This is a genomic window from Leptolyngbya sp. UWPOB_LEPTO1 (genome assembly GCF_017302695.1).
GTDB lineage: Bacteria > Cyanobacteriota > Cyanobacteriia > Leptolyngbyales > Leptolyngbyaceae > Leptolyngbya > Leptolyngbya boryana.
The window spans coordinates 1-115343 of sequence record NZ_JAFLCJ010000013.1 but is presented as its reverse complement, the minus strand read 5'-3'; the positions used below and the strand labels follow the sequence as shown (position 1 = coordinate 115343).

Sequence of the window (115343 nt, the reverse complement as noted above, 5' to 3'; positions counted from 1 at the left end):
CGGCTGAAATTTTGGCAGGACGGTTTGGGATTGGTTATCTGACCTGGGAGTCTTATGTGACTTCTAACTATCCTCCGATTGTGATGGGAATGCTGCTGATCGGATTGATGGGGTCACTGAGTTCTTATGCAGTGGATCGACTGACCCATGTCTTAATGCCCTGGCGCGTCACGAAGAAAGGGAACGCCAACTAATTCATATTTAGAGGATAGTAAGTGTGACAATGTTAATCGAGCAAGGAACTCCGCAACAAGCACTCAAAGGACTTGTGGAGGTCGAGGATCTATCAATTTGTTTTCAACGAAAAGGACAGTTAATTCCGGTCTTAGAGTCGATCGACTTTACGATCGCGCCAGGCGAATTTGTCTGTTTGCTTGGTCCATCCGGATGCGGAAAATCGACGATTCTCAATGCGATCGCTGGATTTATTAAACTTTACAGCGGTTCTGTTACGGTTGATCGCAAACGGATTGTGCGTCCCGGAGCCGATCGCGGATTTGTATTTCAGCAGTATTCACTCTTACCGTGGAAGACGACCTTCCAGAATGTGGAATTTGGACTGAAGATTCAAGGCATTCCTGCGGCAAAGCGCAAAGAGATTGTCAACTACTATCTCAATCGTGTGGGGTTGTATAAGCATCGCAACTCTTATCCTTACCAACTATCAGGAGGAATGCAGCAGCGGGCAAGTATTATCCGTGCTTTGGTGAACTCTCCTTCTGTACTGTTAATGGATGAACCCTTTGCAGCATTAGACGCGCAGACCCGACATATGATGCAAGAGCTTCTGCTCGACATTTGGAGCGAGTTGAAAGCAACTGTGATTTTTGTGACGCATGACATTGAAGAAGCGGTGTTCTTGAGCGATCGTATTTTCGTCATGGGCGTGAATCCAGGGCGGATTAAGCAAATTGTAGATGTGCCTCTAGAACGACCGAGACATATCGATATCATGGTGACTTCAGAATTTTTACAATTAAATCGCGAGGTTTTTGAACTCATTCGAGAAGAAACCTTGAAAAGCATGGAGCTAAGCTAAGAGAATGCTTTAAAGGTATAAACAGACTCTTCGCTCACGTTGCCATTCCGGGACGGGTGAATGCGTCTCAACGATTACTTTTAAAACATTCTCTCAGCAGCTTGAACTCAGCCAATCCGAACATTCGATTGGTGAATCGAATTTGCAGCTAAACAGACAAATGCCTGACGCACTCTTAACCAACAGAGACGGGTATAGCTTGTTTAGCTGCGATGTCGATCGCGAGATCAGTTCCAAGTATTGCTATGCTCTAATCTGCTGCAAAAAGTCTGCATGAATCCATTGATTTAAGTTAATCGCTTGTAAATGCTGGTTGCCTGGAATCTGACTCAGTTGATCAATGTGTAATCTCAGCCAGTCAGGACGAATCTGCATCTCTGAGAAAAACCGTCCCGGCTGAGTTTTCTGATACGAACTGCTCAAAATTTGAACAATCACTTCTGGATCAAGATGCGTCCATTTTGCGACTAAAGCTGGCGCACTTGGCGTTGTGTCGTACCAATATTGGGCTGCGGATAATGCCCGAAGATACGCGATCGCGACTTCTGGATACTGGTCAGCCAATTCATTCGTGACTACTACACCATAGAAAGCAGGTAACGCTTCGGAATTGCACCCTTCGAGGTAACGGAACTGTCCGCGACGACAAGCGATGTCGTGAAATGGTGCAAAGTGAGCATAGCCATCCGCGTATTGTTCAGAAAACTCGAATTGGTCAGCCTGTTGCTGAAAAGGGATTAAATTGACTTGATCTAAAAGCCGAGTCGCATTCAGAGATCGCAGCACCATGCCATGTGCAGAAGACCGGAGGGGAACTGCGATCGCTCGTCCACGTAGGTCATCGACGCTGTGAAGATGAGAACGATGGGGAACCACAACCGCATTACAAGACCCATCAGGATTGGTCGAGACAAAGCTAATCAGGCGAGTATTCTGAACTGTATCTTCAGCACTTAAGAGCAAGGGATAGTCACCGAGCACACCAATATTCAGTTGTCGAGATCGCAAGCCATCGACAATCGGCGCTCCGGTTGAGAAGTCTTGCCACTGAATCTGATACTGAATCGAACTATATCGTCCTTCTTGGGGCAGGAAATGTTCGAGCAGCCCCAACCTTTGCATGATTAAGCCTGCTGTGATCGCAGGAATTGTCCCGTTTTGTACTCCAATCGAAAGAGTTAGCACTTCAGACCGTGAAGAAGACTGACTGCGACGCACAAAACTCGGCGATCGTAAACGAACAACGTTCGAGGCAGAAACAGCAGGACTTGTCTTAGCTTGTAGCAGGTTGATGAGCTTTTGAGTCGGATTGAGATTGCGCGATCGCCGACTCGATGAATCCACTGTGTTCGCTTGGTTTAAGCGTCGAGGCACGACCAGGTAAACTGAGCCAGATAAAGCAAACTCCTGAAGCGAAATTGCTGTCATCGTCCCTAATTCACACTCTGGTTGAAAATCAAAGTTAGTTGCGAAGCCGAGATAGTTCCCCTGCATCATGTAGGTTCGCATCAAGCTCATCGTATCCACGGTTTCAAATCGGAGAAATCCATCCAGCGCATGTCCTAACTCAGACAATCGTGAGTCCAGGACTAAACGGCTCGGTGTGCCTGCAGGAAGCAATGCCCAAGGATACTTTCTCAGATCGGCTAAACTCATCCAGCGCTGTTTTGCTAAGGGATGATGATGAGAGACAAAGACGTGATAAGAAATTTTGTCGATCGCAGTAGTTGAAAGTTCAGAAAACTCTTCAAAATTGACATCAGAAATCCCCACATCTACTGTCTGGCTCGTCATCGCTTGATAGAGCAATTCAGCAGATTCAAACACTAGACATTGAACTTGAATACTCGGATATTGCTGTCGATATTCAAACACAATATTAGGCAACCAACCTTCAGCAAGTGCCATTGTGCAGCCGATTTTTAGACTGCCACATTTTCCTTTTTTAATATCTTCAATTTTCTGAATGAGTTGATTTTCAATCTGAATTAGTTTTGCACCTTCTTCAAACAAGAATTCTCCAACTTCTGTCAGTTGAATCTTGCGCCCTAAACGGTAAAACAGCGAAGTTCCTAATTCTGACTCTAACGATTTGATTTTAGCGCTCACGGCAGGCTGAGTTAAATTCAGCGCATCGGCTGCCTCGGTAAAACTCAGGTAACGAGCTACTTCTAGAAAAACTCGAATCTGATAAACTTCCATCGCTTTACAACCTCATAGGGTGTTTGTTGATCATATCAAATTGATCAATTCAATTCATTTATTGGTTCATAAAATACTGCAATAAAGAAATTCAAAATCGTGCTGCACAATGAAAACAGTTGATTCAATCACATCTTTTTTCAGGCAAACTTCTTCTGGATCAAAGATGTTTCTAATCAAGTCGTTTTCGCTGATTTTTTCTGTAGTGCTTGAGACAGTTTTCAGCGTAAGACTAAAATTCTGTTCATCAATCAGGAGGCTTTTTGAGTGAATACTCAATGGATGAAGACGGATGTGCTGGTGATTGGGGGTGGAACGGCTGGAACCATGGCTGCCATCAAAGCAAAGCAAGCCAATCCCGAAGGTGAGGTACTCGTTCTAGAAAAAGCAAATATCCGTCGCAGTGGCGCGATTGCAATGGGAATGGATGGAGTCAATACTGCCGTCATTCCTGGAAATTCGACTCCAGAACAATATGTGCGAGAAATTACGATCGCGAATGATGGCATTCTCAATCAGAACGCTGTTTATCAAACTGGAAAACTTGGCTTTTCTGTCATTCAAGAACTCGAAAAATGGGGCGTAAAATTTCAGAAAGATGCTCAAGGAGATTACGACCTCAAACAAGTGCATCGCGTGGGTAAATACGTTTTGCCGATGCCAGAAGGAAAAGATTTAAAAACGATTCTGGCGCGTCAAGTTAAACGTCACAAAGCCCAAGTCACAAATCGAGTCATGGCAACTCGGGTTCTCGTGCGCGATGGACGTGCGATCGGTGCAGTCGGTCTTGATGTTCGCAATGGAGATTTTGTCGTCATTCAAGCGAAAGCTGTCATCCTTTGCACGGGCGCTTGCGGGCGCTTAGGCTTACCTGCTTCTGGCTATCTGTATGGAACCTACGAAAATCCAACCAATGCAGGCGACGGTTACTCGATGGCATATCACGCCGGAGCAGAACTGAGTAACATTGAATGTTTTCAAATCAATCCGTTGATGAAAGACTACAACGGTCCTGCTTGTGCTTACGTTGCAAGCCCATTTGGAGCTTACACAGCTAATGCACAAGGACATCGCTTTATTAGCTGCGACTATTGGAGCGGTCAAATGATGCTAGAAGTTTGGAAAGAGCTAAACTCTGGCAAAGGTCCAATTCAACTCAAAATGACTCATTTAGATGAAAATACAATTTCTGAAATTGAGTCAATCCTCTGGGCAAATGAGCGCCCGAGTCGAGGCAGATTCCATCAAGGGCGAGGTGAAAACTATCGCACTCATGGCGTCGAAATGAATATCTCTGAAATTGGACTGTGTAGCGGTCATAGTGCTTCTGGAGTCTGGGTGAATGAGCGGGCTGAAACTTCAGTTCCCGGACTATACGCAGCAGGCGACATGGCAAGCGTCCCTCATAACTATATGATCGGTGCGTTTGTCTTTGGACGCATTGCTGGAGAACATGCCGTTGAATATTGTCAGAATCTCGATCATCTCGACCCTGATCCAGAGTTTCTAGCTGCCGAAAAAGCAAGAATCTATGCGCCGCTCGATCGACCCAACGGAGTACCACATACCCAGGTTGAATATAAGCTGCGTCGGCTCGTCAATGACTATCTCCAGCCGCCTAAATCAGCCAATCGCATGGAGCTTGGACTCAGCAATTTTGTGCGCTACCACGACACATTAGAGCTAATGGGTGCTCGTGATCCGCATGAATTGATGCGCTGTATGGAAGTTCACTTTATTCGCGACTGTGCAGAAATGGCAGCAAGAGCTTCCCTCTATCGCCGTGAAAGTCGCTGGGGACTGTATCACTATCGAGCAGACTATCCAGACAAGAACAATGATGAATGGTTCTGCCACGTGCATCTGAAAAAAGATGATGCGGGTGACATGGTGTTATTCAAACGTCCGATCGAGCCTTACATCGTAGATGTCAATGTTGAAACCGAAGTGTACGACGTAGCTGTTCGTTAAGTTATTTAGAAGAGTGTAAATTGCGATGGCTTTAGCAATTCAAAGAATCGATGTTCCAGTCATTGTCGATGAGTCAAAATGTCTTGAAAAATGTGTCGCCTGCATTGAAGTCTGTCCGCTTGATGTCTTAGCCAAAGACCCTGAAACAGGCAAAGCTTATATGAAGTATGACGAGTGCTGGTTCTGCTTACCTTGTGAAAAGGAATGCCCGACCAACGCAATTACTGTTCAAATTCCATTCCTGTTGCGCTAGAGGAAAGTAATGGACACGAATTCTGAACTTGCTCCTTGGTTAGAAATGCTGCGATCGCCACAAGTTGAAAATCGACTAGTTGCGCTCAAAACCTTACAGCATCTTGGAGACGAAGAGGCTCTAACCCCGTTGATCGAAGCCCTAACAGATGAAAGTCTACTCGTCCAAAAGTTAGCAGTGACTGTACTCTGGGAACTTGCAAATCCAGCAGCCGTTCCAGCCTTGATTGAATGTCTCGCGTCTCCAGATGAAGAAATCCGAGACGAAGCGCGATCGGCATTAGGTGAACTGATTGCTCCAGATCATTTATTGCTGCTCCTAGATGCTTTACTGCGAGATGATCTAAACCTGCAATTGAATATTCTCTTCCTGTTACGGAAGATTCATGATGCTCAATCATTACCATATGTGTTGCCTTTTTTTGAATCTCCCGATCCAGCTTTGCGAGAATCTGCGGTGACAACATTGCGCTATCTCAACCAAGTCGAACGCTGTCAACCTGCATTAGCGCTATTGTCCGATTCGGATGAAAGTGTTCGGCGGGCAACAGCTTTAACGCTGGGACATCTCAGTGATGAGCAAGTTGTTCCTCGTCTCTGTGAAGCATTGACTCACGATCCAGATTGGGAAGTTCGGCGCAATGCAGCAAAATCTCTTGCAATTCATGCAGACAAAACCGCGATCGCGCCTCTAGAAGCTGCCTTAAAAGATGATCATTGGCAAGTTCGCAAATTCAGCTTGCAAGCCTTGCAGAAAATTCCAGATGATCGCTCTCTTCCTCTGTTCATTCAAGCACTCGCTGACGAATATTCAGATGTCCGACGAGATGCTGCGCTCGCGCTTGGCATTTTGAAAAATAAAGCGGCTCTCAATCCGTTGCAGCAATCGCTCGACGACCCCGATCGCGATGTCTGCATCTTTGCTCAACGCGCCATTCAGACCATTCAAGAAGCGTTACAAGAACCCTCTAATGCCTAATCATCGTTCTCCCTTCCAGACGGCTCATGACCTTCCCGAAATAGATCCACCTGATCTGATTGCTGAAGCACGCCAACAAGCGGTGACTGAACTGCTCAAAACTATTATTGAACCTGTTCTCAACAACAATATTGTGAGTTTAGGCATGGTTCGTAATCTCAGAGTGGTGGATAACTATGTTTACCTGCGGCTGTATGTTGGAAAGCATCAGCACGATTTGAAACATCAGATTGAGACTGTGCTTTCACAACTCACTTGGTGTAAGAAGAGTTATGTTCAACTCTGCACGATTCCAGGCGTGAGAACGACATTAGCGATTTCGAGTGGTAAAGGTGGAGTTGGAAAATCAACCACTTCTGTCAATCTTGCGATCGCGCTAAGCCTACAAGGCGCAAAAGTCGGGCTGCTGGATGCAGATATCTATGGCCCAAATATTCCACAGATGTTGGGATTAGGACATTCTGAGGTGAAGACGATCGAAACTGCTGAAGGAACGCGATTTCTGCCTTTAGAAGCCCACGGTATCAAAGTCATGTCAGTTGGGCTTCTAGCAGAACCCGATCATCCACTAGCATGGCGCGGACCTGTGCTGCACAAGGTCATCACTCAGTTTATCCAAGATGTCGAATGGGGCGATCTAGACTATCTTCTGATTGATTTACCACCCGGTACAGGAGATGCTCAAATCACGATCGTTCAAGAAAGCCCCATCTGTGGCGTATTACTCGTCACCACACCGCAGCAAGTCGCGATCGCAGATGTTCGCCGCAGTATTCATATGTTTCGTCGAGTCGGAATTCCAGTACTCGGCATCATTGAAAACATGAGCTATTTGCGCTGTGGGCATTGTGGTGAGCCGACTCCGATTTTCGGCAGTGGTGGGGGACAACAACTTGCAGAAGAACTGCAAACTCCTCTACTGGGACAAGTTCCGATTGAGGCTCGAATTTGTGCGGCGGGTGACTCTGGAAGACCCGTAACCTTGACTGATCCAACATCATTTGTTGGGCAAGTCTTTCTCAACATCGCTTCAGCACTTGACAAAACATTCTGCTCAATCCACAAATTAGCAGACGCAATTCTATGCTGAGTTGATTTCCAATCTGTAACTGCCTTGCTTTGTTGGCAATCTTACCCGAAAGCAAGGCGAATTTCTGTTGAATTGCATCAGTCAATTGAATCAAAGTAATGCGGCACAAAACAAATAATATTAAACCGTTCGCAGCAATAAAAATCGTCACAGCATTTCAAGGTGATGTTTTCTCTCAGGCAATTGCTCAAATCAAAATAAGCCTAGTAAAGATCCAATCTGGAGTATGGCTCGTTTGTGGCTTGACAGCGATCGCTTATCTGCTCCGATTGATACCCGGTTTCACTCTTTTTAGCCCTCTCATCCTGGCAATTCTTCTAGGCATTTTAGTTCAAAATACAATTGGTGTAGCACCAAAACACCAAGCAGGAATCCACTTTGCCATGAGAAGAATTCTCCGATTTGCAGTCATTCTGCTCGGTGTTCAACTTAGTTTATTACAAGTTTTATCGGTTGGCATCACGGGGTTACTGATCATCATCGCAACCTTATTAAGTACATTCTGGTTGACCTGTTGGGTTGGACAACACTTAGGCGTGAGTCCTAGCTTAACTCGCCTCATTGCTGCTGGTACTTCGATTTGTGGTGCTTCTGCTGTGATTGCGACAAGTACAACGACCGAGAGTGGAGATGAAGATATCACGTATGCAATTGGAATTGTTACCTTGTTCGGAACAGTATCGATGCTTTTGTATCCATTACTCTCCGGGCAATTGAACTTAACACCAGAAGCATTTGGATTATGGTGTGGAGTTTCAATTCATGAAGTTGCCCAAGTGCTTGCAGCGGCTTTTCAAGTAAATTCAGTCAGTGGCGAGATTGCTAGTATTTCAAAACTGTCGAGAGTCCTTTGGCTCGTTCCGATGATGCTCATGCTTGGAGCAATTTCTAAAGCTCCTCAATCAAAATCACGAATTACTATTCCTTGGTTTGTCGTTTATTTTATGCTGTTGATTCTTCTGAACAGCTTGAACTTAATTCCACAGCAAATAAAAACAATGACAGGACAAGTCAATCAGTTTCTCTTAACCATCTCAATGGCAGCAATGGGATTAGAAACAAGATTAAATCAGATTCAAAAGATTGGACTAAGACCTTTGTATTTAGGCGCGCTATCCTGGTTATTCATTTCAATCTCTAGCTATGGATTGATTCAGATCCTTTATTAGTCTTTTGCATGAACCTTACTGATTTAACGATCGCAACAGCATCAATCCTGTTTGTCTGTACTTCAATTCGTTCTGCGATCGGGTTTGGTGATGCGCTTTTAGCAATGCCGCTACTAGGCATGATTATGAGTTTGCGAACAGCAACTCCCATTGTCGCATTGACAGGGTTTATTATTAGTTCACTGATTCTAATTTTTGATCAAGATAGCATTGATCTCAAGTCAGCTTGGAGGCTCATCATTAGTACAGTAATCGGAGTTCCCTTTGGATTACTTCTATTACAGTATGCGCCTGAAAAAACAGTCAAGCTTGGGCTAGGAATCATTCTCATCTTGTATGGACTGTTTAATCTTATTTCTCCTAAGTTTCCGCAGCTTCACCATGAACGCTATGCCGTTTTCTTTGGATTGGTTGCGGGAGTTTTAGGAGGTGCTTACAACATTAATGGACTCCCGATCGCGGTTTACGGCGTGATGCGTCGTTGGTCAGCCAGCTATTTTAGAGCAACAATGCAATGCTATTTTCTGTTTTCAGGAATTGCTACGATCGCAGGGCACGGATTTGCAGGGCTATGGACTCCACAAGTTTGGCGTTTGTTTCTATGGTCAATTCCCGGAATTATCATCGGCATCTATGTCGGTGGGAAAATTAATCGTCTCATTCCACAGCCGATGTTTAATCGTATAATTTTTAGCTTATTGATTACAGTTGGCTGCATATTTCTACTGTAGCTTCTATAAGTTCACCCCAACAGATTTGATAGAGGCTACTTCTCGTGAATGGGAAGCACGATCGTGAATTCTGTCCCTTGTCCTACCATTGAACGAACCTTGATCGAACCACCGTGTTTTTCCACGATAATCTGTCGGGCAATTTCCAGCCCTAAACCTGTTCCTCTTCCCACTTCTTTCGTTGTGAATAGATGGTCAAAGATTTTTTGCTGAGTCGTTTCATCCATTCCCACGCCATTATCACGAATGCGAATCTCAATTGATTGAGATTCAACAACAGTTGTGGAAATACCAATTTGATTTGGATGCGCTTGAATTTCTTCATAGCTCCGTCCCTTATTGCTATCTTCTAAGGCATCGATCGCGTTCGCCAGCAGATTCATAAACACCTGATTCAACTGACCTGGATAGCAATCAATCGGAGGCAACTGACCATATTCTTGAATGATTTTGATCTCTGGGCGGAGATCATCTGCTTTTAATCGATGTTTCAAAATCAGCAGCGTGCTATCAAGCCCTGAATGAATATCAAACGGAACTTTATAATCTTGATCAGCGCGCGAGAAGGTTCGCAAACTGGTACTAATATTCCGAATTCGTTCTACGCCTTCTCTCATTGAGCTAATCAACTTGGGAAGATCCTCGCGAATATACTCTAAGTCGATATCGTCGATTTCTGCTTGAATGACTGGATCAGGGGGAGACATTCTTTTCTGATAAAGATCAATGAGTCCAAATAAATCACTGACGTAATCTAGGGCAGGTTGAATATTGCCTTTGAGAAACCCAACTGGATTATTAATCTCGTGAGCAACGCCAGAAACTAGATTTCCTAGAGCAGACATTTTCTCGCTTTGTACCAGTTGTAATTGGGTTTGCTGGAGATTTTGAAATGCTTTTTCTAAAGCATCAGCCTGTAACTGAAGCTGCAACTCGGCTTTTTTGCTATCGCTCACATCTGTCAGTACTCCATCCCAAATAATTGAGCCATCTGGTTGCTGATAGGGGTAAGAACCACATTGTAACCACTTAATTTTATCAGCAATAACAAATCGCCCTGTCCAAGCCCACGGCTGTAAAGTTTGAGCAGAAGCAAAGACAGAGTTTTCAAAAGATTCACGATCGTCAGGATGAATTTTTTCAACAATCAGCGACGCATCTGCTTGAATTGCGTCTGGCTCTAACTCATAAATCACGCTAGAGTACGCACTCATGTAAGGAAAACTCGCTGAGCCATCGGAAGCAAGCCGAAATTGATAAATCACTCCAGGCACATTATTGACGACTCGTTGAAAGCGGTCTTGAGTATCTTGCAACTCGGCTTGGGAATGCTGCAATTTTTGCAGTGATTGCTCTAGCTGCTGAGCATAGGCTTGTGACTGTTGATACAGTTGAGCATTTTCTAATGAAATTGCAGCTTGAGAACAGATCAGTTTGAGCAGATCGACTCGATCGCTCAGAAAAGCTTGGGCAGTTGTAGAATTTTCCAGATATAGAATACCAACCAAGTCACCCTGATTCACAAGAGGAATACAGAGCAAACTCTGGGGCTGATTCTCTATACAGTAGATATCACTTACAGTACTAGGATGAGACTTATAATCTGTGATGACTGTACTCAAAGTGCGTTCAACATAATGTATCAAAGGAATTGGCAAATGCTGACATTGATCAATAACCTTATGCTCTAGTGACTGCACGGCATGATCAAAATATTTAATTCCTAGTTTTAGACATCCCTCATATTTCAGAAAGAGTGCTGCTTTATCAGCACCTGCATTTTCAATCACAATATGAATTAGATTGGTCAACAGCTTATCTAACTGAATCTCACTAGAAAGTGTCTGAGATGCTTTGAGAAGCGTATGCAGATCTAAAGCTGTAGAATTAGTGCTACTGCTAGCGTGCAGAGTCTGCACGGTGGACAAAGTTTCGTCTAGCACAAATCTAGTGCGTTTGGAAGCTTGAAGAATAGAGGAAAGCAATTTAGGGTATTGTTGCGCTAGATGGACGACTTTCGCTTTCGCTTCCCAACGACTATAGCCGTAGTATGCCTTGCTCATATAGACTGTGGCTTGCTGTTCGTCATCACTTGCTAGATAAAATCTCGCTGCAAGCTCATTCGCAAGTGCTTCATCTTGGATATAGCCATTTTCTGCTGCTCTTGCGATCGCAAGCTCGTACTGCTCTGCTGCTTTTGTCGTCTCTCCTAATACTCGGTATCGCTCTGCCTCAACTAGCTCAAACTTATGCAGAAAATTCATAGGCGCGTGATCTGCCCATTTACGCATCTTGCTCTGATTTGCAACGATGCGCTCTAAGATCGCTGATTGTTGATCGGCGATCGCATTAGGAAACAAAGCTAATTGGACTAAAGAGTCATAGAAATAAAATGCAGGAGTAATGAGAGGACTACTGACTCCATCTAGATACTTCTCTACTTTATTTGCCATGATTGCCGCTTGTAGCGGTTTACCGAATAGATAATGCAAAATTAATTTATTCAGATAAAGATAGGTCGAACCCATGAAATTATTGGTTTCTCCATAAGTTTCATAGGCGATCTCTTGATCATAGACTTCACCAATCAGTTGAGTAGGATCTTTGGATTCACCTAGCAGATTCAAAACAACCTGATGATGGATTTTATGTAGCTCCAGAATACTATACTGCTTCAACTGACTCATCGCTTGGCTATAGTTCGCCATCTCTAGCTTGAGATCCGTCAAAGGACAAGATCCTGAGAAATAAGAGACATAAGAATAACGCAAGGCTGAGTATGCTGCATGTTCTACATCTCCGGTTTCTAATCCGATCGTATAACCTTTTTTGAGCACTTCTAGTGCCTCTTGCACATGCGCTTTCCAAGCCAAGGTAAAGTGACCTGCCACAAATAATGTAGCCGCAGCATGTTGTTGAGCGTTTAATCGATCAATGAGCTTTAAAGCAAGCTGTCCAAACTCATATCCTGTTTCAATATCACCGAGATTACACAAAATTAGTCCATAGGTTGCATAGGCATGTGTATGAGCAGGCGCATTACCATACTGGAGAGCTAACTGAATTTGCTTGAATGCGATGAGGGGAAGCAATGCAGGACGCACGGTATGAGCCGCAGGACTGAGAATGAGAAGCATCCGCGATGCACCCATCATTAAGGGATCGCTCATCACTGGTCGCTCTAACAATTGTGCCGTTGAGATCGAGGCTAATGCTGCCTGAGTTGCTGAAAGCTCAATGGGAATATCTTCGGGTTTGGGATGAGTGAGGATCTGTACGCCCAATTCCTGAAGAACGTAAAGCCCAAAATCTAGCGCCTCTTCAAATTGATTCTGTGCTTTTAAGCCGTGGATCTTCACCTCATAGACTTTAATGCGATCGAGCAAGTGTAGAGTGTGTTGAAGAACTTCACCGACAAAGTACTCCATCTGCTCAAAGTCTCCACTGAGATAGGCGCATTCTGCTGCTAGCTCATACAGCGCCAGAGCCAGTTTATAGTGATGTTGCCAACACTGTTGAGGGAGTAATTGAATCCCTGTTGTCAAATAGCTCATTGCACCACTATATGCTGTAGCAATTTTCGCCTTTTTAGCAGCGACTAAATTTAGCCCTGCTAATTCAAGTTGCTCAGTAGATGTGGAAATTAGCGCGATCGCTTGGTTTAATGAATTAACGATTTCAAAGATTCTGTCTTCTCGCTCAGCTTCGGGAATGACTTGCAGAAGAAGTTGACCAATTTTGAGATGAGTCAGTTGTCTTTGATCGGTTGGAATCAGCGCATAGGCAGCTTGTTGAACGCGATCGTGCAGAAACTTATATGTGCAGGAAACCTCGTCTGTGAGGAATTTATGCTCTGCTTCGGTTGAGTGAGGAGCATAGCTTTCACCCTGAAAGAATTTGTAAGTCTGAGTTTGAGGCAAGATTAGCCCTTCCTGTAAAGCACACCATAATTTTGTAGCAACGTCTGTAATCGACTGTTCACAGACAATTGCTAAAGTTGCAAGCTCAAACTGGTTGCCAATACAGGCTGCTAATCTCAATACTTCTTGAGTTTCAGCAGGCAGCTTTTGAAGTTGAGCCATCATTAGCTCAACGATGTCATCTGTGAGAACGAGCGATTTCACGGTTGTAATATCGCATTCCCAAATGTGTTCCTGCTGATTAAATTGAATCCAACCATCTGCATGTAGGGCTTTGAGAAATTGCCTGGTAAAGAATGGATTGCCATTTGCTTTTTGATAGATTAATTCTGCCAAAGCTTGAGCTAGCTCAATTGTGGTATTGAGCGTATGTGCAACGAGTTGATGAATATCAGATTGAGGAAGTGCAGGTAATGTAATCGTTTGAATCCTAGTATTCGCTTTGCGAATTTCTTCAATACTCAGCAAAAGTGGATGACTTGGAAATACCTCATTATCTCGATATGCACCCAAGACCAGTAGATACTCTGTTTTAGACTTACCCACTAGTAAGTTGAGCAAGTCCAAAGAAGCAGAATCTGCCCACTGCAAATCATCTAGAAAGATGACTAATGGATGCTGATAGGTGGCAAAGATTTGAATAAATTTTTGAAATAGTAGGTTAAATCGCGTTTGAGCTGCACTACCAGAGAGTTCTGGGGCTGATGGCTGCCGACCAATAATACTTTCTAACTCTGGGATGACATCAATAATAACTTGTGCATTGTCTCCCAAGGCTCTCAGAATATTATGCTTCCAGTCAGCGATTTGAGCGTCGCTTTCTCCGAGGATCTGTCTCATCAGATCGCGAAACGCTTGCACAAAAGCAGAAAACGGAAGATTACGCTGAAACTGATCGTATTTGCCTTTGATGAAATACCCACGTTGCTGAACAATAGGTTTATGTACTTCATTGACAACTGCTGTTTTACCAATTCCTGAGAATCCCGCGACGAGCATTAATTCTGTGCTGCCTTGAGAGACGCGATCGAAAGCAGAAAACAAGGCATCGATTTCTGCTTCTCTTCCGTAGAGTCTTTCAGGAATCACAAAGCGATCGCAGATATCTCGCTCACCGAGTTCAAAAGCAGCAATTGTACCCGTTGCCTGAAATTGTGTCCGGCATTTTTGTAGATCATGCTGAAGTCCTGTGATCGACTGATAGCGATTCTCAGCATTCTTCGCCATCAATCGACTGACAATTTGAGAAAGTATAGGTGGAACGGCTGGTGCAACCTGATCAACATCAGCAGGCTGTTTTGCAATATGACAATGGACTAACTCCATTGGATCGTCTGAGGAGAAAGGGATCTGTCCGGTGAGCAGTTCGTAGAAGGTAACTCCCAAAGAGTAAAAATCACTTCGATAATCAATTCCCCGATTCATCCGCCCAGTTTGCTCAGGGGCAATATAGGCAAGGGTTCCTTCTAAGATGTTAGGATTTTGAAGCTCTTGGGTTTCCTTAGATAGACGAGAAGCAATCGAAAAATCAATCAGTTTAATCTGCCGCGTTTCTGGATGGATCAGAATATTGGCAGGCTTAATATCTTTGTGAATAATGCAATGGTTTGCTAATCCCTTTAAACTGGCGCAAAGTTGAAGTGCGATCAAGAAGAACTCGGATAAGTCAAGCGGCTTAGATTCGATATACTCCTTTAACGAGACTCCGCCAAAGTCTTCCATGACAAGAGCATATCCGTTATAAAAAGGTTCAAGACTGTAGCTTCGTATCACTGATGGCAAGTTTAGCTCTCTTGTCAAGACATACTGATTCCGAAACTGCACTAACTCCGCAAGACTGGCATATTGATTCCGTAAAAACTTTACGACGACGGGCTGACCATTACTCTCCCGATGTCCGCGATAGACGATCGTACGGCTCCCAGAGTAGAGTTGTTCGGTTAAACAATATCCTGGCAAAGTAATAGGGTGAGACGTTGCGGATGTCATACGGGCTACGGCTGAAATCTATATTCATGCTTCAGCATGCCCAAGTGGCAAACGATACGCGCTATTGCAAATTAATATTACCCTAATGCCATCTCCCCCAAGATAGATTTTTATACATTATTTTGGGAGTGATTTCGATCACTCCCAAAGCATCTCACGCTTTATAGCATCCTTGCCCCATCTACAATGTCATCGTGACAACTTACCTCAGTCTATCTAACTTCACGAAGCTACGGACTTAAGCCAACTTTAAAATTGTCCGAGATCTTTTTCAGGAGATAGAGAGGTTGCCATTAATTTGGTGCTTGTTTTTCATACTTTAGATTTTCGTTCTTGTTGAGTTGATCAACTAATGCATAGATTGCTTTTGCAGTCGGAAGCAGGTCGGCTTCGGTCATATTTCCCCCAAACATACGACGAAATTCAACAACCAGAGCATCCGTTTGCTTGCCAGGTGCTCCAACTTGATCATCGACGCTGCCTAATGCGCCTAGCGACTTATGAATGGGATTCCAATCGTCTTCGCTAACTCCCTCAATCTCTTTTGCCTCATTTGATAGATTCGAGTAGTGCTTGAGCAAATCAACACCAGACGGAATATTTTCTAGCCACTGCTGGCGTGTCAAAGGAATAACTTTCTCAACGCGATTGTCTACGCCACCGCGCTCAACCGTGTTGGTATATACTTTATTGGCTCCCGTCCCTTTCATCTCTGCAGCATCCAACATGAGATTAACAAATTGCTGAGGATTCTCACTGAAGAATTGCTGATAAGCAGGGGGTAGTAATTTGAAGTTGTGGGCAAAGTCCGTACGAGACATTAACCCCTCGGCAATCGATTTTGCATTGGATTTGGCGGGTAGAGTATCGGCTGTTTTGAGATAACTCGCTAGCAAGATCGCTAGTCCTTCTAACTCTTTAGTACTGGTGCGAACAAGTTGCGGCGCATGCTGTGGCAGTACCGTCTGCTTAAATTGAGCGATCGCTACTTTAGCACTAGCATCAGCTGCAACAAGCTTATCTAGTCCGCCTTGCCCAAATAAATCACTTTTAGCCTGCTTCCTTTTTAAGAAGGTTGATTCCCATTCATACCAATGTTCGGTTTGGTCGTTCAAATATTCAAGTAATTTAGGAAGCTGGTCGATCTTGATGCCTGTGGTTGTCTGAGGTTCAAAAATCATCTCCTTACCCACTTCAGGATAGATGACTAAGCCTTCTTTTGCTTTTACACCTCCCCCTTGTATTCCTCCAAGCTCGTCCAGCTTGATTTCTTCTTGATTTTTGAGTCCATTGAATTGATGAACCATCGCAGTCAGATTCGTCATCACTGCATTGACTTCAGCCGCGCTCGTCAGGGGAGCCGTGACCCATTCTAGGTTAGAACCTCCAGCAGGGCTACTATCTGCTGTTAGATCGTATTTTGCAGCTGTCACTATCTTTGCCGCCTTGGCGATATTCTTGCCCAGCAGCGGTTTAGCTGCGATTTTGTTACCCGTTCTGAGAGTCTGGACAAGTTCATTAAAGAATGTCGGGTACTGAGGATGGTCATGAAGCCTTGCAATTCTGTTCAGTCCCTCTTCTTTTAGCACATTCGGGTCATTCGGATTTTCTGGGAAATTATATTTGCTAAACCATAATTCTTTAAGTTCCTCTTGAGGCTTATTCTTCTCTCCCTCTACTTTTAAGACGTGAACTGGGTTCGGTAACATCTGAGTCAGCAAGATTTTATCGATTTTTGCGATCCAGGCATCTTTTTCTTCTTGATGTTGTTCCAGACCTTCTTCGTTATTCACCTCGCTGATATCGCGAACGCGCCATGATGTCTCAAATTCAAAGCCCACTTTTCTTTGAATCACAGAACGATGAATCGAAGAGGCATTCTGCTGCACCACATGGGTGAGTTCATGGGCAATCAACTCTTGCCCACTTCGAGTCCCAGGTTCATACATTCCCTGCCGAAAAAACACGTCCTGCCCCGTCGTAAAGGCTTTTGCCTGAATTGAGCGATTCATCTGATCGGCTTGTGCATCGGTGTGAATTTTCACTCGACTGAAATCTGCACCCATCGCTTGACCCATCGATCGTTGCAGTCCTGCATCGAGAGATTGTCCCCTGCCCCTAGCACTGTCAATCGCAGATACTAATGCTTGCGACGCTTCTTGTGGCTCCCCTGTTTCACGCGATGTCTGAAGTTCTTCTTCTTCCTGACGCTGAATTGCTGTAATCTCAAGTTTTGTCTGGAGTTCCTCTTCTTCTGCTTCTTGGGGTTGTGCAGACGGTTGAGGTTGTCCAAGCGGTTGAGGTTGTACGACTGGAGTATTGATCTGATCTACAACCTGAGCAGCAACGCGATCGGCTTCTTGCTCGTACTTGTCATTTGGTTCGCCGATCGTTAATTTGGGCTGAACAAAGGGCTTAGTTCTCAGTTGAGAATTGATCGGAGCGGTCTGACTGCTAATCTTACGTGCAAATTGCTTGTCCATGATCAATCCCAACTCTTGAACATGGATTTAGAATACCCAGGGATCAGCTTCAATTAAATAGAAGCATAGATTCAGGAGAGATTTCGGGGGAGCGCACCCCACGTAACAACCGCCGAATACTCAGACCGATTGCGTGCCATCGCTTCCTCCACCGTACCTAATCCCGCAGCGCCACCATCTAACTCTAGAATTTCGTTCCCTTCTGCTGCTCCGATTTCTGTTCTGACTGCTTCACTCTGAATCGGTACTCTTTTACCTGTAGATAGTGCGACATGTCCAGGAACCTCGCCAAATGCGACTACCATCCCCGCTGGAATTGCATCCAAGACTGCATAGAGTTCACGCGACTGTTTGTTAGCTGGGCGAGCCACTGCCTTTGTCTTGTTTTTCATCATCACATCTACGTATCGAGGTCTACCTCCTTTATGAACGAGCGCTGATTTAATATACTCCTTATCAATCATTCCGATCCGAAATGCTGCTAGTAGTACTGATTCCCAGCAGTTAACAACAGATGGCTCTGGTCCGCCAGTATAGAGCCATCTTGCTAGAGGAGTACTCGACTTTTCCACCCGCGCTACTGCCCTATCTTTTAATACACCTGTTTTCTTTAATGCGTCCTCCATGTTTTTGTTATATTGCTTGGCATTCTGCTCAGTTGATGGCAGGCTAGTGATTGTGCTTTGTCCCCATTTCAAGTTTGGTAATACTTCTGCCATTGACTCCACAAGGTACGTCGCTTCTAATTCATCCAATCGCTCTAGAAACGCATCTATTTCTTCTTCATCAATTTCTATCTCTTCATGCTCGATTCTTGTGATGACATTTTCGATGTTCTCCAAGCTCATCTGTTTAATTGGTGGATCAAAGGCTTGATTTGCCTGGTCTGAGCTATTCTTTTCTCTAAAGGTTTGAATGTTCGACCTCGTTCCACTATTCTGCTGAACCACATGGGTGAGTTCATGTGCAATCAACTCTTGCCCACTTCGAGTTCCAGGTTCGTACATTCCCTGTCTAAAAAAAACGTCTTGCCCCGTCGTGAAGGCTTTTGCTTGAATTGATCGATTCATCTGATCGGCTTGTGCATCGGCGTGAATTCTCACTCGACTGAAATCTGCACCCATTGCCTGACCCATCGATTGTTGCAGTCCTGCATCGAGAGATTGTCCACTGCCTCTGGCACTGTCAATCGCAGATGCGAATGCTGCCGATGCTTCTTGTGGCTCTCCTGTTTCACGCGATGTCTGAAGTTCTTCTTCTTCCTGACGCTGAATTGCTGTAATCTCAAGTTTTGCCTGGAGTTCCTCTTCTTCTTCTCGGCGCTGTCCAGGTAGCTGAGGTTGTACGACTGGAGTATTGATCTGGTCTACAACCTGAGTAGCAACGCGATCGGCTTCTCGCTCGTACTTGTCATCTGATTCACCGATCGTTAATTTGGGCTGAATGGATAGCGAAGCTAAGGAATGCGATCGTAAATTTGGAGCAGGTTGGCTCACCGAGGTAGACTGTGGAGCAAAAGCTCTCGGTTGCAGACGGGAATTCACTTGATGAGCCGATTTGCCGAGGTGTCGAGCACTTTGCTTCTCCATAATCATCTCTCGATTACTAATTTTAAGCTGCCTTGTGTAGGAGGTTTTCCAGATAGTTTTCTGCTTCTTCAGGCGATAAAAGAACGGAATTACCCTGATGCAAGAGTTCGTACTGCCCCTGATAATAGCCGTGCCCAGCAATTAGACCTGCTTGAATCGCGCGATTGCCTAACTCATTGAGGCGATTGATACTCATTGCTTCAACTTCACGCTGCATCATTTCTTCATCCATCGTTTTTACCCAATTGTGATTTTAGGACTGTTGTACCAATTTGTAGTTGGACTCTGCGAGTCAGTTTCGATCGATAAGGGACTTTCTGCCCCATCTACCTGTAATCGAACTAGATAAGTACCGGGTTTGACAGAACGAATGGGAATTCGGAGTAATGGGGTTGTTTCAGTTCGTGAAGTCGCTTCAAATAGATAAGCCGCAGGATTTTCGACTGTCCATTCGTTGAGAACAAGGACAACTCTTTGACGAGGCGCGATTGCTAAATTAGATTCAACCTCAATCTCACCCGATTTTAAGTCATCCCACTGATTAGAACTGATCCAACGACAGCTTTTAATCACGGGACGAATCACGATCGGAACCGTATTCGATCCAACCGTGCTAGTCGTTCCAGTACCAGAAGCAATGCGGTGCAGAACCTGTAAATGCTGGACTCCAGGTCTTAAGTCGTGAATTAAATTGAGCAGCGGCAATTTAATTTGAGTTTCATTCATGTCTATCGGAGCAGCCTCTGCATCTCCAATTCGGATCGCAACCGATTGGCTCTGAAGATGTTTACCTCTCACCACTAAAGTACTTTCCGCAACAAGTGGATCAAACCATCCTGTCTCCGAAACAGCCTGATTAATCACAGGCTGACTGGGAAAAGGAACAATCCCGCCAAAACTGCGATCGCGGATCGGTAACGCCTGTTGATTCGTTTCCTCGCCATCAATCATGACCGTCGTCACTCGATAGCTCATTGATAGAGCATAGGGTGTTTGAAAAAACGTTGTCCAAACTTTTGATAGATCATCCAAACTGAGATCATTGGGCATAATCCGCAGTTGCATGAACTGATCAGCTAAGTTCGACTGAGCTAAAAATGCAAACGAAGAATCTGCTAGAGTCTCCTGAATCATTTCTGGAATGACATTTGGACGATCGCTAAAGACACGAATCACACTTCCAAGTAATCGCTGTGGCTCTAGCTCTGCTTCATTGCCATAAACGCTAATTAAATAGTTCAGATCCAAAGCAGTTTGTCGCTTTGAAACCGTTCCTTTTCGCATGAGCGAGCCTTCAGAATTATTTAAAGCTGGATTACGACTGACTTGATAAAGATACAAGTTCACCCCAGTTTGAGTGAGTCCCCCTCCTAAACTACTAGGCTGTAACGTTGTCACTCGCGCACCACTGACATCTAGTTGCACCGCAGACTGAAGAATCCGTTGCAGAATGGCAGTAACAGTTGCGATCGCTAAATAATTACTCATACATTCATCCTCTGCCCAACAAGGTACACGCAATTCTAAAAGAGTGAGCCTCTGTGAAATTACTGGATCTAAGACAGATAGGGTTTTCCGAACCTAGAAAATGAGGATTAAGTAAAGAGATCCGTAATTCTGCGATGTATCAATTATGAAACTTGAGTGAATATGATTCGTGGATTTACTCTCTAGTATCTGGTGAGCAGAGTAGAATTAGTTGCGAATTAGAACAGCACAATTGGGAATTAGCTAAATTTCTAGTTCACGCCATCAGATTTAGCTCAGTAATGACACTGGCTTTCTCAACTTTGATTCCAACTTTGAGAAGTCGATCGAAGACGGATTTAACTTTTCAAAAATCGTTTGTGGAGGATTCCCTGTGCCATTAGATTATTTTGCTCCTGGGGTCTACGTCGAGGAAGTCGATCGTGGCAGTCGTCCCATTGATGGCGTGAGCTTGAGTGTAGCAGGCTTTGTTGGCTTCACTGAAGATGTTCGAGGTGATGCAGAACTTTTCAAGCCGATGCTCATTACCAATTGGGCACAGTATTTAGAATGCTTCGGCAAACCAGGTTCAGACGGATTCACAGATTTTGATGCTTATCTGCCTTTTGCAGTTCAAGGTTGGTTCTTGAATGGAGGAGGTCGCTGCTGGGTCGTCAGTATTGGAACAAAACTTCCGGGTTCGGCTGCACCCTCGGCTGAAGAAACAGGATGTAAATTGCTGACTTCGAGCGGCAAACCCACACTTCGTTTTAATCTCAAAGCAGCGAGCGCTAGCACTGCACCTGCCCTGCCTTCTAGTGAAGGTCGTTTAGCTGTCACAATTTTAGAAAGTGCACCCAAACCGCTACCGAGTAACGCTCCTGCTAATGTAGATCCTCCTTTAAACACAGGCGAATACTTTAAGCTCATTGTGCGCAATGGCGATCAAATTCTTGAAGAATATGATCACCTGACGATGAACTCTAAAGCAGAAACAGCAGTTGCAGACTATGTTGTGACTGCACTTGCAGATTCGCAATATGTCGCGATCGCAGATATTGCTCAAAGTGGACAGCCTTTATCTCGCCGTCCTGCAAATGGCTCTTACGAAGTTGCACCCCCTCCCTATGTCGCAAAACTTGAACATTTAGCACGCGACTTGCAAGGTGAGCGCAGCGACAAAACCGGAATGCAAGGCATTTTTGAAGTCGATGAAGTCGCAATGATTGCCTGCCCTGACTTGATGCGTGTGTATCAAGAAGGCATCATGGACATCGATCAAGTGCATGGCGTGATGGAAATGATGCTGAGCTTGTGTGAAAATTCTTTCCCAGGACCAGCCTATCGGATGGCAGTGCTCGATGCACCTCCGGTTAAGCCTGGAAAAAATGACAACAAAGCCGTTGCACCAGAACAGCAGAAGCCTCAAGATGTATTCAACTGGCTCAAAGAGTTCAATCGTCGATCGATGTTTGGTGCCTTGTACTATCCCTGGATCAAAGTTGCGAATCCTCGGAATGGCGGTCGTCCGATCTTGATTCCCCCTTCAGGTCATATGATGGGTGTCTGGTGTCGTACAGACGAATCTCGCGGCATCTTCAAGGCTCCGGCAAATGACACTCCGCGCGGTGTGCTGGGCTTGGCTTACGAAACGAACATGCGCGAGCAAGAAATGCTAAACCCGGTAGGGATTAACTGTATTCGCAACTTTGCCAACTACAATCGCGGCTTTAAGATTTGGGGCGCTCGGACTTTGGTTGAACCGGATAATGTGCAATGGCGTTATATCAGTGTTCGCCGTTTACTGAGCTATATCGAAAAGTCGATCGAGATTGGGACTCAATGGGTTGTGTTTGAGCCGAATGATTCTGATCTTTGGGCACGTGTGAACCGCACCGTGAGTAACTTCCTTGAGCGTCTGTGGCGCGAAGGAGCTTTGGTCGGTGGATCGCCTAGCGAAGCATTCTACGTCAAGTGCGATGGTGAATTGAACACTCATGAAACCATGATGCTCGGTCGTTTGTATGTTGAAGTGGGCGTGTGTCCTGTTCGTCCGGCTGAGTTTGTCATCTTCCGCATCAGCCAGTGGGCACCGGGTCAGTAATGCCAAATTTGTAGCGCATTGCGTAAAGGTTGATCCCCCTGATTCTCCTAAACTACAGAGAGGTAGGGGAGATCACCTCAAGCATAAGTAACCCAGAGAGATTAATTTGGTCGAAGTTGTAGAGGTGATACAAAATGGCGATCGTGACCGTTGAGAATTTTGAACTCAAGCTGGATAAATTTGATGCGCTCAAGTTCAAGAGCGTTGATGTTCCGGCTTACAAAACAGATATTCAAGGCGGGGACGCTTTGATGTCTGGAGATAAAGGGGCAGTTCGGCAGACGTTTACGAAAAAGCGGGAAGCTGCCGTACAAATTACGGTGAAAACCATTGCAAGTGGAAACGCAAAAAGTACTAGCTCGCTGATGCGGAAATGGCTGAAAGAATGTATGCCCAAGTCAGAGAATGGCGATGGGTTTCCGGACGCAGCAAGAACCACGGGAACGATCAAAACCTTTAATGCTGCGGGTGAAGTGATCGATTCTTGGAAACTTAGCGGAGTCTGGGTTTGTAAATATACGATCGGGCAATTGTCGATCGGGGGTGGATTGCTCGAAGAAACCTACACGCTGCAAGTTGACCAGTTTGATCCGGCTTAAGTTATGAAAGCAAGTGTTCCTTGAGTTGATTTGGATAATCATTTATGGCAGATACAATTGAACTCCTCTCTAGTGACAGTTTTTCTGTCGAACTTACAGACATCAAAAACTTGATTGTCAAAGAAGTCAGCGGAATGCAGGTGGATATTTCTCCATCTGGTGCAGACAACTCGATCGGGTCTGGACCTAAAGGTAAAGCACTCGTTTTGAGTACGCCGAGCCAACCGAAATATGGATCTGTAAAGCTCATTCTCGTTCCTGGCAAACATCAGCAAGGTGACGACGAAAAGCTTTGGAAATGGTACAGTGATTGCGCCTCGAAGTCGAACTTGGGGGAATCTTCCAAAGCACGGGATCAGCGTAAAGATATGTCCGTGAATGTCTACTACTCTGGGACAGAAGCAAAAGTTGGCATCCTGTATGAATTCCAAGGCGTATTACCCAGTAGTTTTGATGTTCCGGCTCGTGATGCAGGCAGCAGCGAGCTTGAAACTTGGACACTTGAACTACAATACGAGCGCCTAAAGTTCTCCATTAAAGATCCCTAACTATGGCTGGTTTTCCTGAGATTTTAACAACTTGCAGGTTTTATCTAGAGTTGCGTTTGGATGGCAGCAAAGATTCTGTAGATGGGTACTTCTTGGAATGTAGCGGCTTTAAATCTTCGCAGCAGGTGATTGAGACAAACCATGTTACGCCTCAAAAATGGGGCGCACAAGGGAAAGCAGTTGGGCGAATTGTCGGAACAAAGATACCGGGAAATGTCAGTTACTCGAATTTGGTACTTCGTCGCGGGCTAACCTGCTCTATGACGTTTTGGAACTGGATTGCAGCAGTTCAAGATGGAAATTGGGCAACCCAACGACGGAATGGCTCTCTGATTATTTTCAATCAAGCGGCTGAGGAGCAGTTTCGATTGGAATTTCAGGGAGCTTTTCCTATGGGCTATCGCATCTTAGATGTGAATGCGCGGGGCGATGAAATGGAAGTCGAAGAAATTGAAGTCGCAGTTGAAGAATTGAAACGAGTCAAGGTGGCAAATGGTGATGCAAGTTGAATTTGAGTTTGAGTTACCGAAGGGTTTTTTGGATGCAGATGGCAATGTGCATCGCAAAGGAATCATGCGGTTATCAAGAGCGATCGATGAAATTGTCCCGTTAAGAGATCCACGAGTGCGCGCTAATCCAGCTTATGCAAGCGTGATTATTCTATCGCGCGTGATGATCAAGCTCGGTGCCTTAGATGAGGTAACGCCCGCGGTGATTGAAGGATTGTTTGCTTGCGATCTGGACTATTTGCAGAAATTTTATCGTTCAATTAATGAACTTGAATCTACTATGGATGAGTCTATTCCGATTTCTGCATAGTCTATGGATGCGATCGAGTTTGAGTTTACTTTGCCGCGTGGCTTGGTCGGGACTGATGGTGCTGTGCATCGTCAGGGCATCATGCGTTTGGCGACGGCAAAAGATGAGATTGCAGTACAGCGCGATCGACGCACTCAAGAGAGTACTGCTTATGGATTACTGATTATGCTATCGCGAGTAATCAAGCAGTTGGGAAGCTTATCTACACTGACTCCAGAGAATTTAGAGAACTTGTTTTCTCGCGATTTAGCTTATTTACGAGAATTTTTTAATCGAATTAATCAACAGGGCAATGCTCATATTCCTGCACAATGCCCCACTTGTAGCACTGCTTTTCAAGTGGAGCTAGAACTTGCGGGGGAGCCGTAAGCTACCCTTCAGGTGCGCTCTATGAAGAGGTAGCTTGTGTTGCATCCGCTTTTCATTGGTCTTTAGAAGATATTCTCAATTTAGATCACTCAGAGCGCCGCCGCTGGGTGTTTGAGATTGGTAAGCTTAAACAACATTCGACACACGATGAATTCTCAATCTATTGATCCAGTCATCTTATCTCAGGTTGCGAAAAAGCTGTTGCGTGATCCGCTCGCGATGAAAGAATTTAGCGATCGTGTCTACGAAAAGCTTCAAGCTGATCTCAAATTGCAAGCGATTCGAGATGGAAGGTACAACAGATGAGTAGAAATGGGACGACTGAGTTTGGGCTAGATTTTGTTACAGCGAATCGCTTCTATGTGGAGATTGAAAGTAGTTTAACTGCGGCATTTACCGAATGTCAGGGGTTAGGTGTCCAAATTCAACATGAATCGATCTCTGAGGGCGGAGTGAATGATCAGCAGAGAATTCTACTGGGTCAACCGAAATTTAGTGAAGTGACTCTAAAACGCGGGATTACCAATGATCTGGTGTTTTGGAATTGGATCAATGCGGTACTAGAGCAACGCAATCAAGGAACGGCGATCCAGCAGCATCGGCGGAATATCAATATTTTGGTGTTTAATCAAGCGGGTGAGACGATGCAGTGTTGGACACTGATTGGGGCTGTACCGACGGGATGGAAGGCACCTGCTTTGAGTGCGGATGCAAATAGTGTTGCGATCGAAGAGTTGACGCTCGTCTATGAAGGTTTGAAGATTGTTGCAAATCAGGGTGGCGGTGGAGCAACGATTCTGAATTCTCGCGATCAATCTGGATATTTTGCAAGTAACTAAATTATGACTGACTTGCCTAACGATTCATCGAGTTCTTCTGAGGTGCGTCATCCACCGCATCTGACTGCTCCGTTAGGGCAACAGTTTATTGTGCCATTGGGAACGCGACGACTGAATATTCTCGATCCTGGCATTTTTTCGCCTAAGTCAACGCCTGAAGAGGAAGAACCTTTCTCAGATCCGTGGGTTCAGAAGTCTCCTTTTTTTGCACAGTCATCTACACAGAAGAGTACTAGGCAGCCGAGCGAAGTACTGCAACCTAAAACGTATGGTTCATCACATTCGACTGCTCCCAGAATGGAGTTTGAGGAGTCAAATTTTCCGACAGGAGAGAGCAGTAAGGGCGAGGAAGATTTGAATTCTTTTCCAACATCTATTCAGGGTGAATCTATTCTCCAAAGAAACTTAGATGTTGACAATCGCCCGCCTAATTCTTCAGAAAGTACACTTCAAAGAGATATGAAGCAAGATGAGAATCTTGCGGGATTAAGTGAGCCAGCCATACCATCTCAGAATGTAGTAGGGTTTGGAAAACATGGATCTGATTCTCCAAGTAGCACAATCCAAAGAAGTGTGGAGATAGACGCAGGGACTACAAATTTGGGTGAGCCAGCAATTCCACCTCAGAATGTAGTCGATTTCAGCGATCGGGGATCGGATTCCTCAACCAGCACAACTCAAAACAATCCACAGCTAGAGACAACTACTGTACAAGCAAACGAGATGCCAGAATCTCAAGAAGCTAGTTTTGTTCAGAGGAAGTCAGAAGCTAGTCGTCATGAATCTGATTCCCTAGGTCGTAAGATTCAAAGAAGTGCAGAGATAGACGTAAATGTTACAAAAAATGATTCAAGCGCCACAAAATTTAGCGAGCTAACATCACGATCTCAGAATGCAGCGGAATTTGGTGCTTCCGAGTCTGGCTTCTCAAGTAGCGCGACTCAGGACAATACGCAGCTAGATACACCCCCTGTACAAGCAAACGAGACACCGGAATCTCAAGAAGCTAGCTTTATTCAAAGGAAAGTAGAAGTTAGCCGTCATGAATCTGATTCTCTGAATAATACAATTCAAAAAAATGCAGAAATAGACGCAAGTGCTGCAAAATTTAGTGAGCTAACATCACTATCTCAGAACGCAGCGGAGTTTGGCGATCGTAGATCTGATTCTTCAAGCAGTACAATTCAGAGAAGTACGGATATAGGCAAAGAGACGACACAATTAAATGATTCATTTAATGATTCAGCAATACTATCTCAGAATTCAGCGGAGTTTGGTGCTCCCGAGTCTGGCTTCTCAAGTAGCGCGACTCAAGGCAATACGCAGCCCGATACAACCCCTGTACAAGCAAACGAGACACCAAAACCTCAAGAAGCTAATTTTATTCAGAGAACAGCAGAAGCTAGCCGTCATGAATCTGATTCTCTGAATAATACAATTCAAAGAAGCACAGAAATAGATGCCAGTGCTGCAAAATATAGTGAGCTAACATCACTATCTCAGAATGCAGCGGAGTTTGGTGCTCCCGAATCTAACTTCTCAAGTAGCGCAGTTCAAGGCAATACGCAGCTAGATGCAACCTCTGTACAAGCAGGTGAGATGCCAGAATCTCAAGAAGCTAATTTTATTCAAAGAAAAGCAGAAGTTAGCGATCGTACCTCTAGTCCTCTAGACAGCAAATTTCAGAACAATAGACCGTTCAATGATAGTTCTTCACGCTCAAATGACTCAACACCTCAGCATCAAGGCTTCAATCTTATTCAGAAACAGCTAGATTCTAGTGATTATCTATCCAATTCCTCAAATAGCACGATTCAAAGCACTCCTCAGATCGATGAGAGGATTACTCAGTCAATTGAATCAGCATCGCAATCTCAAGAACCTAGTCTTATTCAGAAACAGCTAGATTCTAGTGATCACCTGTCCGGTGCCCCAAACAACACAATTCAAAGCAATGAGAGGATTACTCAACCAATCGAATCAGCATCGCAATCTCAAGAACCTAGTCTTATTCAGAAACAGCTAGATTCTAGTGATCACTTGTCCGGTGCCCCAAACAACACGATTCAGAGCAATTCTCAGATCGATGAGAGGATTACTCAAGCAATTGAATCAGCATCTCAGCCTCAAGACTTTAATTTTGTTCAGAAACAACTAGATTCTAGCAATCATCTGTCCGATTCCTCAAATAGCAAAATTCAAGGCAATGAGAGTATTGTTAATCCAATTGAATCAGCATCACAATCTCAGGAGCCAAATATTGAATCAGCATCGCAATCTCAGGAACCTAGTCTTATTCAGAAGCAGCTAGATTCTAGCAATCATCTGTCCGATTCCCCAGCAACTAGCATTCCAGAGCCGGGAGTTACGGCTGAGCCGCTGCGATTAACCGATAATCATCAACAGTTCGCCCAATTTACTGATCAAACAACTGTACAGCGTTCGCTATCAGAACAGCCTACTCAACTCACACATGATACCCATCTTTCCGAGAGTTTAGACTCAACGAAACTGGATCGTGGTGAGAACAATCTGAATATCCAACAGATAAGCGCTGATGATTCAGAAATTCAGAGACAAGTTGCTGGAATTCAATATGAAAATTCGCAGAATTCAGAATTCTTGAAAAACTCCGAGTTCTCATTCACTGAAGAAGCTGAGATTCAAGCATCTTCTGAAGCATCCTCAATTCAAAGACAAACTGATCTGTCAGCCAATTTTCAACCCCCACAAGCGTCTCAGCCAGCCGCGAGCGTTCTTCGCACTGAGTCCTTTGATCTGCGATCGCAATTTGACCAAGGTAATGAACCTCTTCAGGCTCAATATTCATCTTCTGAACTAGAAACAATCCAAAATCAGACGAAATCGGTTCAAATATCCGAGTTAGCATCCAATGTTCAATCTATTGCTCGCAAACCTCACATTGATGAGCCGCTGGCTCCTAAAGATGACAATCAAAACATTCAAGCTCAATCATCCTCAGGCATTCAAAGACAGCCTGAACATCTAGAAGATTTAAGTTCTTCTCAATCGATGCGCTCTGATAGCAAGTCTGCTCCGTCGAAGCCGATTCAAAACGAAGCAGAATACTCTCTACAGCCCTCCACTGAAATACTCGCAATTCAAAGACAGGCTGATCCGTCAAACATCGCACAATCAGAGCACAACAATCAGCCCACGACTAGCGAGTTTGATGCTAGTACTTCAGAGCCTACTCTGAGCAAGGAATCTGAAAATTTGTCTTCTCAATCTCCCATCATTCAAAGACAAGCTGATTCATCAGACAATTTAAACGCTCAGCCGATGAATGACGAGATTCATCCTGGTAGTTCAGATTCGCGATCGCCAGCTAATCATGACGCAGTTGCTCACTCTCCACAATTATCTCCCGACATACCCACTATTCAGAGACAAGCTAGCTTACCGGAGACTATAGAACCTAATTTTCACAGCAGCTTATCTCAAAATCCAAGTGAAAGATCGATTAACGCCCCACAATTCTCTTCTGAATCTTCAACGCTTCAGAGAGCAATTAATTCGGAAGATTCACAGTCGATTGAACATGAGCTTCGCCCAGATAGTTCAGATTCTCGATCGCGCTCAGAATTCGATCAAGGTCAAAACACTTTCATTTCTCAACCATCCTTGCCTGCATCAGAGCCAATATCTCAGCAATCTACCAATGATCTAATCGCTCAACGCAAGCAGACTGGCTCTGAACTGCCCCCTATCCCTGAGGAGTTTCAAGAGACAAAGCCCTCTAGAGTCGAGAATTTAGGAGATACAAGCAACATACAACGCAGCGAAGAATCCGATCAACCTAACGTTAGTCACAGCCCTTCTAACACCTCAAATTCTCAATCGACAGCAGAAGCAGATTTTATCGGAAATTCTCTCCAGCAGAGACTTGACTCAACAGATAATTCTCAATCAACAATAGAACTAAAATCGCTTTCTGAACCATCTGCCATTCAGAGACAGACTGAACCATTAGAAAACTCGCAGCTAGGACACAATTTTCAGAATCCTTCTAATGAGGCTGATATCAATAGCTCAGGATCTCAACAACAGCCCTCTCACCACATTGAAATTCCTTTTAACACACAAGCGCCATCTGAATCACTCAACATTCAAAGACAGAGTACACCAGAGATTGGATCTGGTTCTCACAGTGTCAATGCCCAGTTGCGTTCTGAATTTTCTCAAAATCAAGAAACTTCTCAAGAAACTTCAATTTCTCGATCGCCGTCTGAATTCCCTAAGATTCAACGACAGCTAGATTCGGCTCAAAACGTCCAGTCAGAGCAAGAGTCTCAACAGTATGATTCCATTTCGCTCACTGCTCGTTCCTCAGAAATCGAAAATTCAGAATCTATTTCTCGCTCATTTGATTCTGAGATCACATCTGAACCCGAGAACCTGATTAACAGTACAACATCGAACGAAGCATCTTCTAATCTACTTCAACCATCTTCTAAACCGACAATTGCGCGGCAAACGATTTCAAGAGTAGACCATGATTCTCAGGTGGTCAATTCTCCAAATTCAGCGATCGACAATCAACTCAATGCATCACACTCTACTAGCAAAACCATTCAACCTAAGCTAGATAGCTCCTCAGATCCGGCGACTAAAAGCAAACCTGAGAGCATGTTTGAATCGTCTCATTTCTCACAGTCAACCGCTACCGAGGTAGAATTTGGAAGGAACCAAACAAAGTCTAATGCAGCGACAAACAGTCAGCCAGAATCTAATCTTCAATCAGCTTCAACAGACTTCACACTGTCCACACCAACTTCTCTTCCAGAGAGAGAGAGTAACGGTAGCAAAGCGCCGTCTATTCAAACACATTCTGGAAGCTCTCAAACTGTCATTCAGCAAAACTCAGATAGTGCTATCGATTTAGCTCCTTCAGCCACTCATTCACCCCAACTTGAAAATCTAGAGCCAGAAATTAGTTCTTCTGGGCGCAAGTTTGAATCTTCTAGCAGTCTAGATACTGAGTCAAATCAACCTGCTCGTTCAGAAAATTCTTCAAGTATTCAAAGATCTATAGATTCGGATAGCGATGCTGCTCAAACATATTCTGGAAGCTCTCAAGCTGTCATTCAGCAAAACTCAGACGGTTCGATCGATTTAGCTTCTTCAGCCACTCATTCGCCACAGCTCGCAAATGCAGAGCCAGAAATTAGCTCTTCGGGAAGCAAGCTCGAACCTTCTATCAATCTGGGTACTGAGTCAAATCAACCTGCTCATTCAGAAAGTTCTTCAAGGATTCAAAGATCTATAGATTCGGATAGCGATGCTGCTCAAACATATTCTGGAAGCTCTCAAACTATTATTCAGCAAGGAAGTGAGTCAAATCAACCTGCTCATTCAGAAAATTCTTCAAGGATTCAAAGATCTATAGATTCGGATAGTGATGCTGCTCAAACATATTCTGGAAGCTCTCAAACTATCATTCAGCAAAACTCAGACGGTTCGATCGATTTAGCTTCTTCAGCCACTCATTCACCACAGCTTGCAAATGCAGAGCCAATTTCTGAGCCTTCCGAGATCAATCTTAAGTCTTCTAGAAATCCGGGCAGTGAATCGAATCATCTTGCTCATTCAGAAAATTTTTCAAGGATTCAAAGATCCATGAATTCAAACAGCGACATGTCTGAATTTGATGGTCAGGCTAGTGAGTCGAATCATCTTGCTCATTCAGAAAGTTCTTCAAGTATTCAAAGATCCATGAATTCAGACATGTTGCTGTCTGAATTTGATGGTCAGGTTTCAGAAAACTTGAGCGATCGACAAATCTCTCCTGTCTCATCGTCTGAGCACACGGATCTCAACCGTTCTCCAAACTCAGAAATTTTCTCTAATTCATCTCAAAACCTAGATCCTTCTGAAAAAGCTTCTAGCGGAATAGCTCAACAAGACTTTCAGCAAATTTCTGAACCCTTCCAACAACTCGTAACACCAGAATCTTCCGTCGAATCTCCCTCTAACTCCATTCAGAGAAAAGCTGCTCGCTCCTCTGAAGATTCAATTACACCTGCTCAGAATCACTCTAATCATTCTTCCGCCTCTACAATTCCTTCAGAACTAGTTACATCCTCTGAAAATACTCAGCCCGAACTCATCTCACGATCGCTAAACTCATCATTACCCGTGATTCCGACAGTTCTCCAAGAATTATCCGTCTTGCGATCGCTTAATCCAACCCCTGATCTTCAGCCCAAACAGGATGCTTACCCACAGCACACCTCAAAATCAAGCCAAACAATAGATTCCTCTTGGTCAAGTTTAGACGATCTAGTACAAAGCATCGCTGAGAAGCCTAAACCAATAGAGCGCTCCCTACCTCGAATTCAACGCACTGCGGAAATCTCACAACCACAACCCACGATCCAAAGGAAAGAGACAGATTACATCGAACTCTCGACCTCAGAAAGCGAAACAGAAGTAATTGATTATCTCGATTATCTCGCTCAAGAAGTTTATCTCTTACTGCGCCAACGTTTAGAAATCGAACGGGAGCGGCGTGGCTCCAACTACTCTAGTCGTCTCTAATCACGGTCAATAAACTATGTCCCTGAACTCCCCAATTAAAGCTCAACTGATTGCCCAGAATGGCGGTGAAACGATCGAATTCATGTTCAATCCGACACAACTCGATTTTAGTCGATCGCTACAACTCAACTCATCTGAAGGCGCACGCACCGGAACTGGAATCCCTAAAATCAGCTTTGCCTACCCTGAACCTTACAGTTTGTCGATCGGCAACATCATCTTCGATACCTACGAAACAGGAGCCAATGTCGTCGATGCTCACATTTCTAAATTTAGAGCCGCCGTCGCCTTTTTACCCTCAGCAGCTCGTCCACCCATTTATCTATTTACCTGGGGTAGCCAAGAATACCTCCGCTGCTTCGTCAAAAGCCTCCGATATAAACTGACAATGTTTCTCGCAGATGGCACTCCTGTTCGCGCTGTCGTCGATTTAACGCTAGAAGAAATCGACGCTACAACTACAACACCTGGGATGTCCGCCTCCAACTCCTCATCTCAGCGAACCAGAGATACTCGCCAACAACGATCGCGATAATCAAAACTGCGCGTAAGATATATCAGTATCTTTTCTTACACTCTGAAAAGCCATGCCTGCTGTTCCATATGTCTCTCAAGTTTTGCTGAAGATCGATGGTCAAGATGCGCCTGCTGCATTGCTAGATGACATTGTGCAGGTCGTAGTCGAAGAAAGTCTGCACTTACCTAGTATGTTCACACTGACGATCAAAAACACAAGTCAGCCAGGGCGATCACAAGATGCAATGTGGCAACACGAATCGAAATTCGCGATCGGGAAATCGATCAAAATCGGATTCGTCGAAAGCAGCACAGCAGCACAGGAATACCATCAAGCAGAGCAAGGATATGTGATCGATGGTGAAATTACTGCGATCGAAACTCAGTTTAGTAGCGATGCCCAAGCTCCGATCATCATTCGCGGCTATGATATTTCGCATCGACTTCATCGCGGTCGCCATAGTCAATCCTTTCAAAATATGACAGATAGCGACATTATCAGCAGAGTCGCTCAAAGTGCAGGACTGACACTCGGCACAATCGATAGCACTACCATTGCTCATGATTATGTGTTTCAGGAAAATCAAACTCACATGCAGTTTCTACGAGAACGGGCTGCACGAAATGGCTTTGAGCTATACGTTCAAGATGGCAAACTAAACTGTCGCAAACCAAGGTCAGACAGTACTTTAACTCTAAAATGGCTCTTAGATCTCAACAGTTTTCGAGTTCGCGTCAGTAGCGCTGACCAAGTTAGCTCCGTTGAAGTGCGCGGTTGGGACTATCAGAGAAAAGAAGCGATCGTCGCCACAAAAAACTCACCCACTGCATTAACTTCGATTGCAGCAGGCGATCGCAATGCTGCAAGCACCAGTTTCAACACACAACCTAAACTCATTGTTGTGGATCAACCTGTCAATTCGACTGCCGAAGCAGAGAAAATCGCACAAGCTCTCGTCGATGAATTGGGAGGCGAACTCGTTCATGCAGATGCGAAAGCAGAAGGCAATCCTGCAATACGACCCGGAAGAGTCGCCAAACTAGCAGACATGGGCAAATATAGCGGCGATTATTACATTACAGAAACCCGCCATGTCTTTCAAGAGCGAGTCTATCAAACAGAATTTAGTGTTCGTGGATTGCGAGGCAATGACTTACTATCAATGCTCAGTGCAACGACTCCACTCCAGCCAGGACAAACATTGATGATCGCAAAGGTGACAAACAATAAAGATCCAAAAAAATGGGGACGAGTTCGAGTTAAGTTTCCGACTCTGACAGAAGCACATGAAAGTAACTGGGCGCGAGTCATCAGTCTTGGAGCCGGAACAAATCGCGGTTTCGATTGCTTACCTGAAGTCAATGATGAAGTGCTAGTCGGATTTGAGCATGGAGATATTCACCGTCCATTTGTTATTGGTGGAGTTTGGAATGGGACAGATGCTCCTCCGACATCAGTAGATGATTCAGTTGCAGATGGAAAAGTTCGACTCAGAACCTTTAAGACAAGAGTCGGTCATGAATTACAGTTTGTTGAAGAAGACAAGGGAAGTAGTAACAAGGGAGTTCAAATCAAAAGCAGTACTGGACATCTCTTACACTTCGATGACAAAGATAAGCAAGTCACGCTGAAAACAAACAGTGGGAACGAAGTTTGTTTAGATGAGCAAAACAAGCAGATTGAAATTAAAACTCCTGGCTCGAACTCTCTAAAATTTGAAGATCAAACGAAAAAAATTACGATGAGTTCGACTGGCGATTTAAACATTAGTGCAATGCAAAACATTTCACTCAAGGTCGGGGGAAGTGAAATCAAAATTTCTAACTCAGGAATCAGCATTAAAATGGGAGGAAATAAAATTGAAATTGCGGCGGCTGGTATTACCGTTCAGGCAACTGGAATGGTTAATGTCAAAGGTATCTCGACAACTGTAAAAGGAGATGCAACCGTTACGGTTTCTGCCCCAGTCATTAATCTGAATTAGAGAGCGATCGCGAATGCCATTACAAGTGTGTATGGGAGCTTCCTTACAATGTTCATTTGGAGCCGCGCCAAGTACTTTAATTGTGATTCCCAAAGGTGCTCCTGTGCTCGTGAATGGAATGCTCGCCGCAACAATTTTCGATAATATTCCAATGGCGAATATTTTGCCGTTTGCCATGTGTAGTTCGATCGCAAATCCAGCCGTGGCTGCTGCAACTGCTGCTGCTTTTGGAGTCCTGACACCCATGCCTTGTATCCCTGCAATTGTCAGCCCTTGGTCACCTAGTGCGATTAAAGTAAAAATCGGCAAAATCCCTGCTCTCCCGAACACGGCAATCTGTAACTGTGCATTTGGAGGCATTATCAAGATTAATACTCCTGGGCAGTTTAAAGTAAATATTGCATAGGTGGGGAGTGGGGAGTGGGGGGATTCGACTTCATTCCTACTAGAATGATTAGAGTAAATTCTGATCAAAAAAGATGGCAAAGCAAGAAGAGCCTTTAACTGGCGAGGCATTGATCAAAGAAGTCTGTCGCCGAATTCGGGTCGCTCGTAGCTATTGGGATGCTCATAATAATGCTGCTTGTCGAGGAGAGCGAGAACGTGCCTTGGCACTTTACAACACGTTGACGAAAGAGCAGAAAGAGAAAATTCCGCAAGTTCTGAGAGTCTGGCTACGCTATCGCAGCGAGAAATACTTTGGCGAACATCGCACGCCTCCAAAGTCAAAGCGCAAATCAAAATAGCAACTCAAAATAATGCGATCGCATTATTTTGTAAATGTGAATAACATCACAGAGCTAGCAGGCATCGCAAATCCACTGTTAAGTTCCGACCAGTTAACAGTTTTGTTGAGATAGCCTGAAGCCGAGATCGTATATGTCTCTAACGTCGATTGAGTGGGCTGCCATCCGGCAAAATCGAGTTGAACTTGCTGCAAATCATTTGAGGAGTTAATCAGCAAGTAAGACTTGTATCCCAAAGCAGCATTATTCACAGCAAAAGTCGTAATCGCGCTGTCAGGAGCAGTTTTTGTCGAGACGCGATCGCCAATCATGAATTGATTCAACAATTGTAAGAATTTGCCTCCCAGACGCATCTGACTGCTATCGTCCATTTTTCCGTAAACGCCATCTTTCTCGTTCCAAGTTAAGGTTGCAGTCGCACCATTTGAGAGGGCACTGACCATCGTTAACGCATCAAACACAACCCCTTTATGATTGATCATGCGGGGATCGCGAGTTTCCCATGTCCAGCTAATGTTATATTCACCCAACATGGCTGGAATCGTGCGATTTGGGCTTGCATTTTGCAGCGTTTGTACAATCGTGCGAGTGTAGTCGCCAATCGCGCGAGTGGTCTGAAACACATCTTGGTCTGAGGTAGAAGCACTTCCCGTTGCGTAAAAGTGATAAGTAAAAAAATCAAGATGATTTGCAGTTCCCTTGATGAACGGAACATAAAACGGTTGCAGATCGGGGCGTGCTAGACCGATCCCGCCCACTTGAATTGTCGGGTCTGCTTGTTTCATCGCGATCGCAGTTTTTTTATAAATCGTGACCAGTTCATTGACGCGATCGGGCTTCGCTGCATCCTTCAACCCACCCCAGCCACTCTCTGTATAGAACTGAGTAAAGTAGTGATCATCCTTCTCATTCGTCACTTCCCAATACTGCACTTTCAATTGAGCATCTTGGTTGACAATTTTGACCAAATCAGCGCACAGCTTTGCATAGTTATCAAACTGATTGCGATCGAGAAATCCGTCCCGATCCGCATCCATCCAATCTGGCCAAGTCGGAATATTAATCATCCGTTGCGGTTGTTCCCGCTTAAAAGACGAAAATGAAGCCACTAAAGCAGCTTTTACTTTCTTCGCATCCCAAACTCGACGAGCCGTATCGATCAGCCCATCCGGTGTGCTAGAGTCTTGCAACATGCTGCTATTATGAAACCGAATCAAACCCGGATTCATCACAGACATATTACTTTGATAAGCCGAAGTGCTAAAACTCTCAGGTCGAAAACCTTGATACGCATTTAAGCCATAACCCAAATTCGTACTCGCTGCCTGGCTCTTACTCCAATCGACAGTCGCGATGTTCTGGTTTTGGCTCATGAGACTGACGCTTTGAGTAGACTGCTGAAAAGAATCAATTTGATAATCGATATGGGCGAGGATCATCATGATTAGAGTGATACGAATAGGCATGACCTTGAACTTCGACACCATTGATCACCAAGCCTAGCAGTTTAGCATGGTGTTGCGTTAACTGCTCTAAACTATTATTCACAACATTTCGAGCGCTAATTCCTGGGCGAACGACAAAAAGAACATAAGGCACGATCGCAGCCATTAGTGCAGTTTCACTGGTTGAGCTGACTGGAGCGCTGTCTACTAATACATAATCATAGTCTTTCTGAGATTCCGCCACTGCCAAGTAACGTTCAAATCGTCCCCGTTTGACTAAATCGACAATCTTGCCAGTCTGAGGCATCGTTGGCACAAAATCGAGATTAGGTTGCAACGAAATGACTTGATCTCCAACTGAGCGATCGCTCAAGTAACCAAGTTGATGACTTAACTGAGCTTTACGAAAATCTCCGTCAACCAGCAGCACTCGAAATCCGAGTTCGGTTAAAGCATGAGCAAGTTGCAGTGCTACTGTCGTTTTTCCCTCACCCGTTATCGCACTTGCAATTAACAGTCGTATCCCTTTCAGCGGTTGAAGACTAATCGCTGACGCTACTCGCTGAAACTCGATCTCACCTTCAAAGCTTGAATTCGGCTCTATTGCCAGTCGCTTTAGTTTGGGAATACGAGCAACAAGCGAAAATTTTAGAGCCTGCAAATCTTTGGGAGTCAGCAATGGATTGCGAGCTTCGAGCAACAATATTAGTGCAATGCTCCCAATGACAGAAGCAAGAAGCGCATTAATTGCCATCAGAGATTTCTTTGGACTCGATGGTTTAGCATCAACGAAGGGTGCGTTTAACTCCTGAATATTTGGATACGCATTAAAAGCATCAATATTTGATTGTTGTGTCTGTGCAACTAGCCCTTTATAAACTCCTTCCGCAACATCTGCCTGTCGCTGTAAAGCATTGAGTTTTGCTTGATTTGCAGGCAATTGATTGAGGATTTTTTGCCGCTGATCAATTTGTTGCTGGAGTTGTTCTGCTTGTCGTTGTTGTCCATTCGCATTCGTTTCAGCTAACACTAATTGCTCAATTAGGGTATTCCGTCCTTCCGCCCCAGTTGTAAAATCTGTATTGGCAGAAATTCGACCTGCGGCTTGCCCAACATACTGCTGAAGCTGGTTCCGCAAAGTGTCCCGCTCTACGATCGCTCTTTGAACTTGAGGGCTGCGATCTGTGAATGTCGATCGCAATTTGCCCAGCGTAGACTCAACTTCAGTGAGCTTACTGCGAAGCTCTTTATAATCTTCGTTTTGGTCTAATCCTAAGGCTTGAACTGCATCAGTAGGCGAAAGATTTAATCGAGTCGCGAGAGTATTTGCGCGATCGCGAGCCGCTTGAGATTCCGCCTGAACCTGGGCCTGTGCCGCTTCTAAAGTATTGATCGTTCCAACTAGCCCTTTCGTTTGTTCTTCGTTATTTACCAATCCTGTCGATTGTTTGAATTGTGCTAGAGCAGTCTGCGCTTCAGTTAATCTGCGTTGCGCTTGTTCAAGCTGTTTCTGGCTAAAACCATCGCGTGTATTGTTATTCGCCTGACGAAGCTCGCTCAGACGCTGCCGATAGGCATTGAGAATTGCTTCTGCGCGCTGCTTGGCGATATCGGGACTTGAGCCTGTGACAGAGAGCAGCATGACGCTCGTTTGTTCGAGCGAAGTCACTTCAAAGAATTGTCCATAATTGCGAGGTTTATTCGCTGCATCTCTCTCAGGATCAGCTGCCCAAGCCTTTTCAAGAATCGCATCACTGGTGAGAATTGCCTCTTGAATTTTCAGGGGATTAACTTGAGGTGAAAAGCTCGGATCACTGTTACGGTAAGACCCTAAAGTTCCCAAGTTGGCATCAAGGTTGCCTCCATTCGAGGAAGGCAGAATCAGTTGTGCCTGAGCAGTCCAAACTTTAGGAGTGGTCAACATCGCTCCTAAAGTCCCGAATATTACAACTGCATTCAGACCAAGCAAAGCCTTCCAATGTCTAGAAGCAATGAGCGCTATTTTTTTCATTCAGACCGCTCCTAAACAACTGCGGGTATGAGGAATTCAAGCTACATTTTATTCACCTTCGATCAATTGCAAATACATAAATAGGTAGAACTAAATTAGCATTACCTGTCAGTTCTCTCTACCGATCGATTGATGTCCGAGAGTGAATTTAAAGCTAACGTACCTCAGAAATTGCGTGCAGTAGAGAGAGATGCTCCTCAAACTCCAACATCAGATTTATGCTTTATCACGTTCAGAGCGCATCATCTATTGGACAATTATCCTGACTCCACTGTGGTGGTTAATGGGAATTCAGCCGCTCCTTTATCCTGCTGTTGTCTTAACCTTATTCGCAATTCACTTTAGCTGGGATCAACTCATTCAAAGACCTTTTCCAGTGTATGTTTGGTCTTGGTTAGCGATGTCGATCGTGATGCTTTGGACAGCAGCCTTGGGGATCAACGAGATGGGCTTTAACCTACAAGTGGCAGCAGCAGCCGTTGTCACTTTTCTCAAAAGCTATTTTTTGATTTTTGCCTGTCTAGCATTACCATTTTTTAGCCAAGTCCGCGTTGAGGTTGTCACTAGAGCGATCGCTTGGATGTCTTCGGGCTATTTGGTTGCGATCGCGATTCAAATTGCTATGCTGTTCCTCAGAATTGGCGGGAACGGTTATCTGCCGCCACTTGCACGCATTCTGCCAGGCGACAAAGGAAGTTTGCGAGTAATGTTTGCTCATTTTTCAAGCTTTTTAGGTATTCCATTACCCAGAACAGTTCTGTATACGCCTGATCCTCCCATTCTGGGACTCTGCGCTGTTTTATGCTTTTTGATTTGTTTAGGCGAACGCGATCGCCGACTTCGCTATGTCGCCTTACTCGGTGCAGTTGCAGCATTAATTGTGAGCGCCAGTCGGAGCGCATGGCTGTGTTTACCGATCGCGCTTTTTATCGGAACCTGCTTTGAAAATGGATTATTTCGCCAGTTGTCGCTCTGGAGTACGGCTCTGACGCTAATGATGTCTAGTATTTGGGGACTGACGATCGAAGAACTCTTCCGTAAGCCAATGGAAGGATTTACGCAAGCTCGCGCAAACTCTTCGCAAGAACGAGCTTTAGTCGTTCGTAAAACACTCGAAGCGTGGCAAGAATCGCCCTGGATCGGGTGGGGAGTCATTCGAGGGAGAGCGCATTTATATGAAGATAGCTATATTGGTCTTGGCTCCTTCTCGACTTATGCGGCTGTGCTTTATCTAAACGGAATTTTCGGCTTCATTGCTTTGATCGCTGCAATGATTCTGACGCTTTTCGCAACTTATACGCCAGCAGTAAACGGTCATTTTGGCTGTAAATGGGCGTTTGCTAGTTTGATTGCACTATACATCTCTTGTAATGCCACTCCGCTCAGTTGGATGGCAGTTAATCTCTGGTTCTTTTTCGTGTGGTTAGGGGCTGTCTTGCATGAAGTACAACCCCATCAGGCAAATTTGACGAGTTGGGAGCAGATATCTGGAGAAGGTTAGATCGACAAGCGGATCGAATCTTGATTCCATATGACCCGAACAAACGGGGAAATGGCTAGTGTCATGCGTTTGCAGTACCAACCATAAGCAATAAATTCATCCGGCGCATCTGGAGCCGAAAAAAAGTTCGTTCCATAAATTCCCGATCGAGAACTTCCACTCACAACTGGAGTCTGGCTAACAGGGCGATAAGGTCCTGTAATCTGATCAGCAACATACCAGTACAGCGAAGAATCAGTAATTTGTGCGCGATCGACCGTGTCCAACCACTTAGGATTTAACCAAGTTGTCCAGCAAGAGAAAAACAGATGATACTGACCGTTTCTATAAATGACTTGCGGACGCTCCATTTCATAAAAAGGAGACTCTTGAGTTCCTTCGATCGTAGGAGTTGCCGCAGGCGGCAGCAGTTCATACGATCCATCAATGCGATCGGCAACAGCTAAGCCAACACATCCTCGATATGCACCTTTCCCGCCTTCTTTGCGATAAGCACAGATAAACATATAGTAAAGCCCGGTCTGCTCATCTTTCACCACATAGGGGTCGCGCCACTGATAATGATCATAGTCAAAACCTCCTAGGCTTCGCTTATACTGTCCGTACCAACGATGATTCGCATCGGGTTTCACCAATTCGCGAGGGCTACGTTGCCAGTGTATGCCATCCCTTGAAGTTGCTAACCCAATCCCTTCATTCATAATCTCAGCACCCTCTCCGGCGGCTGAATAAAAGAGATAGTAGATCCCATTTTCTTTGAGCGCGCAACCCGCCAGCATTCTTCCAGCTTCCCAGGAATGCTCAGGGCTGACTTCTAGCACAGTTCCCAAGTCTTGCCATTGTTCTAAGTCCGTTGAAATTGCACCGCATATTTTGCCTTCTAGCCACCAAGGTCCTGATTTACTCGAACCTAACAAGTAAAAAAGTCGATAGATATCTCCATCTTTGAGCAGCCAAGGATCCCAGCTCGGATGACTATTCCAAAGCGAAAATAAAGCGCCTAACGCCTTCGATCGACCTTTTGGCAACTGACCGACTAGCTGTGCTGTGGTTTGATACAAGGTACTATTGAATTTCATACTGTTTTTGTGGGTGAAGAATAATCACAAATACCCAAAACGTCTAAATACTGTTGCGTACAAGTTTCTAATGTGAACTGCTTCAACCATTGGGGATCAACCTGTCGAGCCGGGCTTGATAGGGTCTGAATGATTGCTGATGCGATCGCAGAATCGTCTCCCACTGGAGTCAGCACACCATACTTTCCTTGCGCTAAAATCTCAGCCGGGCCACTCTCGCAGTTTGTCGAAACCACAGGCGTTCCAACTGCTAACGCTTCTACTAAAACATTGCCTAACCCTTCCCAAGCAGAAGACAGCACAAACACAGCCGCTTTTGCCATATATGCATAGGGATTTTGTACAAACCCCAGTAAAGCGACATCCTCGGTTAATCCCAGTTCTTCTACTAACGTGGTCAGACGCTCTCGTTCAGGACCATCCCCCAGAATTACAAGCCGAGCAGGTCGAATCCGTCGAACTTGAGCAAAGGCATGAATCAAGGTCGAAAAATCTTTTTGTGGATAGAGCCGACCTACCGCTAGAACGACAGGAGGTTGATCAGGCTTAAACCAAGGATGTGTCACAGGTTCTTGTGCTTGCGTGAACAATTCAGGTAACACGATCGGATTGTAAACGACTTGAATGCGATCGCGATTGAGTCGAGTAATCTTAGCGAGATCGTCTGCAACGCCTTGCGAAACGGCAACGATTCCATCTGCCCAAGGATAAAATAGTCTCGCAGCAGTCGGAGTGAATTGCACCGATCGTTGAGGAATGCGCTGTGCTTCAAGCGAAAGATGATTATGCTCGGACACAATGATGCGAGTTGAAACTCTTGCTAAACGTTTTGCCCACAAAGCAATTTCACAGGGGTAATGTAAAGCGGCAAGCATTGTCGTGGGATGAGTCTGCTGGAGATAGCGAGTGAGTTTTGGCAAACTTGATGGCATCCATTCTGCTTTGAGATCCACAACTCGAATCTCAGGCTGGACTTGTTCTAAATACACTCCCGCGGCTCTAGCAAGCACGAGATCAACTTGTAATCCACGATCGATAAATCCACGAGCAAGATTTAGCATTGCTTTTTCAGCACCGCCACCATATAGCCCTCGCAAAAAAATTGCAACATCGGGCTTCGCCCTAGCCCGATGTTTAACCTGGATTTCAGAAGAACTTGCTAAATGATTGACCACCATAATTAGAAACGCACCAAGAGATTTTTTGGAGAAGACAACCGTTTAGAAGCTTGATGCTCCTGAGTTAAATTTTTCATCAAGGCTAAAATCTGGTTATAGTTGCGGCGACCATCAAATCGTTCTATTGCTAGCTGACGACTCGTGATCGACATCGCTCGTCGTTTCAATGGATCATCAATCAAAACCTTAAGTGCCGTCACCAAAGCACTGACATCTGAGATCGGCACAAGCAGTCCATTCACTCCGTTTTCTACCTGTTCACCGATCGCGCCAACATCAGTGGTAACAATCGGTAAGCCTGCCGCCATTGCTTCCATAATTACATTGGGATAGCAGTCAGCCTGAGTCGGCAAGACAAACATATCTGCTTTAGCATACAATTCCTTGAGTTTTGAACTATTCGCCCCCAAATTCTGATAGACCTTGACTCGCTCAACGCCTGATAGATCCTCAGCAACTTGTGCATCTTGAGTAACAATATCCAGCGTGCAACCCTCCAGCCCACTGCGAAAAGCTTCAATCAGCGTATGTCCTCCTTTACGAGTAAAATCTCCTCCTACAAATAGCAAACGTACAGGACTATCGATCGTTTGATTTCGCTGAAAATGCCATTGTTCTAAATCGATCCCGGATGAGATCACGGTGACTTTCTCAGCAGGTACATCATAATCTTTGATCAGAGAGTCTTTTGCCCAGTGACAGAATGTAATTAGAGCAGTAGCAGCATGATAAGAATGGCGATTCCACAAAAATTTCTGACGTTCTAGTAAGGAATGTCCCCCAACTTTATGCTGATATCCTGCGGCAACAGTGTCATAGTTGAGCGGTGTAGCATCTGTAGAAATAATGGTTGGAATCTGCTGTGCAAATGAAGATGCGAATAAAGATACGGTTTGAGTATGCAAAAATAGGGCATCTAAAGGCTGAGCCGCTCGAATCGCATCACGGGCACGAAGACTAGACTGGAGCGACCAGTTGTTACGAATCATCGGAAGATGTTCCCACAGATCATTTTTTCCTGCCTCGATCGGCATCCAAACCGGACGTACAGTGCTATCTTGTGCAACCCAGTGTTTTAGATTTTTATAGTGTGTGACATGCCCTAGCATGTGTTCTATGACAAAGCCAAAGTTAAACATAATCATATGCCTCAGATTTTAGAGTCTGCGCTATGGTTTTCGCGATCGCATTCCAGTTCAACTGAGTCCGAACTTTCATCTGCGCTGCTTGAGACATTGAGAAAAGCACAGCAGGATTTGTGAGCAGATCAATCAGATGCTTTGCTAAATGCTCAGAAGTCAAATGCTGAAGCACGATCCCATTGATTTCGTGATCGACAATTTCGGGCATTCCGTCTCGATTGGACACAACACAGGGAATACCATAGTTCATGGCTTCCATCAAAAAAGTTGGGAAGGGATCACAGTAGGCAGGAGCAACGACTAAATCTGTGTTCAGAAATAATCGACGAATTTCTGCACGATCGGCAATCTGTCCTGGATTCTCAACTCCGGGTTCCTCAATTGATAGTTTTCGACCAATCACAACAAGCTTCGAGTTTGGCAAAGCTTTCCTAACCTGGCGAAAAGCAGCGAGGACTAAATCTCCACCCTTGCGCTCAAAATCTGATCCATTAAAGAGAATTTGCTGACTTCCGATCGCTTTTTCTCGAACATCAGGAACTTGAAAATCGCCTGACGAACCGACGACTGTGACTTTATGTTCAGGAATTCCATACTCTTCAATCAGCGATGTTTTCACAACTTGGCTCATGCTAAAGATATGCTCGGCTCGGCTGTAGGCTGACCGTTCGCACTCAAACCAAGCAGTTCTGGTGCGATCGCTTAAAAATGTTGCCCAACTCGACCAATTTCGCTCAGCAAGCGCCGCAGTGTAGTCGAGAAACATGGCATAGGGAATATTGCCAGCATCCCAAACCGGACTATACGTTCCGAAGATCTGGAGTACAAAATCAGGCTTTGGCTGTAAGCGTTGAATCGTTCGCTCAGTGCGTCGTGATTTGAGAATAAATGCAGTGCTGTTTTTCTGAAAGACTGCATTTGCTTTGCTTAAAGAACCTGTTCTTAGCGTCAGCAGACTTTTCAAAAGTGTTCTAGGTAGTCTGGCTTCATACCATTCGCTCTGCCTCGGAGAAAAACTAAGCTGCTCAAAATGACTCGATAAGGCTTTGAATAGACATTGATGCCGATCGAGAAATATCGATTCACCTGTGACGAGAAAATGATGTATCACCATTGTTTTAAAGTGCGATCGCAATAGGGGCTGTCGATTCAATCGGAGTAAATCCCAACGGGCTAATACAAAAGCCTTGGCTTAAATCCGTTAAGTTTGGGTCAACCAGTTGAGAGAGGTTTTCCCAAGCAGCTTGCTCACCATACCGTTTTCGCAAGTATCGGCTGGATTTCCAATTCATAAAATGTAAGTACATTAACTCTTCACCCGTTTCGACCGTTAATTTGCCTCGATGCCAAAACCACTGAGTCGGATAATCATACGTTCCATTCATCCAAGGTCGATCAGATAAGACCGTACTAAAGCGCTCTTGAAACAGATGGTGACGCTTATCCGGGTCAACAATTCCCCACAAACGGCGTAAGAAACTGGGCAGCCGTTTGCGCCCAAGCAATTGCTTTGTAAAGTAACCCTCATCCATCGGCACATTGATCGGCTGACTCATCAGGTTTTGCCAATCCGGTATCCTGCGAAAAGCATTCACCCAATACTCATTATTCTTGATCAAAAATAGATGCCCAGAAACTCGATCGCTGTGCGTCGAAATCGTATTGTAGTTAAGCACTGCATCTGTATAAAAAGCTCGGAGATTGCCATAAATGACATCAATATCCCCAAAGCCAAAGTAATCATATCCAGCAATATGCTCCTGATGAATCAAGCCATACGCAGGACGAAGATTACACACGGTATAGGCAGAATGAGTTTGAAAACTAATATTTAAGCGATCGCAAACAAGCTGTTGATAGGCTTGAAAGCTCATTTGAATAAATCGCACGTTTGCTGGAGCATTTTCGGGAACTCCACAATCTGTGAAGAAAAGCCAATCGATCGTTGGATTCCAGCGGCATGATTCGAGATACAAATCAAACCATTCAGGAAAACAACCAAAATAAGGCATCAGAAAAATAATCTTCTTCATTGTGCTTAAGAGTGAAATAAGCGATCGTATAGTTTATGAATTAATGCTTGATATTGAACGATTTGCTGAGGAGCGACAACCCGAATACAGACCAGATACGCAAATAGAAAAGTAAATGGCTTAACTATGAAAGGCAGATGAAATGAAATTGCCAGCCCTGGAATACTCAGCAGAATCGGGATAAAGCAAGGGCGAAGAAAGCGACTCATTGACCAATGGAGATGCTTGCAAGCAATCCACCAGTAATAAAGTGTCCAAAGAATTCCAAGTACCGCTGCCACAGCTATGCTTACGCCAATAATCCCCCCTTGATAAGCACCTGCAATAAAGCTCAGAACTGCAAGCGGAGCAATTTGAAGGCTGACTCTAGCATTGAGATCCGGACGACCTTTAGCAACGAGCATAGAATAGAGCGGCGAATTCACGACACGAAAGTAAGCATAGAAAAGTAACCCCGGTAGCACGGTACAAATTGGAATCCATTGAGAACCAAAAATGAGCGTCACAACTGAGGGATCAAGAATTAAGAAAATCAGCGCATAAATCGGAGCCGTCAAAAAAGCAATTTGCTCAACTACCTTAAACAAAGCATTCTCTTGTTTGTCGATCGGCAATTGAGCAAAAACAGGCATTCCCAATTGGTTCAGCAACGCGCTGGAAATTCCTGAGAGTGTCATCGATAGCTGATAAGCAAGATTGTAGTACCCCAAACTCGCATTACCTAATACTTTTCCGACCGTAAAATTATCCGCATTAAAGCTGAGATAGAATCCCAAACTTGCGCCCACTGAACCGAAGCAAAACGTCAGCACTTCAGATCGAATTTCAGGATCAATTTGGAGCCGAAATCGATGCCTAGAGTAATACCGCGTTAACAGCGCATTGACGATCCAGGAAATCGTATCTCCAATCACGAAAGACCAGTACCCTAACCCTAATAGAGCCGCCCCAGTTGTACAGAGTAGTCGTGTGATTGAGTTTGCCAGACTAATATTTGCGAGTGCCTGATACTGCATTCGCCGCGTCATTACGCCCGAATAAACATAGGTCGCAGAAGATAAAAGTAAATTGAATGCAAAGACAATCAGGATGCCAACTAAAGCAGGTTCATTAAAAAAGCTCGCAACCCAAGGTGAACTGATCGCCATGAGCAGACCTAATCCCAGACCTACTCCTAAGCTAATCGTGTAAGTCGTATTCACGTACTTAGGATTATCGACTCCCTTGTAGATAATGAAAGCTCCTGCTGTGTCTTGAGTAAATAGTGTGAAAAATGACCAAAAAACATAGGCGATCCCAATCACACCAAAGTCTGAAGGCTGAAGCAACCGCGCTAAGACCAAATTACTCAAAAAGACAAAAATTCGAGTCACAAACGTTGCATAAGTAATCCACAATCCACCTCTGAGCAATGAGACTGTCTTCATAGTTCTCTGCTCTGAATAGATTTTGCAATATCTAAACGCTGTGACTTACCCAGAGATCGCTCAATCAGTTGTTTCGTAATCGGCGCGAACTTCACAGCAATTAACGTCAACAGCGATCGCGGATCTCGATAAAAGATCGAGTGATCGCAATCCCAAGCTTGCTGCATCAACTGCTGAGCCTGCTTTGTATCGCCGCCTGTCAGCGCTAATCGAGCCAGCAAGCGATACATATAGGCATAAGCTGTTGGCAACCAAGGTTCAATCTGCTCCGGAGATCGCAGGTAAGCAGCTTGAAGAACTTGCTCATGCGATCGCTGCATCTGTGCCACGTTAAAAGACAATCCAGAAGGACGTACCCGGTAACAACAAAGAGCCTGAGATTCTCGATAAAATCGCCATCGCCGTGTTGCAGCAACTCGGAGCCAGAAATCCAGATCCTCAGAACTCCGCAATGTTTCATCAAACTCTCCCACCTCATCGACTAAAGCCCGACGAAACATCGCATTCGAGCCATTTCCGATGAAATTTTTGCACAACAGTGAGACGAGAGCATCTGAAAAAATCGGCTTTCCGCTCAAAGACATCCAGCTTTGCTGTCCATCATCGCGAATGATTTTTGAAGCACTATAGACGACTCCAATCTGGGGATCACGATCAAGCCTTGCCACATGATTTGCTAATTTATCTGGCTCATAGCGATCGTCACCATCCAACATTGCAATATACTCTGCTTGCGCCTGACGAATCCCATAATTGCGAGCAGATGAAAGTCCCCCATTCGGCTTTGTCACTAAGCGAAAACGGGGATCACGCTGGCAAAATTGCTCAACTAAGTCGGCAGTTCCATCGGTTGAACCATCATCGACTACGATCGCTTCAAATGCTTGAAAAGATTGGTGCTCCAAGGAAATAAGAGCATCTTCAAGATAAGAGCGAACATTGTAAGCCGGAATCACAACGCTGACTCTAGGATAAGTACTCATGGAAAACTCCCTACATTTGGCATCATGCAACCTGAACATTCAGATTGATTGGTAAAAATCGCAACAAAGCTTTCCAGGTAGTAAACCAATACAGCCTATAGGTATAAGCAAAAGAAACGTTATGTAACTCTTTCTAAAGGTAGAAAGAGTCATCTAAGCTCACACATTAACCTTAGTTTTATGTTGATCTCTACACAACAGAAAAATTATGTGCAAGCTGCTGAACAACTTGCTAATCATGACTTAAGCAAGCATCTGAAGCAGCTACACAGAGTCGAAAATCGATATCTATTACTTTTGAGAGATGAACTTAGAATTTAGAGATTCTTACCATTCGTTGCAAGTCTGGCGACTGTGATTGAGATTCATTACCTGATTAGAATTCATTACCAAAGGAACTTAAACTCAGGAACTTAAACTCGGCTAGAGCATCTTGGAAGACGAAGCATCTCTTGTAATCTGAGCTAGCTACAATCGCTATTGGACGAAATTGGGCGGATTCATCTAAGCATCTATACAACTAGGCAAATAAAATGTATCAGCTAGAAAGTCCTCCGAATTTGACTGTTGATTTACTAGGACGACGAATTACGTTTATGACAGTTTCCGCGATCGTCGATGCGATCCATATTGCTTGTATTGAAGGAAGGAAGCTAACTGTCGCAAACTACAATGTGCATAGCTTCAATTTATCAATGCAGCTTCCTTGGTTTCATCACTTTCTCCAAAGTGCTGAAATCGCCCATTGCGATAGTATGGGTATTCTCAAAGCTATTTGCTGGATGGGAGTAAAATTACCTTTGGAATACCGAGCTTCTTATAGTCTTCTGATGCCAAAGGTACTAGCTCACTGCAACCAACATGGTTTTTCAATTTTCCTCTTAGGCGCGAAGCCTGAATGCTTAAATGCCGCGATCGCGCAAGTCAAACAGCAATATCCCAATGTGATCATCAATGGTCATCACGGCTACTTTGACATGCAGAACGCCCAAGAAAACGAACAAGTCATCAGACAGATCAATCACGTGAAGCCAAAGATTTTAGTCGTAGGCATGGGAATGCCTACTCAAGAGAATTGGATTCAACTCAATCGAGAGCGGTTGAATGTGAATGTCATGATGCTAGGAGGTGCAGTCATCGATCGCCTAGCGGGAATTGTTCCAAACTGTCCACCGATGATCTCGAATCTAGGCTTGGAATGGCTATATCGTCTCTGCCAGGAGCCTAAGCGTCTAGCAACCCGCTATTTACTGGGTAATCCTGCATTTTTGTTCCATATTGCTTTGGCAAAAACCCATTCGTTTTTTCCAAAAGTACAGCCGATGGAGCCAATTACACGGTCTAGAGAGTCTTCAATTCATGGAAGTTCAGAAGTTCCAGTTCGTTTATCGCTGGATTAGAAATGATGAGAGTTTGCTACCTTCTCCAAACCCATAAATCACCTGAACAGGTTGAACGCTTGGTTCGCCGCATTAAATCATTGAGTCCAACTGCTCAGATCTTGATCAGTCATGACTTTACAAACTGCGATTTGCCACGATCGACATTTGAGGATTTACCGAATGTTGACCTGATTCCATCACGCGGAGGCAGAGGAAGCTTTGAGATTGTCCAGAGTTATCTGGATGCGATCGCATGGTTACTCGCTTCTGGAAGTGATTTTAGCTGGTTGATCAATCTATCCGGTCAAGACTATCCGATCCGACCGCTTGCTGAAGTTGAGAAATCTTTATCTCACACTGATTACGATGGTTTTGTCCATCACTTTGAGGTTTTCTCAAAGCACAGCCCGTGGAAAAGGAATGAAGGCTATTCTCGCTATCACTACCAATATCGAACTTTGAGCCGCGATCTAGCAGACTGGCAGAAAGAAGTTCTTAAGCCCGTCAAACTCCTGAACTATCTCCAACCTTTTTTTCGAGTAAATTTCTCTTATGGAATTACGTTAGGCTTAAGGACTTCACCGCCATTCAACCAACATTTTGTATGTTATGGCGGCTCATTTCTTTGTACGCTGTCTAGACCATGTGTGGAATATCTCCACCAGTACGTTCAACTCAATCCTGATATCGTTGACTACTACAAGGGAGTAGCAATTCCTGATGAATGCTTTATTCAAACAATACTAGTCAACAGTCATAAATTCAAACTTTGCAACGATAGTAGACGATATTTTGATTTTTCTCAAACCCGGAACGGTCATCCTAAGATTCTCCAATCTACTGATTTTCCAGCGTTGATGAACAGTCAGGCTGATTTTGCGCGCAAGTTTGATCTGGCAGTCGATCGCGATGTTCTTGATTTAATCGATACCGCGATCGCACCTATAAGAATCTAAATCCGATCTACAAAACCTCACGTCCCAAATAAGGCTGCAATACATCCGGCACTCGTACAGTTCCATCCGCCTGCTGATAGTTCTCCAAGACTGCCGCCATCGTTCGCCCGATCGCGAGTCCTGATCCATTCAGCGTATGCACAAACTGAGTACCTTTTTGCCCCGCTTCTTTAAATCGGATATTCCCGCGTCGCGCCTGAAAGTCTTTGAAATTCGAGCAGCTAGAAATCTCGCGGTACGTGCCCGAAGACGGCAGCCAAACCTCTAAATCAAAGCACTTCGCCGCTCCAAATCCTAAGTCTCCTGTACAAAGCTCGATCGTGCGATAGGGCAACTTTAAGGCTTCCAGAATCGCCTCTGCATTTCGTACTAAGCTTTGATGCTCTTGCTCAGAAGTCTCAGGCTGCACCAGTTTTACTAGCTCGACTTTGTTAAATTGATGCAGTCGAATCAATCCGCGCGTATCTCGACCATAGCTCCCCGCTTCTCGACGAAAACAAGGCGTATAAGCACAGTGATAGATCGGTAACTGATCGGCTGACAGAATCTCATCCCGATACAAATTGGTCACGGGAACTTCCGCTGTCGGAGCTAGCCACAAATCATCGTCTGCACATTTGAAGCTCTCTTCTGAGAACTTCGGCAACTGTCCGGTCGCAGTCATCGATCGCGAATTGATCAACACAGGCGGCAAAATCTCCACATAGCCTGCGGCAATTTGCTGATTCAGCATAAATTGAATCAACGCTCGCTCTAATGCCGCACCTGCACCCATCAGCACCACAAATCGCGTCTGAGCAATCTTCGTAGCACGTTCAGTATTGATAATTCCGAGCTTTTCAGCAATCTCGTAATGAGGCAGAACTGCGATCGACGGTTTGAACTCGTCGCCCCAACGTCGAACCTCAACATTTTCCGTTTCATCTTTGCCGATCGGAGTCGTGTCACTCGGCAAATTCGGAAACCCTAGCAATTGAGTTTCGATTTGTTCTCGAATTGCTTTCTCTCTTGGTTCTAACTCACTCAGTTTTGCTTTGAGTGCATTGCCTTCTTCTCGCAATGCCTGAACCTCATCGCTTTTCGGGTCAGCTTTGATCTTCTGTCCGACTAATTTACCAACCTCATTACTGCGCGCCTGCAACTGCGATCGCTCAACCTCTAACTCACGACGCTGCTGATCCAGCGACACGATCGTCGAAAGATCATAAGATCCCCCTCGCTGATTGAGCTTCGTCTGCACGAGATCAGGATTTTCACGAATTAGCTTTAGGTCAAGCACGACACCACATCCAAAACAACAGAATTTTTAGAGGCAAATCTGCCCCCCATTAGGATACCTCGGCATCTGCTCAATGGTCGAATACACTCTGATACTGCAAAATATCGAGCTGAGCAAATGTCGGCAAACATCGAAAACAAGCTTCTGCCAGCTCCAGCCGTTCTTCACGCTCCAACATGGCAATCAATTTCTGCCGCGCTTCGATCAAATATCGAACATCATTGGCAGCGTATCGCAACTGAGCTTCTGATAAGTTCATTGCATTGCCCCAATCCGAACTCTGAGCGCTTTTGTCGAGTTCTACTCCTGTCAATTCCTGAACTAAGTCTTTCAGCCCATGACGAGGCGAATAAGTGCGAATCAGCTTACTGGCAAGTTTAGTACAAAAAATCGGATTGACATCAATTCCTAAGTGATATCGCAATGCTGTGATATCGAACCGAGCAAAATGGAAAATCTTCGTAATTTCTGCCGCTTCAAACAGTTGTTTGAGATTCGGAGCCTCTTTTTGTCCCCGCTCAATTCTCACCACTGCAACCTGATCGTTTTCATCACAGATCTGCACTAAGCACAGACGATCGCGGTGCGGTAGAAGCCCCATCGTTTCGGTATCCACTGCGATCGCACTCGCAGACCGATAACGCTGTAAAAGTTCCGAAGAAAGATCACGATCGCAGATCTGAAATTCACGCGGCTGCATAAGCTAAAGCACTAAACACAAGCGCTCATTCTACACTACGATGCTGGCGAGTTCAGCCAAACTGAAACCTAGACCCACGATGCAAACCAGCATCATTTCTGCGCGAAATCTTGGGTGAAATAGTACTCGCCACTCGAACTAATACTAATACCGATGCCCGTCATACTGAAGTTACCTTCAATATTTTGCAGGTGTTTCGGGCTTTTCAACCAAGCTTCGATCGCTTGTCCTGCTGGATCACGTCGGCTTGCGACCCAAGCGACATTCTCTGCGGTGCGTTGAGACTGAATAGAGTTGTTAATCGCTTTTGAGCGCTCAGAAAAGCCTTGATGCCCAAATGAGACAATTTTTTTCGCCATATTGCGACTATGAGATCGCGCTTGATGAGCGATATCCGAACTCCAAGATAATGCGGACAACCCTTTCCTGGCACGATGTTGATTGATGCGACGCAAAATCTCTTGCTCCATTTCAGCAATCAAACTTGCCTGCGCGATTTGGAAATCTGCTTCTCGAATGCTGGCAACTTGAATCGGGACGGTTCCTGCTCGAACTCCTCCATGACTGAACGATGCTGTCAAAATTCCGATCGACATCACCAAATTCCGTACGGTTTTGCTGGAGGTGCAGTTCAGCATTACGTCTCTCTCCTACGTATGAAGTCACGATGAAGACACTAACGCGAATTTGGGATTATCGCAAGTAATCTTCGATACGATTTGATGTGACAAACTACGTAGGAAATTGTATACCCCCCGTGATGCAGGGGTTTGAGGTCTGTCAATTCTGTCAAAAAAAAGTTTCTAATTCCATCATTTAACTTTAGTGAAAATAAACTTATCGTGAATAATTCAAGCGAAATGGCTGAATTCACATGTGTGAAATTCGCTTATCTAGTGAACCTACTCTTTAGGGCGAGGAAACGGTTTCAGCAGGTTTTTCCCTTGAAAGACGTGAATACGATCGACAATCACGCCCCCACGCCGTAAAGAGACTTCTCCTAACTTGGTGAACGTCTGGAAATACGGAGAAAACTCGACAGAGGAGTCTCTCTTCGTTTGAAAATCGTTAGAAGTCAGGTAAAGCGCATCTCCACCGATCCATTGCGTTGGAGTTGACCAAAACGCAAATCCGCGCATGTCTCGTTTATCGAAACACGTGATCGGAGTTCCATAAATCGGAGTCAGTGCCATTGCCATGTGTCCCGCTAAATGGAAGCGATTGCTGAACATAAAATCAGCGTCTTTCAGAGCCGCTAAGAGTTGCGGCGATTTAGAAAATTCGCGGCGGAGTTGTCCAACATCAATCAATTGAATGGAAGCATCCTCTTGCGGTGGAACAACGCCACCCATAAAGGAAAACTGCCCTGGCTTTTGGAGGGTGCCGATCGCAATGTGCGATAAAGCAATCAGTAACAGCGTGCTGATCGCAATCGTCGATCCATTCAGCCAGCGTCTCAGTATTTTGGGTTGCCAATGTGCAGCATATGCTCCGAGCAGCGGCGTTACCGAAAAGAATCCTGGCATTGTCCAGCCAGGTAAAATCTGCTGATAACCGCCAATAAAAGTAAAAATCAAAAATACAGGTGCAGAATTCCACAGAATAAATGAGTGAATTGATTTCGTAAATCCTGACTTTAATACTGAGACGATTTCTCGAATACTCACAAACCAAAGTGGAAGTCCAAACGTTGGAAAAAGATATAGCGCTGCCATCATGGCAACATTCAATGCTTGCAATGGATTGTAAGCGCGATCGGGAATACTACGATCGCTTTGGAATCGAAATGATACCCAGTCATGTTGAGCATTCCAATACAGCACAGGTGAGAATGCTGCCAGAAATAAGACAAAACTCAAAATTGTCCAAGGCGATCGAAAAACGACCCAGTGCTTTCGGCTTGTGATACAGAAACCGAGCAGTCCGAACCCTAATAGAAAGCCATGATATTTGCCAAGACAAGCCAGCCCCACTAAAAGTCCGATCAAGGCAACGCGATAGGTCGGTTGATATTCACTCTGTTTTGGAAAAAACTCGATCGCGCCAACCCACAAAGTCAATGCCCAGAAAAACATCAACGGCGAATCTGGGAGCGTAAACGTCCCAAATCCGAGTTGAAAAATTGGAATCACTGACGCGATCGCTAACGTAATCAATCCAACCCGCACTGAAAATAACTGAACCGTTGCGCGATATAAAAAATACAAAGTCGCCGGAAATAATAAGAGACTGCCGACGCGAATACTGAATTGAGACACATCTCCGGTCAGCCAAATCCCGATCGCAGTTACCAAAGCAACCAGTGGAGGATGATCAAAATAACTCAGTGCCGGATGCAAAGTGTATAGATAGTAATACGCTTCATCGAATCCTGGCGGCAACCAAAACGCAATAAAACTCCGAAACAAAAACCCTGCTAATAAAATCCAAACGACTTTCTGGAGAGTCTGATCTGACCACCACTTTTGCATAACTTATTTCTTCGAGGGACGAATTGGAACGCGCACCAGTTGATAGTTACTGTATTGTTGAAGAAAGCGATATTGATTTGGTTTCATCCCGCTACCCTTTAATGCTGTCGGAGTTGTAATCATCGCGATCGATTCGGTTTTTCCATCTCGGCGCAATTCTTCTAGATAAGGTTGAATCAACCGGGCACGATTAATAAACGTAATCGGGTTTTGCGTATAGAAGACCAAACTCGGTTTTTCAAAAGCATCCGTTGCCATCACAATCGGTTCATTTGGCAGTTTCTCTTCAACCGTCGCTTGAGCAATCTGCCGCAACGGTAACTGCCGAACTGAGTCAATCACACCCACGGCAGGAGTCACAAAGAACCAGATAAATGCTGCCATCCCAATCAAATTCACCGCCCAAAACCAGCGTAATTGGTAACGGAGTGCCAAAATTAACCCCACGATCGCGACAGTGATCCAAATCGAGGCAGCAACGTGCTGTAATCCAGCCTGCTGAATTTTGAATCCCAGATCCGGCATGGATGGATCATCATCGAGCCAAGTGGGACTATAAAACGCGCAAATCCCAAAGGAGATCGAGACAATCACGCTGAGATAGACCGTGAGTTTTAAGCCCCAAGATTGTTTGGGTTGGGAGAAATGATGCACATACCACAACGTCACGAGAATCGCAGCTGCAGGATAGAGCGGCAACGTGTAAGTAATGTATTTCGTGACTGCGATCGTAAAAAAGATCAGCACCACCGAAAACCAAACCAGCGCAAACAATCCAAGCTGTTCTGAGCGCGGCTTTTCTCGCCATTTTGATTTGAGAATATTGATAATCGCGGCTGGCAAACAGAGCGACCAAGGGAAAAAGCCAATTAGCACAATCACAATATGGTAGTACCAAGCTCCCGAATGCTGATTCACCACTGAGGTAAAGCGTTCAACATTATGCATCCCAAAAAATGAATCAATAAACGCATTCCCATTCTGCCAATATGCCAACGCATACCAAGGCATACTGACCAATAAAAATAATCCCGTCCCCAACAGAGGCTTCATTTCGCGAAGCACTGAGCGCAGTTGACCGACCCACAGTAGAAACAGAATCACGATCGCACTCGGCAAGACGACCCCAACAGGTCCCTTGGTCAACACAGCAAACCCCATGAGCGCATAAAATGCCCAATACCATCGCCGATTCGAGGCGTATCCCAGAAAGAACGCAAAGAGCGATCCACCAAAACAGGCACTCAGCAACATATCTGAGTATCCCAAGCGCCCAAAAAATAGCGTGATCAGATTCAGCGCAACGATCCCCGATCCCAAAAATGGCGCAATCTTCGACGGAACAAATCGTTTCAAAATATAAAAGCAAAATCCGGTCAGAATCGTACCTGCGATCGCGGACGGCAATCGGGCTGCCCATTCATTGACTCCGAGCGTTTGAAATGCGATCGCCATCCACCAGTAAATTAAAGGCGGCTTATCAAACCGAGTTACCTGATTAAAATATGGCGTAATCCAATTGCCTGTCACCGTCATTTGCCGAGCGGCTTCGACAAATAGCGGTTCTGTTTCATCGACTAACCCAATACTTCCGAGTTGATAGAAAAATGCTATTCCACCTAACGCAAGAATCCACAAGATCGAACCGATTAAAAACCGCGATCGTTCTTTTTTGGGCGCATCAACCTGATTGTTCATGTGTCGAGTCCGAGAGCAAATCATCCGGTAGTTTGGCATGGAATGACCCCCTGAAACAACCAAAATTCAGGCAAACGAGAAGCCCCCTTGTACCTTGGCAATGACAAGAGGGCTTTTCGGATTGTGTAAATCGGGGCGCTGTTCTACACGCGACCGCGTAGCATTTGTGCCATTTCGTTCTGCTTCGGCGACATTTCGAGCGCCACTTCTTCGGTAATTTGACCGTTCTCGTAAAGTTTGTACAACGATTGATTCATCGTACACATGCCGTCAAATCCGCAGCGAGGAATAATCGCTTCGATTTCATCCAGTTCACCCTTCCGGATATAGTCTCGAATCGCATCCGTATTGATCAGAATGTCATGGAATGCAGCCCGCTTTCCATCCGTTGTCCGACACAAGCCTTGAGCAATCACCGCCACCAGCGATTCAGCAAGCGCCACCCGCATCGTCGGCTGCTCGTTCGGTTGGTAGAGACTGAGCACCCGCTCGATCGTTTTCACCGCACTATTCGTGTGCAAGGTTCCCATGACTAAGTGACCCGTTTGCGCGGCTTTTAGGGCAGTGTTGACGGTTTCTTTATCGCGCATTTCACCGACGAGGATAATATCTGGATCTTCCCGCAGTGCAGCTTTGAGCGCGTTGTCAAACTTGCGCGTGTGCATTCCGACTTCTCGGTGTTTGATCAAGGATTTGCGGCTCTTGTGAACAAACTCGATCGGGTCTTCGATCGTAATAATGTTCTTCGGCATCTCCTTATTGATGTAGTCGATCATCGCTGCCATCGTGGTCGATTTACCGGAGCCAGTCGGGCCCGTAATCAAGATCAACCCTTTGTGATAATGACAAACATCTTTAAACACCGGAGGCAAGTTTAACTGCTCCATCGTCAAGATTTTCAGCGGGATCAAGCGCAGCACCATCGCAGGTCCATGTAACGAGTCGAAAATATTAATCCGAACCCGCGCAAATTCGTATTGCGTTGCACCGTCGAAATCTAAGGTTTCTTCAAACTGACTGATTTCTGCCTCAGTCAAAACCTCACCTAACCAACTCATAAACGTTGGTTTATCTGTCTCAGGCCAATCTGTCGTATCGATTTCACCTCGGTTACGAAAGCGAGGCACTTCACCCACACCTAAGTGAATATCTGAAAAGCCCTTGTCATAGGCAGTACGAATAATGTGCTCAAGCGTTGGCGACCCATTGCTAGAGCGGCGGGTGTTGGGTGCGGTCGGGGGAGTGGTCGGACGGTGTCCTAACGTGGGCGGCGGAGTTGTCCCTGCGGAAATAGGAACAGAAGGCGAGCTTGCTGGAATCGGCTGGGGAGCAGCCGGGGCAACCGGGGCAGTGGAAGTGCTCGCCGCAGGCATTGCAAAGGTTGGAGTGGCAGCTGCATTCGGTTCAGTCACATCCGTACTCGGTTGAGTTGCAGTCGTGCTATTGATTCTAGAAGCGGCTTCAGTCACCTCAGTCATCAAATTCGGCATCGTCCGCATCGCAGGGGGCGGCGCAGGGGGAGTTCGGGGAGCGGCAGGCGGTGGGGCAACTTCACGGCGCGGTGCAGTTACTTCAGTGGGCATTGCGAACGGATTCTGAATTTCTGATGACATATCCCTACGTTGATAAAATCCCTGAGGGGTGAGCAGGTTGGAGGCGACAGGATTTGGATAAAATCTTTACGGTTTTAGCCTTTTCACGGCGATGCCAGACCTCTAACATGAGTAAGCGTTCCCAGATGGTGTAAACGAGTATCAAGTGGGGTGGCGAATGAGTGAATCTGCGCGTTGGTATGTGGTGAAGGGATCGAACGCTCATTGTGAGATTTTGACCCAGGATGAGTTTGAGACTCAACAAACGACAAATCCCTCTGAGGTCACAGAACAGTGGGGTCCGTTTGCCTCAGAGGGAGAAGCGATTGCGCGTCGCGTTGGATTAATTCGATCTGGAAAGTGCCAGCCGAGTTAGAGGGCGGGCGAGCCTCCCTTTAACTCGTTCTTGGTCTAGTTCTTGGTCTGAGCGCGGGTGCCTTGTTTGGCGCTCACCGCTTGATTCAAGACTTGCAAGGCTTTAACGTATTGCGGATCGCTCGTTGTCCCAATCTTGTCGCGATCGCGGACTAGGGCTTGTCTTTGCTGCTCGTTCAGTTCCACGACGACATCAGGATCGATGCCATGTTTGTTGATATCTCGTCCATTCGGAGTGAGATATTTTGCGATCGTCACCGCCATTCCAGAGCCATCTCCGAGACTGCGAACCGACTGAACTAAGCCTTTTCCAAAGGTTTTTGTTCCAACGATCGTACCGCGTTTGTTGTCTTGGATTGCACCCGAGAGAATTTCGCTGGCACTGGCTGAGCCGCCATCGACTAAGACAACCAGCGGTTTGTCGGTTAAAGCCCGACGATTGGCATCTTCTTTATCGGAAATGCCTTTGCGATCGACGGTTGAGACGATTCCACCTTCTTGAATCCACATTCGAGCAATATCAACACTGGCATACAGCAGACCCCCCGGATTGGATCTCAAATCGAGAATGTAACCTGTCACATTGTCTTTTTCCAGTTTTTGAATGGCGGCTCGCATTTCAGGAGCGGCATTTGCACTGAACTGAACGAGGCGGATGTATCCGACTTTGCCAGTCGGACTTTGTTGAACGCTGGCGCGCACAGGATGAATTTCGATTTTGGCGCGTTTTAGATTGAACTCGAGTTGTTGAGTTCCGCGCTGAACGGTGAGTTTGACTTGGGTATTGACAGGTCCACGAATCAAGGTCACTGCCTTGTTAACGTCCATCCCTTCGGTGCTTTTGCCATCAATTTTGGTGATGATGTCTTTCGCAGCGATTCCGGCAGCCGAGGCGGGACTCCCTTCGATCGGGGAAATGACCGTAAGTTTCTTCGTTTTCTCGTCCGCTGCCAGTTGGATTCCGACTCCGGTCAATTCACCAGAGGTGTCGATCTGCATATTTCGGAATTCAGTCGGGTCCATGAAGCGGGTATAGGGATCTCCCAGACGCTTCAGCATTTCGCGGATCGATTTATAGGCTTCCTCTTTGTCTTTGTAATTGCGGTTGAGATATTGGCTACGGATGGCTTTCCAGTCCACTTGGTTGAAGGTGGCATCGACGTAGTTGCGATCGATGACCTGCCAGACCTCATCCACGAGTTCTTTGGGACTGTCCCGGAAGAACGCTTGTCCTTTGTTCAAATGAATTCCGGCTCCGGTGATGGTCACTGCTGTTACGGCGGCAGCCGTTGCACCTAAGACAAGCGCGCGTTTCGTCATGACTATACCTGCTTAAATTCTGGAGAAGTGACAAAAAAGGTTATGCCCAATTTAACACAGGCATTCAGGGGCAATCCGTAATAATTGCCCAGTTTTTGTCATTAAGTTTTGCGGAGAAAGCGCGGGGGAGGGAAAAGTGGGGAGTGGGGAGGTGGGGAGTGAGAGAAGTTTTTTACCCCTATTCCCGACCCCCTCCTCCCTACTTGGGTTCTACCCATTTCCCATCCGATTTGATGAGATTGATCAATTCCGCAACCCCTTGGTCTTCTGGGACTTTTTTAATTTCCTCGCGTCCTCGGTATAGGGAAATATAGCCTGCTTGTTTGCCGACATATCCATAGTCCGCATCTGCCATTTCACCTGGACCGTTCACAATACAGCCCATGACTGCAATATTTAGTCCGGTGAGATGACTCGTTGCTTCGCGGACTTTTTGTAGAACTTCTTCTAGGTTAAACAGGGTACGCCCGCAAGATGGGCAGGCAACATACTCAACCATCGTGCGCCGCAATCCTAACGCTTGCAGAATTCCGTAGCAGACCGGAATTTCTTTCTCAGGCGCTTCGGTGAGAGAAACTCGAATCGTGTCTCCGATACCTTCAGCAAGTAGTGTGCCAATACCTGCGGTCGATTTGATGCGCCCGTATTCGCCATCACCTGCTTCGGTCACTCCCAAATGCAGGGGATACGCCATGCCTTCCGCATTCATGCGCTGCACCATCAGACGGTTTGCGGCAAGCATGACCGGAACTTTAGAGGCTTTGAGCGAAAGTTCAATGTTATAGAAATTCAGCGATTCGCAGATCCGAATGAATTCTAGAGCAGATTCGACCATGCCTTCAGGCGTATCGCCATAGGTGAACAGCATTCTTTCTGCTAGCGAACCGTGATTGACTCCGATTCGCATCGATTTGTTTTGATCTCGTAGGGAAATGACGAGGGGTTCGAGCGTTTCGCGGATCTTCTCGCCGATCGCATCAAATTCAGCTTGAGTATATTCGCTGGTTTTCGGCTTTTCAAAAACGTAGAGTCCTGGATTGATCCGCACGTTATCGACGTATTTCGCGACTTCGAGCGCAATTTTCATCCCATTGTGGTGGACATCAGCAACGAGCGGCACAGGTTGGTAGGTTTTGTAGAGGCGATCGCGAATTTCTTCCATCGCTTTCGCGTGTGCCATGCTCGGAACCGTCACCCGAACAATTTCGCACCCAATTTCGTGGAGGCGACGAATTGCGGCGACCGAGCCGTCAATATCGAGGGTGTCTTCGTTGATCATGGACTGTACTGCGACCGGATGATCACTGCCGATCGAGATACTGCCCACGGGGACAGAGCGAGTTTTGCGCCGATGAATAGTGGTATCCGTTAGAGTCTGAGAGGTAGGAGTCGCTGACGCGATCGGGTTGGGGAGAGTTTGCATAACGCTCTGAAGAATGGCTCGACAGCAAAAAAGACAGAACTCACTCTGGGGGAGTTTCTGTCTTTCAGATTGCCATAGAAAGGAACCATTTGGCTGAGTTTAACCTCGAAACAGGCGAGATTCTTGTTTCACGGAGCCAGTCATGGTCGCATTTTGTAATGTCATGAAGGCATGAAAGTCTTCACGATCGTATTTTGATGAGAGCAGAAGCCGCAGTTGATTCTCGGCTTCAATCGAAAGGAGTCCAGTCGATAGTGCTTGTTGAACAACATCACGAATTAGTGCCATAGGAACACCCCAAACAGCCACAGGTAAACAAAGTGAGATTCAGTTAGTAGATAAAGATAGGGACGAACAGACTAGCGTTATGCAAGACTTTAGAGGCGTAACCTGCGGAGCCATCGTCTCTAAGATCTTAAAGGATATTTCACAAAAAAACGGTATCACGCTGAACAAATTTCCGGGTCGCTCAATCGCGCTAAGCTAGAGCAGGATTAGGCTCGAGCAATGTAGACGGCTCTCGCGATCGTGAAGTTCCCGTGATCGTGAAGATAATATTTTTGATGTCTACTGGTTGCCATTCAAACCCCGCTGATCCGGAAGATGAGTTCAGAATGAATTGCAAATTTTTCCCTTAATTTCTAGCTGCCTGTGCTTTACCAAATTTCACATTCGACGACTTATACCTATAGCGATCCCGTCATTTTGCAACCTCATCTGATTCGGTTACGACCGCGTTCGGATGGATGGCAGTCACTCAAATTGTTTTCGATGCAAGTTATGCCAATCCCGATCGCACAATCAGAATTAAGCGATCTCGATGGCAACACTTTGATCAAAGTCTGGTTCTCACCTGAACTCACAGGTTCTTTGACCGTTCAAATCGTGTCGCAAACTCAGACGCATCAAGCAAATCCTTTTAATTATTTATTGGAGCCTTGGGCGATGAGTTTGCCAATCGATTATCCAACTTCACTGTTTAAGCAGCTTCAGCCTTACTTAGGAGCGACTGATGCGATCGCGCTGCAACTGGCGTATGAAATCGCCGAACGTTCTAGCAATCAGGTCACTCAATTTCTTTATGAATTGACTCAGCAGATTTATACCAATTGTGAATATGTGATTCGCGAGACTGGCAATCCTTATCCACCTGGATTGACTTGGACGCAGAAGAAGGGATCATGTCGAGATTTGACGGTTTTATTTATCGAAGTTTGTCGATCGATTGGATTAGCCGCACGATTTGTCAGCGGATATCAAGAAGGAGACGAGGATCATCCTGATCGCCATCTCCATGCTTGGGCTGAGGTGTATTTACCGGGTGCAGGTTGGCGAGGGTATGATCCCACGCATGGACTAGCAGTGAGCGATCGTCATATCGCAGTCGCGGCAAGTGCGATCCCGGAATATGCTGCACCAATTGTAGGAAAAGTTACGCGATCGGGCGGAGTGCAATCGACGATGGACTATACGCTGCAAATTCAGAGAATTGCGGATTTGATGTGATTTTGATGTGATTGCGATCGCACCATTACCCTGGATTTCCTGGCGAGAATGAAGACATTCTCACCGATGCAATTCCTATGCAGTTTCTCAAACTAATGCTGATGGTTGGTGTTTTGGGGTTGGGTACAACGCATCTTTTGAGTCATGCCACTTCAGGCAAGTACGCTGCAAGCTCAAAGTCAGGATTTGTGCCTGTGGTCATGCCGGATGGAGCCGATTTCAATGAGGTTTTGGTGATTGGTCCAGATTGTAATACTGCGCGTGGAAAACGAACTCGATCCCTTGCCGCAAAATTAGCTGAAGCTGGAATTCCGCATCGACGCACTGAGTCAATTGGTTTCACTAATCCCAGTGATATTGCTGGCATGATGCGCCTGAATGAAGTCATGCAGCAGGATGCGCCGATCGTCTTAGTTCGGGGGCAGGGGAAAGGAAATCCCAGTGTGGAGGAAGTGATTGCACTGTATCGCCCCTCGAAGCGCTAAAAGCCTTGGTGATGATTTAGAGTCTGAACCTTCAATTTTTCGGAGTGGGGGCAGCTTAAAAATTCGCTTTTCAGCAACGTTGTCAATGAATGATGTACTTGAACAGCACGATCGCTAAACCAACTAAAAAAATTGCACTATTGCTCAGTCCTGCGAGCAGTGAAAGCCACCAGCGATTTTGAAAAACTCGTTCAGTCATTGCACCCCAGGCAGCAAACCCAATTCCCGCGAGTCCCAGAAACACAAACAGCAGGGGAGAAGCCTGAGTGATCAAAAACCACCGAAGGCGTTCATCCTGCGTTGGCACGCGCCAAGTTTGCCAGAGTGCAATATCTACGGTTTCCCAACTTTGCCAGATCAAGAGATTGATGGGAATGCAAGCAAGAGAAAGATAGACTCGCGATCGTCGAAGCCGGGATAAACGCATAGGGGATTGAGTCGCTCAAGAGATATCACTCACTTCACTCTCTCAGCATGAAAATCCTGATAATTCTTTCGTTCTAGATTGATTAGTAAACGCTGGCGTTCTGGATCTGCATCGCAAACGCCTACCGCACAACGGTAAAATACGGGTTGCGTTTTTCTCGGAACTTCTATGCAGCTTCAACAACGAGGACACTTACTCACTGAGCAAGTCAATCCAGCCAGTGCCAATTTAGATCAGCTTTCTTCGATCGAGATTGTCGATGTCTTTAATCAAGAAGATGCAAAAACGATTCATGCGATCGCTCAAGCCCGCGAAGAACTTGCAAAAGCGATCGATCTCACGGCTGAGAAGCTGCGCCAAGGTGGACGGCTCTTTTATGTTGGCGCTGGAACCAGTGGACGTTTAGGTGTTCTCGATGCAGCAGAATGTCCTCCCACCTTTTGTACCCCGCCAGAAATGGTACAAGGCATCATTGCAGGAGGAGCCGATGCACTTGTGCGAAGTTCAGAAGGACTAGAAGATTTAGCAGATCAAGGCGCAGCGGCAATCGCCGATCGCACTGTCAGCGCACTGGATGTCGTGGTCGGAATTGCAGCAGGTGGAACAACGCCTTATGTACATGGAGCCATTGCAGAAGGTCGAAAGCGCGGAGCAACCACAATTTTTATTGCCTGTGTGCCAAAAGAACAGGTGCAAATTGATGTCGATGTCGATATTCGCTTGCTCGTTGGAGCGGAAGTACTCGCAGGTTCAACTCGATTGAAATCTGGAACAGTCACGAAGCTAGCTCTGAATATTCTTTCCACTGGAACGATGGTTCGACTCGGCAAAGTCTACGGAAATCGCATGATTGATGTCGCTGTGACAAACACGAAATTGCACGATCGCGCTTTAAGAATCTTGAGCGATTTAACCGATCTCGATCGCGACCAAGCAGCAGAATTACTAGAAAAAAGCGATCGCTCTGTAAAAACAGCCCTGATGATGCATTGGACAGGACTCTCAAAAACAGACAGCGATCGCGTACTAAAAGAACATCAAGGCAACTTAAGGGCTGCCGTCAAGAGTTTGGCTTAGCCCACTGCGCAGCCAACTCCTTGCAGCGCACCAATGATCCGCCCAATCGCAAAAAGCACGATCGCACTGGCAATCACCACGCCAGTGCGGTACAAATTCAGCCAAAATCCAACAGGTTTTTCATTGGCTTGCTTCAAATAGCCCCAAGCTAGAGCGGACATCATAATGCTAGTTACGCCTGCTCGAATCGAACCAGAACAATCAGAAGCCGTTACTAAGAAACCACACGAACCTAAGAATAAGCAGATTAGCCCAACCATCGCTGCAAAAGATCTCGTCATAGTCTAACCGGGTGTGCGATCGCACGTAGATGAACCGAAGAACAATGTATCACTCAGTGTTCCCAGGCAAAACAGGGCGATACCCCCTATCGGATGAGTTTGGATGATGGCGACTTACGCTTTGATGCATCGTTTGCGCCAAAATGCACCTGCACATGCGACTAGCATCAACCCCAAACCGACTGCACAGACCCCATTCCACTGCCAATCATTCCAGGCAGATGTGCCTAGTTTTGACCCGATCGCACCGCCGACAAAGTACAGCATGATATAGATGGCGTTCAAGCGGCTATGAAATTCTACAGGAAGCTGATAAATCGTCGTTTGATTGGAGATTTGCGTCGTCTGGACTCCCAACTCAATTAACACGACACCAAGCATTAATCCGAGTAACTGAGCCTGCAAACTCCAAAATACTAAGAATGAAGCAATGGTTATGGAAATTCCCAAGGTCAACGTAAAACTTGAACTGCGACGATCGGCGATTCTTCCTACGACTGGTGCAGCTAAAGCTCCAGAAATGCCAGCTAATCCAAACAATCCTGCAACATCGCTGCCAAACTGATACGGTGGCTCTCTCAGTAAAAAAACTAACGTACTCCAAAATGCGCTAAATGCCGCAAATGACATCGCCCCAATCCAAGCCGAACTCTGCAAAATCGGCTGATGAATGAGCAAATCGAGCATGGATCGGAGTAAGTTCGGATAGCTTAATGCCAAGGTTGATCGAGAGCGCGGCAAGCTTTTCGCAAGCACGATCGCAAGTAACACCATCATCCCGGATGCAGATTCATACATCACTTGCCATCCATATTTCGCTCCAACAATGCCACTCACCATCCGCGCCATCAAAATTCCGACAAATAACCCACTCATCACCATGCCAATCACTTTGCCGCGTTGTGCAGGTTCACATAACTGTGCAGCAAATGGCACCAGGATTTGCGCCGAAACTGCACTCGCTCCGATCGCGAAACTTGCCAAATTCAATCCGATTAAATTCGGCGAAACCGCCGCAACTAGAAGCGCGATCGCAGTGATTTCTGTCATGGTCACAATTAACCGCCGTCGCTCCAGACGATCGCCCAAGGGCACGATTAATAAAATGCCCATGGCATAGCCAATCTGCGTCCACATCGGAATCGCGCCAACTGCCTCAGCCGATTCGTTAAACTGAGCCGCAATCATCGCTAAAAGGGGCTGATTGTAATAGAGATTGGCAACCGTTGCGCCAGATGCGATCGCCATTAGCCAAACGAGGGAAGAGTGCATGGATGAGGTGGGGAGTGGGGAGTAGGGGGTAGAGAGATGTAAAACATGCTAAAGCTTTCTCTGCATTGTCGGGCACAATCGACTTTCCACTCCCTACTCTCCACTCCCCACCTTCAACCTGTCACATTAATAACCAAAACCATCCTGTAATCTCCGTGATCGTCTGTAAAGAAACAGGGGAACGATCGAAAAACTCGCTTGAGTCTAGACTATCCCCGTTAAACTGGTCTTGTCCCAAGCCCTTATTTGTTCTGTGAGTTGAGGAGAAGTGCAATCATGGCACACGCGCCAATGACAATTACAACGATTAACCCGATTCAGTTTGGTACAGATGGCTGGCGCGGCGTGATTGCTGCCGATTTTACATTCGATCGCGTCATGAGCGTCGCTCCGATTGCGGCTCAAGTTCTCTCAGAAGTGTATGGTGCAGAGACAGGCAGCAATACCGTAATTGTGGGATATGATCGCCGTTTTCTGTCCGAAGAATTTGCTCGCAGTGCCGCAGAATCCATTCGCAAAGCAGGATTTGACATTCTGTTCTCGGAAAGCTTTGCTCCGACTCCAGCCTTTAGCTGGGCAGCAAAAAAATTGAATGCTTTAGGTGCGATCGTCATTACTGCCAGCCACAATCCCGGAAACTATTCCGGTCTAAAAGTGAAAAGCGCGCATGGGGGATCAGTACCACCAGAAGTGACCAAGCGAATCGAAGCCCTGTTAGCCAAAGGCGAACCCCTGCCCAGTGCTCAACCTGGAAGTTTCAGTACTTTCGACCCTTGGGAAAGCTACTGTGAAGGACTGCGATCGCTGGTGGACACAGATGCGATTAAAACTGCGATCGAGCAAGGCAAAGTGACTGTGTTTGCCGATGTCATGCATGGCGCAGCGGCAACTGGACTCGCACGACTATTAGGCGTTGAGATTCAAGAAATTAACAGCGATCGCGATCCATTATTTGAAGGGGGCGCACCTGAACCTCTGCCGAAATATCTGCCCAAGATTTTGAAAACAATTCGCGAGTTTGACGGCAACAGTTTAGCCGTTGGCTTGGTGTTTGATGGCGATGCCGATCGCGTCGGAGCCGTTGACGCAAAAGGCAACTTCCTCAGTTCTCAAATTCTCATTCCGATCCTGCTGGGGCATCTGATTCAGAAAGGCTTCACAGGCGAATTTGTCAAAACGGTCAGCGGTTCTGATTTGATGCCACTCGTTGCAAAACTCTACGATCTGCCAGTCTATGAGACTCCGATCGGGTATAAATACATCGCCGATCGCATGTTAGAAACCCAAGTCTTGCTCGGCGGTGAAGAATCCGGTGGCATTGGCTATGGTCATCACATTCCGGAACGCGATGCTTTACTCTCGGCACTGTATGTGCTGGAAACGGTTGTCCAAACCGGAACGGATCTCGGCGAGCTTTATCGTCAATTGCAAGAGAAAACGGGATTTTTCGCAGAATACGATCGCATTGATCTGCCGCTTGCCAGTATGGAGGTTCGGGCTAAATTGTTAGAGCAGTTGCAAACGCAGCCTCCACAAGCGATCGCTGGAAAAGCAGTCGTCAGTTGTCAAACCGATGATGGCTATAAGTTCCGACTGGAAGATCAAAGCTGGCTGCTGATTCGCTTTAGTGGAACTGAGCCAGTCTTGAGACTTTATTGTGAAGCAGCCTCACTTGAGCAAGTTCACCAAACTCTGAACTGGGCAAAAGACTGGGCAAGTTAGTTGAAATGCAGAAGTCGGAGCTTCTTGAAGACTCCGACTTCTCTCCAAATTTAACCGACTTGAACTTGATTCGTATCAACAGCGCTTGCGCCATTGACCCCATTCGCAACTTCGATCATCTTGTTCAAGATATCTTGACTTGGAACACTGCCTTTCAGCACTACAGTTGTTCCCAACTGCGCTACCCAAAGCGTATTCACATCATCAAGCTGGCTATCTTGGTCGAAAGCTAACGCGACGCGCTTCGCCAAACCGCTCTGGTCATATTCGCCATTTAAGCCGACCCGCTCCGGCGGAATCGTATCGCCTGCCGACACTCCTGCGTCTGGAGGAGCAGAAGCTGCAGCATCAGGGGCAGGCTGACCCATGACTGCCTGCTCAGGATTTGCGGGCTTCTCTAGCCCAAACATTCTTTGTAACCAACCCATAACAGCGGCTCCTAATTTTTTTGACTTTCACAGTGGATTGAACAATCGCAACACTAGAATGTTCATCGCTCCAGGGAAGGATTGCAGGACATTGAAGTGGCAATTTGATCGCTTTTCACCATAGCGAAGAAATTCTCTCAACTCAACTTTTTTCAGAATTTCTTTTTCTATGCTGTGGACAAGTGGGAGTCTACGTTGCACCATAATAAGGACTGAATGTTATTCGGAACACAGAAATGAAGCACACGCTCTCGGTGTTGGTAGAAGATGAAGCGGGGGTTTTGACTCGGATTGCAGGTCTGTTTGCTCGTCGTGGCTTTAATATTGAAAGTCTGGCAGTCGGTCCTGCCGAACAGATGGGAGTATCTCGGATTACGATGGTCGTGCCGGGAGACGATCGCATTATCGAACAGTTGACGAAACAGCTTTATAAGCTGATTAATGTCATTAAAGTGCAAGACATTACAGAAGTGCCTTGTGTTGAACGCGAATTGATGTTGCTCAAAGTCAATGCAGGCAGTTCGACGCGATCGGAGATTGTCGAATTAGCGCAGATTTTCCGGGCGCGGGTGGTCGATGTGGCTGAAGATTCTTTGACGCTGGAAGTCGTGGGTGATCCAGGGAAAATGGTGGCGATCGTTCAGGTTTTACAGAAATTTGGGTTACGAGAAATCGCCCGAACTGGCAAGATTGCTCTCAGCCGTGAATCCGGTGTGAATACGGAATTCCTCAAATCGTTGGAAGCTAAGGTATCGATGCCTTGATCGCCATTGATGCTCGAACAATGACACCAAAAATTTAGTCGTCTTTGCAGAGAAAAAAGGGCTGAAAATTACTTCAGCCCTTTTTTCTGGACAGATCAAGCGTTAACCAATCGGTCGCCACCGTCCTATCTCGCCCGATCCAAGACTTGCATAGTACAAGTTGCCATCTGAACCTGTTGTAATCTGCGCCAAGCCAAACACCCCACTGGCAAATCGTCGCTGTCCAACCACCACACCATTCGCATCAAAGACTAGAGCATCGACGGTTCCTTTACTCAAGTCTGTGATGAATAAGTTGTTGTCATAGATCGATGGGAAAGTATTTCCAGTGTAGAAATCTCCAACTGCGATCGCATTGCCACCGCTACCAAAGTGTTGATAAGCGTAAATCGGAGCCGTTAATCCAGTTTGAGGGCCAGCGTAGAAGGCTTGGACACTTGGGAGATCCTGATAGCCTCCGGTTCTATTACTCGTACCATTGCCTCCTTCATAAGCAACCCAGCCAAAATTTGCGCCGGGACCGCCCGTATTGACTTCTTCCCACTTCGTCCAGCCTACATCCCCAATATAGGGCTGTCCGTTCTGGCGATTGATCGTAAATCGGAAGGGATTTCTCAAGCCCAATTGCCAGACCTTCGATCGATTACTTTGGGGATTGCCATCGTAGAACGGATTGGAAGCAGGCGCATTGCCAGTGATGGGATCAATGCGGAGAATCTTGCCGGACAGACTATCGATGTTGAGTGTTCTGACCGCTCTTGGATCAACCGCATTGTAAGACGCACCATCCCCATTACTGACATACAAGAACCCATCCGTACCAAACTTGACTGTGCCGATCGCATGAGATTCACTATCGAGGTTCAAAAAGTCCTGAACAAAGGTTCCATCAGAATTACGACCCGACTCAGGAATGTTGAAGTTATTCGTACTATTCTCATCAGGGCGACTGATATTCTGCCAAGTGCTATTTTTACCCAGAATCACCACTTCACTGGCTGGATTGATCGAGACAATGCCATTGGTAATCGTGGCAGTAAATCGACCCAAGCGAGAAGCTCGGTTGCCAACTCCATCTCGAACTGCTTCTGGATCAGTCTGTGAAGCCGTTTCAGGTGGATCGTAAGAATAAAGCAGGTAGACATAGGGACTACCGCTAAAGAATTGGGGATGCACTGCAAGACCCAGTAATCCACGATCGCGCGGACTATTGACGATCGCAGAAATGTCAACGGCTGGAGTTTGTTGCAATACACCATTGCGAGCGACTCGCACTACCCCATTCTTCTGAGCAATGAACAGGTACTCACCACCCGGTGTCCAATCAAACGCGGTCGGTTGAAACAATCCAGTGATCACTGCTTCACGAGCGAAACTACCCGGATCATTATCTGCGATCGTCACCGTTGCCGTTTGCTGAGTTCCCAAGATACCAGCAGAGGGATTACTCAAAATGATATTAAACGTTTCATTCCGTTCTCCTTCTGTATCATCTGTGATTGGGACGGTAAACGTCTGGTTGGTCTGACCTGCTGCAAAATTGAGTGTGCCAATGCTCGTCGTATAGTCTGCACCTGCCGTTGCAGGTCCATTACTGGTTGCATAGTTCACGCTACCTGCTACGGTCGTGTTACCACTTCGCTGCACAGTAATGGTGACCGCTCCAGCATTCTCGTTGACATTAAAGTTTTCACTAGAAAAGGCATAGCTTGAATCAACTGCATCATCATCAATAATTTGGATCAAAGCAGTGCGATTTGTTCCGAGTGCTGCACCCGTTGTTTCACCCAAGCCAAACCCAAATTCTTCGGTTGCTTCAGTCGTCGCATCGTTCAGAATGGGAATTGTAACAGTTTTGCTGGTTTCACCTGCGGCAAAGGTCAAGACTCCTTCAGTTAAGGTGTAATCTTGTCCCGCGATCGCAGCGTTGGCTCCTGACCCGTTGGCAGTCGTGTATCGAACGGTAGCAACCCCGTCACTCCCATTGATGCGATCAACACGAACTGCTGCTGTACCTGCACTTTCATTCACTGTCACCGCATTCGTTCCAATCACGATCGTCCCTGGATTGACAGTCACTCGACCGCTGTAAAGCTGGGCCTGCGGGATAATTTGGCGCACTTGATTGGGACTCAACCAACCGAGCAGCGCAGAAGCCCTTCCACCGCGCTCATAGTACTCCATGCGAATATCGTATCGCAGTCCCGCTTGCAGTGCGATCGTGCCTGTGCGCTCAGTTGCGGCTTGGTCGATGAAACTATCAATGACTAATTGATTATTGACAAATAGGCGAACACCATCATCCGTGGTCGTAAAAAACGTGTAGGTATCGCTATAGAGCGGCTGCACTTGCCCTGTCCATCGGACTGAGAAGGTGTCGGCTGCGATCGACGGAGCAGGAGACCCCGTTCCCCAGTTAAAGTTAACCGTAGCATCTGTGCGGGTAACTCTTAAGTTCGTAAAATCGATGTTATCGAAGTATTCACCTTGTAGTCCATTCCCTGTACCCGGTTGAACCGGAGGTAGAGCGGTGCTAAACAGTTGTGATTGAGGGACAACCTGTTTTGTAATACCAGGTGCTGACCACTGTAGTCGGGCAGAGGCAAGTCCACCATTTTCGTAGTAGTCCATCGCGATGTTATAGCGCTGCCCTGCCACGAGATTGATCGTTCCACTGCGTTCGGTTGCGGCTTGATCTCGGTAGTTATTGATCACTTGCTGCCCGTTGATGAAGAGACGATTCCCATCATCGGTGGTCGTAAAGAAGGTATAAGTTCCAGTGACGGGTGCGAGAATCTGTCCAGTCCATCGGATGGAGAAGGTATCCGCTCCGATCAAGGGATCAGGAGAACCAGATCCCCAATTGAAATTAACCGTAGCATCGGTACGAGTCAGCCGCAGATTTGTAAAATCGATGTTATCGAAGTACTGTCCGAATAGCCCATTCCCGGTTTCAAGCAAGCTAGTGTAGCCAGCTAGGCGATCGAGATCAAACAGCAACGGTGATTCGATCGCTCCAGTCTGAGCTTCCAGTATCCAGTTGCCCCCGCTAGCTAGATTTCCAGTCGCATCTGTAGAAGCAGCGACATCAGCTCCTGTGATCTGACTCAGTTGCTGAATTAGAGCAGGGTCTCCGAGAGCAACGTTACAGCCATAGAGCAAGATGTCTGCATTCGGAGCCAGTGAAGTTGCCCAAGTTGCAAGGCGATCTTGATAGGTCGTGATGGTTGCAAGATCAAGGGTCGCATTGCCAAGGCTGAGGCTGTTGATACTGCCATGTGAGGCGATATAGACACTTTCGACATTTTGATAGCTAGCAAGCACTTGGCTAATTTGATCAATGCCGTCTTTGTGCGAGTCGAGCAGGACAATTTTTGTGCCATCTATAACGCTAGAGGCAAGCGTATGTGCTTGCGCGATCGCGGAATCGATGAAGACGATGCGAGAAGCACTTGATTGAGAGAGGGAACTCGCCGAGTCAAACCAGGGACGACTGCCGACAGGAGATGAATTGAGATCGAACACACTTGAGGAATTTAAAAGGTTCTGCATTTCGTTTCGTGCATGAAAACGATAGTAAAAGTCGCTTTGTGAAACGCCGCGATCGCATCGCCCGAAGTTTAGACAAGCTAAAGCTAGACAGCCGGAAGCTCACTCAGTTTTAGCCATCCTGAGTGGTTCCACCATCCATGCTCTCAGTCTGAGCCAGGGTGAATTTCTGCTAAAAACTGCGATCGTGCATTTTACGAAGCAACGAAAAACGTTGTTCGGATGCCCCTGAAGGTTAGATCGCACAATCAATGAGCTTCAGATTGGGTAAGACTCTGAAACGAAAGGGTAGTAGTGCTGACTTCAAATGGTGAGACGCGACTAGATAGGTGGCGCTCGGTTAATCTTCTATCACCTGTTTACAAAACCAGTTTGCAAAAACAGTGAGGTAATTCCTGATGATGCTCGTTTCCTGACATTAGCATTCCAGAAAGAATACTGTAAGCGCTTTCACTTAACTTTAACGAAATTTTAAATTCTGCATCTGTGTTTACACGGCTTTTTTATGCGGAACTGCCCAGTTTTAGCAGGATTTATCGGCAAAACCAAGCTATTGCTCAGTATCTTTACGCAAATCAGTTAGATCCTAAGAAAGCTAAAACTGGGCGATGTTACCGTTTCGTCTGAGTGAAGTTGACTGTGGAATCCACTTACACAGGGTAAGCGATCGTCACTCCGGTTCCACCATCTGCACGATCGGCAAGTTCAAATCTTTGGACGCGCGGATGCTGTTTCAGAAAGTCGTGAACCCCTTGACGGAGCTTGCCTGTGCCATGTCCGTGAATAATCCAAATCGGCGTTCGAGCTTCTGAAATTGCTTTATCAAGCACAATTTCCGCATCTGCGACCCGGCTGCCTCGGATGTCAAACGTATTGCGATCGGTACGAACTGCAGGCATGGAAACCGCAGGTTGAGGAGAAGGAGCAGACTTTGGCTTGGGTTCAGGTTGAGGCTTCGTCACTTTTTCGCCTGTGAGAGACTCAATATCCGTCACGGGAACGGTCATTTTCATGATGCCGAAGCGCACAATTAGCTCCTCATCTCCTGCAAGTTCCAGCACTTCTGCAGTTTGACCTAAGCGAGGAATGCGAATGCGATCGCCGACTTGCGGACGATAGCCGGGTTTGGGTTTCGCGGGTTGCTGGCGCGAAGGTAGATGCTTATCCGAGAGGCGATTCAGGGCATCGGTTGCTTGTTGGGCATCTTGAGCCGTGGCATTGCCTTGCTGAAGTTTGCGAATCACTTTCGCGATTTCGGTTTTGGCTTGCGCGATCGCATCTTGTACGGCTCGTTCTTGCGCTTGCTGCAAGCCACGTTCGCGATCGCGCAGATTTTCTGCTTTTGCCGATACTTCTGTATAAAAGCGTTCTGCTTGCTGAAGCAGGTCTGCGGCTTCTTTCGCTTTCGCTTCTTGCGCCCGACGTTGCGCTTCGAGTCCTGCAATCACTTGGTTGACATCTTCAGTCGCGCCACCGACTTGAGTTTGTGCGTTTTCAATCACTTCCGAGTTCAAGCCGAGCCGCCGCGCGATCGCTAACGCATTGGATCGACCCGGAATTCCCCAGAGCAATCGATAGGTAGGAGACAGCGAAACATCGTCAAACTCAACTGACGCATTTTCAAAGCGATCGTCTTGATATTTCAACGCCTTGAGTTCGCCAAAGTGCGTGGTTGCAATTGAAAGCTGCGCGTGATCTGCAAGATATTTGAGCAGCGCGATCGCGAGGGCACTGCCTTCTGTCGGATCAGTTCCGGCTCCGACTTCATCGAGCAGCACTAAAGAATGCGATCGCTCCTTCAATGCCTCTAAAATTCGACTAATGCGGCGAATATGCCCAGAGAAAGTCGAAAGACTTTGCTCTAAAGATTGTTCGTCTCCAATATCTGCTAAAACTTGCTCAAACCAAGGCAGTTCGACGGGTTCACGCGCGGGAACAAATAGCCCAACTTTTGCCATCAGCACTGCTAAACCTAGCGTTTTGAGGGTGACCGTTTTACCGCCTGTATTAGGGCCTGTAATCGCGACGACTCGAATCTGAGGTTGAATCACGAGATCGACAGGAATGACATCGCGACCTTGTTCGTGCTGATTTTGCCAAACCAGGAGCGGATGACGGAGCTGCCGAAGCACGATCGTATCTTCTGTAAACCGAGGGGGATTCGCTTTGAGCCAGAAGCTATAGCGGGCACGTGCAGTTGCCAAATCCAGCGTTGTACAGATCGCGAGTAATCGCTCTAAATCATCTTTTGCGATCGCAACTTGCTCAGTCAAAACCCGCCGAACTGTTTCTTCTTCGGCTTGTTCTTGGCGTAGTAATTGGCGCAGTTGATTATTGAGTTGCACCGTCGGATGCGGCTCAATGTAGAAGGTTGCGCCACTCATGGAGACATCATGCACAATCCCAGGAATTGCCTCTTTGTGAGTCGCTTTGACAGGAATGACAAATCGCCCGTCGCGCTGAGTAATCACTTGTTCTTGCACCGCAGTCGATTGGCGCTGCATAGTACGTTGCAGCATTTCGTAAACGCGATCGCGAACTTGTTTTTGCTGCGATCGAATTCCTGCCAATTTTGGACTCGCGCGTTCGCTGACTTTACCATCGTCATTGAGACAACGATAAATTTCCTGTTCAATTTCAGGATAGGTGCGCAACTCTGCCACTAATTCGCTCAGAATCGGGTAGCCATCCTGATTGTCGATCGTGCGTCTGAGCGTTCTCGCACCCGAAAGTGTCGTTGCGATCGTCAAGAGTTCGACCCCAGACAAGATCCCCTGCAAAGATGCCCGTTCCAGTGAATCTCCAATGTCTTCAATCCCTTCAAAACTTAGCCCAGTCGTGAGTTGAGTTTCTAAATCATAAATTTCTTTGGTTTGGGCAAGCAGATGTTCGGTTTCAGATTGAGTGGTTGGAATTTTCAGCGCACGCAGAACGATCGCGCCTAGCTTGGTCGAGGCAAACGTTGCCAACTGTTGACAGAGGCGTGACCATTCTAAAAGTTCTAGAGTCTCAGTTTGAATCAAGGTTAGGGACAAAAATGATGAAAGCTACAACTCTCTATTGTAGAAGCTTCGCAGAGACAGAAATAGCGCCCTAGCCAGAACTCTATCGAAAAATCAGGGAATTGCCGTGAAATCTCATCGCGCGCGATCGCACTAAACGACGCTTAACACTCAAACTCCACGATTTGAGCAAAATTTAAGCCTGACAAGTGCAGCGCAGTCGCAACTCGCTGCCCGAATTTTCCCTGAAACAATTATCGATCGTCATTGTGCTGAACTTTAGTCAGACCGTGCAGTCCGTTATAATCAAATTCTGCAAGTCGCCCAAAATTTCAAGTCGCCCAAAATTTCAGATTGAGCCATGACATCGATTGAGGCAGACCCCCATGAGCAAACCTGTAATTATCTGTGTAGATGACGAACCATTAGTACTAGAAACTCTCAAAATCGAATTAAAACGGGTGCTCGGCGAGAACTGCTTAATCGAGACGGCAGAAGGCGGAGAAGAAGCATTAGAACTATTTGATGAACTGCAAAACAGCAAAGAATACGAAGTCGCTTTAGTACTTGCAGATTACATTATGCCAGGGCTGAACGGCGATCAACTGCTCAAACAAATCCACGATCGCTCGCCTCGAACTCTCAATGTGATGATTAGCGGGCAGGCTGATCTAGAAGCAGTCAGTCAGGCTTTGCGGAGTGCTAGACTCTATCGCTACATCTCGAAACCCTGGACACCAGAAGATATTAGCTTAACGATCGTCGAAGCAGTTCAATCTTATTTGCAAGATCGAAAATTAGAAACACAAACTGAAAAATTACGTGCGATCAATTCTTATTTAGAGCAACAAATTCAAGAGCGCACGGAAGAACTTCAGCAAAAAATGCAGGAACTAGAAAAACTCAACACGCTCAAAGATGAGTTTCTACATGCGGTCAGTCATGATCTCAAAACGCCTCTGATCGGCAGCATGTTAGTCTTTCAGCGTTTGAAAAAACAACTTGATGATCCGGTACAGCTATCCCGATCCATGCTCGATCGCATGGTTGAAAGCACTCAGCGTCAACTCAAGTTGCTTGACTCTCTATTAGCAGTACAGCTTAGCGAACATGGCATGAGGCTCGATCGTCAAGCCATCAAACTTGCAGCCTTTGTAGATGAGATTATTTTGGATTTAGAGCCAATTTTGACTGAAAATCAAGTGACGATCGCGCATACAATCTCATCCGAATCCACGGTTTATGCTGACGAATTTCAACTGCGGCGAGTGTTCGAGAATCTCATTACGAATTCTTTGAAACACAATGCACCAGGGATTTCATTAAGCATCTCTACGACTGTTGAAAATAACATACTCAAATGTATGATTGAAGACAATGGCGTTGGCATTCCCCAGCAAGACTGTGACCTAATGTTTGAACGCTATCAGCAGGGGAGTCGCAATCGGCGATCGCTTGGGATTGGGTTAGGGCTTTACCTCTGTCGGCAAATCATTCAGGCACATGGCGGCGAAATTGGAGTCATCAGTGCAGTTGACCAAGGTGCAAAATTCTGGTTCACTCTACCCACATCATGAACCGTCCTCATCCTTCACTCCAGAATGTCTTAATTCTTGCGTTGATTGCTCACATTCTGAGTGTTGTAGGGTTAATTAGCTATTTCTCGTTTCGCAACAGCCAAGCCTCTGTCCAGGAACTCGCAAAGCAGGTCGTTCAGGAAAGAAGCGATCGCATTGCTGACTATCTCACAACTTATACAGCAGCGCCACCGCTTGCGACTCAACTCAATGCGAATGCCATTCAGAATGGAACTCTGAAGCTCGATCGTCTCTCCACTTGGAATCGTTATCTCTTTCAGCAAAGTAACCTGTTCCAAAACCTCGCCTACCTCTATTTTGGGTCAGCCCAAGGCGAGTACAGCGAACTTCGACGATATGGCGATCGTCAATTTCGATATGGCTATAGCGATCGCCAACAACGGTTAAAATCATTTGAACTCGATGCCCAAGGCAATCCGCAAAAAGTTGTGCTAAAGCGGCTCTATGATCCGCGAATTCGTCCCTGGTATCAACTCGCGCAGAGCGGTACAACAGGCTGGACAGAGATCTATGCCTTTGATGATACCCCACCCATGCTCGGCATTAGTTTTGTACGTCCCGTCTATGAGGCTCAGCAATTTCGAGGCGCGCTAGGAGCCGATTTTTCGCTAGCTGGCATTCATGAATTTTTGAGCAGCATTCAACCGAATTCACAGAGCCGAATTCTGATTATGGAGCGGAACAGCAAGCTGATTGCTACGTCTTCAAACGAGCTACTTTTCGACTCAGAACGCCGACGAATCGATTCGATCACAGTACAAGATCCTCTGATCCGCAGGACTGCCGAAATGCTACGCCAGCGCTATGGGCAGCAGATTAAGAGTCACGCTCCGCAGCTTCTAACGCTGCAATTCGACCATGATCTGCATTACGTTTATCTCGCTCCTTTTGCGGATCAGTACGGTTTGGATTGGTTGATTGTGATCATGGTTCCGCAATCGAGTTTTTTGGGGCAAGTGGAGGCAAATCAGCGGATGATGCTCTGGCTTTGCCTAGCTGCGTTAGCCACTGCGATCGTGACGAGCATTCTCACCGCACGATGGCTTTCTCGTCCAGTGCAGCAGTTAAGCGAAGCAAGCCAGAACATTGCCAAAGGAGAGTTTGATCAAATTGTTAAAATCCGAGGTGCTCGAGAGTTCGTCGGACTTGCGCGATCGTTTAATTTGATGAGCCAAGAGATTCAACGATCGCAATCCCAACTTGAAGAATATGCGCACACTTTGGAAGAGAAGGTTCGAGCACGAACGCACCAACTGGAACAAGAAGTCGAAGAACGCCAGAAAATTAATGCAGAATTACGAGCCGTCTTTGCAGCAATGGATCAGCTAATTTTTATCTTCGATCGCGATGGACGACATCTCAAAGTTCCAGCAAAACGCGCACAGCAGATTTTCTATAAACCAATCGAATCACGGATTGGACGAACGCTTCATGAAGTCTTTCCCCAGGACATTGCCGATCACTTTCTCCAGCACATTCATCAGGCGCTCGATACTCAGAAAACTGTCGATATTGAATACACGCTAGAGATCGAGGGTGAAGTAGTTTGGTCTGATGCGAGCATTTCTCCGATTGATCATCAGACCGTGATTTGGATATCGAGAAATGTTACTGATCGCAAGCGTGCTGAGCAACAACTCCAACAAAGCCATGACGAACTTAAACAAACCTTAGATGAATTGCGATCAACACAAGCAAAGCTGATTGAATCTGAAAAGCTTGCTGCTTTGGGACAATTAGTGGCTGGAGTTGCACATGAAATGAACACGCCATTGAGTGCGATCCAATCTTCAATTGAGACACTTTCGGGCTTTATGCAAACTGAGTTAGAAGCATTGCCCACATTTTTACAGCAGCTTTCAGTACAACGTCAGCAAGACTTTTTTAGTTTGCTTGACCACGCTGCTGAAACGGCTCCAACATTTGCTCGCTTATCCAGTCGCGAGAAGCGTCAGCTAAAACGTGCCCTGAGCCAACAACTTGAGAGCTATCAAATTAAACCAGCAGATATCATTGCAGATACGTTAATCGATATTGGAGTGTACGATCGCATTGAATTGTTCATTGTTCTTTTGCAAGAGCGCGATCGCGATGCGATTCTGAATGCTGCTTATCAACTTATGATCGCGAAGCGCAGCTTACAGACACTTGCGATCGCATCAAATCAAGCTGCAACTGCTGTTCGCGCGCTGAAAACCTATGCGCGACAGAACGCAGATAGCCAGCCTATTCTTGTTAACGTCATTGATAGCATCGAAACTGCATTAACGCTCTACCGCAATCAACTCAAGCGAGGCGTAGAAGTTGTCCGATACTATGAAGAAGTTACTTTAATCCAAGCTTATGCGGATGAATTGAATCAGGTCTGGATGAATCTGATCCACAATGGCATTCAAGCGATGAATTATCAAGGCACATTAACGATCAGAGTCACTTCTATCTCGAATGGGATTCAAGTTGCCGTAACCGATACGGGAGCGGGCATTCCCCTAGAAGTTCACGATCGTATCTTCTCGCCATTCTTTACCACAAGACCCATCGGAGAAGGAAATGGCTTAGGGTTATCGATCGTGCAGCAATTGATCGAAAAACACTCTGGAACTATTTCATTTGATAGCGTTCCAGGTTGTACAACGTTTACAGTCTGCTTGCGACAATCTCTTCCTCGCACTCTGACTTGAGATAGATTGGCACTCAGAGCGAATCGAGTACTGTTGGCAAAGCGGGTTTAATATTTTTTTGAAATATGAAAGTAGGCGCTTGGTACTTGGGCGACGATCGCTGTGAATTCACAGTTTGGTGTCCTCGATCGAAAACAGTAACTTTGGAGTTATCCGATCGATCTGTTGAAATGCAGCGACAAGATGATGGATATTGGAGCACGATCGTTTCGGGAATCAAGCCGGGCGCTGAATATCGCTATCGACTTCAGAGCGGAACCTTTCCTGACCCAGCTTCGCAATTTCAACCCTCTGGCGTGCATGAAGCATCGGCAGTTGTCGATCACCGTTTTGAGTGGCAGGATTCGCAATGGCAGGGAATCAAGCTCGAAGATTTTGTTATTTACGAGTTGCATGTCGGCGCTTTTACACCAGAAGGAACCTTTGAGGCGATCATTCCACGATTGCAGACTTTGAAAGAATTGGGAGTAAGCGCGATCGAGATTATGCCGATCTCTCAATTTCCGGGCGATCGCAACTGGGGCTATGACGGCACTTATCCTTATGCTATTCAGAATTCGTATGGTGATGCGAACAGCTTAAAAAAGCTAGTCAATGCCTGTCATCAGCATGGGATTTCCGTCGTCCTTGATGTTGTTTATAACCACTTTGGTCCTGAAGGAGCTTACATTAATCAGTTTGGTGACTACTTTACAGAGACTTACAAAACACCTTGGGGAAGCGCAATCAACTTTGATAATGCTTACAGCCATTGTGTGCGGAGTTACTTCTTAGAGAATGCACTGTATTGGCTGAGAGAGTTTCATATTGATGCTTTGAGGCTTGATGCAGTCCAAGCTATCTATGATATGGGTGCGCGGCACTTTTTAGCAGAATTAGCTGATCGAGTTGAAGAACTTTCACAACAACAAAACCGCAAGCTATACCTGATCGCTGAGAGCGATTTGAATGATGTGAAGTTAATTCGATCGAAGAGTGCGAACGGGTATGGCTTAGATGCTCAGTGGAGCGATGATTTTCACCATGCATTACATGCATTACTAACGGGAACTGACATTGGTTACTATCAAGATTTTGGAACTTGCGAGGACTTAGCAAAAGCTTATCGCAACACGTTTGTATACGATTGGAAGTATGCACCTCATCGATTTCGGTTTCATGGTGCGCCTGCGCTGGATTGTCCGATGACACAATTTGTAGTCTGCATTCAGAACCATGATCAAATTGGGAATCAAATGCACGGAGAGCGATTGTCTCAGTTGATTTCGTTTGAAGGTTTGAAATTAGCTGCGGGGGCTGTGTTACTTTCGCCTTATACTCCACTGCTGTTTATGGGTGAGGAGTATGGTGAGGAAGTTCCGTTTACTTACTTTGTCAGCCATTCTGATCCTGAGCTAATTCAAGCGGTTCGACGTGGTAGAAAGGCTGAATTTGCGGCATTTCATCTTGAGGGTGAACCGCCTGATCCAGAAGCTCCCGAAACATTTCAAGTTTGTAAGTTGCAGTGGGAGCGACATCAGCAAGGCAAACACAAAGTTCTTTGGACGTTCTATCAAAGATTGTTGAAACTGCGGCGATCGCATCCTGCACTCGTAAAGCGCGATCGCGCTTCGGTTTCGGCTTGTGCTGAGGAGGATAAAAAGCTGGTTTGGCTAGAGCGGCAAGATGTGATTTGCGTTTTTAACTTCAATCAGAGCGACCAAGTGTTTGAGTTTCCAGTAGGACAATGGCGAACTTTGCTCAATTCAGCAGATCAAGAGTGGATGGGAGCAGGTTCGCTTGCACCAGAGAAGGGGCAAGAGGGAGAAAGCGGAACTGTGCGATCGCAAAGCTTTGTCGTGTATGAGCGGTACTAGAGGATAATATGCGAATTCCAAACTCAACTTATCGAATTCAATTTAGCTCAGAGTTTCCATTCAAATCGGCTGAGAAAATTGTTGGATACCTAGCAAAACTCGGCATTACTGAGCTATACGCCTCACCGATCTTCAAAGCAAAATCTGGTAGCACTCACGGATACGATGTCGTTGATCCAACCCAGATTAATCCTGAGCTAGGAGGACAAGCAGCCTTTGATCAATTAGTTTCAAAGCTTCAGTCTTACGAACTCGGATGGCTGCAAGATATCGTGCCCAATCATATGTCGTATGACGCTAACAATCTCTATTTAATGGATGTTTTAGAGAATGGCTCAGATTCAGATTACGTACAGTATTTTGATTTGGCTTGGAATTCGCCGTTTGGAAGTAGCCAAGAGCCAATCTTAGCGCCTTTACTTGGAGATTTTTATGGGTCTTGTTTAGAAAATGGCGATATTCAAATTCAATACGATCAAAACGGTTTAACTGTAAATTACTACAGCTTAAAAATTCCGCTCAAGCTTGAATCCTATTCAACTTTTATAGCAAGCAACTTAGGGAAACTCGCAAAATCTCTAGGTCGAAGACATCCCGATTTTGTCAAACTTCTAGCTGTTCTGTTTGTATTGAGAAGTTTGCCATCTGAATCAGGCGGCAAGCAGCGACAAGACCAATCCGAATTTGTCAAAGGAATGCTTTGGGAGTTGTATGAAAGCAATTCAGAAGTCAAAGCTTTTATCGATGACAATATTCGATTCTTTAACGGAGAAGCTGGAAATCCTCGAAGCGTGGATCTCTTAGACAAACTACTTTCTGAACAGTTCTTCCGCTTGTCTTATTGGAAAGTTGGCGCAGAAGAGATTAACTACCGGAGATTCTTCACAGTCAACGAATTGATTTCTGTCAAAGTTGAAGAGCTAAAAGTCTTTAACGAGACGCATAATTTCCTCAGCCAGATGGTAGAACAGGGCAAATTTACAGGGTTAAGAATTGATCATATTGACGGATTATATAATCCCAAAGAGTATTTAGATCGCCTGAAAGAAAAGAATCCAGAAACTTATATTGTCGCAGAAAAAATCTTACAGCCTGGAGAAGATATCCCGAAGAATTGGAATATTCAAGGTACTTCAGGCTATGACTATTTGAACTATCTCAATAGCGTTTTCTGCGATGTTGAGAACGAGGAAAAATTTGACAGAACTTATCAGGCTATTCAAGAGCGATCGCTCGATTTTGAACAAGTTGCGCTTGAGAAGAAACATTTAATTCTCGATAAAAATCTAGCTGGAGATCTCGATAATTTAGCGGCACTTTTGAAAGATATTTCGCTCAAAGATCGCTATGGTAACGATTTTACAATCAATGGATTGAAAAGAGCGATCGCCGAAGTTCTCACTCAGTTTTCAATCTATCGAACTTACACAACCGAGGCAGGCGTATCCGAATCGGATCGCACTTATATTCAAACTGCGATCGAGACTGCGAGAGAAAACGCACCCTTCTCGCAAAAAGAGCTAGATTTCCTTGAAAAAGTACTACTACTTGACTATGACGACTCACTGATTCAAACCGACAAAGACAAATGGCTTTACTTTGCCATGCGCGTACAACAGTACACAGGACCCCTGATGGCAAAGGGTGTTGAAGATACAGCATTCTATGTCTTCAATCGCTTAATTTCACTCAACGAAGTCGGGGGCGATCCGGGTCGCTTTGGCATTAGTGCAGCAGAATTTCATCAGTTCAATCAGTATCGCCAACAGCATTGGCATACTGCAATGAATGCAAGTTCGACCCACGATACGAAGCGAGGTGAAGACATTCGCGCCCGCCTCAATGTGCTATCCGAAATTCCGGATGAGTGGCAAGCTCAACTACAGAAATGGCGCGATCTGAATTCAGAGCATAAAGTGCGCAGCAAAAGAGGTCATATGCCTTCTGCAAATGACGAATATGCTTTCTATCAAACGATTTTAGGGGCATATCCATTTCAGGAAAGCGAGATGCCTGGATTTGTCGATCGCATTGAACAATGTGCAATCAAATCAATTCGAGAAGCAAAAGTCCATACTGCTTGGCTGCGACCCAATCAACCTTACGAAGAGGCTTGCTCGAACTTTGTCAAAGCTATTTTGAACAGCGATCGCTTTCTCACAGAGTTTCTACCCTTCCAACAAAAAATCGCGCACTACGGACTGTTTAATTCACTGTCTCAAACCTTGATTAAGCTGACTTCACCAGGGATTCCCGATATTTATCAAGGATCTGAACTGTGGGATTTAAGTTTAGTCGATCCAGACAATCGTCGCCCGGTTGACTTTGAGCTACGCGCATCTTTTCTCGATGAGATTCAAGCCTCGACCGATCGTTTGTCTCTGATTCAGAAACTACTCGCAACCCGTCAAACTGGACAAATCAAGCAGTTTCTCATTACCCAAGTTCTCAAACTTCGGAATCAGTATGCCTCGACTTTTCTCAACGGCGATTACCTTCCCCTTGAGGTAACTGGCAAATTCAAAAATCACATTATTGCATTTGCCAGAAAAGATTCAGAAAAAACGATCGTCACCATTGCTCCTCGATTCTTCAGTCGCTTGATTCAAGTCGAACAACTCCCGATCGCGGAAATTTGGGAAGATACTGCGATCGCACTTCCGGGAACAAGTTGGCGAGATGCGATCGCCGATATCGAACATAATGGAGAAGCTGTATTCGTCAAAGATATCTTGAAGTATTGCTCGATCGCATTACTACATGATTAGAAGAGGTTGGTGTGGATAAATGGCGGCTCATTCCTTGCATCGAGGCTTCGGGACAGGTGCAAATGGCGATCGATACCTGGTTACTCGAACAACATCGAACGCACCATCATCCACCAACTCTACGCTTCTATACTTGGTCGCCTGCTGCGATTTCCTTAGGCTATCATCAGCGTCAATTTCCTGAATTTTGGAAGTCTTTAACTTGGCAAGGACAAGCGATCGAGCTAGTTCGTCGTCCTAGTGGAGGCAGAGCCGTTTTACATCAGGGAGATCTAACTTATGCCGTGATTACGTCTGGACTCGGCAGCAATCGAATGCAGGCATATCAAGCGATTTGTGAGTTTTTGATCCAAGGATGGAAGCAGCTAGGAATTGAACTCCAGTACGGCGAAGCAGGGCGCGGCTACATTCACAATCCAAATTGCTTTGGCACTGCGACTGGAGCCGATCTAGTAACTAAAAATGGCATGAAATTGATTGGTAGCGCTCAACTGAGAAGAGATAACACGATCTTGCAGCATGGCTCAATGCGGATTAAACCGGATGCAAAATTGTTTGCTCAAGTGTTTGAACAAGAGATTGATGTGATTGATGTGGAAATGACGATCGAAACTCTGATAAATACGCTAAGTAAAGCTGCAAGAGAACACTTCAACATCGACTTTGTAGTGCAACCTCTTACCGATTCCGAATGGTCTGAGATCCTGACGACGTGAGAAGCCAGAGTGGGGGAATGGAGGAATGGGGAGAACTTAGCTCAGATTGCTTCCTATCTCCCTACTCCCTATTTCCCTACTTCCTATCAGATCGCAGTAACTTACTACAGACTACAGCGCAGCTACCAGCGCATCCCCAATCGCCTGACATCCCACCAGCGTATTGCCTTCAGACATAATATCGCCCGTCCGATAGCCTTGGTCTAGCACCTTCAGCACAGCTTGCTCAATATGAGTTGCCGCATCCGGTTGATTAAAGCTATAGCGCAACATCATTGCAGCACTCAAAACTTGAGCGAGTGGGTTCGCTTTATCCTGTCCAGCAATGTCAGGCGCAGAACCATGCACAGGCTCATAAACCCCTGGTGCTGAAGCTCCTAAACTTGCAGAAGGCAACATTCCGATACTGCCCGTCAGCATTGCTGCGGCATCAGAGAGAATATCGCCAAATAAATTGCTAGTAACAATCGTATCAAACTGCTTTGGCGCGCGAACTAATTGCATCGCAGCATTGTCAACATACAAATGCGACAGTTCGACATCGGGATATTCAATCGCTAGAGCAGTCATGCGATCGCGCCAAAGTTGCGACACTTCCAAGACATTTGCTTTATCGACTGAACATAACCGCTTCGATCGCTTTTGAGCCGTTTCAAACGCCACTCGACCAATGCGATCGATTTCCGATTCGGTATACGCCATCGTATTCACGCCTCGTTTCTCACCCGTCTCCGTTGTGAAAATACCTCTAGGTTGACCAAAGTAAATTCCGCCCGTTAATTCGCGCACAACCATAATGTCAACGCCTTCAACGATTTCCCGCTTCAAAGTAGAAGCATCAATCAATTGCGGCAAAATCGTGGCAGGACGTAGATTTGCGAAAAGGTGTAAGCCCGATCGTAATCCTAATAATCCAGTTTCAGGGCGTAAATGGCGGGGTAAAGTATCCCACTTGTAGCCCCCGATCGCAGCGAGTAAAACCGCATCACTTTTCTTACAAGTTTCCAGGGTTGCAGCGGGTAAAGGTTCTCCAGTCGCATCGATCGCTGCTCCACCAATCAGTGCCTCTTGAAACTCAAAGCTGAGATCAAATTTTTCAGAGATCGTTTTTAAGACCCGAACGGCAACTGCCATAATCTCAGGGCCGATGCCATCACCGGGTAGAAGCGTGATGCGATACTGCTGTGTCATAGTGCGCGTTTAAAAGAGTAGCGCAAAGTATCATATCGCAAGACCATCAACTACTTGTCAGATTGATCTTTTTTCCAAGGATTTTTTGTCCCCATTTCTGTCCAAGCAGAAAAGATAAGATACAGAATCAGAACACCCGCACCAATCAGAAACGAAACGATTTCATCATTCATGGTTTAAACGGCGTGATTTTCCCGCCCAGTGCTTCAACGATCGTCGTTGTATTCGCTGCCATCATTTTGATATAAGTCTCGCCCTCACTACCCCGCGCTCCAATTGAGTCAGAATACAACTGGTTTGGAGCCAGTTTCACGCCCGCTTCTTGTGCCACTGTTTGAATCAAGGCAGGATTAATCGTAGTTTCTGCAAAAATGGCAGGAACACGAGCAGACTTAATCACTTGCACCAGTTTTTGCACAGTTTGCGCGCTCGGCTGTTCTTCGGTACTGATGCCGATTAAAGTGCCCATGATCGTTAAGTTGTAAGCCTTGCCGTAATACTGAAACGCATCATGCGTCGTCACCAACCGCCGACTCTGCGCCGGAATAGTTTGCACCTGCTGCTTGATCCAAGTATCTAATCGATTTAGATCAGCAATTAAGCGATCGGCATTTTGATTGATTGTTTCTCGATCGTTCTGAGCCAAGGGAATCAGCGCATCTCGAATCGCAGCCGCCATTTTTGCCACATTCTGAACATCCCCCCATACATGCGGATCTGGAACTTTCTGACCTTCTTTTTCGAGTTGCAAGGGCGGAACAACTTCCCCGATCGCAACTTGTTTGACATTGGCACCTGCCGCCTTCATCAAACGAATTAGGCCCGGCTCTAAGTTATACCCGTTGTACAGAATTAAATCCGCCTTCTCCATTGCTGCAGTATCAGCCGGAACAGGCTCATACGTATGAGGATCGGCTCCAGGTTTGAGAATGCCGATGACTTCGATCGACTCAGTTGCGATCGCTGTTGCCAAATCCGTCAAAATTGTACTCGTCGAAACGACGCGCGGTTTTTGATTTGCGGGACGTTCTGATTGACCACACCCATGTAGCCACGTTGCTACAAGACTGCTTACCAACAAGGCGTTAAACTGCCGCCGACCGGAAGTTCTCATACACTAAAGCGAAAAATTTTCTTCGTCGTCAATCTGCACATCTAGGCTAGCAGACAATACTTCAGCAACCATTGCCTCAAGTTCTGCCACATTAATGCCGCGATTCGATTGCTCCTGCATCGGATTCGACAAAGGAATTAAGCGCAGTTGGCGATCGTCTTGAATTAAATCAAAATAGGAGTCCGCTTCAAGCTTGCTCAATTGCAAATAGTCAAAACTATGGACATTGAGATATAGCGCATGATTCGCAACCATGGTCGCGCGATGCGGATCGGCAAAAACTTCTAGGACACAGCCTTCTCCTTCGCTTCTGGTTTTGCCGTCTTGAATGTGGATGTAGCGAACCCGATTAAGATCAGTCAACACCCGTTGCATATCTTGCTTATCGACGATCGTGCCGTCATCGATAATACAGGGAGCGGGAATTCGAGATGGGCGGGAAAGTGAATCGTGACTCATGACAGCAACATAGTCGATGGGGGTTGGGTCGCACTCAACAAACCAAATCAGGCAAATGAAACCAGGCTCGATCTGTAACTTCAGTTAGATGCTTCCTAAAGCAATTATGGCTGTAAATCGCAAATGCGATCCTGCCAGAAGGTATTAGAAGTTTACGTTATGTAAATTAATTCTGAACAATGTTTACGAAAGTATTAAGTCAATGCCTTGCAGCGCTTACCTTTTATACATGTTTGCCGCTTCCAGTCTCTGCCAACTTAGAGTTTCGGGGGATTGCAAGATTCGCGCCTTTGGTCGGATTGACAATTGGTGGATTGATCGGCGGTTTAGATTGGGGTTTGGCTTGGCTCGGGATGCCGGTATTGACCCGCAGCGCGATCGATGTTGCAGCTTGGGTGGCGATTACAGGCGGATTGCATCTGGATGGCGCAATGGATACTGCCGACGGACTCGCTGTGATGAATCCTGAGCGCCGTTTAGAAGTGATGACAGATAGCGCTACGGGCGCGTTTGGTGCGATGACTGCTGTGATTTTGTTATTGCTCAAAACTGTGGCATTGAGCGAAATTACAACAGGTCGAGTTTGGATTTTAATGGCGGTTGCAGGCTGGGGACGTTGGGGACAGTTGGTCGCGATCGCGAAATATCCCTATCTCAAACCCACTGGAAAAGGTGCATTTCATAAAGAAGCGATTGAGTCAATTTGGGAAGCGGTTCCGACGTTGCTGATTTTGATGGGATTTAGCTTGATGGTGCGTCCGGGCATGGTGATCGGTAGCGCGATCGCTGTTGCAGTCGGAGCTTTGCTCAATCGGAAATTAGGCGGTCAGACCGGAGATACATATGGAGCGATCGTCGAATGGACAGAGGCTCTATTACTCTGCACGTTGACTGTGCTGTAATTGAGTCCCACATTTTTTGCAGAAATTTGCATCAGAATCGTGAGACGCTAACCCACACTTTGAGCAAACCGTTTCAATTTGATTCGTTGTTTTGACGAGGCGTTTGATCAACTCCCCAAGTTGCCAAGGCACTAAAATTAGCCCTGTGAGAATCATCGAAATCGTGAGAAGCCGACCAGTTTGAGAAACAGGTGTAATATCGCCCAGTCCTGCGGTTGAGATAGTCGAAACTGAGAAATAAACTGCATTCAGGAAAGTTGAAAACTGCGGATTTAAGGTGTGTTCGACTTGGTAAATTAAGCCAGAATAAACAAAAATAATTGAGAAAACAGTAAATAGAATTCGCGTGTAAATTGCGCTGTCTTCACTGCTGACATAACCGAAAATTGTTTTCCCTTGAATAAACCGAATCAGTCTCAAGATTCGGAACCAGCGAAATAGTCTTAAATAACCTGCATTTGCGCCGATCAAGAAAGGAGCGATCGACAATAAATCAATTATTGAATAAAGACTAAATATAAATTCTAATTTCTTTTCTGCACACCATATTCTTAAGCCGTATTCAATCACAAAGATCGCAAGAATTATGTTCTCAATTTCCGAAAGTGCTTCTCGAATTTCGCTCGGAATTGAATAAGTCTGAGCGACGAAAATGCCCGAAGAGACTAAAACAAGTGCTGTAATAAAAAGCGTGACGGCTCGCCCTAAAGGTGTCTCAATATCTTCTAAATAGAAAGCGACTTTCTCACGCAACTGCATCATAGTCATCAAAAATGCTGAAACTGATGCTGAATAACTTTTTTCCTGTTACACATTTTCAGAGATCCTCCGAGCTTCTCAATTTCACGGAGAAGCAGGAGAATCAAATTTGTGACCTGAGAAAATTATTCAACATCAGCCATTGTGACTTAAATTTCAGCATTGAGCCGTGCAAGGTTTTCAATGATCAACCAAGGATCAAAGCGCACCTTTGCCAACATTCAGCAGTTCCGCGATCGCGCGATGCTCCTCGGTCGGATGGCTAGGAAACTGATGTCGTGCATCCGTAATCAGCCAATCGAGTGATGCTGCTTGCACATCGATCGTCGCTCCCGTCTTATCGACACAATACCGACCAAACACCAATTTATCGACCAAACGTACGCCCGGTCCTAACCGCGAATAATCGAAAATCACACTATTATCGACCGTCGCTCCGCTGCACACCCAGCAGTTTGGTCCAATCATCGCCGGACCGACAATCTTTGCCCCGTCCTCAATGCAGGTCATACTGCCAATATAAACGGGACCTTGAATATCCACCTTGTCCCAGTTCACACAGACATTCAGACCCGTATAAACGCCCGGTGCAACTTCCTTGCCCGGAATCGGAACATTTTTCACTTCGCCTTGCAGCACGCTGCGAATGGCATGCCAGTAGTCTGGAACCTTCCCAATATCAACCCACTCAAACTCCATCGGCAGCGCATAGAACGGCGCATCCATTTCGACGAGTTTCGGGAACAGTTCGCCCCCAATGTCGTATTCCTGATTGGAAGGAATATAGTTAAAAATTTCCGGCTCGAAAATATAGATTCCAGTATTGATATTCGTACTCAGTGCTTCTTCAACCGAAGGCTTCTCCTGAAACGCCTTGATCTTGCCAGATTCATCGGTGACGACCACGCCATAGCTTGATACTTCTTCGCGCGGAACAGGTTTGGAGATAATGGTTGCGATCGATCCTTTTTCTCGATGCCACTTCACTGCCGCAGTCAAGTCGAGATCAATCAACGCATCGCCACACAAGACCACAAACGTATCATCAAAAAACGGCGAAAAGTCTTGAATCTTCTTCATTCCGCCCGCAGAGCCGAGCGCTTCCCCGATCAATTCACCATCGACAATACTGCCTTCAAACGAATAGGCAATCTCGACGCCGAAGCGTTGCCCATCGCGGAAATAATTCTCAATTTCATGGGCAAGGTGGCTCACATTGACCATGATTTGGTCGAAGCCGTGTTGCCGGAGCAACTCCAATAAAAATTCCATTACAGGCTTTTGCAGGATCGGAATCATGGGTTTCGGAGTCGTATAGGTAATCGGTCGAACTCTCGTGCCCTTTCCGGCTGCCAGAATCATGGCTTTCATAAATCGTTATTCTCCAACCCTACGCCATCAATTTTCATACGATCGCTTAACAAACTGGACAATTTGCTGCCTGATTCGGACTTAAATCAAGCCAGTCCACTCGCTGGAGCACGATCACTCCCCAGAGGTTTGTGCCAGACCGTCCCAATGTCAACCCTAACGTACCCAAGTTCATCTTGAATTCATCTGAAAGACAGTTTCTATCAAGATGCGATGAAGCATACAGTTGACCGATCGCTGACATTCTTGCATTATCGCTGATAGCTTCCGGAATCTATCAGTACGGATGATTTCTAAGCCTGAGAATCCGATGCAGATTCGCCCCATAAGCGTGACAAGTGTACGAGAATAGATATCCGGGACAACCGTCCTACCTGTCGATTTGCTCAGAGAGAAGAACACTGTGTCTCATACGATCGTTACAAATATCTGCGAAGGCGTTGCCGATTGCGTCGATGCTTGTCCAGTTGCCTGCATTCATGAAGGGCCTGGCAAAAATACAAAAGGCACAGATTGGTACTGGATTGATTTCACGACCTGTATTGATTGCGGGATCTGTCTCCAAGTCTGTCCGGTTGAAGGCGCGATCTTGCCCGAAGAACGCCCTGATCTGCAATCTACACCGCAGTAAGCGGCAATTCAAACCGCGCAATGTTTGAGTTGTAAAGGCTAAAAGAGTGGGGAGTGGGGAGTAGAAAAATTACCCCCTACTCCCTACTCCCCACCCAATTTAGGACTGCCACAAGCCCTCAAGTCATCTGCAAACTTCCGCGAATGCCGAAGGATGTTAGAGTTGCTAATTGATCCTTCCGCATTTCGGTTCTTATGACCTCGCCAATTCTTGATGTCCAAAATGTTCACGCAGGCTATGTAAAAGATCTCGACATTTTGCAAGGCGCAAACATGCGGGTGTATCCGGGTGAATTGGTGGCGATTATTGGACCGAATGGAGCCGGAAAGTCAACGCTGGCAAAAACCGTGTTCGGTTTGCTGACTCCCCATACGGGCAGCATTCATTTCAAAGGTCAGAATATTACTGGCTTGCGATCGGATCAGATCGTCCGCCAAGGCATGTGTTACGTTCCCCAAATCGCAAATGTATTTCCGTCGTTGTCGATCGAAGAAAATTTGGAAATGGGTGCATTTGTCCGCGATGAGCCTTTACAGCCGCTCAAAGATGAAATCTATATGCGATTCCCTCGCCTCGCAGAACGCCGGAAACAACGGGCAGGAACCCTATCGGGCGGAGAGCGGCAAATGTTAGCAATGGGGAAGGCACTGATGCTGAAACCAGATTTACTGTTACTCGATGAACCTTCAGCAGCATTGTCTCCCATTCTCGTCAATAGCGTTTTTGAGCAGATTCGCCAAATTAATCGCGATGGAACGGCGATCGTACTGGTCGAGCAAAATGCCCGGAAAGCTCTAGAAATGGCAGATCGCGGCTACGTTTTAGAAGCAGGACGCGATCGCTTTGAAGGCGCAGGCTCTGAGTTATTAAACAATCCCAAAGTGGCAGAACTCTATCTAGGAGCCGGAAAAGCTCATTGAGCGCAGCGCTTCGATAATTTTGATGTTCGCTTTCGGGAAAGGATAGTCCGATAACTCATCAATAGAAACCCAGCGAATCTCATCACATTCGATCGCTTGGGGTTCGCCTGCTAAATATTGACAGTGATGCACATTCAAGGTGACTCGAAAATGAGTGTAGGTATGATCAACGACGATAAGTTGTTCGCCTACTGCAATGTCGATCGCTAATTCTTCTCGGATTTCTCGCTGAATACATTCCTCGATCGTTTCTCCGGGTTCTAACTTTCCGCCCGGAAATTCCCACAATCCCCCGAGTAAGCCTTCGGGTTTTCGGCGATCGATTAAAATGCGCTGATCCTTCCAAATCACCGCAACACCAATAACTTTATGAGGAATCGCTGTACGAGTTTCTGACATAGGTAGCTCCGACTGAACTCCTAGATTGTAAGCCTTGCAGTGCGATCGCCAAGGACAAACCAAACAGGCTGGATTTTTCGGCGTGCAAACCGTTGCCCCTAAGTCCATCAATGCTTGGTTAAAATCACGCCCGTTTTCGGGATCAATCAATTGATCGGAAATCGCCCAGAGTTGCGTCAAAGCCTTATTTGGAACCTTGTCTAATGCAATCAGTCGCGCTAAAACTCGTTTGACATTGCCATCGAGAATCGAAATCGGTTGATCAAACGCCGCACTGAGAATTCCCCCTGCGGTCGTTCGTCCAATTCCAGGCAGTGCTTGGATGCTATCCAAATCAGTTGGAAACCCAGTTTCAGCAATTTGCTTTGCCGCCCGATGCAGATTGCGAGCGCGAGCATAGTAGCCTAAACCTTCCCAAGCTTTTAGCACTGTTTGCAATTCAGCATCAGCAAGACTCTGCACTGAAGGAAATTGTTGTATCCAGCGATCGAAATACGGGATCACCGTTTTCACCTGAGTCTGCTGAAGCATAATTTCCGAAATCCAGATCCGATAAGGATCTCGTGTCTCGCGCCAAGGGAGAGAACGCCCCGATGTTGCATACCAATCCAGTAAGCGCGATCGCAATTCAGACACCAAAAAATTCGGCAGAGAGAAACTCCCTGCCGAGCTAGAGGACTTTATCGATTTCTTATTGGACATCTGACCATGATTTTTCCAATGCCAACCGCTGTTCAGCGCTTTTCAGGAAGTATCCGCTCATCATTGCCGACGCGAGCAATCTGCCTAAAGACTCGCGGTTCGTCGTAATCATCACATCAAAACTTTCAGGAGGCAGACCGCCCAACAGCCCGATAATATTGCGCTCCATCACTTGCAGCACTTCAGGTGAGGACGGCTTAGAAAGTTGAGCGATCGTTTCAGGCTCAAGCGACTGTACATATTGAAGCAGCTTACCGCTAGCATCGCCCGCACCTTGAAGAAACTCAGGAAGTTGATTAGAAGTATCGTTCACAGTCTGTACCTCGCAACTGAGGATCAAATTTCAATCTCGATTAACCTTACTTTAGCAAAGCACTTGCTGTGCCACAGTCAGTAGAACCGTACAGCCCAAGTTCGGAAATAACGATGTTGAGAGTAGAAACTCGATCGCTCAACCAGCATCTACCCCGAGGTAGACAAAAATCCTTGCAAGATTCACCCAAAACAGCATTATGTATCCGTTGCTACATGAGAGTTATCAGGATTGTTTATGAGCAACAGAAACCTGGGAAAAATTAGCTAAAATTATTCATACAGTGAAATGTATTTCTCTGACCTGGGTTAACTAGGAAAGAATCAGGGCTTTCCTGCTGAACCTTATTGAGTTGGTTAAAACGCTCTATGCACATAGGTAGTGAGGCTACCGCTCCGAAACGATCGCATCCCGTATCTGCCAATTTTGTTGTCAATCTTGTTGGAACTGCGATCGCATTGATTACGTTGATTTTACCGATCGTGGTCATTTCCCACTACGCGCCAGAGAGTCCCCAACCCATACCCACCAAACTATCGAATTAATTGAAAAGATTCGGTTCGCACGACTTGCTTGATAAGACTTTTATCAGGCAGAATGAATTCACCTATACCCATCCTCCGTAGAATCGCTAAGATCGCAATATTATGAGGATAGGCGTTCATTCTGAGGCTGAAGTCCATGACATCTTATGCAACCTCGTCCGCTAGAGCCGACATGAGCGAGTTACGTCGCTTGAAGACCCTGCTACCCCCGGAATTGCAGAGTTGGGTCACGATCGAAACAACGACCGCGGTCAATCCTCCACTGATCACCTGTGAGGAAATCGGTCGGGATGAGATCGAGATCCAAATTGATATGCCGAAATGGGATCAGTTGGCGATCGACCAACGAAATCTCTTGTTTTGGCATGAAGTCGCGCGAGTTCAAGCGGACACGATCCCGAAAGATGGCTGGGAAATGGCGGCATTAGCGATCGGACTTGGCGGCGCAGTCGGGGAACTGTGGGTACAAGATGGATTGTTATTGCTGTTAGCGATGGGATTATCGGGGGTTGCTGGCTGGCGACTCTATCAGAAGAACAACAGCGAGAAGAATGTCAAAGAAGCGATCGAAGCCGACGAGCGCGCTATCCAATTAGCAACTCGCTTTGGCTATACTTTGCCGAATGCCTACAAGAGTTTGGGCAGCGCGTTAAAGACTTTAATTGATCAAACTCCCAAAAAGAGACAGCGCGCAAAATATCAGGCGCGTCTGGATGCACTGAAGAAGAGTGCAGCAAAAGCGAAAGCGAAGATGCGATCGGCAGCTCCGGCAGATTTTTAGGGATCTTCTATCGCCCTACTCCCCCACAAAAGAATCAATCCTTCAAGGATGTAACGTATTTTGACCAACCGTTACATCCTTTTTTTCAGCCGCTCAGTATGATGGATCGCGAGGCGATTTACAAACGCCTGCATTGGTTTCAGGAGAGAGTATGGCATTTAATATCAATGCTTTAAGATTACCCGTGATTCAGCGTGGCTCGACTGGGGCAGCCGTTGGTGCATGGCAGCGATTTTTACAAGATCAAAATTTCCCGATCGGGGCTGTCGATAATGGCTTCGGTAGTGTGAGCGATCGAGTTACAAAAGATTACCAGCAAAAGAACGGTTTAATCGCCGATGGAATTGTGGGCAATGCGACCTATACCAAAGCGCTGAGTCAAGGATTTATCTATCGCGTCGCCGATCTAAGCGCAGCCATGTTGCTGAGTTATTTGAACTACGGTGCAGCAGAAGTGCGGGATTTACAGCGGAGCCTTAATGTCATTGGGCGGCTCAATCCAGCTTTAACCTTAGATGGAAATTTTGGGCTAGGTAGTACGAAAGGCATGACCGAAGCCTACAAAATTTTGGATGTGAATTTTCGACCTCGATTAGATGCTACGCTTTCAGCCGCAACAAAACAGAAGCTAGGTAGCGATTATGCGCCGGGGCTAGCAATTCTGACAGAGTATGCTCGACGGCAGAGAGCGAGGCTAAGCGGGGCGCAATGGGTACGATTTTTTCCCGCGAGTCAGTCGATCGATGATTTGGCATCTCCATTCCGTCAAAGAGTGCGCGCATTTGAAAAAGCGCTGAAAGATGCAGGAGCAGAGATCGAAGTTACGAATACCTACCGACCCCCTCAGCGGGCTTACATGATGCACTATGCGGTGCAATTGAACAATCGAGACTTCGCTCCGTGGGATGTGCCGCCGATGGTGGGAGTTGATATTGATTGGGTGCATTACACGGATGCGGCATCTTACCAAGCGGCACGAGACATGGTGAACGCATTTGGAATTGGAAGCAATCCAGCCGCACTCCAGTCTCGACATACTCAGGCTTTAGCGATCGATTGGATCGTCACTTGGAAGCCCCCACTACGAATGCAAAATGGGAATGGACAAATGGTGACTGTTCCAGGAACCGGAGATGCAAGTCAGAATGCCACACTCTGGGAGGTTGGGGCAACGTTTGGGGTGTACAAATTAGAGTACGATCCGCCGCACTGGTCAGTGGACGGATTTTAACGAGTCTGCAAGATTCCCCATCGGCGGATCGGACTTCACTTGAGGCGATATGGCTCCAGGTAGGCTTGAATCCGCTGCATCAGATCGCGCCCATTGTTGTGATACACCACAGTGTGGTGCGTTCCGCTGACCCGCTCGATCGAGAAGTCCCCCTTGAAAATATTGTCCCAGAAGGCTCTTGGAGCTAATCTCGACTTGAGCGAACTCAATGCTGCCTCAAACATCACAACCCGCCCAGAGTAAGGCTGTATCTCATAGCTTTGAACAGCACGTTGAATGGGTTTAGCAGGGGGTAAATTGACTTTCACTACTCGACCCCCGGTTTTCTGAGCGATTTTTTGATCTTCGATCGCGTGCCAATGTCGATCGAAGGCTCCGAGAATGCGACGGCGAATACTAGTTGTGTAAAGAACTACATTGCGTGCCGTAAGTTTTTGGTGCTGATATTGAGGGACACCCGGTCCAAAGGTTTCTACTAAAATCAAGAGTGCAACCTCTTGACCCTGCGATCGCAACATTTGAGCAATCTCTAAGGCAACATAGCCCCCAAAACAATAGCCTCCAATAAAATACGGTCCTTCAGGCTGAATATCCCGAATGCGATCGACATAACCTGCCGCCCAATCTTTAATATGAGTCTCTGGGTTTGTGACTTGCTGATAGCCAGATTCCAGCGCAAAAAATGGCTGCTCCGGATCAAGATGCGGAAGTAAATCGCCATAGTTCTGACACCAGAAGAGCGGTGGTTTTTTCCCATTGAGCGGATTGATTTCGATAATTGCCCAGGGATCGATTTCTTGTCCATCTCGGATAATTTCGGCAAATTGGGCGATCGTAGGCGCTTGAAATAATGCAGCAACAGAAAACTGTCGCCCAAATGCTTTTTCCATCTGGTTGATCAGCTTCACCGCCGTAATAGAGTTGCCCCCTAAATCAAAGAAATTGTCCGTGGTCGCGATCGGTTGAATGTCTAATGCTTTTTCCCACATGAACATTAACTGCCGTTCCAGTGGATTCTGAGTGAGTTCAATGACATCATTACGCTCAACCCGAACGGCTTCCGGCATGGGTAAAGCTCGTCGATCGACCTTCCCATTTTGAGTCAAAGGAATTGCATCTAAAAATACGATCGCAGACGGAACCATGTACTCTGGCAGCTTCTCGCGCAGATGTTGTCGAACGTCATTTGCATCAAGTTTGGCTTGAGCCACAATATACGCGACGAGCCGTTTGTCTCCAGGTTGATCTTCTCGTGCCATGACGATCGCATCGGTAATCGATCGATGTTGTGAAAGCACACCTTCAATCTCACCTAGCTCAATTCGATAGCCTCGTACTTTGACTTGATGATCAATGCGTCCCAAAAATTCGATATTGCCATCTTCAAAGAAACGGGCGAGATCTCCAGTTCGATAGATTTTTGTACCGGGCACAAATGGGTTTGGCAGAAAGCGTTCTTCGGTTTTAACCGGATCAGTGTAGCCAACTGCCAAGCAATCTCCTGCAATGTACAGTTCACCTGTCACGCCAATTGGGCAAGGGTTTAACTTGGCATCTAAAACATAGTACTGAGCATTCTGAATCGGTTTCCCATAAGGAATACTTTTCCAGTGCGGTTCAACGCGATCGATGCGATAGTAATTCGACCAAACTGTTGCTTCTGTTGCACCTCCCAATGACACGACTTCAACACCTGGAAATGTCGTTTGCAATGCAGTTGGGAGCGTCACTGGAATCCAATCTCCACTCATAAACACAAGCCGCAGTGAAGAGGGACCATCGAGCAGGGAGGGGAAAAACGATGAAAGCTGCTGTAATGCTGGCGGAGCAGAATCCCAAAACGTAATTGGCTCTGTTTTGAGAAGATTGATCAATACTTGAGGATCGCGCACATCATCACTCGAAGCAATTTGAATCGAGCCGCCTGCTGCAAGCAATCCAAAAATGTCATAGACCGAGAGATCAAAGCAAAGGGAAGTAATGAATAAAACTCGATCTTGATGATTTACATTAAAAGTGCGATTCACCCATTCGATCAAATTGATCACAGGCTGATGCTTGACCACAACACCTTTTGGCGTCCCAGTTGAACCAGAAGTAAAAATTACATAGGCTGTATCTTCAGAAGTACAATGCAGCGGCAAATTCTCGATCGAGGATTGTTGAATGTCTGCTTGTGTGGAAACTTTGACATCTGAAAAAACTGGATAGTTCACATCTAAACAAACAAGATGCTGTAAATTCCGCAAATACAATGACTCAAGTATTGCAACGTAGCGCACTTGAGTGATGACAACTTGAACAGCCAGCGATTCCAGAATCCATTCGATTCGAGCAGGTGGGAAACTTGTTTCTAATGGAATATAAGCAGCTCCAGCTTTGAGAATACCAAGCAGCGTAGGAATCATTTCCAAGCCGCGATCGAGAAAGACTGCGACAAACTGTCCAGCCCCGACTCCTAGCGATCGTAGATAGTGAGCAATCTGATTTGCTTGCTGATTCAGCTCAGCATAAGTTAGCGATTGTTGTCGGAAGACTGTTGCGATCGCATTGGGTGTTTTTTCAACCTGTGCCTCGAAAAGTTGATGTAAGCATTGCTGCGCTTGATAGTCTGCAGCCGTTGCATTCCAATCAAACAACAGTTGATGGCGTTCAGCAGCCGTAATTAGCGGCAGATCTGACAAGGATTGCTGCGGATTGGCAATCATTCCATGCAAGAGCACCTGAAGATGATCTAACATGCGTTTGATCGTCTCAGGGGTAAATCTTGCTCGATCGTAAGAAATCTGTAACTCTAAAGCTGTTCCTAAACTTGCAATTAAGACTAATGGAAATGAAGGTTGTTCAATCAGCTTAAAGGAGCGGTGTTTACCTTGTTTCAGGCGATCGTTAAAGTTCTCATGTTCAAAGACGACAATACTTTCAAACAATCCTGTTCCACGGGGGACATCACTCCAATCCTGCACCAGAGACAAAGGTGTATTTTCATGAGGACGGACAGCAAGATGTTGCGATCGCAGTGCTTGTAGCCAAGGTAAAACCGTTGTTTCGTCTGTAATCTCTACGCGCACGGGCAGCGTATTCATCATTAATCCAATGATCGAGTCGCCATCGGGAAGTAAAGATCGGCGACAAGCTCTTGTTACTCCAAAAACAATAGATGTTTCATTGCTATAGCGATGTAAGAGTAATGCCCAAGCAGCTTGAACTAGAGTATTTGGCGTGATGTGATGTTGCTGAGCGAATGATTTCAGTTGTGCTGTCAATGAGATCGAGCAGTTTAATCGAGCAGTTCCATGCCCAGATTGGGTCTGTGTTTGATGCAGTGATGGCGCATGCAGTAAAGGAGTCGGAGTTGTGAATCCCTTGAGCAAGTCTTGCCAATACGATTTGGAATGCGACCAGTCTTGCTGATGAAGCTGCTCAATGTAATCTTGATAAGAGCGACGTGCAGGAAGCGGTTGTGCTGGATTATCGTACAGAGCAAAGACTTCTTGCAGAATCTGCGTGATCGATCGCCCATCTAACAGAATGTGATGGAATGTCCAAACGAACTGATACACATCAGGGGCGGTTTGGAAAAGCACAAATCGCATTAATGACCCAGAGAAATCAAATCCATTTTGGCGATCGCAGCGTAGAAATGCTTTGAATTTCCGAATTTGCTGATCTGCTGTGTTCGATCGCCAATCGTGGTACTGGATCGTAATTTCATCGACTGCTAGGACTTGCTGGATCGGCTCATTCTGGGCGTTCCAACCGAAGCGAGTTCTGAGAATGGGATGTCGATCGATTAGTTGCTGCCATGCCTGGGCGAAGCGATCAACCTCCAGATTCTCTTGTAGCCTGCAAACCACTTGTTCAATATCTACGCCAGAATTCGGTTCGTATCGGTGATGAAACAACATACCCTGCTGAATTGAAGAGAGCGCGTAAGTTGCTTCGACATGGGAAACTCTAGGTTGATCAACGGAATGATTTTTAGTGTGGGCAGAGGGAGAGATTGAAATTGAAGAAGCTGGGTAGGTTTGACTAGCTTTCGCTGTAAACATCGCATTTTCCGGATAGGGGTCAACTTGCGCTGTCTCACCCGATCAGACATGAGCGGGCTAAGCAGAAACGGCAAATAAAAGCAGGTTGAACTTGTCAATGTCTGAGTTCTGAGCAGTTTGTAAAATCGCTCGCAAAATACGTGTTATCACTGAGGAATCAGTCGATGAGCAGCAGCGAGGATTTACGATAAGTGGAACATCAGTAATTTATTACACGCAGGAAGTGATGCTTACGTAAGTTCTGTTCTTCTTCACTGAGTCTTATTTAGGTTCGGTCGTTTCTTTACCAATTTTGAATAATTATTTTCAGCTCTTCATCAAGATGCGTCCGACTTAAAGAGTAGAAAATTGGAAGTGATCTTGTGTCAACGCAATAGAAATGAGTCTCAAATTTAGAATAGTGACGCAAAAAACGCGATCGAATCTTCCATTCGATCGCGCAGCAGCAAATCTCAGACTTCAAACCTTAGTACTCAAGAAACAGCATGTTCAAAGCTGAATCGGGAGCAGAATTTTTCTCAACAGAGACCAACTTAGGAGTAGACACTTGAGCGGATTGCTGCATTTCAGCAACTTGGCTTTCGAGGAAAGACAGGCGCTTTTGAATACGATGACGACGTTGTTCAATCGAATCTAGTTCACACTGGAGACGCTTTTTCTCGATCGATAGTTTGTACAGATTGAGATAAGCCGTTGCTTCAGTCTGGGGACGTGGCATCGTACTGATCTTGGGGCGGGAGTCAGACAAAGAAATAGGACGCATGTAAGAAGACCACCTGATATGTAAGTTACAGAACTTACGCTAATATCTCGTCATCGTATTCGGACAGCAATTCACGCTCACGAGGGCATTGAGATCGTTACGTAACTTCCTTATTTGTAGAGTGCCTCAGCGTTTTTATTTAATAACAGATCCGCTTCATGATTTTTTTATAATCACTTTTTTAAAAAGCCGTGTTAGCTTAGTACATAAATACTGATATTTGTCTAGGCTTCAATCCTGGACAAGATGATTTGCGATGCGAACACCATTGTCTATTGAATCTGTTTTAGTCGATCGCTATTCCATTCTCAAGTTGCTTTACCTAGGAACAGTAGGCTGGGTGTATTTGGCGATCGATCAAACGACGAATAAGCTTTATGTTTTAGAAGAAACGACGACAGATTTGAATGAGCTTCAGGCAATTCTGACCAAATTAAACCTGCGGCATGTGGCGCAATATCAAGATGCGATCGTCGATTTTGATCGAGCCTATTTAATCCGAAATTATATTGAAGGACGCTCGTATCGAGAATTATTAGAACAGCAGCGCATCTTTTCTGAAACGGAAGTGATGCGTTTTTTGAAACAAGTCTTGTCGATTTTGCGATCGCTGTACCGTCTGAAAATTGCTCACTGTAGTATTTCACTCAATTCAATCATTCAGCGTGAAGATGGTTCGCTGATTTTGACAGAATTTACACAAGCTCATTTTGCGGAAACATTTGATCAGGATCTTTACTACTTAGCAGTAATCGCAATCGTGCTCTTAACCGGATGCGAACCCAAAGATCTCTATAATGAAGCGACAGGACAATGGGAATGGCAGGATTGGGAATCGGTTGATCCGCGCATTGTAAAAGTTCTCGATCGAATGCTATCTGATCATCAACGCTATTCTTCTGCTGCAAAAGTGATGCAAGCATTGTTTACACCTGATCAGAAAGATATTGCTTCAATTGTTTTTACTTTTGTGTTGATCGGGCTAGCAGCAATTTCTGCATATCGCTTGATCAATCACCTATCTAATTTACAGCCTGAACTCGTCACACCTCCGATCGCAATAAAAGCCGACTCAGCACCACCTGAAACAGTGGCGCAACGTTCTAAACGCTTGAACGTTTCACAGCAGTTGCTTTCCCAACTTACCGAAGAAACTTCTCAATCTTCAGAAGCACTCCTCAAGCAACTAGAGCTACTCAGCAAAGAAGCTCGTAGAGGGATGGGAACTTACAAGAGAGTAAACTATGATGCTTGGCAATCTAAGCGAAGTGTTAACCTTAGCAATCGCGCTATTGAAACACTCACCGATGCGCAGTTTGTCGCACTTTTCCCTGACCAGCAAGGTAAGATGCTCAATCCAAGAACTTTCGGACAAGTTTGGTATGCGATCGCATTCGATCAGACAAAGCAAGCTAAATCTGAACTGATCTCATCTCAAATGAGTGGAACACTCAAACAGGGAGTAGGTAAAGTTTACCGATCGCAATTCAAACAAGGGCAGACTATTGAGCTAAGCCTAAAAGCACCTGCGGGTCAAATCGCAATTTGGATGTTCTCAGCAGAAGCATCGCTCATTAAAAACTCTAACCAATCGACCTGGAGTGGAAAGATTCAGCGATCGGGAATCTATGAATTGATTGTTGCACCAACAAGTACAACCCCAGTTCAATACGAGCTACAAATCGATGCTGTTGCTCACTGAGCACCCTAGCAAATTTGCTATGTACACCAGTAGAGGCATTGAATAACAGCCACCTGATAGCTCTAACTAAACTTCCGAATTCTCGGACGATCAGTAATCTTATCCTGCGTAACTTGACGGGTCGCCTTAGCAGCCCGAACAACTCGAACATTTGCCCAAGAGATCGCGCGATATCCACTGTAAGTCCAATCATCTCGATAAATTGAAATGAGAAACGGGGCGCTACTAGCCTTCCTAGCGTAAGTAATAAAGCGATTCATCGTACTAACTACCATCAACAGGGAATAACTTACAGACCGAGAGCTAGCTGCAATTCGGGAGATGCGCTAGCTGTCGTCGGCAACGGAGCCGGATCAAGATTCACAGCTGAACAATAGCGAGAATACGCACAGCGATCGCATTGTTTACCGGGTGTTGGTTCCCACGTCTGGTCTTGACGCAGGCGCACAGCTAAATCTGAAATCACAGCCTGTACTTGCTTCTTGTGGCGATCAGTTGCCTTAAAGCGAACCTTCTCAGCCGATCTCAGAAACAATAAGCTTAAGTACTTCAGATTTTGGTGGTAGGTCTGCTCCAACGCCAGGTAATACAATCCGATCTGCAAATCCATTTCATCAGATTCCGGCACTTTCAACTCCCGGCTGGACTTGTAATCGATTAGCTCTAAACCATCGTCGAGATAGTCAATGCGATCGTAGCGTCCCGTAATGCAAAACTCGAGACTTTCTACTTGCAGAAAAGCTTGAATTCGTCCTTCAACCGCTAATGGTTTACGCAACGAAGGCTGATTTTGGATGAACGTCTCATAGTAGTTCTCCAACATCGATCGACCATCTTCAAACTGATTGGTCGTTAAGCCTTCGGAGGCTTCATCCCAACAGCGTAGCACCCATGCTTGATCCGGGACTGAATCGTGGTAGTGCCAATCCCGATGAACCATTGCTAAGGCTTGATGCAACGCTGTTCCCAATGCGGCTGAACCGAAAAAATCGTTACTCGTCAGTCGTCGCTCGTACCGCAAATAGTACGCATAAGGACAGCGACTATATGCCTGGAGTTTTGTGGCAGAAATCTGATAAGGCATGGCTAAGGCAAACAAGGTTAAAAGCTGAAAACACGAAACTGAAAGATTGAACTAGAGTTGCTCAACCGGACGCTTGAAAATCGAATCGAGATAGATCCGTGCGGTTTGTCGATCGTTCTGACGCTCGTTTGCAGGACGGTTTTGCAACAAGAACAATGACAATGCCGCCGACATCACCCGATCTTGATCCCAGTCAGGACGGGTATCAAGAAAGGTTTGAAACGATTGATGCAGAGCTTCAGGAATTTCAACGAAAAGACTAATGTTGCTATCCATATCAAACCTCAAGAAGTGAAACGAGTGAAGAAACTATCCGTTTTTCTGAAAATTTGCATCAGAAACTTACGCCAGTCCGACCCCCTGCTTGATTTCCCCTCTCAAATGTGCGTTGTGGAAATCGTGTGTTTCGGTGCGGCTGTGCGCTCTTCGGTTAGTCGCTACATTCTGCGCGATCGCTGCAAGAAGATCAACATCAAGAAAAGTTAAGCTCGTCGGTTAGATCAAAGTTACTGAACGGCAGAATCGGTGTTTCAGCCATTTTTTCGTTACATGGCTTCACAAAATTGAGCGATTTTCAGCCCAGTTCGCCGGATTCGATGACTTATCCACAGTTCGCCGAAAAATGCCGATCTTAGCTCGATCTCCTGTGGAAAACTTTCAGTTTGGTGTGGAAAAAGTGTGGAAAAGAACTTGAAAACTTGTGGATTGTCTGTGGAGAGCGTGGGGAAAATCAAATTAATTGTAAAGTTTTGTAAAGATTTTCAGATCTTAGACTTAGGGCTGAGAGATCGACTTTTGATCCGGGAACCATGCAAAATTGATCGTTCCATTTCCGTTTTAGCAGCTAAGATCTGGAATTTGTCATCTCTGAAAAGTTGGCAAAATTGCGTCTTACCCAGTCCATACCAACTTCATTGTTGAGTTTGATATGTTGCGGACTGTCAGCGTAGAGTTTGCCCAAAATATCTGCATCTTGTTCGACAACGGTTGCAGCGAATTTCAGAACATTGTTTTTCAACAATCGAAACACAGGATTTTTGAATCTGCCATAAGCTAAGACATAAGTTCGTGTGTGCGTCTCAAATTCAGGCACAAAGATATGACACTGTTTAATGGTTCCGATGGGTGCTTCACCATGAAAGATCACGATCGCTGGAAAGTAGTTTTCTAAATGTGCCCGAATGACTTTTGGCATTCCGAGTAACGCAGGATTTTTGAGAAGGTCTTGCCACTTGGGTTGAGCTCTTGGCATGTCATAGTACGCATGAGAATGCAAGCGTTGATCAATGAACCGCTTAAAGTCAATCCGTTCAATCTCAAATAAAGGTCGATGCGTTTCATTTTGATGGTTGTAATCGTGCATGTTTAACAACATGCTGAGCAAATCTGTTTTGACACTGCACTCTCCTGCAACTCCAGCAAATTCATAGTCTGCTGTAAACTCATTCAAGACATTTGGAATTGGCACTTTCGGCGCCACTCCGCCATAAGACCAAATCAAATCTCCCTGAATGATCAATTCCAGCGGTTTTAACAATGATTTCGTTGCTTTATTAGAACCTGGTAGCACCGTTGAGCCAGTCTGATCAAATTCCAGTGCATGAAAAGGACACGCAATCGTACTACTGCCATCAGATTTCGCCACGCACCAGCCTTCAGACAGCATTGCACCCATGTTGGGCAAGCATTGGACAAGGCACGAATTTCGCCTTTGTAGTCTTGCCAGAGGACATAATCCCGACCGTACAGCGATACCTTTTTCGGCTGATTTGACTTCAGCATCGATCGATGAACCAGCAACCAAGGCGATCCTTGCAGCATGTTCATGAGATTTTAATTAATTAATTTTTTAGTTAGTTTGGAAATCCGGTCTAGAAAAGTCAACTAATGATCGCTGTATCATGATGAGAAAGTGTAAGTCGAGATGATGGCCATGGCATTGAACTCTGAACAGCAAGAATTTATTCAAGCGAGAGTTGAATCTGGACAGTATAAGAATGCCGATGAGGTAGTTGATGCCGCATTTAAGCTGTTAGAGAAGAGAGAACAGTATGATCGATGGCTTAAAGATGCACGTGAAGATGTCCAAGTTGGACTCGCAGAATTGCACAGAGGCGAAGGCGTTGATGGCGAAGTTGTGATCGCGCAACTGAGAGACAAAATCGCTAAAGCTCGTGGTATAAGAGAATGACTCGCCGCTATCAGATTGCTCCTGCTGCGAGTCGAGACCTTAACCGCATTTTGGATTATTTCCTTGAACGTAGCATTGACGCTGGTGAGAAATTCGTAGACGAATTTGAGCGAAAATGTCGCAATATTGTTAGCTTTCCAAATATCGGGAAAAGCTATGGATATCTCGCGCCCAATTTACGAGGCGTTTTACTGAACGATTACATCGTTCTCTACATCGTTACGGATGAATTAGTTGAAGTGGTTAGAATTCTGCATGGTCGCCAAGATTTAGAAGCACAATTTCCTGAATCATGGCAGGAGTGATGGATGGCACAATCTCAAAAACGGCAATTTCGAGATGCAGAAATCACTCAAAAGCAAATTCTAGATGCAGCAGAAATTGAGTTTTCTCGGCATGGATTGAAAGGAGCAAGAATTAGCGCAATCGCAAAACAAGCCAAGATTACGACCGCGATGATTCATTACTATTTTGAAAATAAAGAAGGACTTTATCGCGCCGTTCTACAGCGCCCCATGGAAGAAAATCAGCAGTTTGTAGAACAGTTAGAACTCGATCATTTATCGCCTGAAGATGCGATTACTTTTATTATTCGAGTCGCGATCGCAAACGAATTTCGCAATCCTTATCGACAAATGCTGTGGTTTCAAGAAGCAAGCCAAAATCAAGGACTTTATTTCAAGCAAGGAAACTGGTCAGGCATATTTGAACGCGTGATCAAAGTTCTAGAACGAGGCATCGAATCCGGTGATTTTCGCCCTGTTGATGATCCAATGTTGATGCTGACTCACATTCTAGGCGTTTGCATTTTCTACTTCACAGTGCAAGAAAATTGGCAGCATTTAACGCCAGATGTCGATCGCTTAAGTCCTGAGAAGGTTGAAAAGCACACAGAAGCCGCAATCGCGTTTGTTTTAGCCGCGATCAAAAAGCCGTAAGCAAATACGGCTTGATCTACTTATCGTCCCCCGATCGCAGAATCTGTCTGTACGACTGGAGTCAGCAAGGTTAAGCGGCGACCACTCACGAGCATGGCGGCAAATCCGCGATCGTTGAGAATTTGCATAATGCGATCAGCACTACCGCGATCGCGCGTGTGGACAGCTAGCAGAAATGGACGCTGCTCAAACGAAACGAGGCCAATATTGCGATTCAAAACTTGCTGCATTTGAGCAGCAACTTCAGGGCGATTATAGTGATTTACAATCACCGCAAATCCGTCTTCCAAAGCCCGAGGATTGTAACCCGATGGATTGGGATTAATCGGCTCAGGAGAAAGCGTTGCAGTCCGTACAGGCTCTCTAGAGAGATCGATCGCTTGGACTGGAACTTCTGGCTGACTGGCAACTTGCCCACCTGCGGGTAGCGCTACAAACGTCCGAAGTTTCACCGTCTCGTTGAGGTAACCTGCCCAAGAATTCGCTGTATCCGTATCTCGGTAGCCCCCGATGCGCGTCACTGTTTCGCCAAAGTAATTACAAACTGAGACTTCTGCATCCCGAGAAATTACACTTCGGAGGCGCGCTTGGGCTTCAGGAGTGCGCGTCACAACCAGAAGAAGAGGCTCATTTGATCGCGGCGCTTGGCAATTTGCAAGTTGGGCAGAAGCAGGCGGAATCACATTCAATACAAGTGTCATTCCGGCGATCGCTTTAAAAACAGTTTGAAAGGGCATCTGGGGCATAGAAATTTCCGGGTTTAAGGGACAGGTTCAAGAGATGCCAGGGGTTCGGGAATGGTTTCCGATTGCTGGAACTCTCCAGTGATGACATATTCTAGTCGCAGCTTGAGCCATGTAATAAATTGTTTCTTGGTCGAGACGATCGCGACTGCCGGACGAGGACATTTTGCTTTGTTTTCTGCCATTTCTGGTGCTTCAAGAAACGCGGGTTCTTTGATCACCCAGAAATCAATTTCTCGGTTCTTTTCTGCATAGTCGCGATACCGTTCTTTGAGAACTTCTTCGATCGGTTCTTCTTGTAACAGGAATTTTTGGCTGGCTAAAACGTAATAGTAGGTTGTCATGATGGTCTGTTCTTAAGTTCAAAAGGGTCAGGACAGGCGTTAAAGTTGCCCACGAATTGCTTGTTTCATTTCTCTCACCGCTCGTTCAAATCCAACGAGAACAGCTCGACTAATGATCGTATGTCCAATATTCAATTCTTCCATGCCAGGGAGTCGCGCGATCGGGTAAACGTTCCAATAGGTCAATCCATGTCCCGCATTAATCCGCAATCCGGCAGCGATCGCGATTTCACATCCCTGAGCCAAAATCTCCAATTCCTTCGCCTGTCCCTCTTCTGAGTAAGACCCGGCATATTGTCCGGTATGCAATTCGATAAATTTCGCCCCAGTTTCAGCCGCAGCATCAATTTGGTCGTGTTCCGCATCGATAAATAAGCTGACTGGAATGCCAGAACTTTGTAACGTCGTCACTACATCCGTCATCCGGTTCAGTTGCCCCGCGATATCGAGTCCGCCTTCAGTCGTCACTTCCTCACGTTTTTCGGGAACGAGGGTCACGTAGTCGGGCTTGATATCGAGCGCGATCGCCACCATTTCATCGGTAGCTGCCATTTCTAAATTCAAATGCGTTCGCACGGTTTGGCGGAGCAGACGGACATCGTGATCCTGAATGTGACGGCGATCTTCTCGCAAATGGACGGTAATGCCATCTGCACCTGCAAGTTCTGCTAAAACTGCCGCTGCGACGGGATCGGGTTCGACAGTACGGCGGGCTTGGCGAATGGTCGCGATATGGTCAATGTTGACACCGAGAGTAGGCAATGTTCTGTCCCAAAGCTTCAGGCAATGATTTTATCGCGTCCGACCGAGTTGCTGCGATGGAAAAATACTGAATTCTGGACAGTGGAGGGGAATTTTTATCAAATACATTAAGAATCATTTCCGATTCTGAGAGACTTCGTTACAATTTAGTTAACAGAACTATACATATTACGAATTTCCGTCATGCTTACTCCAGCCTTCATTCTGCGACGGTTATCCACGATTCTTGCAGTGTCGATCGTAACGTTAACGCTTCTCGCTGCGACCTCTGGAATTCTGATTGCGTTTTACTACCAACCTGCGGCGGGTGCAGCTTACGACTCGTTACAAGCCATTGATCAGACCATTCCTTTTGGTTGGCTCGTTCACACCCTGCACAATTTGTCTGGAAATCTTGTGATTGTAGTCGGTCTGATTCAGATTTTCGTCATGTTTTTGGGAGAGCGATTTCGTCGCAGTTGGCTGACAGCTTGGGTCAGTGGAATTCTTTTTACCTTAAGTGCGATCGGACTCAGTTGGACAGCCATGATTTTGAACTGGAATCAGATCGGATTCTGGCGGTTGAAAATCGAATTGGGAACCATTGAAGCTATCCCATTCATTGGCGCAACTCTGCGTGAAATTTTGACAGGTGGCAGTGTCGGCAGTTTGACGGTTGCTCATATGTACACGCTGCACAGCTATGTCGTTTCACTAGCCGCGCTTGGATTGTCGATCGTCCATTTGACAGGCTTAGTCTTCCAAGAACGAGAAATGCAGAGCGAAATGCCCGCAGTCCAGCCTGTGCCCCAGGAAGTTGAAGCGATCGCTGAACCCAGTTCAGCACAAGTTTCGATTTAAATTAAACTTCGATTTCGCTTTCATCTTCAACAAAGGGCAGTTCAGAAAGCTGCCCTTTACTTTTTCTTCTTATCTTCATTCTCAATACAGGTCAAGATTTGAATTCAATAAAATTTAACGATTTTGAGGGCAAAATTTCGCACTTCGTCCCCAAATTTATCAAAATCCATTCGATGACCCGCCCCGTCTTTAATTCATAACAATTCTTCACAACAGTACAGAAACCTAACGTAGTATCAATCTCGTCATCAGAGACTATGTAATCAACGCATGTTGGTTACTACAACCATTTACGAACGCGATTGGCTTTGCCAAGATCTGCAACATGGGAAAAGCAGGAAAGGCACTAAGACAAGTACTCTCAACCTACGGGATTAGCCAAAACCGATTGGCGGTCACGATGGGGATCAATCGATCGACTGTTCATCAGTGGGTCAACGAGATCAGTGATCCCCTTGCCGAAGCTGTGACGCATGTGATTAAAGCCTTGCGAGAGCTTAACACCACCGCAGCCGAAGACTTTATTGATTTGTATCTAGAGCGTCAAGCGCCGCCATCTGCACCAGAGCCTGAAGACAATCTGTAATTCGTCGTTGCATCCCGATAAATAATGCTACAAAACGATAAGCCAGGTCTGATGTTCAACGGGGTACAATCCAAAACACACGATCGCCGTTTCACAGTGCGTAACTTCGCGCTGTCCAGGAACACATACGAAGCTTCTGGGAACCCAGATTAAGCTGCAAAAACGCCCCAGAACTTCGATTCCTATCGTTCTAAGAAAGCAAAGAGATCTTCAAATCTATGACTTATACTTCAACTGTCAATCCGGCTGACAGACTGAGTGCGCGTTTACCCCAAGCCTTGAAGCCTTTGGCGGAAATCGCATACAACTACTGGTGGTGCTGGACTCCAGATATGATTTCGCTGTTCCAGTCGATCAATCCCGACGAATGGGAGCGCTGTGGACATAATCCCATCGTGCTGCTCGAAACCGTGAGTTTCGATCGCTTGACCCAATTGACGGTTGAGCCAAACTACATGGCACGGCTGAAGAAATTGTCAGAGCAGTTCACGCAATACATGGCATCGAGTGATACTTGGTCAAGCCGCGTCGCTCCACAAATTACGGCTCAGAACCCGATCGCTTATTTCTGTGCAGAGTTCGGCTTACACGAATCGCTCCAAATCTATTCCGGTGGTTTGGGAATTCTCGCTGGGGATCACTTGAAATCTGCTTCAGATTTAGGGGTTCCGCTGGTTGCCGTCGGCTTACTTTACCGTCAAGGTTACTTCCGTCAAAAGCTCAATCAAAGTGGCTGGCAGGAAGATTACTACATCAACAATCCTTTCGAGCGGTTACCGCTGCAATTGCTGAAAGATGAGAACGACCAGCCTTTAGTGTTTGAAGTTCTCGTCCGGCATCGCCATGTGAAAGTACAAATTTGGAAAGCGCAAGTTGGACGAGTCAGCTTGTTCTTGATGGATACCGATCGAGAAGATAACGATCCCATCGATCGCTGGCTGACTGGGCACTTGTACGGTGGCAACCAAGAAACCCGGATCGCTCAAGAAGTTATTCTGGGCATTGGGGGCGTTCGGGCGTTAAAAACTGTGGGGATCGAGCCTGCGGTTTATCACTTGAATGAAGGTCACGCGGCGTTCTGTCTACTAGAAGTCTGTCGTCAGGAAATCCTGAAAACTGGAAAATCCTTCTACGACATTGAGAAAGGCGTGCGAGATCGCTGCGTTTTCACAACGCACACGCCCGTTCCAGCGGGGCACGATGTCTTCTCCGCCGACTTGATGGATTCTTTCTTCGCAAAATACTGGGGAGAATTAGGACTGTCTCGTGAACAATTCCTTGCCTTGGGCGCACGTCGCTTAGGCGATCCTTGGGAACCGTTTGGCATGACTGTTTTAGCCTTGCGGCTTTGTCGATCGGCAAACGGAGTCAGCGAATTGCATGGCGACGTTTCCCGCAAAATGTGGACAGTGCTTTACCCAGAAAAGAGCGAAGACAATGTTCCGATCGGCTACATCACCAATGGCGTTCATGCTGGAACCTGGACTTCTGCAATGATGGCAGACTTGTACAACCAGTACTTGGGCGAAGATTGGACAACGAAAGTACTTGATCCCCAAACTTGGGCAAAGATCGACAATGCGCCCGATGAAGAAATTTGGTGGAGACATCAAATCCTCAAAGAGCGTCTCGTCGCTCATACGCGCCAGAAAGTGAGAAATTCACGGCAGAACCGAGGCGAAGATTGGAGCCAAGTCGAAGCAACGCAGCATTTACTTGATCCGAAGATTCTCACGATCGGGTTTGCGCGGCGCTTCAGTCCTTACAAGCGGGGTGATTTGCTGCTCAGAAATGTAGAAAAAGCGCTACAAATCTTTAGCAACGACGAGAAGCCCGTTCAGATCATTTTCTCGGGTAAAGCTCACCCGGCTGATGAAGAAGGCAAGCGAATCATTCAGCGAATCATGGAATGGTGTAAGACTCATCAGAATGTTCGCGATCGCGTTGCTTTCATCGAAGACTATGACATGCACACCGCTCGGAAATTAGTCCAGGGTGTAGATGTTTGGCTTAACAATCCGCGTCGTCCGTTAGAAGCTTCTGGAACGAGTGGTCAAAAGGTCTGCTTCAATGGCGGTCTAAATTGCAGCGTTCTCGATGGTTGGTGGTGTGAAGGCTACTTGACCGATGCCAATGGTAAAGCCTTGAACGGTTGGGCGATCGGAGAAGATGCTCACACGAGCGATCAAGTTCTCCAAGATAAGATCGATTCTGACTCACTCTATGACCTGTTGGAAAATCAAATTATTCCGCTCTACTACGAGCAGGATGAGAACGGCGTTCCGCATGGTTGGGTGCAGATGATGAAAGCATCGATTAAGACGAATTGCCCTGCATTCAACACGCATCGGATGATTGCAGACTATGTCGCGCAGGTTTATGCGCCAGGCGTGAAGTCTGATGTGCCGTTGACTTTGGCGAAAGTACCTCAAACTTAAGTTCAAAGTTAAATTTGGCGATCGCTGAATTTTGACTCCACCTAGTTCCAAGTAATTGGGTGGAGTCTTATTCGTGACAATTTGTTCAGGGATTGCTCACGTCAAATCTGTCTATACCGAGGAAGAAATCTCACTCAATTTGCGAAACATACCGTTACATATCCCCCGACAAGGCTGTAAAATAGCCGAGCTACCTACTATTGTTTCGTAAAAAGAAATCGTGCAAGTTTACCCCAGTCCATCTGATGCTTTCTCAATCAAGACTCCGGCTACGCGGTCTCAAGACCTTCCATTCACTCTAAAAGACGTAAGAGACGCGATTCCAGACCATTGTTTTGAACCTTCAACAGCGCGATCGCTGTCCTACTTTTTCCTCGACATTGGAATCATTGCAGGGCTGATTGCGATCGCAGCATATCTCGATTCTTGGTTATTCTTCCCCATCTTTTGGTTTGCTCAGGGCACAATGTTCTGGGCATTATTTGTAGTTGGACATGACTGTGGACATGGGTCATTTTCCAAGCACAAATGGTTGAATAATCTCATTGGACATTTGTCGCATTCTCCGATTCTTGTCCCATTTCATGGTTGGAGAATCAGCCATCGGACGCACCACTCGAATACAGGCAACATCGACACAGATGAAAGCTGGTATCCTGTGACCGAATCGAAGTATGCAGAAATGGGATTTCTAGAAAAGCTGATGCGGTTCTACTTGCCGTTGATTGCATATCCGTTGTACTTGTTTCGTCGCTCGCCTGGCAAACAAGGCTCTCACTTCATGCCGGATAGCCCCTTGTTTAAGCCTTCGGAACGCAATGACATCATTGTCAGTACAATTTGCTGGCTAGCAATGATTGGTTTTCTTGCAGCATTAACATTCCAGTTTGGCTTCTTGTTTTTGCTGAAGTACTATCTTGGTGGATATGTAGTGTTTGTGATGTGGTTAGATTTAGTTACCTTCTTACATCACACTGAAGATGATATTCCTTGGTATCGGGGTGATGATTGGTACTTCTTGAAAGGTGCTTTATCCACGATCGATAGAGACTATGGCATCTTTAACCCAATTCATCATGACATTGGCACGCATGTAGCTCATCACATCTTTTCAAACATGCCGCACTATAAGCTCCAAGAAGCAACAGAAGCAATTAAGCCTTTGCTAGGAAGTTACTACCGCAAGTCAAGTGAGCCGATTTGGAAAAGCTTCTTTAAGTCTTATCTAGCTTGTCATTTTGTAGCAGATAATGGCTCCAAGATCTATTATCAGTCTCCGCATGTTCGGTAATTAATCGTAAGTGCAATTTAAGATGAGCTGGATTTGTTTGTTTCAAATCCGGCTTTTTTATTGAATTCAGGTAACTACTCAGGTTAAAAGATCGTAAGGAATTGTAGGCAAGTACGCAAATAACAGTAAAGTTCAAACTATTCAAAGTTGTCGTGAGGGCATCCTCTTGAGCGACCCTACTCCTAAAAATCTGGCAA

The 115343-nt window shown here is 45.9% G+C and carries 98 protein-coding genes and 1 pseudogene (1 of these 99 running past the window's edge); 50 read left to right on the top strand and 49 right to left on the bottom strand.

The annotated features are described in order from the left end of the window. Together J0L70_RS19610 and J0L70_RS19605 are read left to right on the top strand one after the other, a co-directional pair. Positions 1-194, top strand: partial view of an ABC transporter permease gene (locus J0L70_RS19610; RefSeq protein ID WP_287455606.1) — the 3' end only. 685 nt of this gene lie to the left of the window's left edge; the window shows 194 of its 879 coding nt (coding positions 686-879); its start codon lies off the left edge, out of view; its stop codon occupies positions 192-194. A gap of 29 nt (positions 195-223) precedes the next feature. After that, a complete protein-coding gene (locus J0L70_RS19605) occupies positions 224-1039 on the top strand; it encodes an ABC transporter ATP-binding protein (RefSeq protein WP_287455645.1) in 816 nt (271 codons plus the stop codon). 243 nt (positions 1040-1282) lie between these two features. Here the strand turns inward: J0L70_RS19605 and J0L70_RS19600 are convergent, their stop codons facing one another. Continuing rightward, the gene (locus J0L70_RS19600; protein ID WP_287455605.1) at positions 1283-3241 is read right to left on the bottom strand and encodes a LysR family transcriptional regulator; all 1959 of its coding nucleotides are present in this window, start codon (positions 3239-3241) and stop codon (positions 1283-1285) included. A gap of 267 nt (positions 3242-3508) precedes the next feature. On the opposite strand from J0L70_RS19600, the gene J0L70_RS19595 reads away from it, so the two are divergent. From J0L70_RS19595 to J0L70_RS19570, 6 genes are all read left to right on the top strand, one after another. Beyond that, positions 3509-5212, top strand: coding sequence for a fumarate reductase/succinate dehydrogenase flavoprotein subunit (locus J0L70_RS19595; protein ID WP_026148391.1), 1704 nt, complete (start codon positions 3509-3511; stop codon positions 5210-5212). 25 nt (positions 5213-5237) lie between these two features. After that, entirely contained in the window at positions 5238-5465 is a 228-nt protein-coding gene (locus J0L70_RS19590; protein WP_017286112.1) for a 4Fe-4S dicluster domain-containing protein, read from the top strand. 9 nt (positions 5466-5474) lie between these two features. After that, positions 5475-6443 carry a HEAT repeat domain-containing protein gene (locus J0L70_RS19585; protein ID WP_287455604.1) on the top strand — a complete coding sequence of 323 codons (969 nt, stop codon included), beginning with the start codon at positions 5475-5477 and terminating at the stop codon, positions 6441-6443. Next, positions 6436-7533: an Mrp/NBP35 family ATP-binding protein gene (locus J0L70_RS19580; protein ID WP_287455603.1), complete on the top strand. Its 1098-nt coding sequence runs from the start codon at positions 6436-6438 to the stop codon at positions 7531-7533. The genes J0L70_RS19585 and J0L70_RS19580 overlap by 8 nt, the downstream gene beginning before the upstream one ends. 182 nt (positions 7534-7715) lie before the next feature. Beyond that, positions 7716-8702 carry a YeiH family protein gene (locus J0L70_RS19575; protein ID WP_353736653.1) on the top strand — a complete coding sequence of 329 codons (987 nt, stop codon included), beginning with the start codon at positions 7716-7718 and terminating at the stop codon, positions 8700-8702. Between the two features lie 8 nt (positions 8703-8710). Further along, positions 8711-9433, top strand: a complete 723-nt coding sequence (locus J0L70_RS19570; protein WP_287455602.1) for a sulfite exporter TauE/SafE family protein — start codon at positions 8711-8713, stop codon at positions 9431-9433. Between the two features lie 35 nt (positions 9434-9468). Here the strand turns inward: J0L70_RS19570 and J0L70_RS19565 are convergent, their stop codons facing one another. The 5 genes from J0L70_RS19565 to J0L70_RS19545 all read right to left on the bottom strand — a co-directional run bounded on the left by J0L70_RS19565 (position 9469) and on the right by J0L70_RS19545 (position 20902). Continuing rightward, positions 9469-15342, bottom strand: coding sequence for a trifunctional serine/threonine-protein kinase/ATP-binding protein/sensor histidine kinase (locus J0L70_RS19565; RefSeq protein WP_287455601.1), 5874 nt, complete (start codon positions 15340-15342; stop codon positions 9469-9471). Between the two features lie 293 nt (positions 15343-15635). Then, entirely contained in the window at positions 15636-17825 is a 2190-nt protein-coding gene (locus tag J0L70_RS19560; RefSeq protein ID WP_287455600.1) for an eCIS core domain-containing protein, read from the bottom strand. A 71-nt stretch (positions 17826-17896) separates the two neighbouring features. Beyond that, the gene (locus J0L70_RS19555; RefSeq protein WP_287455599.1) at positions 17897-19414 is read right to left on the bottom strand and encodes an eCIS core domain-containing protein; all 1518 of its coding nucleotides are present in this window, start codon (positions 19412-19414) and stop codon (positions 17897-17899) included. Positions 19415-19436: 22 nt separating this feature from the next. Continuing rightward, the gene (locus J0L70_RS19550; RefSeq protein ID WP_190653739.1) at positions 19437-19646 is read right to left on the bottom strand and encodes a hypothetical protein; all 210 of its coding nucleotides are present in this window, start codon (positions 19644-19646) and stop codon (positions 19437-19439) included. Positions 19647-19651: 5 nt separating this feature from the next. Beyond that, positions 19652-20902: a Pvc16 family protein gene (locus J0L70_RS19545; RefSeq protein ID WP_287455598.1), complete on the bottom strand. Its 1251-nt coding sequence runs from the start codon at positions 20900-20902 to the stop codon at positions 19652-19654. A 373-nt stretch (positions 20903-21275) separates the two neighbouring features. On the opposite strand from J0L70_RS19545, the gene J0L70_RS19540 reads away from it, so the two are divergent. The 14 genes and pseudogenes from J0L70_RS19540 (at position 21276) to J0L70_RS19480 (ending at position 35967) form a co-directional block, all read left to right on the top strand. Beyond that, positions 21276-22985 carry a phage tail sheath family protein gene (locus tag J0L70_RS19540; protein ID WP_268182918.1) on the top strand — a complete coding sequence of 570 codons (1710 nt, stop codon included), beginning with the start codon at positions 21276-21278 and terminating at the stop codon, positions 22983-22985. Positions 22986-23119: 134 nt separating this feature from the next. Further along, positions 23120-23584: a phage tail protein gene (locus tag J0L70_RS19535; RefSeq protein WP_190653742.1), complete on the top strand. Its 465-nt coding sequence runs from the start codon at positions 23120-23122 to the stop codon at positions 23582-23584. A gap of 44 nt (positions 23585-23628) precedes the next feature. Next, the gene (locus tag J0L70_RS19530; protein WP_190653743.1) at positions 23629-24132 is read left to right on the top strand and encodes a phage tail protein; all 504 of its coding nucleotides are present in this window, start codon (positions 23629-23631) and stop codon (positions 24130-24132) included. Positions 24133-24134: 2 nt separating this feature from the next. Then, complete coding sequence (locus J0L70_RS19525) at positions 24135-24641, top strand: phage tail protein (RefSeq protein ID WP_287455597.1); 507 nt, start codon at positions 24135-24137, stop codon at positions 24639-24641. Next, positions 24631-24951, top strand: coding sequence for a hypothetical protein (locus tag J0L70_RS19520; protein ID WP_287455596.1), 321 nt, complete (start codon positions 24631-24633; stop codon positions 24949-24951). The genes J0L70_RS19525 and J0L70_RS19520 overlap by 11 nt, the downstream gene beginning before the upstream one ends. A 3-nt stretch (positions 24952-24954) precedes the next feature. Beyond that, the gene (locus tag J0L70_RS19515) at positions 24955-25320 is read left to right on the top strand and encodes a phage tail assembly protein (protein ID WP_268182913.1); all 366 of its coding nucleotides are present in this window, start codon (positions 24955-24957) and stop codon (positions 25318-25320) included. Between the two features lie 23 nt (positions 25321-25343). Next, a pseudogene (locus J0L70_RS32015) lies at positions 25344-25487 on the top strand (DUF6760 family protein); the annotation flags it as partial. Continuing rightward, positions 25468-25626 (top strand): hypothetical protein, encoded by a 159-nt coding sequence (locus tag J0L70_RS19510; RefSeq protein ID WP_268182911.1) that lies wholly within the window; start codon positions 25468-25470, stop codon positions 25624-25626. The pseudogene J0L70_RS32015 and the gene J0L70_RS19510, both read left to right, overlap by 20 nt. Then, positions 25623-26159: a phage tail protein gene (locus J0L70_RS19505; RefSeq protein ID WP_190653748.1), complete on the top strand. Its 537-nt coding sequence runs from the start codon at positions 25623-25625 to the stop codon at positions 26157-26159. The genes J0L70_RS19510 and J0L70_RS19505 overlap by 4 nt, the downstream gene beginning before the upstream one ends. A gap of 3 nt (positions 26160-26162) precedes the next feature. Beyond that, the gene (locus J0L70_RS19500) at positions 26163-32720 is read left to right on the top strand and encodes a hypothetical protein (RefSeq protein WP_287455595.1); all 6558 of its coding nucleotides are present in this window, start codon (positions 26163-26165) and stop codon (positions 32718-32720) included. A gap of 16 nt (positions 32721-32736) precedes the next feature. Then, positions 32737-33255, top strand: coding sequence for a CIS tube protein (locus J0L70_RS19495; RefSeq protein ID WP_190653752.1), 519 nt, complete (start codon positions 32737-32739; stop codon positions 33253-33255). Between the two features lie 52 nt (positions 33256-33307). Continuing rightward, positions 33308-35221, top strand: coding sequence for a VgrG-related protein (locus J0L70_RS19490; protein ID WP_287455594.1), 1914 nt, complete (start codon positions 33308-33310; stop codon positions 35219-35221). 13 nt (positions 35222-35234) lie between these two features. Further along, on the top strand, positions 35235-35627 hold the full coding sequence (locus J0L70_RS19485) for a DUF4280 domain-containing protein (protein ID WP_287455593.1): 393 nt from the start codon (positions 35235-35237) through the stop codon (positions 35625-35627). A gap of 73 nt (positions 35628-35700) precedes the next feature. Next, positions 35701-35967: a Precorrin-3B methylase gene (locus J0L70_RS19480; protein ID WP_190653755.1), complete on the top strand. Its 267-nt coding sequence runs from the start codon at positions 35701-35703 to the stop codon at positions 35965-35967. A 23-nt stretch (positions 35968-35990) separates the two neighbouring features. Here J0L70_RS19480 and J0L70_RS19475 read toward each other — a convergent pair whose 3' ends face one another. Together J0L70_RS19475 and J0L70_RS19470 are read right to left on the bottom strand one after the other, a co-directional pair. Beyond that, entirely contained in the window at positions 35991-37340 is a 1350-nt protein-coding gene (locus J0L70_RS19475) for a GH39 family glycosyl hydrolase (RefSeq protein WP_287455592.1), read from the bottom strand. 34 nt (positions 37341-37374) lie between these two features. Continuing rightward, on the bottom strand, positions 37375-39423 hold the full coding sequence (locus J0L70_RS19470) for a GumC family protein (RefSeq protein WP_287455591.1): 2049 nt from the start codon (positions 39421-39423) through the stop codon (positions 37375-37377). A 190-nt stretch (positions 39424-39613) separates the two neighbouring features. On the opposite strand from J0L70_RS19470, the gene J0L70_RS19465 reads away from it, so the two are divergent. Further along, complete coding sequence (locus J0L70_RS19465) at positions 39614-40924, top strand: O-antigen ligase family protein (RefSeq protein ID WP_287455590.1); 1311 nt, start codon at positions 39614-39616, stop codon at positions 40922-40924. On the opposite strand, the gene J0L70_RS19460 is transcribed toward J0L70_RS19465, so the two are convergent. The 7 genes from J0L70_RS19460 to J0L70_RS19430 are packed head-to-tail and all read right to left on the bottom strand — an operon-like array spanning position 40921 to position 48766. Continuing rightward, positions 40921-42003 carry a family 43 glycosylhydrolase gene (locus J0L70_RS19460; protein ID WP_287455589.1) on the bottom strand — a complete coding sequence of 361 codons (1083 nt, stop codon included), beginning with the start codon at positions 42001-42003 and terminating at the stop codon, positions 40921-40923. The genes J0L70_RS19465 and J0L70_RS19460 overlap by 4 nt on opposite strands. Then, a complete protein-coding gene (locus J0L70_RS19455; protein WP_287455588.1) occupies positions 42000-43181 on the bottom strand; it encodes a glycosyltransferase in 1182 nt (393 codons plus the stop codon). Before J0L70_RS19455 ends, J0L70_RS19460 begins: the two co-directional genes overlap by 4 nt. 2 nt (positions 43182-43183) lie before the next feature. After that, on the bottom strand, positions 43184-44326 hold the full coding sequence (locus J0L70_RS19450) for a glycosyltransferase family 4 protein (protein ID WP_287455587.1): 1143 nt from the start codon (positions 44324-44326) through the stop codon (positions 43184-43186). Beyond that, positions 44313-45437 (bottom strand): glycosyltransferase family 4 protein, encoded by a 1125-nt coding sequence (locus J0L70_RS19445; RefSeq protein ID WP_287455586.1) that lies wholly within the window; start codon positions 45435-45437, stop codon positions 44313-44315. Before J0L70_RS19445 ends, J0L70_RS19450 begins: the two co-directional genes overlap by 14 nt. A 4-nt stretch (positions 45438-45441) precedes the next feature. Next, positions 45442-46356 carry a DUF6625 family protein gene (locus tag J0L70_RS19440; protein ID WP_287455585.1) on the bottom strand — a complete coding sequence of 305 codons (915 nt, stop codon included), beginning with the start codon at positions 46354-46356 and terminating at the stop codon, positions 45442-45444. Between the two features lie 5 nt (positions 46357-46361). Continuing rightward, a complete protein-coding gene (locus tag J0L70_RS19435) occupies positions 46362-47783 on the bottom strand; it encodes an oligosaccharide flippase family protein (RefSeq protein WP_287455584.1) in 1422 nt (473 codons plus the stop codon). Then, a complete protein-coding gene (locus J0L70_RS19430) occupies positions 47780-48766 on the bottom strand; it encodes a glycosyltransferase family 2 protein (protein WP_287455583.1) in 987 nt (328 codons plus the stop codon). The genes J0L70_RS19435 and J0L70_RS19430 overlap by 4 nt, the downstream gene beginning before the upstream one ends. 533 nt (positions 48767-49299) lie before the next feature. On the opposite strand from J0L70_RS19430, the gene J0L70_RS19425 reads away from it, so the two are divergent. Both J0L70_RS19425 and J0L70_RS19420 read left to right on the top strand, forming a co-directional pair. Then, the gene (locus J0L70_RS19425; RefSeq protein WP_287455582.1) at positions 49300-50166 is read left to right on the top strand and encodes a WecB/TagA/CpsF family glycosyltransferase; all 867 of its coding nucleotides are present in this window, start codon (positions 49300-49302) and stop codon (positions 50164-50166) included. Between the two features lie 5 nt (positions 50167-50171). After that, entirely contained in the window at positions 50172-51104 is a 933-nt protein-coding gene (locus tag J0L70_RS19420) for a beta-1,6-N-acetylglucosaminyltransferase (RefSeq protein ID WP_287455581.1), read from the top strand. 7 nt (positions 51105-51111) lie between these two features. Here J0L70_RS19420 and serS read toward each other — a convergent pair whose 3' ends face one another. The 6 genes from serS to J0L70_RS19390 form a co-directional block, all read right to left on the bottom strand. After that, positions 51112-52383 carry a serine--tRNA ligase gene (gene serS, locus J0L70_RS19415; protein WP_287455580.1) on the bottom strand — a complete coding sequence of 424 codons (1272 nt, stop codon included), beginning with the start codon at positions 52381-52383 and terminating at the stop codon, positions 51112-51114. Between the two features lie 70 nt (positions 52384-52453). Further along, positions 52454-53083 carry a ribonuclease H-like domain-containing protein gene (locus J0L70_RS19410; protein ID WP_017286091.1) on the bottom strand — a complete coding sequence of 210 codons (630 nt, stop codon included), beginning with the start codon at positions 53081-53083 and terminating at the stop codon, positions 52454-52456. Between the two features lie 92 nt (positions 53084-53175). Next, the gene (locus J0L70_RS19405) at positions 53176-53721 is read right to left on the bottom strand and encodes a CAP domain-containing protein (protein WP_144056133.1); all 546 of its coding nucleotides are present in this window, start codon (positions 53719-53721) and stop codon (positions 53176-53178) included. A 264-nt stretch (positions 53722-53985) separates the two neighbouring features. After that, a complete protein-coding gene (locus J0L70_RS19400) occupies positions 53986-55554 on the bottom strand; it encodes an ArnT family glycosyltransferase (RefSeq protein ID WP_287455579.1) in 1569 nt (522 codons plus the stop codon). Between the two features lie 3 nt (positions 55555-55557). After that, positions 55558-57252, bottom strand: a complete 1695-nt coding sequence (locus tag J0L70_RS19395) for a glycosyltransferase family 39 protein (RefSeq protein ID WP_287455578.1) — start codon at positions 57250-57252, stop codon at positions 55558-55560. Positions 57253-57395: 143 nt separating this feature from the next. Next, positions 57396-58865: a type IV pilus twitching motility protein PilT gene (locus tag J0L70_RS19390; RefSeq protein ID WP_287455577.1), complete on the bottom strand. Its 1470-nt coding sequence runs from the start codon at positions 58863-58865 to the stop codon at positions 57396-57398. Between the two features lie 157 nt (positions 58866-59022). Between J0L70_RS19390 and J0L70_RS19385 the strand changes: the two genes are divergently transcribed. Further along, positions 59023-59220, top strand: coding sequence for a hypothetical protein (locus tag J0L70_RS19385; protein ID WP_287455576.1), 198 nt, complete (start codon positions 59023-59025; stop codon positions 59218-59220). 35 nt (positions 59221-59255) lie between these two features. Here J0L70_RS19385 and ctpC read toward each other — a convergent pair whose 3' ends face one another. The 3 genes from ctpC to J0L70_RS19370 form a co-directional block, all read right to left on the bottom strand. Next, positions 59256-60539: a carboxyl-terminal processing protease CtpC gene (ctpC, locus tag J0L70_RS19380; RefSeq protein ID WP_017286085.1), complete on the bottom strand. Its 1284-nt coding sequence runs from the start codon at positions 60537-60539 to the stop codon at positions 59256-59258. A gap of 199 nt (positions 60540-60738) precedes the next feature. Next, positions 60739-61962 (bottom strand): (E)-4-hydroxy-3-methylbut-2-enyl-diphosphate synthase, encoded by a 1224-nt coding sequence (ispG, locus tag J0L70_RS19375; RefSeq protein WP_017286084.1) that lies wholly within the window; start codon positions 61960-61962, stop codon positions 60739-60741. Positions 61963-62061: 99 nt separating this feature from the next. After that, the gene (locus tag J0L70_RS19370; RefSeq protein WP_026148388.1) at positions 62062-62250 is read right to left on the bottom strand and encodes a hypothetical protein; all 189 of its coding nucleotides are present in this window, start codon (positions 62248-62250) and stop codon (positions 62062-62064) included. Between the two features lie 363 nt (positions 62251-62613). On the opposite strand from J0L70_RS19370, the gene J0L70_RS19365 reads away from it, so the two are divergent. Further along, complete coding sequence (locus J0L70_RS19365; protein ID WP_017286082.1) at positions 62614-63468, top strand: transglutaminase family protein; 855 nt, start codon at positions 62614-62616, stop codon at positions 63466-63468. A gap of 77 nt (positions 63469-63545) precedes the next feature. Further along, positions 63546-63953 (top strand): hypothetical protein, encoded by a 408-nt coding sequence (locus J0L70_RS19360; RefSeq protein ID WP_287455575.1) that lies wholly within the window; start codon positions 63546-63548, stop codon positions 63951-63953. A gap of 82 nt (positions 63954-64035) precedes the next feature. On the opposite strand, the gene J0L70_RS19355 is transcribed toward J0L70_RS19360, so the two are convergent. Then, positions 64036-64380, bottom strand: coding sequence for a hypothetical protein (locus tag J0L70_RS19355; RefSeq protein WP_017286080.1), 345 nt, complete (start codon positions 64378-64380; stop codon positions 64036-64038). Positions 64381-64548: 168 nt separating this feature from the next. On the opposite strand from J0L70_RS19355, the gene murQ reads away from it, so the two are divergent. Next, positions 64549-65457, top strand: coding sequence for an N-acetylmuramic acid 6-phosphate etherase (murQ, locus tag J0L70_RS19350; RefSeq protein ID WP_190653773.1), 909 nt, complete (start codon positions 64549-64551; stop codon positions 65455-65457). Here murQ and J0L70_RS19345 read toward each other — a convergent pair. Together J0L70_RS19345 and J0L70_RS19340 are read right to left on the bottom strand one after the other, a co-directional pair. Continuing rightward, positions 65454-65738: a hypothetical protein gene (locus tag J0L70_RS19345; protein ID WP_017286078.1), complete on the bottom strand. Its 285-nt coding sequence runs from the start codon at positions 65736-65738 to the stop codon at positions 65454-65456. The two genes, murQ and J0L70_RS19345, sit on opposite strands and share 4 nt — an antisense overlap. Positions 65739-65852: 114 nt before the next feature. Beyond that, on the bottom strand, positions 65853-67010 hold the full coding sequence (locus J0L70_RS19340; RefSeq protein ID WP_287455574.1) for an MFS transporter: 1158 nt from the start codon (positions 67008-67010) through the stop codon (positions 65853-65855). Positions 67011-67286: 276 nt separating this feature from the next. Between J0L70_RS19340 and J0L70_RS19335 the strand changes: the two genes are divergently transcribed. Beyond that, complete coding sequence (locus J0L70_RS19335) at positions 67287-68732, top strand: phosphoglucomutase/phosphomannomutase family protein (protein WP_197693293.1); 1446 nt, start codon at positions 67287-67289, stop codon at positions 68730-68732. Between the two features lie 50 nt (positions 68733-68782). On the opposite strand, the gene J0L70_RS19330 is transcribed toward J0L70_RS19335, so the two are convergent. Further along, entirely contained in the window at positions 68783-69160 is a 378-nt protein-coding gene (locus J0L70_RS19330; protein WP_026148387.1) for a BON domain-containing protein, read from the bottom strand. A 236-nt stretch (positions 69161-69396) separates the two neighbouring features. Between J0L70_RS19330 and ilvN the strand changes: the two genes are divergently transcribed. Then, positions 69397-69924, top strand: coding sequence for an acetolactate synthase small subunit (gene ilvN, locus J0L70_RS19325; RefSeq protein WP_017286074.1), 528 nt, complete (start codon positions 69397-69399; stop codon positions 69922-69924). A gap of 102 nt (positions 69925-70026) precedes the next feature. On the opposite strand, the gene J0L70_RS19320 is transcribed toward ilvN, so the two are convergent. Both J0L70_RS19320 and J0L70_RS19315 read right to left on the bottom strand, forming a co-directional pair. Then, on the bottom strand, positions 70027-73476 hold the full coding sequence (locus J0L70_RS19320; RefSeq protein ID WP_287455573.1) for a PA14 domain-containing protein: 3450 nt from the start codon (positions 73474-73476) through the stop codon (positions 70027-70029). A gap of 647 nt (positions 73477-74123) precedes the next feature. Beyond that, a complete protein-coding gene (locus tag J0L70_RS19315; protein ID WP_287455572.1) occupies positions 74124-76496 on the bottom strand; it encodes an endonuclease MutS2 in 2373 nt (790 codons plus the stop codon). Between the two features lie 365 nt (positions 76497-76861). On the opposite strand from J0L70_RS19315, the gene J0L70_RS19310 reads away from it, so the two are divergent. The 5 genes from J0L70_RS19310 (at position 76862) to J0L70_RS19290 (ending at position 86094) form a co-directional block, all read left to right on the top strand. Beyond that, positions 76862-78052 carry a hybrid sensor histidine kinase/response regulator gene (locus J0L70_RS19310; protein ID WP_287455571.1) on the top strand — a complete coding sequence of 397 codons (1191 nt, stop codon included), beginning with the start codon at positions 76862-76864 and terminating at the stop codon, positions 78050-78052. Then, positions 78049-80754 carry an ATP-binding protein gene (locus tag J0L70_RS19305; RefSeq protein WP_287455570.1) on the top strand — a complete coding sequence of 902 codons (2706 nt, stop codon included), beginning with the start codon at positions 78049-78051 and terminating at the stop codon, positions 80752-80754. Before J0L70_RS19310 ends, J0L70_RS19305 begins: the two co-directional genes overlap by 4 nt. Before the next feature lie 65 nt (positions 80755-80819). Beyond that, positions 80820-82610, top strand: a complete 1791-nt coding sequence (gene treZ / locus J0L70_RS19300) for a malto-oligosyltrehalose trehalohydrolase (RefSeq protein ID WP_287455569.1) — start codon at positions 80820-80822, stop codon at positions 82608-82610. Between the two features lie 8 nt (positions 82611-82618). Beyond that, a complete protein-coding gene (treY, locus tag J0L70_RS19295; protein WP_287455568.1) occupies positions 82619-85378 on the top strand; it encodes a malto-oligosyltrehalose synthase in 2760 nt (919 codons plus the stop codon). Positions 85379-85389: 11 nt separating this feature from the next. After that, the gene (locus J0L70_RS19290; protein WP_287455567.1) at positions 85390-86094 is read left to right on the top strand and encodes a lipoate--protein ligase family protein; all 705 of its coding nucleotides are present in this window, start codon (positions 85390-85392) and stop codon (positions 86092-86094) included. Between the two features lie 111 nt (positions 86095-86205). Here J0L70_RS19290 and leuB read toward each other — a convergent pair whose 3' ends face one another. Genes leuB through J0L70_RS19270 form a run of 4 tightly spaced genes read right to left on the bottom strand, consistent with a single transcriptional unit; the run spans position 86206 to position 88858 of the window. Then, positions 86206-87285: a 3-isopropylmalate dehydrogenase gene (leuB, locus tag J0L70_RS19285; protein WP_268182831.1), complete on the bottom strand. Its 1080-nt coding sequence runs from the start codon at positions 87283-87285 to the stop codon at positions 86206-86208. 50 nt (positions 87286-87335) lie between these two features. Next, positions 87336-87458 (bottom strand): hypothetical protein, encoded by a 123-nt coding sequence (locus tag J0L70_RS19280; protein ID WP_017286065.1) that lies wholly within the window; start codon positions 87456-87458, stop codon positions 87336-87338. Further along, positions 87455-88399 (bottom strand): metal ABC transporter solute-binding protein, Zn/Mn family, encoded by a 945-nt coding sequence (locus J0L70_RS19275; RefSeq protein ID WP_287455566.1) that lies wholly within the window; start codon positions 88397-88399, stop codon positions 87455-87457. Before J0L70_RS19275 ends, J0L70_RS19280 begins: the two co-directional genes overlap by 4 nt. Positions 88400-88402: 3 nt before the next feature. After that, a complete protein-coding gene (locus tag J0L70_RS19270) occupies positions 88403-88858 on the bottom strand; it encodes a hypothetical protein (RefSeq protein ID WP_017286063.1) in 456 nt (151 codons plus the stop codon). Between the two features lie 179 nt (positions 88859-89037). Between J0L70_RS19270 and cobS the strand changes: the two genes are divergently transcribed. After that, positions 89038-89760 carry an adenosylcobinamide-GDP ribazoletransferase gene (cobS, locus tag J0L70_RS19265; RefSeq protein WP_287455565.1) on the top strand — a complete coding sequence of 241 codons (723 nt, stop codon included), beginning with the start codon at positions 89038-89040 and terminating at the stop codon, positions 89758-89760. Here cobS and J0L70_RS19260 read toward each other — a convergent pair. From J0L70_RS19260 to J0L70_RS19250, 3 genes are all read right to left on the bottom strand, one after another. Further along, positions 89734-90528 (bottom strand): ion transporter, encoded by a 795-nt coding sequence (locus J0L70_RS19260; RefSeq protein WP_353736649.1) that lies wholly within the window; start codon positions 90526-90528, stop codon positions 89734-89736. The genes cobS and J0L70_RS19260 overlap by 27 nt on opposite strands. A 189-nt stretch (positions 90529-90717) precedes the next feature. Continuing rightward, positions 90718-91890, bottom strand: a complete 1173-nt coding sequence (locus tag J0L70_RS19255) for a nucleotidyltransferase family protein (protein WP_017286060.1) — start codon at positions 91888-91890, stop codon at positions 90718-90720. Between the two features lie 46 nt (positions 91891-91936). Further along, positions 91937-92065 carry a hypothetical protein gene (locus J0L70_RS19250; protein ID WP_263970820.1) on the bottom strand — a complete coding sequence of 43 codons (129 nt, stop codon included), beginning with the start codon at positions 92063-92065 and terminating at the stop codon, positions 91937-91939. Positions 92066-92293: 228 nt separating this feature from the next. On the opposite strand from J0L70_RS19250, the gene J0L70_RS19245 reads away from it, so the two are divergent. Both J0L70_RS19245 and J0L70_RS19240 read left to right on the top strand, forming a co-directional pair. Continuing rightward, positions 92294-92521: a ferredoxin family protein gene (locus tag J0L70_RS19245; RefSeq protein WP_017286058.1), complete on the top strand. Its 228-nt coding sequence runs from the start codon at positions 92294-92296 to the stop codon at positions 92519-92521. Between the two features lie 194 nt (positions 92522-92715). After that, positions 92716-93441, top strand: coding sequence for an ABC transporter ATP-binding protein (locus tag J0L70_RS19240; protein ID WP_268182818.1), 726 nt, complete (start codon positions 92716-92718; stop codon positions 93439-93441). Here the strand turns inward: J0L70_RS19240 and mutY are convergent. Together mutY and J0L70_RS19230 are read right to left on the bottom strand one after the other, a co-directional pair. Further along, on the bottom strand, positions 93418-94542 hold the full coding sequence (mutY, locus tag J0L70_RS19235) for an A/G-specific adenine glycosylase (RefSeq protein ID WP_353736648.1): 1125 nt from the start codon (positions 94540-94542) through the stop codon (positions 93418-93420). The genes J0L70_RS19240 and mutY overlap by 24 nt on opposite strands. Next, positions 94532-94855 (bottom strand): DUF760 domain-containing protein, encoded by a 324-nt coding sequence (locus tag J0L70_RS19230; RefSeq protein WP_017286055.1) that lies wholly within the window; start codon positions 94853-94855, stop codon positions 94532-94534. The genes mutY and J0L70_RS19230 overlap by 11 nt, the downstream gene beginning before the upstream one ends. 368 nt (positions 94856-95223) lie before the next feature. Between J0L70_RS19230 and J0L70_RS19225 the strand changes: the two genes are divergently transcribed. From J0L70_RS19225 to J0L70_RS19215, 3 genes are all read left to right on the top strand, one after another. Next, the gene (locus tag J0L70_RS19225; protein ID WP_154660820.1) at positions 95224-95400 is read left to right on the top strand and encodes a TLTLP motif-containing protein; all 177 of its coding nucleotides are present in this window, start codon (positions 95224-95226) and stop codon (positions 95398-95400) included. Positions 95401-95536: 136 nt separating this feature from the next. Continuing rightward, entirely contained in the window at positions 95537-96181 is a 645-nt protein-coding gene (locus tag J0L70_RS19220) for a DUF3318 domain-containing protein (protein ID WP_051077757.1), read from the top strand. 151 nt (positions 96182-96332) lie between these two features. Beyond that, the gene (locus J0L70_RS19215; RefSeq protein WP_287455564.1) at positions 96333-97412 is read left to right on the top strand and encodes a peptidoglycan-binding domain-containing protein; all 1080 of its coding nucleotides are present in this window, start codon (positions 96333-96335) and stop codon (positions 97410-97412) included. Between the two features lie 35 nt (positions 97413-97447). On the opposite strand, the gene J0L70_RS19210 is transcribed toward J0L70_RS19215, so the two are convergent. Beyond that, positions 97448-101464: a non-ribosomal peptide synthetase gene (locus tag J0L70_RS19210; protein ID WP_287455563.1), complete on the bottom strand. Its 4017-nt coding sequence runs from the start codon at positions 101462-101464 to the stop codon at positions 97448-97450. A 466-nt stretch (positions 101465-101930) separates the two neighbouring features. Continuing rightward, the gene (locus J0L70_RS19205) at positions 101931-102182 is read right to left on the bottom strand and encodes a hypothetical protein (protein WP_017286051.1); all 252 of its coding nucleotides are present in this window, start codon (positions 102180-102182) and stop codon (positions 101931-101933) included. 301 nt (positions 102183-102483) lie between these two features. Between J0L70_RS19205 and J0L70_RS19200 the strand changes: the two genes are divergently transcribed. Then, positions 102484-103929, top strand: coding sequence for a serine/threonine protein kinase (locus tag J0L70_RS19200; RefSeq protein ID WP_287455562.1), 1446 nt, complete (start codon positions 102484-102486; stop codon positions 103927-103929). A gap of 62 nt (positions 103930-103991) precedes the next feature. On the opposite strand, the gene J0L70_RS19195 is transcribed toward J0L70_RS19200, so the two are convergent. From J0L70_RS19195 to J0L70_RS32010, 5 genes are all read right to left on the bottom strand, one after another. Continuing rightward, on the bottom strand, positions 103992-104204 hold the full coding sequence (locus J0L70_RS19195; protein WP_287455561.1) for a hypothetical protein: 213 nt from the start codon (positions 104202-104204) through the stop codon (positions 103992-103994). 14 nt (positions 104205-104218) lie between these two features. Continuing rightward, complete coding sequence (locus J0L70_RS19190; protein WP_026148383.1) at positions 104219-105013, bottom strand: RecB family exonuclease; 795 nt, start codon at positions 105011-105013, stop codon at positions 104219-104221. 51 nt (positions 105014-105064) lie between these two features. After that, complete coding sequence (locus J0L70_RS19185) at positions 105065-105289, bottom strand: DUF2811 domain-containing protein (RefSeq protein ID WP_017286048.1); 225 nt, start codon at positions 105287-105289, stop codon at positions 105065-105067. 568 nt (positions 105290-105857) lie between these two features. After that, entirely contained in the window at positions 105858-106658 is an 801-nt protein-coding gene (locus J0L70_RS19180) for a Rieske (2Fe-2S) protein (RefSeq protein WP_353736647.1), read from the bottom strand. Next, entirely contained in the window at positions 106544-106795 is a 252-nt protein-coding gene (locus tag J0L70_RS32010; protein ID WP_353736651.1) for a Rieske 2Fe-2S domain-containing protein, read from the bottom strand. The genes J0L70_RS19180 and J0L70_RS32010 overlap by 115 nt, the downstream gene beginning before the upstream one ends. 151 nt (positions 106796-106946) lie before the next feature. On the opposite strand from J0L70_RS32010, the gene J0L70_RS19175 reads away from it, so the two are divergent. The 3 genes from J0L70_RS19175 to J0L70_RS19165 are packed head-to-tail and all read left to right on the top strand — an operon-like array spanning position 106947 to position 108142. After that, positions 106947-107204 (top strand): ribbon-helix-helix domain-containing protein, encoded by a 258-nt coding sequence (locus J0L70_RS19175; protein WP_287455559.1) that lies wholly within the window; start codon positions 106947-106949, stop codon positions 107202-107204. Next, on the top strand, positions 107201-107509 hold the full coding sequence (locus tag J0L70_RS19170; protein ID WP_190653789.1) for a type II toxin-antitoxin system RelE/ParE family toxin: 309 nt from the start codon (positions 107201-107203) through the stop codon (positions 107507-107509). Before J0L70_RS19175 ends, J0L70_RS19170 begins: the two co-directional genes overlap by 4 nt. Positions 107510-107512: 3 nt before the next feature. After that, positions 107513-108142 carry a TetR/AcrR family transcriptional regulator gene (locus J0L70_RS19165; protein ID WP_017286044.1) on the top strand — a complete coding sequence of 210 codons (630 nt, stop codon included), beginning with the start codon at positions 107513-107515 and terminating at the stop codon, positions 108140-108142. Positions 108143-108162: 20 nt separating this feature from the next. Here the strand turns inward: J0L70_RS19165 and J0L70_RS19160 are convergent, their stop codons facing one another. Genes J0L70_RS19160 through J0L70_RS19150 form a run of 3 tightly spaced genes read right to left on the bottom strand, consistent with a single transcriptional unit; the run spans position 108163 to position 109991 of the window. Beyond that, a complete protein-coding gene (locus J0L70_RS19160) occupies positions 108163-108888 on the bottom strand; it encodes a hypothetical protein (RefSeq protein WP_017286043.1) in 726 nt (241 codons plus the stop codon). A 14-nt stretch (positions 108889-108902) separates the two neighbouring features. Next, a complete protein-coding gene (locus tag J0L70_RS19155; RefSeq protein WP_017286042.1) occupies positions 108903-109229 on the bottom strand; it encodes an MgPME-cyclase complex family protein in 327 nt (108 codons plus the stop codon). Positions 109230-109268: 39 nt separating this feature from the next. Beyond that, positions 109269-109991, bottom strand: a complete 723-nt coding sequence (locus J0L70_RS19150; RefSeq protein ID WP_287455558.1) for a pyridoxine 5'-phosphate synthase — start codon at positions 109989-109991, stop codon at positions 109269-109271. A gap of 183 nt (positions 109992-110174) precedes the next feature. Between J0L70_RS19150 and J0L70_RS19145 the strand changes: the two genes are divergently transcribed. The 4 genes from J0L70_RS19145 to J0L70_RS19130 all read left to right on the top strand — a co-directional run bounded on the left by J0L70_RS19145 (position 110175) and on the right by J0L70_RS19130 (position 115146). Beyond that, positions 110175-110831 (top strand): cytochrome b N-terminal domain-containing protein, encoded by a 657-nt coding sequence (locus tag J0L70_RS19145; RefSeq protein WP_017286040.1) that lies wholly within the window; start codon positions 110175-110177, stop codon positions 110829-110831. 325 nt (positions 110832-111156) lie between these two features. Beyond that, a complete protein-coding gene (locus J0L70_RS19140) occupies positions 111157-111417 on the top strand; it encodes a helix-turn-helix domain-containing protein (protein ID WP_017286039.1) in 261 nt (86 codons plus the stop codon). A gap of 218 nt (positions 111418-111635) precedes the next feature. Next, a complete protein-coding gene (gene glgP, locus J0L70_RS19135; protein ID WP_017286038.1) occupies positions 111636-113855 on the top strand; it encodes an alpha-glucan family phosphorylase in 2220 nt (739 codons plus the stop codon). Between the two features lie 220 nt (positions 113856-114075). Beyond that, entirely contained in the window at positions 114076-115146 is a 1071-nt protein-coding gene (locus tag J0L70_RS19130) for a fatty acid desaturase (protein WP_017286037.1), read from the top strand. The last annotated feature ends 197 nt before the right edge of the window (positions 115147-115343 follow it).

Coding starts and splice junctions, on each gene's coding strand:
- J0L70_RS19605 (WP_287455645.1), top strand. CDS start 224: ATGTTAATCGAGCAAGGAACTCCGCAACAAGCACTCAAAGGACTTGTG.
- J0L70_RS19600 (WP_287455605.1), bottom strand. CDS start 3,241: ATGGAAGTTTATCAGATTCGAGTTTTTCTAGAAGTAGCTCGTTACCTG.
- J0L70_RS19590 (WP_017286112.1), top strand. CDS start 5,238: ATGGCTTTAGCAATTCAAAGAATCGATGTTCCAGTCATTGTCGATGAG.
- J0L70_RS19585 (WP_287455604.1), top strand. CDS start 5,475: ATGGACACGAATTCTGAACTTGCTCCTTGGTTAGAAATGCTGCGATCG.
- J0L70_RS19580 (WP_287455603.1), top strand. CDS start 6,436: ATGCCTAATCATCGTTCTCCCTTCCAGACGGCTCATGACCTTCCCGAA.
- J0L70_RS19570 (WP_287455602.1), top strand. CDS start 8,711: ATGAACCTTACTGATTTAACGATCGCAACAGCATCAATCCTGTTTGTC.
- J0L70_RS19565 (WP_287455601.1), bottom strand. CDS start 15,342: ATGACATCCGCAACGTCTCACCCTATTACTTTGCCAGGATATTGTTTA.
- J0L70_RS19560 (WP_287455600.1), bottom strand. CDS start 17,825: ATGGACAAGCAATTTGCACGTAAGATTAGCAGTCAGACCGCTCCGATC.
- J0L70_RS19555 (WP_287455599.1), bottom strand. CDS start 19,414: ATGGAGAAGCAAAGTGCTCGACACCTCGGCAAATCGGCTCATCAAGTG.
- J0L70_RS19550 (WP_190653739.1), bottom strand. CDS start 19,646: ATGGATGAAGAAATGATGCAGCGTGAAGTTGAAGCAATGAGTATCAAT.
- J0L70_RS19545 (WP_287455598.1), bottom strand. CDS start 20,902: ATGAGTAATTATTTAGCGATCGCAACTGTTACTGCCATTCTGCAACGG.
- J0L70_RS19535 (WP_190653742.1), top strand. CDS start 23,120: ATGGCGATCGTGACCGTTGAGAATTTTGAACTCAAGCTGGATAAATTT.
- J0L70_RS19530 (WP_190653743.1), top strand. CDS start 23,629: ATGGCAGATACAATTGAACTCCTCTCTAGTGACAGTTTTTCTGTCGAA.
- J0L70_RS19525 (WP_287455597.1), top strand. CDS start 24,135: ATGGCTGGTTTTCCTGAGATTTTAACAACTTGCAGGTTTTATCTAGAG.
- J0L70_RS19520 (WP_287455596.1), top strand. CDS start 24,631: ATGCAAGTTGAATTTGAGTTTGAGTTACCGAAGGGTTTTTTGGATGCA.
- J0L70_RS19515 (WP_268182913.1), top strand. CDS start 24,955: ATGGATGCGATCGAGTTTGAGTTTACTTTGCCGCGTGGCTTGGTCGGG.
- J0L70_RS19510 (WP_268182911.1), top strand. CDS start 25,468: ATGAATTCTCAATCTATTGATCCAGTCATCTTATCTCAGGTTGCGAAA.
- J0L70_RS19505 (WP_190653748.1), top strand. CDS start 25,623: ATGAGTAGAAATGGGACGACTGAGTTTGGGCTAGATTTTGTTACAGCG.
- J0L70_RS19500 (WP_287455595.1), top strand. CDS start 26,163: ATGACTGACTTGCCTAACGATTCATCGAGTTCTTCTGAGGTGCGTCAT.
- J0L70_RS19495 (WP_190653752.1), top strand. CDS start 32,737: ATGTCCCTGAACTCCCCAATTAAAGCTCAACTGATTGCCCAGAATGGC.
- J0L70_RS19490 (WP_287455594.1), top strand. CDS start 33,308: ATGCCTGCTGTTCCATATGTCTCTCAAGTTTTGCTGAAGATCGATGGT.
- J0L70_RS19485 (WP_287455593.1), top strand. CDS start 35,235: ATGCCATTACAAGTGTGTATGGGAGCTTCCTTACAATGTTCATTTGGA.
- J0L70_RS19480 (WP_190653755.1), top strand. CDS start 35,701: ATGGCAAAGCAAGAAGAGCCTTTAACTGGCGAGGCATTGATCAAAGAA.
- J0L70_RS19475 (WP_287455592.1), bottom strand. CDS start 37,340: ATGAGCCAAAACCAGAACATCGCGACTGTCGATTGGAGTAAGAGCCAG.
- J0L70_RS19470 (WP_287455591.1), bottom strand. CDS start 39,423: ATGAAAAAAATAGCGCTCATTGCTTCTAGACATTGGAAGGCTTTGCTT.
- J0L70_RS19465 (WP_287455590.1), top strand. CDS start 39,614: ATGCTCCTCAAACTCCAACATCAGATTTATGCTTTATCACGTTCAGAG.
- J0L70_RS19460 (WP_287455589.1), bottom strand. CDS start 42,003: ATGAAATTCAATAGTACCTTGTATCAAACCACAGCACAGCTAGTCGGT.
- J0L70_RS19455 (WP_287455588.1), bottom strand. CDS start 43,181: ATGGTGGTCAATCATTTAGCAAGTTCTTCTGAAATCCAGGTTAAACAT.
- J0L70_RS19450 (WP_287455587.1), bottom strand. CDS start 44,326: ATGATTATGTTTAACTTTGGCTTTGTCATAGAACACATGCTAGGGCAT.
- J0L70_RS19445 (WP_287455586.1), bottom strand. CDS start 45,437: ATGGTGATACATCATTTTCTCGTCACAGGTGAATCGATATTTCTCGAT.
- J0L70_RS19440 (WP_287455585.1), bottom strand. CDS start 46,356: ATGAAGAAGATTATTTTTCTGATGCCTTATTTTGGTTGTTTTCCTGAA.
- J0L70_RS19435 (WP_287455584.1), bottom strand. CDS start 47,783: ATGAAGACAGTCTCATTGCTCAGAGGTGGATTGTGGATTACTTATGCA.
- J0L70_RS19430 (WP_287455583.1), bottom strand. CDS start 48,766: ATGAGTACTTATCCTAGAGTCAGCGTTGTGATTCCGGCTTACAATGTT.
- J0L70_RS19425 (WP_287455582.1), top strand. CDS start 49,300: ATGTATCAGCTAGAAAGTCCTCCGAATTTGACTGTTGATTTACTAGGA.
- J0L70_RS19420 (WP_287455581.1), top strand. CDS start 50,172: ATGAGAGTTTGCTACCTTCTCCAAACCCATAAATCACCTGAACAGGTT.
- J0L70_RS19410 (WP_017286091.1), bottom strand. CDS start 53,083: ATGCAGCCGCGTGAATTTCAGATCTGCGATCGTGATCTTTCTTCGGAA.
- J0L70_RS19405 (WP_144056133.1), bottom strand. CDS start 53,721: ATGCTGAACTGCACCTCCAGCAAAACCGTACGGAATTTGGTGATGTCG.
- J0L70_RS19400 (WP_287455579.1), bottom strand. CDS start 55,554: ATGCAAAAGTGGTGGTCAGATCAGACTCTCCAGAAAGTCGTTTGGATT.
- J0L70_RS19395 (WP_287455578.1), bottom strand. CDS start 57,252: ATGAACAATCAGGTTGATGCGCCCAAAAAAGAACGATCGCGGTTTTTA.
- J0L70_RS19390 (WP_287455577.1), bottom strand. CDS start 58,865: ATGTCATCAGAAATTCAGAATCCGTTCGCAATGCCCACTGAAGTAACT.
- J0L70_RS19385 (WP_287455576.1), top strand. CDS start 59,023: ATGAGTGAATCTGCGCGTTGGTATGTGGTGAAGGGATCGAACGCTCAT.
- ctpC (WP_017286085.1), bottom strand. CDS start 60,539: ATGACGAAACGCGCGCTTGTCTTAGGTGCAACGGCTGCCGCCGTAACA.
- ispG (WP_017286084.1), bottom strand. CDS start 61,962: ATGCAAACTCTCCCCAACCCGATCGCGTCAGCGACTCCTACCTCTCAG.
- J0L70_RS19370 (WP_026148388.1), bottom strand. CDS start 62,250: ATGGCACTAATTCGTGATGTTGTTCAACAAGCACTATCGACTGGACTC.
- J0L70_RS19360 (WP_287455575.1), top strand. CDS start 63,546: ATGCAGTTTCTCAAACTAATGCTGATGGTTGGTGTTTTGGGGTTGGGT.
- J0L70_RS19355 (WP_017286080.1), bottom strand. CDS start 64,380: ATGCGTTTATCCCGGCTTCGACGATCGCGAGTCTATCTTTCTCTTGCT.
- murQ (WP_190653773.1), top strand. CDS start 64,549: ATGCAGCTTCAACAACGAGGACACTTACTCACTGAGCAAGTCAATCCA.
- J0L70_RS19345 (WP_017286078.1), bottom strand. CDS start 65,738: ATGACGAGATCTTTTGCAGCGATGGTTGGGCTAATCTGCTTATTCTTA.
- J0L70_RS19340 (WP_287455574.1), bottom strand. CDS start 67,010: ATGCACTCTTCCCTCGTTTGGCTAATGGCGATCGCATCTGGCGCAACG.
- J0L70_RS19335 (WP_197693293.1), top strand. CDS start 67,287: ATGGCACACGCGCCAATGACAATTACAACGATTAACCCGATTCAGTTT.
- J0L70_RS19330 (WP_026148387.1), bottom strand. CDS start 69,160: ATGGGTTGGTTACAAAGAATGTTTGGGCTAGAGAAGCCCGCAAATCCT.
- ilvN (WP_017286074.1), top strand. CDS start 69,397: ATGAAGCACACGCTCTCGGTGTTGGTAGAAGATGAAGCGGGGGTTTTG.
- J0L70_RS19320 (WP_287455573.1), bottom strand. CDS start 73,476: ATGCAGAACCTTTTAAATTCCTCAAGTGTGTTCGATCTCAATTCATCT.
- J0L70_RS19310 (WP_287455571.1), top strand. CDS start 76,862: ATGAGCAAACCTGTAATTATCTGTGTAGATGACGAACCATTAGTACTA.
- J0L70_RS19305 (WP_287455570.1), top strand. CDS start 78,049: ATGAACCGTCCTCATCCTTCACTCCAGAATGTCTTAATTCTTGCGTTG.
- treZ (WP_287455569.1), top strand. CDS start 80,820: ATGAAAGTAGGCGCTTGGTACTTGGGCGACGATCGCTGTGAATTCACA.
- treY (WP_287455568.1), top strand. CDS start 82,619: ATGCGAATTCCAAACTCAACTTATCGAATTCAATTTAGCTCAGAGTTT.
- leuB (WP_268182831.1), bottom strand. CDS start 87,285: ATGACACAGCAGTATCGCATCACGCTTCTACCCGGTGATGGCATCGGC.
- J0L70_RS19280 (WP_017286065.1), bottom strand. CDS start 87,458: ATGAATGATGAAATCGTTTCGTTTCTGATTGGTGCGGGTGTTCTGATT.
- J0L70_RS19275 (WP_287455566.1), bottom strand. CDS start 88,399: ATGAGAACTTCCGGTCGGCGGCAGTTTAACGCCTTGTTGGTAAGCAGT.
- J0L70_RS19270 (WP_017286063.1), bottom strand. CDS start 88,858: ATGAGTCACGATTCACTTTCCCGCCCATCTCGAATTCCCGCTCCCTGT.
- cobS (WP_287455565.1), top strand. CDS start 89,038: ATGTTTACGAAAGTATTAAGTCAATGCCTTGCAGCGCTTACCTTTTAT.
- J0L70_RS19260 (WP_353736649.1), bottom strand. CDS start 90,528: ATGACTATGATGCAGTTGCGTGAGAAAGTCGCTTTCTATTTAGAAGAT.
- J0L70_RS19255 (WP_017286060.1), bottom strand. CDS start 91,890: ATGAAAGCCATGATTCTGGCAGCCGGAAAGGGCACGAGAGTTCGACCG.
- J0L70_RS19250 (WP_263970820.1), bottom strand. CDS start 92,065: ATGAACTTGGGTACGTTAGGGTTGACATTGGGACGGTCTGGCACAAAC.
- J0L70_RS19240 (WP_268182818.1), top strand. CDS start 92,716: ATGACCTCGCCAATTCTTGATGTCCAAAATGTTCACGCAGGCTATGTA.
- mutY (WP_353736648.1), bottom strand. CDS start 94,542: ATGTCCAATAAGAAATCGATAAAGTCCTCTAGCTCGGCAGGGAGTTTC.
- J0L70_RS19225 (WP_154660820.1), top strand. CDS start 95,224: ATGCACATAGGTAGTGAGGCTACCGCTCCGAAACGATCGCATCCCGTA.
- J0L70_RS19220 (WP_051077757.1), top strand. CDS start 95,537: ATGACATCTTATGCAACCTCGTCCGCTAGAGCCGACATGAGCGAGTTA.
- J0L70_RS19215 (WP_287455564.1), top strand. CDS start 96,333: ATGGCATTTAATATCAATGCTTTAAGATTACCCGTGATTCAGCGTGGC.
- J0L70_RS19210 (WP_287455563.1), bottom strand. CDS start 101,464: ATGTTTACAGCGAAAGCTAGTCAAACCTACCCAGCTTCTTCAATTTCA.
- J0L70_RS19205 (WP_017286051.1), bottom strand. CDS start 102,182: ATGCCACGTCCCCAGACTGAAGCAACGGCTTATCTCAATCTGTACAAA.
- J0L70_RS19200 (WP_287455562.1), top strand. CDS start 102,484: ATGCGAACACCATTGTCTATTGAATCTGTTTTAGTCGATCGCTATTCC.
- J0L70_RS19195 (WP_287455561.1), bottom strand. CDS start 104,204: ATGGTAGTTAGTACGATGAATCGCTTTATTACTTACGCTAGGAAGGCT.
- J0L70_RS19190 (WP_026148383.1), bottom strand. CDS start 105,013: ATGCCTTATCAGATTTCTGCCACAAAACTCCAGGCATATAGTCGCTGT.
- J0L70_RS19185 (WP_017286048.1), bottom strand. CDS start 105,289: ATGGATAGCAACATTAGTCTTTTCGTTGAAATTCCTGAAGCTCTGCAT.
- J0L70_RS32010 (WP_353736651.1), bottom strand. CDS start 106,795: ATGCTGAAGTCAAATCAGCCGAAAAAGGTATCGCTGTACGGTCGGGAT.
- J0L70_RS19175 (WP_287455559.1), top strand. CDS start 106,947: ATGGCATTGAACTCTGAACAGCAAGAATTTATTCAAGCGAGAGTTGAA.
- J0L70_RS19170 (WP_190653789.1), top strand. CDS start 107,201: ATGACTCGCCGCTATCAGATTGCTCCTGCTGCGAGTCGAGACCTTAAC.
- J0L70_RS19165 (WP_017286044.1), top strand. CDS start 107,513: ATGGCACAATCTCAAAAACGGCAATTTCGAGATGCAGAAATCACTCAA.
- J0L70_RS19160 (WP_017286043.1), bottom strand. CDS start 108,888: ATGCCCCAGATGCCCTTTCAAACTGTTTTTAAAGCGATCGCCGGAATG.
- J0L70_RS19155 (WP_017286042.1), bottom strand. CDS start 109,229: ATGACAACCTACTATTACGTTTTAGCCAGCCAAAAATTCCTGTTACAA.
- J0L70_RS19145 (WP_017286040.1), top strand. CDS start 110,175: ATGCTTACTCCAGCCTTCATTCTGCGACGGTTATCCACGATTCTTGCA.
- J0L70_RS19140 (WP_017286039.1), top strand. CDS start 111,157: ATGGGAAAAGCAGGAAAGGCACTAAGACAAGTACTCTCAACCTACGGG.
- glgP (WP_017286038.1), top strand. CDS start 111,636: ATGACTTATACTTCAACTGTCAATCCGGCTGACAGACTGAGTGCGCGT.